Annotated in this window: 95 protein-coding genes, 1 tRNA gene and 1 pseudogene (2 of these 97 running past the window's edge); 32 read left to right on the forward strand and 65 right to left on the reverse strand. The window is 70.0% G+C overall.

Annotated features, from left to right (window positions below):
* From nuoG to tpiA, 10 genes are all read right to left on the reverse strand, one after another.
* On the reverse strand, positions 1-844 hold the 5' portion of the coding sequence (nuoG, locus tag H9658_RS06025) for an NADH-quinone oxidoreductase subunit NuoG (RefSeq protein WP_191824712.1). 1,409 nt of this gene lie to the left of the window's left edge; 844 of the gene's 2,253 nt are visible here — the first part of the coding sequence; its start codon is at positions 842-844; its stop codon lies off the left edge, out of view.
* Positions 841-2,184 carry an NADH-quinone oxidoreductase subunit NuoF gene (gene nuoF / locus H9658_RS06030; RefSeq protein WP_145700758.1) on the reverse strand — a complete coding sequence of 448 codons (1,344 nt, stop codon included), beginning with the start codon at positions 2,182-2,184 and terminating at the stop codon, positions 841-843. Before nuoF ends, nuoG begins: the two co-directional genes overlap by 4 nt.
* A gap of 5 nt (positions 2,185-2,189) precedes the next feature.
* Complete coding sequence (gene nuoE / locus H9658_RS06035; RefSeq protein ID WP_179563848.1) at positions 2,190-2,717, reverse strand: NADH-quinone oxidoreductase subunit NuoE; 528 nt, start codon at positions 2,715-2,717, stop codon at positions 2,190-2,192.
* Positions 2,714-4,021, reverse strand: coding sequence for an NADH-quinone oxidoreductase subunit D (locus H9658_RS06040; RefSeq protein WP_145700762.1), 1,308 nt, complete (start codon positions 4,019-4,021; stop codon positions 2,714-2,716). Before H9658_RS06040 ends, nuoE begins: the two co-directional genes overlap by 4 nt.
* Entirely contained in the window at positions 4,018-4,767 is a 750-nt protein-coding gene (locus H9658_RS06045) for an NADH-quinone oxidoreductase subunit C (protein ID WP_179563847.1), read from the reverse strand. Before H9658_RS06045 ends, H9658_RS06040 begins: the two co-directional genes overlap by 4 nt.
* A gap of 34 nt (positions 4,768-4,801) precedes the next feature.
* Entirely contained in the window at positions 4,802-5,356 is a 555-nt protein-coding gene (locus H9658_RS06050; RefSeq protein WP_003467428.1) for a NuoB/complex I 20 kDa subunit family protein, read from the reverse strand.
* Positions 5,347-5,703 (reverse strand): NADH-quinone oxidoreductase subunit A, encoded by a 357-nt coding sequence (locus H9658_RS06055; RefSeq protein ID WP_179563846.1) that lies wholly within the window; start codon positions 5,701-5,703, stop codon positions 5,347-5,349. Before H9658_RS06055 ends, H9658_RS06050 begins: the two co-directional genes overlap by 10 nt.
* Positions 5,704-5,809: 106 nt before the next feature.
* Positions 5,810-5,894, reverse strand: a tRNA-Leu gene (locus H9658_RS06060).
* A gap of 48 nt (positions 5,895-5,942) precedes the next feature.
* Complete coding sequence (gene secG / locus H9658_RS06065) at positions 5,943-6,380, reverse strand: preprotein translocase subunit SecG (protein WP_179563845.1); 438 nt, start codon at positions 6,378-6,380, stop codon at positions 5,943-5,945.
* A gap of 65 nt (positions 6,381-6,445) precedes the next feature.
* Positions 6,446-7,201 (reverse strand): triose-phosphate isomerase, encoded by a 756-nt coding sequence (gene tpiA / locus H9658_RS06070; protein WP_179563844.1) that lies wholly within the window; start codon positions 7,199-7,201, stop codon positions 6,446-6,448.
* Between the two features lie 127 nt (positions 7,202-7,328).
* Between tpiA and H9658_RS06075 the strand changes: the two genes are divergently transcribed.
* Positions 7,329-8,126: an SDR family NAD(P)-dependent oxidoreductase gene (locus H9658_RS06075; protein WP_191824713.1), complete on the forward strand. Its 798-nt coding sequence runs from the start codon at positions 7,329-7,331 to the stop codon at positions 8,124-8,126.
* Between the two features lie 120 nt (positions 8,127-8,246).
* Here the strand turns inward: H9658_RS06075 and H9658_RS06080 are convergent, their stop codons facing one another.
* The 6 genes from H9658_RS06080 to trpB all read right to left on the reverse strand — a co-directional run bounded on the left by H9658_RS06080 (position 8,247) and on the right by trpB (position 14,266).
* Positions 8,247-9,185: an isopenicillin N synthase family dioxygenase gene (locus tag H9658_RS06080; protein WP_179563842.1), complete on the reverse strand. Its 939-nt coding sequence runs from the start codon at positions 9,183-9,185 to the stop codon at positions 8,247-8,249.
* Positions 9,186-9,299: 114 nt separating this feature from the next.
* Positions 9,300-10,649, reverse strand: a complete 1,350-nt coding sequence (gene glmM / locus H9658_RS06085) for a phosphoglucosamine mutase (protein ID WP_191824714.1) — start codon at positions 10,647-10,649, stop codon at positions 9,300-9,302.
* A gap of 142 nt (positions 10,650-10,791) precedes the next feature.
* Positions 10,792-11,682, reverse strand: a complete 891-nt coding sequence (gene accD / locus H9658_RS06090) for an acetyl-CoA carboxylase, carboxyltransferase subunit beta (RefSeq protein ID WP_003467454.1) — start codon at positions 11,680-11,682, stop codon at positions 10,792-10,794.
* A gap of 402 nt (positions 11,683-12,084) precedes the next feature.
* Positions 12,085-12,900, reverse strand: coding sequence for a tryptophan synthase subunit alpha (gene trpA, locus H9658_RS06095; protein WP_191824715.1), 816 nt, complete (start codon positions 12,898-12,900; stop codon positions 12,085-12,087).
* Positions 12,897-13,052, reverse strand: a complete 156-nt coding sequence (locus tag H9658_RS06100; RefSeq protein WP_191824854.1) for a hypothetical protein — start codon at positions 13,050-13,052, stop codon at positions 12,897-12,899. Before H9658_RS06100 ends, trpA begins: the two co-directional genes overlap by 4 nt.
* The gene (gene trpB, locus H9658_RS06105) at positions 13,049-14,266 is read right to left on the reverse strand and encodes a tryptophan synthase subunit beta (RefSeq protein ID WP_191824716.1); all 1,218 of its coding nucleotides are present in this window, start codon (positions 14,264-14,266) and stop codon (positions 13,049-13,051) included. The genes H9658_RS06100 and trpB overlap by 4 nt, the downstream gene beginning before the upstream one ends.
* A gap of 95 nt (positions 14,267-14,361) precedes the next feature.
* On the opposite strand from trpB, the gene H9658_RS06110 reads away from it, so the two are divergent.
* A complete protein-coding gene (locus tag H9658_RS06110; protein ID WP_191824717.1) occupies positions 14,362-15,264 on the forward strand; it encodes a LysR family transcriptional regulator in 903 nt (300 codons plus the stop codon).
* 180 nt (positions 15,265-15,444) lie between these two features.
* Here the strand turns inward: H9658_RS06110 and H9658_RS06115 are convergent, their stop codons facing one another.
* From H9658_RS06115 to prmB, 12 genes are all read right to left on the reverse strand, one after another.
* Positions 15,445-16,539 carry a toxic anion resistance protein gene (locus tag H9658_RS06115; protein ID WP_191824718.1) on the reverse strand — a complete coding sequence of 365 codons (1,095 nt, stop codon included), beginning with the start codon at positions 16,537-16,539 and terminating at the stop codon, positions 15,445-15,447.
* A gap of 47 nt (positions 16,540-16,586) precedes the next feature.
* The gene (locus tag H9658_RS06120; protein WP_318241182.1) at positions 16,587-17,306 is read right to left on the reverse strand and encodes a hypothetical protein; all 720 of its coding nucleotides are present in this window, start codon (positions 17,304-17,306) and stop codon (positions 16,587-16,589) included.
* Positions 17,303-22,648, reverse strand: a complete 5,346-nt coding sequence (locus tag H9658_RS06125; RefSeq protein ID WP_191824719.1) for a DNA repair ATPase — start codon at positions 22,646-22,648, stop codon at positions 17,303-17,305. The genes H9658_RS06120 and H9658_RS06125 overlap by 4 nt, the downstream gene beginning before the upstream one ends.
* A 128-nt stretch (positions 22,649-22,776) precedes the next feature.
* The gene (locus H9658_RS06130) at positions 22,777-24,753 is read right to left on the reverse strand and encodes a flotillin family protein (RefSeq protein ID WP_191824720.1); all 1,977 of its coding nucleotides are present in this window, start codon (positions 24,751-24,753) and stop codon (positions 22,777-22,779) included.
* A complete protein-coding gene (locus tag H9658_RS06135; protein ID WP_191824721.1) occupies positions 24,750-25,439 on the reverse strand; it encodes an OB-fold-containig protein in 690 nt (229 codons plus the stop codon). The genes H9658_RS06130 and H9658_RS06135 overlap by 4 nt, the downstream gene beginning before the upstream one ends.
* 277 nt (positions 25,440-25,716) lie before the next feature.
* The gene (locus H9658_RS06140) at positions 25,717-26,379 is read right to left on the reverse strand and encodes a phosphoribosylanthranilate isomerase (protein WP_179563833.1); all 663 of its coding nucleotides are present in this window, start codon (positions 26,377-26,379) and stop codon (positions 25,717-25,719) included.
* Positions 26,376-27,149 carry a tRNA pseudouridine(38-40) synthase TruA gene (gene truA, locus H9658_RS06145; protein WP_191824722.1) on the reverse strand — a complete coding sequence of 258 codons (774 nt, stop codon included), beginning with the start codon at positions 27,147-27,149 and terminating at the stop codon, positions 26,376-26,378. The genes H9658_RS06140 and truA overlap by 4 nt, the downstream gene beginning before the upstream one ends.
* Positions 27,150-27,220: 71 nt before the next feature.
* Positions 27,221-29,224, reverse strand: a complete 2,004-nt coding sequence (locus H9658_RS06150) for a FimV/HubP family polar landmark protein (RefSeq protein WP_191824723.1) — start codon at positions 29,222-29,224, stop codon at positions 27,221-27,223.
* 423 nt (positions 29,225-29,647) lie between these two features.
* On the reverse strand, positions 29,648-30,673 hold the full coding sequence (locus H9658_RS06155; RefSeq protein WP_179563830.1) for an aspartate-semialdehyde dehydrogenase: 1,026 nt from the start codon (positions 30,671-30,673) through the stop codon (positions 29,648-29,650).
* 100 nt (positions 30,674-30,773) lie between these two features.
* Positions 30,774-31,814, reverse strand: coding sequence for a 2-hydroxyacid dehydrogenase (locus H9658_RS06160; protein WP_191824724.1), 1,041 nt, complete (start codon positions 31,812-31,814; stop codon positions 30,774-30,776).
* Positions 31,807-32,910 carry a chorismate synthase gene (gene aroC, locus H9658_RS06165; protein ID WP_191824725.1) on the reverse strand — a complete coding sequence of 368 codons (1,104 nt, stop codon included), beginning with the start codon at positions 32,908-32,910 and terminating at the stop codon, positions 31,807-31,809. Before aroC ends, H9658_RS06160 begins: the two co-directional genes overlap by 8 nt.
* Before the next feature lie 10 nt (positions 32,911-32,920).
* The gene (prmB, locus tag H9658_RS06170) at positions 32,921-33,847 is read right to left on the reverse strand and encodes a 50S ribosomal protein L3 N(5)-glutamine methyltransferase (protein WP_179563827.1); all 927 of its coding nucleotides are present in this window, start codon (positions 33,845-33,847) and stop codon (positions 32,921-32,923) included.
* Between the two features lie 79 nt (positions 33,848-33,926).
* On the opposite strand from prmB, the gene H9658_RS06175 reads away from it, so the two are divergent.
* The 3 genes and pseudogenes from H9658_RS06175 to H9658_RS06185 form a co-directional block, all read left to right on the forward strand.
* Positions 33,927-34,574, forward strand: coding sequence for an SCO family protein (locus H9658_RS06175; protein ID WP_191824726.1), 648 nt, complete (start codon positions 33,927-33,929; stop codon positions 34,572-34,574).
* Complete coding sequence (asd, locus tag H9658_RS06180) at positions 34,571-35,419, forward strand: archaetidylserine decarboxylase (protein WP_191824727.1); 849 nt, start codon at positions 34,571-34,573, stop codon at positions 35,417-35,419. Before H9658_RS06175 ends, asd begins: the two co-directional genes overlap by 4 nt.
* A 59-nt stretch (positions 35,420-35,478) precedes the next feature.
* Positions 35,479-35,595 (forward strand): annotated as a pseudogene (locus tag H9658_RS06185) (archaetidylserine decarboxylase); the annotation flags it as partial.
* A 526-nt stretch (positions 35,596-36,121) separates the two neighbouring features.
* On the opposite strand, the gene H9658_RS06190 reads toward H9658_RS06185, so the two are convergent.
* On the reverse strand, positions 36,122-37,720 hold the full coding sequence (locus H9658_RS06190) for a transglycosylase SLT domain-containing protein (protein ID WP_191824728.1): 1,599 nt from the start codon (positions 37,718-37,720) through the stop codon (positions 36,122-36,124).
* A gap of 197 nt (positions 37,721-37,917) precedes the next feature.
* Between H9658_RS06190 and H9658_RS06195 the strand changes: the two genes are divergently transcribed.
* Entirely contained in the window at positions 37,918-39,423 is a 1,506-nt protein-coding gene (locus tag H9658_RS06195; RefSeq protein WP_191824729.1) for a helicase HerA-like domain-containing protein, read from the forward strand.
* Between the two features lie 30 nt (positions 39,424-39,453).
* Positions 39,454-39,972, forward strand: coding sequence for a hypothetical protein (locus tag H9658_RS06200; RefSeq protein WP_191824730.1), 519 nt, complete (start codon positions 39,454-39,456; stop codon positions 39,970-39,972).
* A gap of 148 nt (positions 39,973-40,120) precedes the next feature.
* On the opposite strand, the gene nudK is transcribed toward H9658_RS06200, so the two are convergent.
* Complete coding sequence (gene nudK, locus H9658_RS06205; protein WP_191824731.1) at positions 40,121-40,720, reverse strand: GDP-mannose pyrophosphatase NudK; 600 nt, start codon at positions 40,718-40,720, stop codon at positions 40,121-40,123.
* A 361-nt stretch (positions 40,721-41,081) separates the two neighbouring features.
* Between nudK and H9658_RS06210 the strand changes: the two genes are divergently transcribed.
* Positions 41,082-42,362 carry a hypothetical protein gene (locus H9658_RS06210; RefSeq protein ID WP_191824732.1) on the forward strand — a complete coding sequence of 427 codons (1,281 nt, stop codon included), beginning with the start codon at positions 41,082-41,084 and terminating at the stop codon, positions 42,360-42,362.
* A 42-nt stretch (positions 42,363-42,404) separates the two neighbouring features.
* On the opposite strand, the gene H9658_RS06215 is transcribed toward H9658_RS06210, so the two are convergent.
* Complete coding sequence (locus H9658_RS06215; protein ID WP_191824733.1) at positions 42,405-43,859, reverse strand: rhomboid family intramembrane serine protease; 1,455 nt, start codon at positions 43,857-43,859, stop codon at positions 42,405-42,407.
* 110 nt (positions 43,860-43,969) lie between these two features.
* Here H9658_RS06215 and greB point away from each other — a divergent pair, with 110 nt between their 5' ends.
* Positions 43,970-44,476, forward strand: a complete 507-nt coding sequence (gene greB, locus H9658_RS06220) for a transcription elongation factor GreB (RefSeq protein WP_145700821.1) — start codon at positions 43,970-43,972, stop codon at positions 44,474-44,476.
* Between the two features lie 49 nt (positions 44,477-44,525).
* Here the strand turns inward: greB and rimO are convergent, their stop codons facing one another.
* Positions 44,526-45,923, reverse strand: a complete 1,398-nt coding sequence (rimO, locus tag H9658_RS06225; protein ID WP_191824734.1) for a 30S ribosomal protein S12 methylthiotransferase RimO — start codon at positions 45,921-45,923, stop codon at positions 44,526-44,528.
* Between the two features lie 193 nt (positions 45,924-46,116).
* Between rimO and H9658_RS06230 the strand changes: the two genes are divergently transcribed.
* The 3 genes from H9658_RS06230 to H9658_RS06240 are packed head-to-tail and all read left to right on the forward strand — an operon-like array spanning position 46,117 to position 47,392.
* Entirely contained in the window at positions 46,117-46,779 is a 663-nt protein-coding gene (locus H9658_RS06230; protein ID WP_179563818.1) for a dienelactone hydrolase family protein, read from the forward strand.
* Positions 46,780-46,788: 9 nt separating this feature from the next.
* Positions 46,789-47,196: an HIT domain-containing protein gene (locus H9658_RS06235; RefSeq protein WP_179563817.1), complete on the forward strand. Its 408-nt coding sequence runs from the start codon at positions 46,789-46,791 to the stop codon at positions 47,194-47,196.
* Positions 47,197-47,224: 28 nt separating this feature from the next.
* A complete protein-coding gene (locus H9658_RS06240) occupies positions 47,225-47,392 on the forward strand; it encodes a LiaI-LiaF-like domain-containing protein (RefSeq protein WP_003467495.1) in 168 nt (55 codons plus the stop codon).
* 98 nt (positions 47,393-47,490) lie between these two features.
* Here H9658_RS06240 and H9658_RS06245 read toward each other — a convergent pair whose 3' ends face one another.
* The 3 genes from H9658_RS06245 to apbC form a co-directional block, all read right to left on the reverse strand.
* The gene (locus H9658_RS06245; protein ID WP_191824735.1) at positions 47,491-48,018 is read right to left on the reverse strand and encodes an RDD family protein; all 528 of its coding nucleotides are present in this window, start codon (positions 48,016-48,018) and stop codon (positions 47,491-47,493) included.
* Positions 48,019-48,046: 28 nt separating this feature from the next.
* Positions 48,047-48,619, reverse strand: a complete 573-nt coding sequence (gene dcd, locus H9658_RS06250) for a dCTP deaminase (protein WP_179563815.1) — start codon at positions 48,617-48,619, stop codon at positions 48,047-48,049.
* Between the two features lie 128 nt (positions 48,620-48,747).
* Positions 48,748-49,599 (reverse strand): iron-sulfur cluster carrier protein ApbC, encoded by an 852-nt coding sequence (apbC, locus tag H9658_RS06255; RefSeq protein WP_191824736.1) that lies wholly within the window; start codon positions 49,597-49,599, stop codon positions 48,748-48,750.
* 746 nt (positions 49,600-50,345) lie between these two features.
* On the opposite strand from apbC, the gene H9658_RS06260 reads away from it, so the two are divergent.
* Positions 50,346-53,093, forward strand: coding sequence for a TonB-dependent receptor plug domain-containing protein (locus H9658_RS06260; RefSeq protein WP_191824844.1), 2,748 nt, complete (start codon positions 50,346-50,348; stop codon positions 53,091-53,093).
* Positions 53,094-53,258: 165 nt separating this feature from the next.
* Here H9658_RS06260 and H9658_RS06265 read toward each other — a convergent pair whose 3' ends face one another.
* Both H9658_RS06265 and H9658_RS06270 read right to left on the reverse strand, forming a co-directional pair.
* Entirely contained in the window at positions 53,259-54,869 is a 1,611-nt protein-coding gene (locus H9658_RS06265; protein ID WP_191824737.1) for a tetratricopeptide repeat-containing sulfotransferase family protein, read from the reverse strand.
* 230 nt (positions 54,870-55,099) lie between these two features.
* A complete protein-coding gene (locus H9658_RS06270) occupies positions 55,100-56,701 on the reverse strand; it encodes a phytoene desaturase family protein (protein ID WP_191824738.1) in 1,602 nt (533 codons plus the stop codon).
* Positions 56,702-56,903: 202 nt separating this feature from the next.
* Here H9658_RS06270 and H9658_RS06275 point away from each other — a divergent pair, with 202 nt between their 5' ends.
* Positions 56,904-59,006, forward strand: a complete 2,103-nt coding sequence (locus tag H9658_RS06275; protein WP_191824845.1) for a M13 family metallopeptidase — start codon at positions 56,904-56,906, stop codon at positions 59,004-59,006.
* A 282-nt stretch (positions 59,007-59,288) separates the two neighbouring features.
* On the forward strand, positions 59,289-61,298 hold the full coding sequence (locus H9658_RS06280; RefSeq protein WP_191824739.1) for a M13 family metallopeptidase: 2,010 nt from the start codon (positions 59,289-59,291) through the stop codon (positions 61,296-61,298).
* A 400-nt stretch (positions 61,299-61,698) separates the two neighbouring features.
* Here the strand turns inward: H9658_RS06280 and H9658_RS06285 are convergent, their stop codons facing one another.
* The 6 genes from H9658_RS06285 to H9658_RS06310 all read right to left on the reverse strand — a co-directional run bounded on the left by H9658_RS06285 (position 61,699) and on the right by H9658_RS06310 (position 67,412).
* Positions 61,699-62,355 carry a rhomboid family intramembrane serine protease gene (locus H9658_RS06285; RefSeq protein WP_191824740.1) on the reverse strand — a complete coding sequence of 219 codons (657 nt, stop codon included), beginning with the start codon at positions 62,353-62,355 and terminating at the stop codon, positions 61,699-61,701.
* 40 nt (positions 62,356-62,395) lie between these two features.
* The gene (locus tag H9658_RS06290) at positions 62,396-62,836 is read right to left on the reverse strand and encodes an MGMT family protein (RefSeq protein WP_406848107.1); all 441 of its coding nucleotides are present in this window, start codon (positions 62,834-62,836) and stop codon (positions 62,396-62,398) included.
* On the reverse strand, positions 62,758-63,693 hold the full coding sequence (locus H9658_RS06295; protein WP_191824742.1) for a DMT family transporter: 936 nt from the start codon (positions 63,691-63,693) through the stop codon (positions 62,758-62,760). Before H9658_RS06295 ends, H9658_RS06290 begins: the two co-directional genes overlap by 79 nt.
* A gap of 248 nt (positions 63,694-63,941) precedes the next feature.
* Positions 63,942-65,300 (reverse strand): glutathione-disulfide reductase, encoded by a 1,359-nt coding sequence (gorA, locus tag H9658_RS06300; RefSeq protein WP_191824743.1) that lies wholly within the window; start codon positions 65,298-65,300, stop codon positions 63,942-63,944.
* 185 nt (positions 65,301-65,485) lie between these two features.
* On the reverse strand, positions 65,486-66,763 hold the full coding sequence (locus H9658_RS06305) for a DUF418 domain-containing protein (protein WP_191824744.1): 1,278 nt from the start codon (positions 66,761-66,763) through the stop codon (positions 65,486-65,488).
* Positions 66,764-66,932: 169 nt separating this feature from the next.
* A complete protein-coding gene (locus H9658_RS06310; protein ID WP_179563805.1) occupies positions 66,933-67,412 on the reverse strand; it encodes an FKBP-type peptidyl-prolyl cis-trans isomerase in 480 nt (159 codons plus the stop codon).
* A gap of 176 nt (positions 67,413-67,588) precedes the next feature.
* On the opposite strand from H9658_RS06310, the gene H9658_RS06315 reads away from it, so the two are divergent.
* The 3 genes from H9658_RS06315 (at position 67,589) to H9658_RS06325 (ending at position 69,991) form a co-directional block, all read left to right on the forward strand.
* Positions 67,589-68,068 (forward strand): C40 family peptidase, encoded by a 480-nt coding sequence (locus H9658_RS06315; RefSeq protein WP_406848108.1) that lies wholly within the window; start codon positions 67,589-67,591, stop codon positions 68,066-68,068.
* 107 nt (positions 68,069-68,175) lie between these two features.
* Positions 68,176-68,997: a C40 family peptidase gene (locus H9658_RS06320; RefSeq protein ID WP_191824746.1), complete on the forward strand. Its 822-nt coding sequence runs from the start codon at positions 68,176-68,178 to the stop codon at positions 68,995-68,997.
* A 244-nt stretch (positions 68,998-69,241) separates the two neighbouring features.
* Positions 69,242-69,991, forward strand: coding sequence for a nucleotidyltransferase domain-containing protein (locus tag H9658_RS06325; protein WP_191824747.1), 750 nt, complete (start codon positions 69,242-69,244; stop codon positions 69,989-69,991).
* Between the two features lie 28 nt (positions 69,992-70,019).
* On the opposite strand, the gene H9658_RS06330 is transcribed toward H9658_RS06325, so the two are convergent.
* The 3 genes from H9658_RS06330 to H9658_RS06340 form a co-directional block, all read right to left on the reverse strand.
* Complete coding sequence (locus tag H9658_RS06330) at positions 70,020-70,499, reverse strand: acyl-CoA thioesterase (protein ID WP_191824748.1); 480 nt, start codon at positions 70,497-70,499, stop codon at positions 70,020-70,022.
* Positions 70,500-70,674: 175 nt separating this feature from the next.
* Positions 70,675-71,511, reverse strand: a complete 837-nt coding sequence (locus tag H9658_RS06335; RefSeq protein WP_191824749.1) for a class I SAM-dependent methyltransferase — start codon at positions 71,509-71,511, stop codon at positions 70,675-70,677.
* Positions 71,512-71,518: 7 nt separating this feature from the next.
* Complete coding sequence (locus tag H9658_RS06340; RefSeq protein ID WP_191824750.1) at positions 71,519-72,859, reverse strand: dicarboxylate/amino acid:cation symporter; 1,341 nt, start codon at positions 72,857-72,859, stop codon at positions 71,519-71,521.
* A 150-nt stretch (positions 72,860-73,009) separates the two neighbouring features.
* Between H9658_RS06340 and H9658_RS06345 the strand changes: the two genes are divergently transcribed.
* The 5 genes from H9658_RS06345 (at position 73,010) to H9658_RS06365 (ending at position 78,293) form a co-directional block, all read left to right on the forward strand.
* Positions 73,010-74,719, forward strand: a complete 1,710-nt coding sequence (locus H9658_RS06345) for an alkaline phosphatase (RefSeq protein WP_191824751.1) — start codon at positions 73,010-73,012, stop codon at positions 74,717-74,719.
* A gap of 23 nt (positions 74,720-74,742) precedes the next feature.
* On the forward strand, positions 74,743-75,282 hold the full coding sequence (locus H9658_RS06350; protein ID WP_225209790.1) for a WG repeat-containing protein: 540 nt from the start codon (positions 74,743-74,745) through the stop codon (positions 75,280-75,282).
* A 534-nt stretch (positions 75,283-75,816) separates the two neighbouring features.
* Positions 75,817-77,127, forward strand: coding sequence for a tRNA lysidine(34) synthetase TilS (gene tilS, locus H9658_RS06355; RefSeq protein WP_318241183.1), 1,311 nt, complete (start codon positions 75,817-75,819; stop codon positions 77,125-77,127).
* A gap of 31 nt (positions 77,128-77,158) precedes the next feature.
* On the forward strand, positions 77,159-77,422 hold the full coding sequence (locus H9658_RS06360) for an exodeoxyribonuclease VII small subunit (RefSeq protein ID WP_185820507.1): 264 nt from the start codon (positions 77,159-77,161) through the stop codon (positions 77,420-77,422).
* Entirely contained in the window at positions 77,412-78,293 is an 882-nt protein-coding gene (locus tag H9658_RS06365; protein WP_191824753.1) for a polyprenyl synthetase family protein, read from the forward strand. Before H9658_RS06360 ends, H9658_RS06365 begins: the two co-directional genes overlap by 11 nt.
* A 289-nt stretch (positions 78,294-78,582) precedes the next feature.
* Here H9658_RS06365 and H9658_RS06370 read toward each other — a convergent pair whose 3' ends face one another.
* Positions 78,583-80,136 carry a GH39 family glycosyl hydrolase gene (locus tag H9658_RS06370; protein WP_191824754.1) on the reverse strand — a complete coding sequence of 518 codons (1,554 nt, stop codon included), beginning with the start codon at positions 80,134-80,136 and terminating at the stop codon, positions 78,583-78,585.
* Positions 80,137-80,417: 281 nt separating this feature from the next.
* On the opposite strand from H9658_RS06370, the gene H9658_RS06375 reads away from it, so the two are divergent.
* Positions 80,418-81,509: a M35 family metallo-endopeptidase gene (locus H9658_RS06375; protein ID WP_191824755.1), complete on the forward strand. Its 1,092-nt coding sequence runs from the start codon at positions 80,418-80,420 to the stop codon at positions 81,507-81,509.
* A 172-nt stretch (positions 81,510-81,681) separates the two neighbouring features.
* Here H9658_RS06375 and H9658_RS06380 read toward each other — a convergent pair whose 3' ends face one another.
* The 3 genes from H9658_RS06380 to H9658_RS06390 form a co-directional block, all read right to left on the reverse strand.
* The gene (locus H9658_RS06380) at positions 81,682-82,821 is read right to left on the reverse strand and encodes a DUF1501 domain-containing protein (RefSeq protein ID WP_179563794.1); all 1,140 of its coding nucleotides are present in this window, start codon (positions 82,819-82,821) and stop codon (positions 81,682-81,684) included.
* Between the two features lie 37 nt (positions 82,822-82,858).
* A complete protein-coding gene (locus H9658_RS06385) occupies positions 82,859-84,280 on the reverse strand; it encodes a DUF1800 domain-containing protein (protein ID WP_191824756.1) in 1,422 nt (473 codons plus the stop codon).
* Positions 84,281-84,429: 149 nt separating this feature from the next.
* Positions 84,430-85,737 carry an MFS transporter gene (locus tag H9658_RS06390; protein ID WP_318241184.1) on the reverse strand — a complete coding sequence of 436 codons (1,308 nt, stop codon included), beginning with the start codon at positions 85,735-85,737 and terminating at the stop codon, positions 84,430-84,432.
* On the opposite strand from H9658_RS06390, the gene H9658_RS06395 reads away from it, so the two are divergent.
* Positions 85,712-86,791: a LysR family transcriptional regulator gene (locus tag H9658_RS06395; RefSeq protein WP_225209791.1), complete on the forward strand. Its 1,080-nt coding sequence runs from the start codon at positions 85,712-85,714 to the stop codon at positions 86,789-86,791. The two genes, H9658_RS06390 and H9658_RS06395, sit on opposite strands and share 26 nt — an antisense overlap.
* A 48-nt stretch (positions 86,792-86,839) precedes the next feature.
* Here H9658_RS06395 and H9658_RS06400 read toward each other — a convergent pair whose 3' ends face one another.
* The 3 genes from H9658_RS06400 to pmbA all read right to left on the reverse strand — a co-directional run bounded on the left by H9658_RS06400 (position 86,840) and on the right by pmbA (position 89,162).
* Positions 86,840-87,217, reverse strand: coding sequence for a DUF4870 domain-containing protein (locus H9658_RS06400; RefSeq protein WP_185813339.1), 378 nt, complete (start codon positions 87,215-87,217; stop codon positions 86,840-86,842).
* A 111-nt stretch (positions 87,218-87,328) separates the two neighbouring features.
* Entirely contained in the window at positions 87,329-87,742 is a 414-nt protein-coding gene (locus H9658_RS06405) for a DUF4870 domain-containing protein (RefSeq protein ID WP_191824758.1), read from the reverse strand.
* Positions 87,743-87,797: 55 nt separating this feature from the next.
* Entirely contained in the window at positions 87,798-89,162 is a 1,365-nt protein-coding gene (gene pmbA / locus H9658_RS06410) for a metalloprotease PmbA (protein ID WP_191824759.1), read from the reverse strand.
* A 195-nt stretch (positions 89,163-89,357) separates the two neighbouring features.
* Between pmbA and yjgA the strand changes: the two genes are divergently transcribed.
* On the forward strand, positions 89,358-89,951 hold the full coding sequence (gene yjgA, locus H9658_RS06415) for a ribosome biogenesis factor YjgA (protein ID WP_179563789.1): 594 nt from the start codon (positions 89,358-89,360) through the stop codon (positions 89,949-89,951).
* Between the two features lie 147 nt (positions 89,952-90,098).
* Here yjgA and tldD read toward each other — a convergent pair whose 3' ends face one another.
* From tldD to H9658_RS06435, 4 genes are all read right to left on the reverse strand, one after another.
* Positions 90,099-91,541: a metalloprotease TldD gene (gene tldD / locus H9658_RS06420; RefSeq protein ID WP_179563788.1), complete on the reverse strand. Its 1,443-nt coding sequence runs from the start codon at positions 91,539-91,541 to the stop codon at positions 90,099-90,101.
* Between the two features lie 64 nt (positions 91,542-91,605).
* The gene (locus tag H9658_RS06425) at positions 91,606-95,508 is read right to left on the reverse strand and encodes a YhdP family protein (protein ID WP_191824760.1); all 3,903 of its coding nucleotides are present in this window, start codon (positions 95,506-95,508) and stop codon (positions 91,606-91,608) included.
* Between the two features lie 124 nt (positions 95,509-95,632).
* Positions 95,633-97,123: a ribonuclease G gene (gene rng / locus H9658_RS06430; RefSeq protein ID WP_179563786.1), complete on the reverse strand. Its 1,491-nt coding sequence runs from the start codon at positions 97,121-97,123 to the stop codon at positions 95,633-95,635.
* A complete protein-coding gene (locus tag H9658_RS06435) occupies positions 97,123-97,689 on the reverse strand; it encodes a Maf family nucleotide pyrophosphatase (protein ID WP_179563785.1) in 567 nt (188 codons plus the stop codon). Before H9658_RS06435 ends, rng begins: the two co-directional genes overlap by 1 nt.
* Positions 97,690-97,821: 132 nt before the next feature.
* Here H9658_RS06435 and H9658_RS06440 point away from each other — a divergent pair, with 132 nt between their 5' ends.
* The 3 genes from H9658_RS06440 (at position 97,822) to H9658_RS06450 (ending at position 102,408) form a co-directional block, all read left to right on the forward strand.
* On the forward strand, positions 97,822-98,559 hold the full coding sequence (locus tag H9658_RS06440; protein ID WP_179563784.1) for an SIMPL domain-containing protein: 738 nt from the start codon (positions 97,822-97,824) through the stop codon (positions 98,557-98,559).
* A gap of 238 nt (positions 98,560-98,797) precedes the next feature.
* Positions 98,798-99,469 carry an energy transducer TonB gene (locus tag H9658_RS06445; protein ID WP_191824761.1) on the forward strand — a complete coding sequence of 224 codons (672 nt, stop codon included), beginning with the start codon at positions 98,798-98,800 and terminating at the stop codon, positions 99,467-99,469.
* A gap of 224 nt (positions 99,470-99,693) precedes the next feature.
* Positions 99,694-102,408, forward strand: coding sequence for a TonB-dependent receptor (locus tag H9658_RS06450; protein ID WP_318241185.1), 2,715 nt, complete (start codon positions 99,694-99,696; stop codon positions 102,406-102,408).
* 172 nt (positions 102,409-102,580) lie between these two features.
* On the opposite strand, the gene rlmH is transcribed toward H9658_RS06450, so the two are convergent.
* From rlmH to H9658_RS06490, 8 genes are all read right to left on the reverse strand, one after another.
* Complete coding sequence (rlmH, locus tag H9658_RS06455) at positions 102,581-103,051, reverse strand: 23S rRNA (pseudouridine(1915)-N(3))-methyltransferase RlmH (protein ID WP_053834912.1); 471 nt, start codon at positions 103,049-103,051, stop codon at positions 102,581-102,583.
* Positions 103,052-103,229: 178 nt separating this feature from the next.
* On the reverse strand, positions 103,230-104,396 hold the full coding sequence (locus H9658_RS06460; RefSeq protein ID WP_191824762.1) for a J domain-containing protein: 1,167 nt from the start codon (positions 104,394-104,396) through the stop codon (positions 103,230-103,232).
* Entirely contained in the window at positions 104,389-104,802 is a 414-nt protein-coding gene (gene rsfS, locus H9658_RS06465; protein WP_179563780.1) for a ribosome silencing factor, read from the reverse strand. Before rsfS ends, H9658_RS06460 begins: the two co-directional genes overlap by 8 nt.
* 59 nt (positions 104,803-104,861) lie before the next feature.
* Positions 104,862-105,608 (reverse strand): nicotinate-nucleotide adenylyltransferase, encoded by a 747-nt coding sequence (nadD, locus tag H9658_RS06470; RefSeq protein ID WP_318241186.1) that lies wholly within the window; start codon positions 105,606-105,608, stop codon positions 104,862-104,864.
* A gap of 50 nt (positions 105,609-105,658) precedes the next feature.
* On the reverse strand, positions 105,659-106,693 hold the full coding sequence (gene holA, locus H9658_RS06475; protein WP_191824764.1) for a DNA polymerase III subunit delta: 1,035 nt from the start codon (positions 106,691-106,693) through the stop codon (positions 105,659-105,661).
* Between the two features lie 86 nt (positions 106,694-106,779).
* A complete protein-coding gene (locus H9658_RS06480; RefSeq protein ID WP_191824765.1) occupies positions 106,780-107,382 on the reverse strand; it encodes an LPS-assembly lipoprotein LptE in 603 nt (200 codons plus the stop codon).
* Positions 107,383-107,533: 151 nt separating this feature from the next.
* Positions 107,534-110,176 carry a leucine--tRNA ligase gene (gene leuS / locus H9658_RS06485; protein ID WP_191824766.1) on the reverse strand — a complete coding sequence of 881 codons (2,643 nt, stop codon included), beginning with the start codon at positions 110,174-110,176 and terminating at the stop codon, positions 107,534-107,536.
* 266 nt (positions 110,177-110,442) lie between these two features.
* Positions 110,443-111,066 (reverse strand): DUF998 domain-containing protein, encoded by a 624-nt coding sequence (locus H9658_RS06490; protein ID WP_191824848.1) that lies wholly within the window; start codon positions 111,064-111,066, stop codon positions 110,443-110,445.
* Between the two features lie 210 nt (positions 111,067-111,276).
* On the opposite strand from H9658_RS06490, the gene trxA reads away from it, so the two are divergent.
* From trxA to H9658_RS06505, 3 genes are all read left to right on the forward strand, one after another.
* Complete coding sequence (trxA, locus tag H9658_RS06495; protein ID WP_191824767.1) at positions 111,277-112,140, forward strand: thioredoxin; 864 nt, start codon at positions 111,277-111,279, stop codon at positions 112,138-112,140.
* 232 nt (positions 112,141-112,372) lie between these two features.
* Complete coding sequence (locus H9658_RS06500; protein ID WP_191824768.1) at positions 112,373-113,983, forward strand: FecR domain-containing protein; 1,611 nt, start codon at positions 112,373-112,375, stop codon at positions 113,981-113,983.
* Positions 113,980-115,080, forward strand: the 5' portion of a protein-coding gene (locus H9658_RS06505; protein ID WP_191824855.1) for a CHASE2 domain-containing protein. Its footprint extends 549 nt past the window's final position; the window shows 1,101 of its 1,650 coding nt (coding positions 1-1,101); it begins with the start codon at positions 113,980-113,982; the stop codon falls past the right edge of the window. Before H9658_RS06500 ends, H9658_RS06505 begins: the two co-directional genes overlap by 4 nt.

Genomic DNA, 115,080 nt, shown 5'->3' on the forward strand with positions numbered 1-115,080 from the left:
GCGAATAGCGGTCGCGGTCGGACAGCCAGCACTCGTTGACCGCCTCGTTGTCGCGCGGCACGGTGCGCAGCACTTCGCCGCGGCGCACGTGCAGGAACAGGTTGGAACCCATCGCGTCGTGATAGCCGAGCGATTCGCGCGCGGTCAGTTCCCAGGGACGCGCGCGGAACTGGAACACCTTGTTGGTCAGCGCGCCGACCGGGCACACGTCGATGACGTTGCCGGACAGCTCGGTGGTCAGCGGCTTGCCGTCGTAGGTGCCGATCTGCAGGTTCTCGCCGCGGTACATGCCGCCCAGCTCGTAGGTGCCGGCGATGTCCGCGGTGAAGCGCACGCAGCGCGTGCACTGGATGCAGCGGGTCATCTCGGTGGCGACCAGCGGACCGATGTCCTCGTCGGCCACCACGCGCTTGCGCTCGTTGAAGCGGCTGACCGAACGGCCGTAGCCGAGCGACACGTCCTGCAGCTCGCACTCGCCGCCCTGATCGCAGATCGGGCAATCCAGCGGGTGGTTGATCAGCAGGAATTCCATCACGCTGCGCTGGTACTTGAGCGCCTTCTCGCTGCGCGTGGCGACCTTCATGCCGTCCATCACCGGCGTCGCGCAGGCCGGCGACGGCTTCGGCGACTTCTCCACATCGACCAGGCACATGCGGCAGTTGGCCGCGATCGGCAGCTTCTCGTGGTAGCAGAAGCGCGGGATCGGAATGCCGGCCTTGTCGGCCGCCTGGATGATCATCGAGCCCTTGGGCACGACCAGGGACTGGCCGTCGATCTCGACGGTCACATGTCCCTCCGGCACCACGGCCGGGGTCACGCCAGGATTGTTGGGTTGCGCGCTCATGCGGCGGCTGCCTCCACCTTCTTGCCGTCAACCATCGAATGACCGTTGACGATGTAGTACTCGAATTCGTCCCAGAACTGGCGCAGGAAGCCCTGGATGGGCCATGCCGCCGCTTCACCGAACGCGCAGATGGTGTGGCCTTCGATCTGGCCGGCCACCGTCCTCAACTGGTGCAGGTCTTCCATCGTGGCCTTGCCGGCGACGATGCGCTCGAGCACGCGGTGCATCCAGCCGGTGCCCTCGCGGCACGGGGTGCACTGGCCGCAGGATTCCTTGTGGAAGAACTGCGAGATGCGGCAGGCGAACTTGACACAGCACACGCTGTCGTCGAGCACCACGATGGCGCCCGAGCCCAGTCCGGTGCCCAGTGCGCGCAGGGTGTCGTAGTCCATCTGCAGGCCCTTGAGCTGCTCGGCCTTCAGCACCGGCATCGACACGCCGCCCGGCACCGCGCCCTTCAGCGTGCGGCCCGGCTTGAGGCCGCCGGCCATCTCCAGCAGTTCGTCGAAGGTGGTGCCCAGCGGCACCTCGAAGTTGCCGCCCTTCTGCACGCAGCCGGACACCGAGAAGATCTTCGGCCCGCCGTTCTTGGTCTTGCTCAGGCCCAGGAACCATTCCGGCCCATTGCGGATGATCGCCGGCACCGAAGCGTAGGTCTCGGTGTTGTTGATCGTCGACGGCTTGCCGTACAGGCCGAAGTTGGCCGGGAACGGCGGCTTGTAGCGCGGCTGGCCCTTCTTGCCTTCCAGCGACTCCATCAGCGCGGTCTCTTCGCCGCAGATGTAGGCGCCGGCGCCGAGCGCGCCGTAGATATCGATGTCCACGCCGCTGCCGAGCACGTTCTTGCCCAGCCAGCCGTTGGAATAGGCGTCCGCCAGGGCCTGCTCGAAGTGCTCGAACGGCTCGTGGTGGAACTCGCCGCGCAGGTAGTTGTAGCCGACCGTGCTGCCGGTGGCGTAGCAGGCGATGGCCATGCCCTCCACCACCGAATGCGGGTTGTAGCGCAGGATGTCGCGGTCCTTGCAGGTGCCCGGCTCGGACTCGTCCGAGTTGCACAGGATGTATTTCTGCGGCGCGCCCTTGGGCATGAACGACCACTTCAGGCCGGTCGGGAAGCCGGCGCCGCCGCGGCCGCGCAGGTTCGACTGCTTGACCATCTCGATCACCTGCTCCGGCGCGATCTTCTCTTCGAGGATCTTGCGCAGGGCGGCGTAGCCACCGGTCTTCAGGTAGCTCTCGTACGACCACGGGGTGTCGTAGTGCAGCGTGGTGTACACCACCTGGTGCGGCAGCGGCGCAGGGCCGACCGGACCGGTGGGAGCGTGGGGATGCTGTGCCATTGCCGTTACTCCAACCCGTCCAGCAGCGCGTCGACCTTGTCCTTGGTCAAGTGCTCGTGATAGTGGCCGTTGATCACCATCATCGGCGCGCCGGCGCAGCCGGCAAGGCATTCTTCTTCGCGCTTGAGGTAGACGCGGCCATCGGCGGTGGACTGGCCCAGCTTGCAGCCGAGCTTCTTCTCCGCATGCGCGACCAGGTCCTCGGCGCCGTTGAGCCAGCAGCTGATGTTGGTGCAGAAGGCGACGTTGTTGCGGCCGACCTTCTCGGTCTCGAACATCGAGTAGAAGCTGGCGACCTCGTAGGCCCACACCGGCGGCAGCTCCAGGTACTTGGCCACGCCGACGATCAGCTCGTCGGTCAGCCAGCCCTGGTTCTGCTCCTGCGCGGCGTGCAGGCCCTGCAGCACCGCCGAACGCTTGCGGTCCGGCGGGAACTTGGCCAGCCAGTGATCGATGTGCGCGCGCGTCTTGTCGCTCAGCACCAGCATCGGATCGACGTCGCGCGCCGCCTCGAAATTACCTGTCGCCTTCATCGGTCGACCTCACCAAACACCAGATCATAGGTACCAATCATCGCCACCACGTCGGCCAGCATGTGCCCGCGCACGATCGCGTCCATCGAGGACAGATGGGCGAAGCCCGGCGCGCGCAGGTGCACGCGGAACGGCTTGTTGGCGCCATCGGACGCCAGGTAGCAGCCGAACTCGCCCTTCGGCGCCTCGACCGCGCAATAGGTCTCGCCGGCCGGCACGCAATAGCCTTCGCTGAACAGCTTGAAGTGATGGATCAAGGCTTCCATGTCGTCCTTCATTTCCGCCCGCTTGGGCGGGGCGACCTTGAAGTTCTCGACCATCACCGGGCCCGGATTGGCCTTCAGCCACTTCACGCACTGCTGGATGATGCGGTTGGATTCGCGCATCTCGGCCACGCGCACCAGGTAGCGGTCGTAGCAGTCGCCGTTGGTGCCGACCGGGATGTCGAAATCCACCGCGTCGTACTTGGCGTAGGGCTGCTTCTTGCGCAGGTCCCACTCGATGCCCGAGCCGCGCAGCATCACCCCGGTCATGCTCCAGCCGTAGGCCTGCTCCGGCGTGACCACGCCGATGCCGACGGTGCGCTGCTTCCAGATGCGGTTGTCGGTGAGCAGGGTCTCGTATTCGTCGACCCGGCCCGGGAAGGTGTTGGTGAAGTCTTCCAGGAAGTCGAGCAGCGAGCCTTCGCGCGCGGCGTTGAGCCGCTTCAGCGCATTGCCCTTGTGCCAGCGCGATTCCTTGTACTTGGGCATGCGGTCCGGCAGGTCGCGATAGACGCCGCCGGGCCGGTAGTAGGTCGCGTGCATGCGCGCGCCGGAGACCGCCTCGTAGCAGTCCATCAGCTCTTCGCGCTCGCGGAACGCGTACAGCATCACCGCCATCGCGCCCAGATCCAGGCCGTTGGAGCCGACCCACATCAGGTGGTTTAGGATGCGGGTGATCTCGTCGAACATGGTGCGGATGTACTGCGCGCGCTCCGGCGCCTCGATCCCCATCAGGGTCTCGATCGCGCGCACATAGGCGTGTTCGTTGCACATCATCGACACGTAGTCGAGGCGGTCCATGTAGCCGATCGACTGGTTGAACGGCTTGGATTCGGCCAGCTTCTCGGTGCCACGGTGCAGCAGGCCGATATGCGGATCGGCGCGGACCACGGTCTCGCCGTCCATTTCCAGGATCAGGCGCAGCACGCCATGCGCGGCCGGATGCTGCGGGCCGAAGTTCATGGTGTAGTTGCGGATCTCCTGCCTGGCTTCGGCGGGATTGCTGGCGAAGGCGTCGTGCGCCTGGTGGTACTCGCTCACTTGGCGGGCTCCTTGAATGCTTCGCCCGCGGCGGTCTGGTAGCGCGCATCGTCGCGGATCACGCGCGGCACGCCGACGCGCGGCTCGACCGAGGTCACCGGCTCGTAGACCACGCGCTGCTTCTCTTCGTCGTAGCGCACTTCGACGTTGCCGATCAGCGGGAAATCCTTGCGGAACGGATGACCGACGAAACCGTAGTCGGTGAGGATGCGGCGCAGGTCCGGGTGGCCGGCGAAGACCACGCCGAACAGGTCGAACGCCTCGCGCTCGAACCAGTTCGCGCCCGGCCAGATGTCGGTGACCGAGGCCACCACCGGCAGGTCCTCGTTCGGCGCATAGCAGCGCACGCGCAGGCGCTGGTTGTGGCGATAGGAGATCAGTTGCGCGAGCACCGCATAACGCTGCTGCGGCACCGGCAGCGGCTGGATGTCGCCGGCGGTCTCGCCGCTGGGGAACTCGCCCCAGGCGAAACGGCCCATGCCCTTGCCTTCGACGCCGCGGCTGAAGCCCTGCGACGACACGTCGGCGGTATCCCACTCGTCGCTGCCGTAGCCCAGGTAGTCCACGCCGCACAGGTCGGACAACTGTTCGAAACCGAACTCGTCGCGCAGCGCCAGGCAGGTGGCGTGCCAGGCGTCGGCCGGCACTTCCAGGGTGACTTCGCCACGCGGGAGGACCACGAACACCTGGCTGCCGGGGAAACGGGCGCCGAGTCGGTCGCTAAAGGAAGATGCTTGCTCTGCCATGGGGGCTTGGCGTGCTCTTAAGAAGTAAGAGGAATCAGCGCGCGATGGTCTGGGTTCGCCAGATCTTCTTCTGCAGCTGCAAGATGCCGTAGACCAGCGCTTCGGCGGTCGGCGGGCAGCCCGGGACGTAGATGTCCACCGGCACGATGCGGTCGCAGCCGCGCACCACCGAATACGAATAGTGGTAGTAGCCGCCGCCGTTGGCGCAGCTGCCCATCGAGATCACCCACTTCGGGTCCGGCATCTGGTCGTAGACCTTGCGCAGCGCCGGGGCCATCTTGTTGACCAGGGTGCCGGCGACGATCATCACGTCGGACTGGCGCGGCGACGGGCGGAACACCACGCCGTAGCGGTCCAGGTCCAGGCGCGCGGCGCCGGCGTGCATCATCTCCACCGCGCAGCAGGCCAGACCGAAGGTCATCGGCCACATCGAGCCGGTGCGCGCCCAGTTCAGCAGCGCATCGACGCTGGTGGTCACGTAGCCCTTCTCGAGCAACGGGTTCTCGCCTTCGGGACGCAGGATGTCGTCCACCCGCCCTTCCGGGATCGGGTTGGTCATCAGGCGATCCAGGGTCTGAATCACTCCCATTCCAGCGCTCCCTTCTTCCACACGTAGATAAAACCGAGGAACAGCATGCCGACGAACAGGCCCATGGTGACCAGGGAGCGAGCGCCCAGGTCCATGAACACCTGCGTCCACGGCACGATGAAGATGATTTCCAGATCGAAGACGATGAACTGGATCGCGATCAGGTAGTAGCGCACGTCGAACTTCATGCGCGCGTCCTCGAAGGCCTCGAAGCCGCACTCGTAGGGCGAGAGCTTCTTCGCGTCGGGACGCCGGGGACCGAGGAACCGCCCCACCAGCATCAGCGCGACGCCGATTCCGGTGGCCACGATCAGAAACAGTAGGGTGGGCAAATATTCGGCCAGCACTCGCAATTCTCTCTTGCCTGTGCCCGCGCGCGTGCCGCGCAGGCATGGGATAGACGATCTTCCGGCAAGAACATGACGTTCCTGCCCAGAAACCGTAGCCAAACAATGGTGCCCAAGAGGGGACTCGAACCCCTACGACCTAAGTCGCTACCACCTCAAGGTAGTGCGTCTACCAATTCCGCCACCTGGGCTTGCGTATCGCGCGCAGCATCCCGCCGCGCAACATATTGTAACCGTCTTCAGTCTTTCTGCGATGGGGCAGGCGACTTTTGTTGTGCATTTTCCGGCGCCTGCTGCGCGGGCACCGCAGCGGCAGGTGCGGCGGCGGCCGGCGCGGTCGAGGCCGGGGCCTGCGGGATCTGCAGCTCGCCGGCCGGCGCCGCCGGCGACGGGGTCGCGGCCTGCGACATCACGCCGAGGTTGGCCTCCGCGGCCGGGCGCGCGCTGTGGCCGGCATACCAGGCCATGAACAGGCTGATGCCGAAGAACACCACCGCCAGCCACTTGGTCGACTTGGACAGGAAGTTGGACGCGCCGCGCGATCCGAACACGGTGCCGGACGCACCCGCGCCGAAGCCCGACCCCGCCGCCGCGCCGGAACCGCGCTGCATCAGGATCAGCGCGATCATCGCGATCGCCACCAGCACGTAGACCACATTGAGGATGACCATCAGCATTTCGAAATCCGTCCGGACAGTTGCGACTTGAGTAGCGAGCGGCCGCCAGCACGGCGACCGTTCGGTTAACGGGCGGCCGCCGCTCGCGCGATGGCCAGGAAATCCTGGGCGACCAGCGAAGCGCCGCCGACCAGCCCGCCATCGACGTCCGGCTGCGCGAACAGCTCGGCGGCGTTGTCGGGCTTGACGCTGCCCCCATACAGGAGCGGCAGCGAATCAGCGATTCTAGCATCGTGGGCGGCGACTTCGCCACGGATGAAGGCGTGTACCGCCTGCGCCTGGGCCGGGCTGGCGGTGCGCCCGGTGCCGATCGCCCACACCGGCTCGTAGGCGACCACGGCCTGGGCGAAGCCCTGCGCGCCGACCAGCGCCAGCACCGGCGCCAGCTGCGCGGCGATGACCGATTCAGTCTGGCCGGCCTCGCGCTGCTCCAGGGTCTCGCCCACGCACAGGATCGGGATCAGCCCGGCATGCAGCGCCGCGGCGAACTTGCGCGCGACCAGCTCGCTGTTCTCGTGATGGTACTGGCGCCGCTCCGAATGTCCGACCAGGCCGTACTCGGCCCCGACATCGACCAGCATCGCCGCCGACACCTCGCCGGTGTAGGCGCCCTTCTCGTTGCTGCTCACGTCCTGCGCGCCGAAGCGCAACGCATGGTCCTCGAAATCCTCGATCAGGTCGCCCAGGTAAGGCAGCGGCGGCAGGATCACCACCTCCACGCCGTCGGCGGGCAGGCCCGCGGCCACCTCATGCACCAGCGCGGTGGCGAAATGGCGATTGCCGTGCAGCTTCCAGTTTCCGGCTACGATCTTGCGTCGCATCGGCGCGTTCTCTCGCGAAAAAGTGCCGAAAGGATAGCCGATGCGCGGTGAGGCCCGGCGCCGCCGCCGCGCTTCGCCGCGTCCGCTGCCGCCCTGCCCCATCCTCTGCCGCCTCTGCGAGACCGCCATGCCCCAGCCTTCCGGCCATGCCCTGATCACCGGCGCCTCCAGCGGCATCGGCCGCGAGATCGCCCGCGAATACGCGCGTCGCGGCGTGCCGTTGATCCTCAGCGCGCGGCGCGAGGCGCTGCTGCAGGCGCTGGCCGAAGAATTGCGCGCGCAGGTGCCGGTGCAGATCGTGGTCGCCGACTTGGCCGACCCGGCGGCACCGGCCGCGCTGGTGGCCGAACTGGAACGGCGCGGCCTGACGGTGCGGATCCTGGTCAACAACGCCGGCTACGGCGTGCCGGGACGCTTCCCCGACAGCGACTGGGCTACCCACGCCGCGTTCCTGCAGGTGATGGTCGGCGCGGTCTGCGAGCTGACCTGGCGCCTGCTGCCGGCGCTGCGCGCCAGCGGCCACGGCCGCATCCTCAACGTCGCCTCGTTCGCCGCGCTGGTGCCCGGCGCCGACGGGCAGACCCTGTACGCGGCGGCGAAGAGCTTCATGCTGCGCTTCAGCGAATCGCTGGCGCTGGAAAATGCCGACCGCGGCGTCAACGTCTGCGCGCTGTGCCCGGGTTTCACCTGGTCCGAATTCCACGACGTGACCGGCACCCGCGAACAGATGGACAAGCTGCCGCGCTGGGCCTGGCTGCAGACCGCCGCGGTCGCGCGCGCCGGCATCGACGGCGCCGAGCGCGGCCACGTGCGGGTGGTGCCGGGCGCGTTCTACCGCGCGCTGCTGGGCCTGGTCGCATTGCTGCCGAACGCGCTGCTGCTGAAAGCGATGCGGCGCGGCTCGCAGCGGATCAGGCCGTTGTAAGGCGGGGATTGGGGATTCGGGATTGGGGATTCGCAAAGCCGGGGCGTGCACCGCGGACGCAAACGCCAGCGCGGGAATCCGCTCTTGCGAATCCCCAATCCCGAACCCCCAATCCCGGCTTCAAATCAGCTTGATCTCGCGCAACCGCTCCTCCAGATACCCCTGCGCGGTGATCGGCTCTGGATAGCGACTGGGGTTGTCGGCGCTGATGCACGAGGGCAGCACGTCGATGACGAAATCCGGGTTCGGGTGCAGGAAGAACGGCACCGAGTAGCGCGGCTGCCGCGCCTGTTCGCCCGGCGGGTTGACCACGCGGTGGGTGGTCGAGGGATACACGTGGTTGGTCAGGCGCTGCAGCATGTCGCCGATGTTGACCACGATGGTGTCGGCGTCGGAGGTGAACGGCACCCACTCGCCCTGCTTGGACTTCACTTCCAGGCCGGCGGCGCTGGCGCCGACCAGCAGGGTGATCAGGTTGATGTCCTCGTGCGCGCCGGCACGCACGTTGGGGATGTCGTCGGCGGTGATCGGCGGGTAGTGGATCGGGCGCAGGATCGCGTTGCCCGAATCGGTCTTGTCGGCGAAGTAGTGCTCGGGCAGGCCGATATGCAGCGCCAGCGCCGCGAGCACGCGCGCGCCGAGCTGGTCCAGCGCCTGGTACAGGCCGTAGCCATGCTCGCGGAAGCCCGGCACTTCGCTCGGCCACAGGTTCGGCAGCATGACGTCGCGATACTTGGAATCCTCGCCGATCTCGCGGCCGATGTGCCAGAACTCCTTCAGGTCGAAGTGCTTGGAGTCCTTGGCGGTCTCCACGCCGAACGCGGTATAGCCGCGCGCGCCACCGCTGCCGGGCACGTGGTACTTGCGCTTGACCTCCTCCGGCAAGGCGAAGAACGCCTTGAACACGCCATAGGCCGCATCGATCTGCGCCTGCGCGATGCCATGGTTGCGGATGCCGGCGAAGCCCCACTCGCGGTAGGCCGCGCCCAGTTCGGCGACGAAGGCGTCGCGGTCGGTGTCGAAGCGGGTGATGTCCAGGGTCGGGATGCGCGCAGTCATGGCGGGAACCGTAGTCGTGAAAGGGAAAGACGCCGCGATCAGATCAGCAGGCGGTACAGCAGGTAGAAGGTGGCCGCCTTGGCGACGACCACCGCGATGCCGATGGCGATCGACTCACGCCGCGTCACGGACCGCCTCGGCGAGTTTTTCCAGGGTGTCGCGCATCAACGCGGCATCGTCGGCCTCGACCGTGACCCGCACCACCGGCTCGGTGCCGGACGGACGCAGGAACGCGCGCCCGCGCCCCTGCACCGCCGCCTGCGCCGCGGCCAGCGCGGCCTGCACGCTGGCCGCCTCGGCCGGGCGCGCGCCTTGCTGCAGGCGCACGTTGACGGTCTGCTGCGGCACCTTGCGCAGGCCCTGCAGCGCCTGGCGCAGGCCCTGCCGCGAGCGCTTGAGCACCTCCAGCACCTGCAGCGCACTGACGATGGCGTCGCCGGTGGTGGCGCGGTCCAGGCACAGCATGTGCCCGGACGTCTCGCCGCCGAGCACGCCGCCGTGCTCGACCAGCGCCTGGTGCACGTAGCGGTCGCCGACCTTGACCCGTAGGAACGGCAACTGCAGCGCGGCCAGGGCCTGTTCCAGGCCGTAATTGGTCATCAGCGTGCCGACCACCGGCCCGCGCAGGCGGCCGCTGGCCTGCCAGCCGCAGGCCAGCACGTACAGCAGGTCGTCGCCGTCGACCGGGTTGCCCTGGTCGTCGGCCATCAGCACCCGGTCGCCGTCGCCGTCGAAGGCGATGCCCAACTGCGCGCCATGCTGGCGCACGTTGCTGGCGAGGTTGTCGATGTGCATCGAGCCGACCCCGGCGTTGATGTTGAGCCCGTCCGGCGCGGCGCCGATCGCGATCACCTCGGCGCCCAGCTCGCGGAACAGCAGCGGCGCGATGTGGTAGGTCGCGCCGTGCGCGCAGTCCAGCACCACCTTCAGCCCGCGCAGGTCGAAACCGCGCGGCACGCTGGCCTTGCAGAACTCGATATAGCGGCCGATCGCGTCGCGCGCGCGCATCGCCTTGCCCAGGCGCTCGGACTCCACCGTGGCGAACGGCGCGTCGAGCGCCGCTTCGATCGCGCTCTCGGTGGCGTCGTCGAGCTTCTCGCCCTCGGCGGAAAAGAACTTGATGCCGTTGTCGTAGTGCGGATTGTGCGAGGCGCTGATCACGATGCCGGCATCGGCGCCGAGCGTGCGGGTCAGGAACGCCACCGCCGGCGTGGGCATCGGCCCGAGCAACTGCACGTCGGCCCCGGCGGCGACCAGCCCGGCCTCCAGCGCCGATTCGAACATGTAGCCGGAAATGCGCGTGTCCTTGCCGATCACCACCGTCGGCCGCGCAGTGCCGGCGCTGCCGGCGCCGAGCACGCGGCCCAGTGCATTGCCCAGGCGCATCACGAAATCGGCGGAAATGGCGCCCTGCCCGACCCGGCCGCGGATGCCGTCGGTGCCGAAGTACTTGCGAGTGCTCATGCGGCTGGGAATGGGGAATAGGGAATCGGGAATGGGGCAAAGCCCGGGAATTGCGCCGGCCCGACGAAGCGCGCGCTCGATGCGCAATCCATCCGCCGCGCGGCACCACGATTCCCGATTCCCGATTCCCGATTCCCGGCCTTCATGCCACCACCTCGGTCTTCGCCGGGGCCGGCTGGCGCATCATCATCGCCAGCAGTTCGGACAGGCGGTCGCGCAGTTCGCGGCGGTCGCAGATCTGGTCGATGGCGCCGTGCTCGAGCAGGAACTCCGAGCGCTGGAAGCCTTCCGGCAGGGTCTCGCGCACGGTCTGCTCGATCACCCGCGGGCCGGCGAAGCCGATCAGCGCGTGCGGCTCGGCGATGTTGATGTCGCCGAGCATGGCGAAGCTGGCCGAGACGCCGCCGGTGGTCGGATGGGTCAGCACCGACACGTACGGCAGGCCGGCTTCGCGCAGGCGGCCGAGCGCGGCCGAGGTCTTGGCCATCTGCATCAGCGACAACAGGCCTTCCTGCATGCGCGCGCCGCCGCTGGCGGAGAAGCACACGAACGGCGCGCCGATCTGCAGCGCGGTCTCCGCGGCCAGCGCGAAACGCTCGCCGACCACCGAGCCCATCGAGCCGCCCATGAAGGCGAAATCGAACGAGGCGGCGACCAGCGGCTGCGCCTTGAGCAGGCCCTGCATCGCGATCAGCGCGTCGTACTCGCCGGTGCTCTTCTGCGAGATCTTGATGCGTTCGCTGTACTTCTTCTGGTCCTTGAACTTCAAAGCGTCGGTCGGCCCAAGGCGCGCGCCGATCTCGGTCGGCGTGGTGTCCGGATCGAACAGCGAAGCCAGGCGCGCGCGCGCGCGGATCGCCATGTGGTGGCCGCATTTCGGGCACACCTCCAAGTTTTCCTCCAGCTCCGGCCGGTACAGCACGGCGCTGCAGTTGGGGCACTTCTCCCACAGGCCTTCGGGAACGCTGCGCTTCTTGCTGGGCGTGCTATCGGTGCGGATGCCGGAGGGCATCAATTTGCTGAGCCAACTCATGCGGAATGACGATCCAGTCGCGCGGCCCACCAGGCCGCCAAGGGGCGACAGTCTAGCGCGCCGCCAGATATCGCGCCGCAACGAGGTCATGCGGGCCGCCGCGCCGCGCCGGTTGATGCGCCGCAACATCCCTGCCCCGTTGCCGGCGCGCAATCGGGTCGCATGGCAAGCGGGGGCTTGCCTCCCCGCTCCCGGCGGGGCGGGCGGGCACGGCCTGCGCGCCAATGGCGCGCGTGCCGTGAAGCGCCCGCGCTGTTGGCGCGGGCCGGGCGCAACGCCGAAGATACGGGCGAAGCCGCGCAGCCTGCCCCTCGCCTCCAGAAAATCCGCAGCCGAGCCGCTACCGCAGACGCCTGCCGACCTTGCCGCCGGACGGCACCGACCGCCCGCGGATACGAGCCCTCACTCCTCGTCCAGTGCCTGCCGCAGCGGCGCCAGGAACGCCAGCGCGCGTTCGCGCACCGCCTCCTGGGTCGTCGCCTCGGCCAGCGCCGCGACCAGCGCGCTGCCGACCACCACGCCGTCGGCGTCCACCGCCATGGCCCTGGCGCTGGCCGCATCCTTGATCCCGAACCCGGCCACCACCGGCACCGGCGAACGCGCGCGCAGCTCGCGCAGGCGGTCGCCGGCGGCGCGGGTATCGAGATGATCGGCACCGGTCACGCCGGCGAAGCTGACGTAGTACAGGTAGCCGCGCGCCGCATCGCACAACAGGCCGATACGCGCGTCGCTGGTGGTCGGCGAGGCCAGCACGATCAGGTCCAGGCCGGCGGCGGCGAAGATCGCCAGGGTCTCGGCCGACTCTTCCGGCGGCAGGTCGACCAGCAGCACGCCGTCCACGCCGGCCGCCACCGCCTCCTCGGCGAAACGCGCCGTGCCGTGGATCTCGACCGGATTGAGGTAGCCCATCAGCACCACCGGCGTGGCCGCGTCGTCGCGGCGGAACGCGCTGACCGTTTCCAGCACATAGGCCAGGCCGGCGCCGCGCGCCAAGGCGCGTTCGGAACTGCGCTGGATGGTCGGGCCGTCGGCCATCGGATCGGAAAACGGCACGCCCAGTTCGATCACGTCGGCACCGGCCTCGACCAGCGCGTGCATCGCCGGCAGCGTCGCCTCCAGCGACGGATCGCCGGCGGTGACGAACGGGATCAGCGCCTTGCGCCCGGCCTGGCGCAGCGCATCGAAGCGCGTGGCGATGCGGTTCGCGGCGAGGCTCATGCGCAGCCCTCGACCAGTTGCACGGCGTCCCAGCTTCCCCAGTACATCGATGTCACGTTGCCTTCTCCGGTGTCGTAGCGGACCGCGAGCCCGTGTTGCGGGTCGCGCCAAGTCAGATAACGATCCTTGCCGTCGTCGCCAGGTTCGCTCACAGCACCATGCCTTCGCGCGCGGCGATGGTGTGCACGTCCTTGTCGCCGCGGCCGGACAGGTTGCACAGCACCAGCGCGTCCTTGGGCAGCTCGCGCGCCAGCTTGATCGACTGCGCCACCGCGTGGCTGGATTCCAGCGCGGCCAGGATGCCCTCGGTATGCGCCAGCAGGTGGAACGCGGCCAGCGCCTCGTCGTCGGTGATGCCCTGGTAGACCGCGCGGCCGCTGTCGGACAGGAACGCGTGCTCGGGGCCGACGCCCGGGTAGTCCAGGCCGGCGGAGACCGAATGGGTCTCGATGATCTGGCCGTCGTCGTCGCAGATCACGTAGGTGCGGTTGCCGTGCAGCACGCCGGGGCGGCCGGCGGCGATCGAGGCGGCGTGGCGGCCGGTGGCGATGCCGTCGCCGGCGGCTTCGGCGCCGTAGATCTTCACCCCCGGATCGTTGAGGAAGGCGTGGAACAGGCCGATGGCGTTGCTGCCGCCGCCGACGCAGGCGCTGATCGCGTCCGGCAGGCGGCCGTAGTCTTCCAGCATCTGCGCGCGCGCCTCGCGGCCGACGATGGCGTTGAAGTCGCGCACCATGCGCGGGTACGGATCCGGGCCGGCGACGGTGCCGATGATGTAGAAGGTGTCCTGCACGTTGGTCACCCAGTCGCGCATCGCCTCGTTCAGCGCGTCCTTGAGCGTGGCCGAGCCGGAGGTCACCGGCACCACCCGCGCGCCCAGCAACTGCATCCGGTAGACGTTGATCTTCTGCCGCTCGATGTCGGTGGCGCCCATGTACACCACGCACTCCAGGCCCAGCCGCGCGGCCACCGTGGCGCTGGCCACGCCGTGCTGGCCGGCGCCGGTCTCGGCGATGATGCGGGTCTTGCCCATGCGGCTGGCCAGCAGCGCCTGGCCGATGGTGTTGTTGATCTTGTGCGCGCCGGTGTGGTTCAGGTCCTCGCGCTTGAGCAGGATCTGCGCGCCGCCGACTTCGCGGCTGAGCCGCTCGGCGTGGTAGATCGGGCTGGGCCGGCCGACGTAGTGCTTCAGGTCCTTGTCGTACTCGGCGATGAAGGCCGGGTCCTGGCGCGCCTGGTCGTAGGCCGCGGCCAGCTCCTGCAGCGGCCCGATCAGGGTCTCGGCGACGAAGCGGCCGCCGTAGCGGCCGAAATGGCCGTTGGCGTCGGGATAGGCATGGAAGTCGCTGATGGGGACGGAGGACATGGCGATCACGGCAAGTAGGACAGGCCTGCACTTTAGCGCACACGTCGCCCGGCAAAAACCGATAAAGTCTGAGCATACCCGTCAGGAAATCTCACATGTCCAGTCTGCGCCGCCTGCCCTCGCTGAACGCCCTGCGCGCGTTCGAGGCCGCCGCGCGGCTGCGCAGCGTCGGCGGCGCGGCGGCCGAACTGCACGTCACCCACGGCGCGGTCAGCCGCCAGATCCGGCTGCTGGAGGAGGAACTGGGGCTGGCGCTGCTGCAGCGCGAGGGCCGCGGCATCCGCCCGACCGCGGCCGGCGAGCGGCTGCGCGACGCGGCCGGCGGCGCCTTTGCCCAGTTGCAGGACGCGGTGGCGGAACTGCGCCGGCCGGCACGGCCCAGCGCCCTGGTGCTCGGGTGCCCGGGCAGCATCCTGGCGCGCTGGATGATTCCGCGGCTGCAGGCGCTGCAGCGCGACCTGCCCGCGCTGACCCTGCACCTGTCCGCGCACGAAGGCGAGTTCGGTGCCGACCTGGACGGGCTGGACGCGGCGCTGCTGCTCGGCCAGGCGCCATGGCCGGAGAGCTGGCAGGTGCACGTGCTGGCGCCGGAGCGGATCGGCCCGGTGCTCAGCCCGGCGCTGCCGCAGGCGCAGACGCTGGCGGCCGGCCCGCCCGCGGCGCTGCTGCAGCAACCGCTGCTGCACACCGCATCGCGCCCGCAGGCGTGGCCGTCCTGGGCGCAGGCGCATGGCGTGGACCCCGCCGCGCTGCGCTACGGCACCGGTTTCGAACACCTGTACTACCTGCTCGAAGCGGCGCTGGCCGGCATCGGCGTGGCGATCGCGCCGCAGCCGCTGGTCGCCGACGACCTGGCCAACGGGCGCCTGCTGGCGCCGTGGGGCTTCGCCGAGACCGGCGGCGAGTGGGCGCTGTGCACGCGCCGGGAAACGCAGGACCCGCGGGTGCAGGCGCTGGCGCGCTGGCTGGCTGGCGAGTTGCGGCTGGGCGGCGGATAAGCGCCTTCTTTCGCCTGGTTGCCGGCGGCCCGCGTTGCGGAGACGCTACCGGAAACGCGAAGCCGCGACGGCCTAGCGAGCGACGCGTTGTCGGATGTCTGTCGCGGCTGAAGCCGCTCCTACAGGGGCTCGCCGACTGGCGAAAGACATCGGCCGCTGTGCGCGGCCGACGCTAGCGCCTCAGCCGGCCGGGGTCGGCGCGGCCAGGCGCTGCTGCAGCTCGTCGCGCAACCGCGCCAGCTCGACCTCGGCCGCACGCCGTTGCTGCATGCCGTCGCGGTGGATCTCGCGCACCTCTTCCACCGTGGCGATCAGTTGCTCGTGCACGTGGCGCAGCGTGTCCATGTCGATCACCGCGCGCTGGTTGGCGCGTGCGGTGTCCACCGAGGTCTGCCGCATCAGCTCGGCGTTGCGCCGCATGATGTCGTTGGTGGCGTCGTCGATGGCGTTGGACAGGGCCGCCGCGTTCTGCTGCTCGCTCAGCGACAGCTGGATCGCGAACTGGCGCTTCCACGACGGGATGGTGATGTCGCGCACCGTGTTGAACTTCTCGATCAACTGCAATGCGTTGGCCTGGATCAGGCGGATCATCGGCAGCGCCTGGTCGGCCGCATGCTGCATCACCTGCAGGTCGCCGACGCGCTTGTCGAGCAGGCGGATGGCGGTGTCGATCTCGGCGCGCTGGCCGCGCGCCTGCGGATCGTCCTGCCCCGCCAGCGCCAGATGCTGCTGCAGTTCGGCCAGCCGCAGCTTGCCGGCAGCGACGTGCAGGCCCAGCTCGCGGCGTTCGGCCTGCACCATCTGGTGCATGCGGTCGAACTCGCCCACGCGCTGGCTCAGATTCGCCTGCTGCGCGCCGACATCGCGCAGCAACTGCTCGATCTGGCGGTTGGTGTCGCTGAACTTCTGCACCAACTCGCCCTTGGAGGCGCGCAGCCGGTCGATCAGGCCGCCGATCAGCGGCACCCGCGAGCGTTCGCCGAGCTGGTCCAGCTTCAGCGCGCGGGCGATCCGCACCACCTCGCCGAGCTTGTCGCCGGTGGCTTCGAGATCGCGGTTGCGCACCTGATCCAGCAACTGGCTGGAAAACGCGGCGGTATGCGCGGCGACCTCGCTGCCGAACAGGTGCAGGCTGCCCGGGGCCAGGTCGCGCAGCCCTTGCGCCAGGGCGACGATCTGCTCGCGGTCGTCGGCCACCAGGCCCAGGGCCTTGAGCTCGGCCGCGTCGGGTGTGGCCGGCGCAGCCTGCGGCAGCAGCGGATTTTCCTGGGTCATCGTGCTTCTCTCCTTCGATAGCGGGACGCGGCGGCTCGGGCGCAGGCTTAGCGCAGTCTAGCCCGCATCGCCTGGACTTCGGCCAGGATGCGCTGCTGCGCCTGCGCGGCGCGGGTGGCGTGGGCCGCGCCATGCGCCGCCTGCACCGCCGACTCGGCCTGGCGCCATGCCGGCAGCAGCACCTCGCGGATATGCCGATAGCGCTGCAGCAGCTCGTTGCCCTGCTGTTGCAGCAGGCGCCACTGCGCGGCCTCCAGTTGCCAGGCGGCGGCGACGCGCTGCAGGTGATCGAGACGCCGGCTCCAGGCTTCGGTCAGCTGCGTGCCGCTGACCGGCACCGGCGCGGCGGCGATCCAGCGTTCGAGCGCGGCGACGCCGGCATCCGCAGCGGCCGCCATCGCGCCATGGTCATCGAGACGCTGCTGCAGTCCGAGCGCCTGCTGGTCGGCGCGCAGCAGCACCACGCCCAACTGCGAACTCAGGGTCTCGGCCTCGGCCTGCGCTTCCAGGTCGCGCCCGAGCAGGCGCCCGAGCACGCCGCTGGCGCGACGGATGCGATGCGGATCGCGCGCCTGCAACGCCTGCTGGATGTGCTCCAGCTCGCGGACCAGCGCAGCGCCGCTATCGGGTGTCGTGTCACGCTGCGCCAGCGTCTGGCCGACGGCGTCCAGCAACGGCGCCGCGTAGCCTGCCGCGGCCTGTGCGTCGCCCATCTCCAGCGGCGAGGCAGGCGGCTGCGGCAGCGCCGGGACGATGTCCGCGCTCACGCCGGACCGGGCTCCGGATCGTCGCCGCGCGCGGCCCCGGCTTCGCCGTAGAAATGCCGCGCCAGCGCTTCGTCGAGTTGGCGTTCGGCCAGCGTGCGCGGGCGGCGCTCGCGCGGCGCGACCGCGGCCGGCGTCGCCGGCTCGCGCAGATAGGCGCGGACCGCCTCGGCCAGGCCCGCCAGCGCCTGCCCGGCCTGGGCGTGGCCTTCGTGCGAGCGCGCCAACGCGTCCAGCAAGGGCTGCAGTTCCGGTGTGGGTGGAGCAACAGGCGGCGGCGCCGAACTGGGTTCGGAAACGGCAGGTGCCGCCGGCGCACGCTCGCGCTCGGCCAGCACCTGCTGCAGCAGCGCCAGCATCTGCTCCCAGCGCTGCTGCGCCGATGCCGGTTCGGCGCGCAGCACCTGCAGGCCGCTGGCGATGTCGGCCAGCTGCGCCACCATGCGTCCGCCGACGTCGGCCTCGTCCGCGCCCATCGCCTTGTTGCGCAGGAAATCGCGCTTGATCTGCTCCCAGCGCGCCAGCTCCTCGGCCCCCATCGTGCCGCGCAGTTCGGCCAGCTTGAGCAGGTTTTCCTCGGCGCCGCTGGTCAGCAATTGCGCCTCGCCCAGGTAGTGGTCGGAGATCAGCTGCTGCAGCTCGGCCTCGTTCATCACCGGCGAGATCTTCTCCGCCAGCTTGTTCATGTTGCGATAGCTGCCCTGCAGCCGGAACGGCGGCTCGCTGCGGTAGCGATCGTCCTGCGCGGCGCTGGCGATGTACTGCTGGTTGACCCGGTAGACCACGTCGCGCACGCGCAGCATGCGCTGCAGGGTGGCGACGATCTCGTTGATCTCCGCGCCGCTGTAGGCGTGGCTCAGGGCATTGGTTGAGATTTCCTTGCCGCGCGCACGCTCGACCAGCAGGTACAGATCGGCCAGCTCGCGGGTGGCCAGCGGCGCCAGCACCGGATTGGAGGTCAGGCTGTTCTCGATGTAGCTGAGCACGAACGCGTCCTCCATGCCGCCGAGCACGTCGCCCAGGTTGTAGACGTCGGCGCGGTTGGCCAGCATGTCCGGAATCTTGAACACCTCGCCGGACTCGGTGTACGGATTGCCGGCCATCACCACGCAGAACTTCTTGCCGCGCATGTCGTAGGTGCGGGTGCGCCCCTTCCACACGCCCTCGATGCGGCGGGTGCCGTCGCACAGCGAAATGAACTTCTGCAGGAATTCCGGATGGGTGTGCTGGATGTCGTCGACATACAGCATGGTGTTGTTGCCCATCTCCAGCGCCAGGTTGAGCTTGAGCAGTTCCTGCCGCGAGGTGGCGTCCGGCGCCTGCGCCGGATCCAGCGAGCGCACCGCATGCCCCAGCGCCGGACCGTTGATCTTCATGAAGACCAGGCCGAGGCGGCTGGCCACGTATTCCATCAGCGTGGTCTTGCCGTAGCCCGGCGGCGAGATCATCAGCAACAGGCCCATCAGGTCGCTGCGCTTGTTCTCGCCGACGGTGCCCATCTGCTTGGCCAGGTTGTCGCCGATCACGCCCAGATAGACCTCGTTGATCAGCTTGTTGCGCACGAACGAGGACAGCGGCCGCGCCTTGAACTCGGACAGGCGCAGCTGCTCGCGTTCGCGCACGATGACCTGTTGGCGCAAGGCCTGGTAGTGGCGGAAGCCCGGCACGAAGCTCTGCTCGTGGCGGTGCAGGCGCGCCAGGAAATCGTCGATGGCGATGGTCAGGCGGCCGCCCTCGATGCGCGGATGTTCGCCGAGCAGGCCCTCCACCGTGGTCATCAGCAGCACCTCGCTGTGCTGGCTGCGCAGCCGCGACGCCAGCAGCGCGATCGCCACCGCTTCCGGCACGTAGCCGGAATAGGCGACGAAGCGCGGATCCTGGCACAGGCCCTGCAGCCAGTGGCTGGCCAGGGCCCAGCCGGCGGCGAGCTGGCCGCGCACGCGCTCCAGCGAGCGCTCGAACTCCTCGCGCAGGCCGGCCTCGCCCAGCCGCGCGTGCAAGGCGTCGAGCAGTTCGCGCGCATGGCGGCTGAGCGGGAAGGTCGGCTCGCCCAGCGCCAGCTCGGCGGCCAGGTAGGCAGCGGCGGCGGCGGCGTGGCCGGCGTCGAACGGCAGCAGGCTGTCGTCGAGGAACCGCTGCAGCGCCTGCTGCATCTCGGCCTGCAGCGCCTGGCGGCCCTCGCCCGCGCCGAACAGGCGGAAGATCGCATCGGCGCCGGCCTGGCGCGCGACCCACGCCGCGACCGCGTCGTCGCGCTGGCGCTCGGCCCAGAACGCCATCGCCAGCGCGCGCGCGGCCGGCGCATGCACCAGCGTGCCGGCTGCCTGATGCAGCGGCAGCAGCGCCTGCAGGATGCGCGTGGCGTCGTGGTCGTGGATGCCGCGCTCGTAGCCTTCGCGATAGCGCGGCGCGGCGAAATCGCGCACGCTGCGGGCCAGCGCGTCGGGCGTGGCCGCCTGTTGCAGCAGGCCAGGCAGGTCGAGTCCGTCGCGGCCGGCCAGCGCGGATTCCAGCAGGCTGCCGGCCAGGTATTCGCCGCGGTACAGGTCCGGCGATTCCGAATCCAGCGTCACCTGCCAGTAGGCGCGCGTCGCGTCGAGCGCGGCGTCGTGCAGCGGCTCCAGATAGTCGGTGCCGGTGAGATGCAGGGCCAGTCCGTCCTCGCGCGGCAACAGGGTCAGATCCAGCGCCTGGGTGTTGACGCTGAAGCGGTGCCGCGGGCCGAGCCGGACCACGTTGCCGCCGGACTCGAACAGCTCGCTGCGGTCGCGCAAGGCGCGTACCGCCTGGTCGCGCACGCCCTTCAGGCGCGCCTCGACATCGTCGGCCTTGACGCTGTCGCGGTAGCCGCGCAGGCGTTCGGCCAGTTCGCGCAGCTTGAGGATCAGCGGATCGCCGGCGAAGAAGGCGTTGAGTTCGTCCGCCGTGGCGAAGCGTTCGGTGCGCCTGGACAGGCCGTCGAGGATGCGCGTGGCGGCATCGAGCAGCGAGCGCGCCTTGCGCTGGCGCTCGTCGAGCAAGGCCTGCTTGTGGCTGTCGAAGGCCTCGATCAGTTCCTCGCGTTTGCTGAGGATGTCGCCGAGGAACTGCTCGTGCTCGCCGAACTGGCTCTCCAGTTCCTCCAGCTGCAGCAGCAGCCGCGACAGCTGCTCGTCGGCGCGCTCGGGATCGGTGGACAAGGACAGCGCGCTGGTGATGGCCTGGCCGAACAGCGCGAACTGCGCCGCGAACTGGGCCACGGTCTCGGACGAGCCCAGGGTCTTGCGCCGCTGCTCGGCGCGCGCGCGCGCCTGGTTGAGCCGCGCATAGACTTCGGACAAGGTTTCGACCACGCGGGTGCGTTCGGTGGCGTCGTCGACCTTGAGCCCGGCCATCAGCTCGGAGAGCAGATCCAGGTCGTTCGACAGCGTCTGCATCGCCTGCAACTGCTCGGACAGCGCGCGCGCGGTGACCGCCGCTTGCGCCGCCGCGTCCAGTTCGGCCAGGCGCGCGTTCAACGGCGCCAGCGCGGTCTCGCTGCCGAGGAAGCGGCCGGTGGCCGCGCCGACCGTCTCGTGCGCCTGCTGCAGCGCCGCGCCCATCGCATCGATCGCCGCGGTATCGATGTAGCGGTATTCGCGGATCGTCAACAGATGCCCGCGCTGGGCGGCGATGGCATTGAGCGGCTCGACGAACTCCTGGATGCCGGTCCAGTTCTCCGGCTGCAACCGCGCCAGCAGCGCCTTGTGCGCGGCGACGGCGTCGGCCATCGCCTGCTCGGACTGCTGGCGGATCGACAGCACCTTCTCGTATTCGTCCAGCACCGCTTCGCCGGTGGCGCTGATGCCGCGCAGCACGCCGCCGAGACCGCCGCAATGCGCGTCGTCCAGCCAGTGGTGGGCGTCGAACAGGCGCCGCGCGTCCTCGACCAGCAACTCGTAACGCTGCACCGAGACCTCGTCGTGCTCGATCGCGCGCGCCAGCCCGAACAGGTTGGAGATGCCGCGCACCAGTTCGGCGTTGCCGATGCGGCCGAGGAAGCTGTTGCCCGGCGCGCGCCTGGCGGCGAATTCGTCGCTGCTGAACGGGGTCTGCCAGACCTGCATCGGATGGATCCGGGTCGGCTCGGTGCCTTCGGCATGGAACAGCACCATGCGCCCGTCCTGCAGCAGCGCATAGCCATGGCCGAACACCGGGTTCTGCAGCGCGCGGCGAATGGTGTTGTAGACGAACAGCGCCGACTTGCCGCCTTCGCGCTCGTAGAAGATGTACAGCACGTCCTCACCGTTGGGCGAGCGGATCGCGCGCTTGAACTGCATGCCGTCCATCGCCGCGTCGAACGCCTTGTGATCGCCGTTCTGCAGGTAATAGCCGCCGGGGAAGATGATGCCGTGGTCCTCGGGCAGCTGCACGCAGGCCTGCACGATGGCGTCGTTGCGCACGATGCGGCCGCTGAGCGTGTTGTAGATCAGCCCGCGCCATTGCGTCTCGCGGTACGGCAGCACCTTGAGCAGGACGAGCGTGCCGACCCGCGCGAAATCGAACTGCGCGTCGTCCAGCGACTGGGTCTTGTCCTCGACCGGCTCGCTGTAGATGCCCTGCCCGGTCTCGGTGTTGTTCTCGACCTTGATGGTCAGGTCGCCGCCGATGGTTTCCACGAACAGGGTGTCGAGGATGTTCAGGTGCGAGTGGCGGCCGTTCACCGCCATCTCGCGGGTGGCGCGGGTCCATTCGAAATCGAACGGCGGCGGCAGCGCGATGTCGCGCTCGCCGCGCGCGTCGATGTAGCTCAGTTCGCCGGCGCTGTCGATCGCCCAGCGGAACACGCGCACGTCGGCGCTGCGCTCGCCGATCTGGAACGACGCCAGCAGCTTGCCGCCGATGACGATCAGCTGCAGCAGCCGCGCGTGCTTGTAGTAGGCGTACAGCTCGCCGAAATCGTGCACGAAGCCGGGCTGGCCGAGGAAACTGCCGGCCAGGTCGATCGGGCTGACGTCGTAGCCGTCGGCGCCCTCGACCAGCCGGTACAGGCCGAACACGTCCTCGATGCGGGTCTGGTTCTTGAGCCCGAGGAACACGTTGTAGCCGAACAGCAGCATGTCCTGGCCGACCTGCACGATGTCGCGGCCGACGCAATTGTTCTCGGTGCGGATACGGAAGCGCCCGACCACCTCGAGCCGGCTGTCGCCGAATTCCTGCAGCCGCTGCGCGTTGAGCGCCTCGACCGCTTCGTGCAGGCGCGCGCCCTGCTCGACCAGGCGCCGGCGCAGCACGTCGTAGGCGCCGCCCTGGGCGACGGCCTGGTCGACCTGGGACGGATTGGCGCCCTCGGGCTGCGGATCGGTCGGGGATTGGGTTGCTGCCATCGTCAACGGCTCCTGCCGGCTTGCATACGGCCGGCGCGCGTCGCCGCGCGCCGGCTTCTCAACGGGGTCCGGCGGCACGCGGCCGCCAGCGGGCCGATCCGCGCGCGCGGATCAGCCCAGGTCCAGGATCACGGCTGCGCGCCGGCAGCATCGGCGGCCACCGGCTTGTGGCGCTCCACGCCCAGGTAGCGCTGCATCAGGTCCTGCACGATCGGGCTCTTGTCGGCCAGGCCTTCGATCGACTTGCCGAGCGAGACCGCCTTGATCAGGTTCTCGAACATGCCGCCGTCGCCGCCGACCAGGTCGATATCGGCATTGCGCAGCGCACTGGCGATGACCTCGGCGTTTTCCTTGGACACTTCCTTGCCGGCTTCGATCGAGGCCAGCGCCTGCTTGAGGCTGTTGTCGAGCATCATGCGGAACTCTTCGTGGCCGCGCGCGGTGTCACTGAGCGCGCCGATCGCCTCGAACTTGCGGGTCAAGCCGTCGGCTTCGGCGAACAGGCGCTTCTCCACCACCGCCGCCTCGGCCATGCCGATCGACTCGGCCGCGCTGGCCTTGGCCTTGCCCATCTGCTCCTCGCCCTGCGCCTTGGCCTGCAGCGTCTCGGCCAACACGCGCGCATCGTTGCTGCCCTGCTTGAGGCTGGCGTCGGCCTTGGCCTCGATCACCCGCGCCTCGGCGATACCCACCTTCTCGATCGCCAGCGCCGAGGCTTCCTTGACCTGCGCGTCGGCCAGGCCGGGCGCGGCCTTTTCGGCGCGCGTGCCGTCGGCGAGCAGCTTCTTGGCTTCGGCCTGCTTGCCCGCGGCCTCGTGCTCGGCCTGGGCCAGGGTGGTGAGTTCGACCGCGCGGTGCTTGGCCGCGGTCTCGCGCGCCTGCGCTTCCTTGACCTGGCGCACCAGCTGTTCCTGCGCCTTGGCCTCGGCTTCCAGGATCGTCACCTGCTTGTGCCGGTCGGCCTCGGCCACTTCGCGCACTTCCTTGATCCGCTCCTCTTCCTGGGCCACGGTCTTGTCGATGGCGATGCGCTCGCGGGTGATGTTGGCCACATCCATCTTGCCGTTCTCGACCACCTTGTCGCGCTCCACGCCCTGCAGCTGCACCTCGCGATCGGTGGTGACCTGCTCCAGCTGGCGCGCGCGTGCCACCCGCTCGACCTCGATGGCGACCGCGCGCTGGCGGTTCTGCTCGGCGACCTCGACCTCGCGCAGGCGGTTCTGCTCGCGGATGTCGATCAACTGCTGCGCCTCGATGCGCGCGTTCTCCGACAGCTGGCGCTGTTCTTCCTGCACCTTCAGCGTCTCGGCCTGCTCGCGCGCGCGGATCGTGTCGACCTCGCGCTTCTGCCGCGCCTCGGCCTCGGCCTGCTGCCGCTCCAGCGCCAGCAGCGCCTCGCGCGCTTCCACGTTCTTCTTGGTGATCGCCAGCTTCTCGTTCTGCTCCAGCTCGTTGGTCACCACGTTCTGGGTGGCGGTCAGCTCGGTGATCTTGCGGATGCCCTCGGCGTCGAGGATGTTGTGCGGATCCAGCAGCGACTTCGGGGTCTGCTCCAGATAGTCGATCGCCACGTCCTCGAGCACGTAGCCGTTGAGGTCGTTGCCGATCACCGCGATGATCTCGTCGCGGAATTCCTGGCGCTTCTCGAACAGTTCGGTGAAGTGGAACTTCTTGCCGACCGTCTTCAGCGCCTCGGAGAACTTGGCGTTGAACAGTTCGTCGACCGCATGCTTGTCCGAGGCGCGGTCGGCGCCGATCGCCTTGGCCACGCGCAGCACGTCGGCCTGGGTCTCGTTGACCCGCAGGTAGAACGCGACGGCGATGTCGGCGCGCATGTTGTCGCGGCAGATCAGGCCTTCCTTGCCGCGGCGATCGACCTGCAGGGTGATCAGGCTGATCCGCATCAGCTCGGCGCGGTACAGCACCGGCACGATCAGCGCGCCGGTGAAATGCACCTTCGGCGTCGAACTCATGTCGTTGACGATCAACGCCACGCCCTGGTCCACCTTGCGGTAGAACGCCTTGAACAGGCCGGCCAGTCCCAGCAGCAGCACCAGCAGGATGCCGACGCCGATCAGAAACGGCGCCATCGTCGCAAAACTCATCGGTGGATCTCCTTATCGCCCGCAATCAGGCTATGGGGTAACGGCGAACCCGGCTGATCCTGCTCGCGGGCCACCAGGTAATGGTTGTGCGCATGCACGTAGTCGACCAGCACGACACGCTCGCCACGCAGGTAGTGGCTGCCGGCCGGCGCGCGCACCTGCAGCACCAGTCCGGCGCCGCCGTCGTCGACAGTGGCGTAGCCGCTGCCGGCATCGGCGCGCGGCGAGGCGATCACCCCGACCTTGCCGAGCAGCGACTGCTGCGCGACCGGACGCAGCTTCAGCAGCAGCCGGCGCAGCGGCCGCAGCATCCACGAGGTCAGCGGCACCGCCGGCACCAGCGCCAACAGCGCGACCACGCTGCCCAGGCCCCAGCGCACCCCGTCCGGCAACGCCTGCAACAGGAACAGATGCGCGAAATAGGTGCCGGTCCAGGCCCAGAACGCCAGCAGGGCCACGACCAGCATCAGCGGCGCGCCGCCCAGGCCGAGCCGCGCGAAGATGCCGGAAATGCCATGCAGGCCGTGCTCGGCGCCGTGCGCGCCGTCCACATGCAGATGCCCGTCGGCGAGGTGGTGGTCGGCCATGCCGGTCGCGGCCAGCAGCCAGTAGATCGCCGAGAATCCCAGCAAAATGCTGTACGGCAACGTGGGAAACCCCAGTGCGACGCTCAAGAACTCGGCCATTCCCTCATCCATCCCTGCGCGAGCGGCGCACACCGCCATCGGGCGCGTACGCTGTCGCTTCATCCTCATCGGCCGGCAGCGCGCATGTCGCGCGGCGCGGCATCGCCGACCGACCCCTGGTCCGGATCATACGATAAAGGCGTGACGGCACCCAGCGCGGCGCGCGGGCGCCCTGGCGGTGGCGCGCCCGGAACGGCCGGCGCGCGCGGCGGCCGACCTTCTTGCCATACCGCCGCGTACGCGGCCTGGACGCCCTAGCGTGGCGGCGCCGCCCGCGCTAGCAGTTGGTGTTCAGTTCGTGGCAATCGGCGCGGCGCACTTCCTCGACGAACTTGCGCATCTTGTGCCCGTCCTTGATGCCCGGCTGGCTCTCGATGCCGCTGGACACGTCCACGCCCCACGGCAAGGTGGCGATGATCGCGTCGAACACGTTGTCGGAGGTGATGCCGCCGGCGAGCAGGAACGGCCGGTGCAGGCCGGTGGGCAGGCGCGTCCAGTCGAAGGTCTTGCCGGAGCCGCCGCTCTCGCCCGGGGCGTGGCTGTCGAACAGGAAGCCGGCCGCGTTCGGGTACTGCAGCTGCAGGGTGCGCGCGTTGATGTCGCTGCCGCCCATCGGCACCGCCTTCAGGTACGGCAGGTTGAAGCCGCGGCAGAAGCCGTCGTCCTCGTCGCCATGGAACTGCAGCAGGGTCGGGCGCACCGTGCGCAGCACTTCGCGCACCTCGTCCTTGGGGTTGTCGCGGAACAGCGCGACCACGTCGACCATCGGCGAGGCGGCCTGGCGCATCGCGCGGGCCTCGGCCGGCGCCACCCGCCGGGGACTGCCGTGGGCGAACACGAATCCCACCGAATCCACCCCAAGTTCGCCCGCCAGGCGGATGTCGCCGGCACGGGTCATGCCGCAGAACTTGATGCGGGTGCGATACAGGGTTCGATTCATAGGGTGACCTCGGCCGGTAGCTTCCAGATATCGGGGTAGAGAGGACCGACGAAGACCAATCCCTGCGGCGGTGCCGTCGGGCCGGCGACGCTGCGGTCGCGCCCGGCAAGCAGTTCGCCGATCCAGGAAACCGGCTTCTCGCCTGTTCCTACCATGATTAAGGAGCCTACGATATTGCGCACCATGTGATGAAGGAATGCATTGGCCTGGACCTGGACCTCGACGACCTCGCCGATCCGGGTCACTGCGATCGCCTGCAGCTCGCGCCGCGCGTGCAGCGCCTGGCACTGGATGCTGCGGAACGCGCTGAAATCCTGCTCGCCCAGCAACGCCTGCGCGGCGGCATGCATCGCCTCGGCCTGCAGCGGCCGCCGCTCCCAGCTCAGCGTCTGCCGGTACAGCGCCGGGCGTACCTGGCGGTTGAGCAGGCGGTAGCGGTAGCGTCGCGCGCGCGCCGAGAAGCGCGCGTGGAAATCATCCGCCGCCGGCACGCACCAACGCACGCACACCGATGGCGGCAAGCGCGCGGTGGCGCCGAGCATCCAGCCGCGCGGCGCGCGCGGCGCATCGCAATCGAAATGCACGACCTGGCATTCGCCGTGCACGCCGGCATCGGTGCGCCCGGCGCAGACCACGCTCACCGGCGTATCGGCCACCGACGACAGCGCCGCCTGCAGCGTCGCCTGCACGCTCGGCCCGCCGGATTCGCCCAGCTGTTGCCAGCCCTGGAACTCGCTGCCGTCGTATTCCACGCCCAGCGCATAACGCATCGCGCCCTACTCCGTCACAACGCGCACTGCGGGCTGCAGCGGCCACGGCGCTGCGCTGCGGCACGCGCGCATCAGCTCAAGCGGGCCAGCAGCTGCTGGGCTTCGGCACGCGCCGCCGGATCGCCGCCGGCCGCCACTTCGCTCAGCAGGGTCCGCGCGGTTTCGTTGTCGCCCAGGTCCATGTAGGCCACGGCCAGTTCCAGGCGCTCGCGGCCGATCGGCGGATACGCGGGCGCCGGTTCGACGCTCGGCTCGGCGGCGGCAGGCAGATCGCCCTGGTGCCAGGTCGGCTCCTGGCGTTCCGCAAGCACCGGCGCGACCGGCGTCGGCGCCAGCACCGGCGGCTGCCGCCATGGTTCGTCGGCATCGAGCGGCGCCTGCGGCGCCGGCGCGATCTCGGCGTCGGGCCGTAGCGCGAACTGCGGATGCTCCGCGGCAGGCACAGCGTCGGCGTCGGCGTGATGCTGCGCCTGCGCGGCCAGCTCGCGCTCGAATGCGTGGTCCTGGTAGGCCCGGTCTTCGTCGGCCGCGTCCTCGGCCACTTCGCGCTCGTGTTCGTCCAGCGGCGGCAGATCCGGTGCGTCCACCTCGCGATGCGCCACCACCGGCACCGCCGCGGCCAGTTCCGCCGCGTCGTAGCCGTGCCGCGGCAGCGGCGGCAACGGCGACGGCTTGCGCCGGCGCGACAGCAGCAGCGCGCCGACGCCCAGCACCAGCAGCGCCAATCCGCCCCACAGCCACAGCGGCCAGCCGCCGGAGGCCGCGGCCGGCGCCGGTTGCGCCTGCGCCTGGGTCTGCCCGGATTGCGCCAGGCGCTTCTGCGCTGCGGCCAGGTCGCTGTCCTTCAGCGCGATCAGTTGCTGCTGCTGGGCCTTGAGCTTTTCCAGCTGTTCGACCCGCGAGCGCAGCTCCTGGACCTCGGCATCGCGTGCCGCGAGATCTTCGCGCGCCTGCTGCAATTGTTGAGTCGCCACCATGTCTCCCTCGTCGCCGGCACCGGTGCCGGACTTGGTTCCTGCGTTGTCGCGCTGCGCCGGCACCGCCGGCGCGATTTCCAGGCGTGCGCCCGACGTCGCCGCGGTCGCGGCGGCGGGCTTGGCGGCGGCCGGCGCAACCGCAGCGGCCTGCTGCGCCTGCGCCGGTTGCGGCACCGGCGCGCGCGCCTGGCGCCATTGCGCGGCCTGTTCGCGGACGATGGCGGTGGCCGCAGCGGCATCGATGCTGGCCAGCTCTTCCTGGCGCGGCGTGCGCAACACCACGCCCTGCTTGAGCAGGTTGACGTTGCCGCGGATGAACGCATCCGGATTGGCGCGCAGCAGCGCGACCATGGTCTGGTCCATCGAATGGCCGCTGCCGCGCGCCAGCTGCCCGGCGATCTGCGACAGGGTCTGCCCGCGCTGCACCGGCGCCAGCGCATCGCCGGGCGCCGCCGTGGGCGCCGGGGCGCTGCGCACCGGCGCGGCGGGTGCGGCCGACACCGCGGGCGGCGGTGTGGGGGCGACCGGCGCCGGAGCCGTTGCCGGCGCCGGCAACGGCTCGCTGCGGACGATGCGGTCGGACGGCGCGGCGGCGGCGGGGGCATCGATCGCCGGTGCGTCGATCGCCGCGGCGGTGTTGGGCGCGTTGAGCAAGGCCGAATATTCGCGGATCAACCGGCCCTGGCCCCAATCGACTTCGATCAGGAAGCTCAGCGACGGCACCTCCACCGGCATCTGGCTGCTGACGCGGATCACCGCGCGGCCCTGGTTGGTCTGCGCGAAGCGGAACTGCAGGTTGCCGACCAGGCCGTCCGGGCGCTCCAGCCCGACCCGGGCGAAGGTCGCCGGCGAGGCCAGCGCGACGCGTGCGTTTTCCAGTTCGCCCGGTTCGTTGGAGATCACCGGGATCTCGGCCAGGAACGGCTGGCCGGGTTTGGACAGGACGCGGATGTCGCCCAGCCCCAGCGCCAGCGCGGCCTGGCTGCAGGCCAGCAACAGCAGCGCGCACGCCGCACGCCAGCCGCGGCTCGGAGCGAACGCAATGGAAATGCCGTCGCCGCCATGGCGGCGGCGGAAGAAGCGTGGTTGTAGGCGCATCACGCCCCTGCCCTTGGTGTCATGGCGTGCAATATAGCCGTTGCCCTTCGCATTGTGGCGTTCGTCTACGCGGCCGTGCGACGGAGCCTGCACAGGTTCGCGCGGCCCTACCCCCTTCTCCCATCGGGAGAAGGTGCCCCGAAGGGGCGGATGAGGGTCCGGGCGAAGCCTCGTGGGATCGAAACAGTGCGAGGGCTTCGCCCCGTACCCTCACCCCCGATCCCTCTCCCGAGGGGCGAGGGGCGTCTTGGCTTCGCTTGTTGTGTTGCACGCTCGGGCAGCCCTCCCTTCTCCCATCGGGAGAAGGTGCCCCGAAGGGGCGGATGAGGGTACGGCGAAGCCTCATGGGATCGAAACAGTGCGAGGGCTTCGCGCCGCACCCTCACCCCCGTCCCTCTCCCGAGGGGAGAGGGGAGATATCGCTCAGCCTTCCTGCGCCACCAGCTCGGCCAGCTGCACCGCATTGAGCGCAGCGCCCTTGCGGATGTTGTCGGAGACGATCCACAGGTTCAGGCCGCGCGGATGCGAGATGTCCTCGCGGATGCGGCCGACGTAGACCGCGTCGTTGCCCGAGGCGTGGGTGACCGGGGTCGGATAGCCGCCGGCCTTGCGCTCGTCGACGACTTCCACGCCCGGCGACGCGGCCAGCAGCGCGCGCGCCTGCTCGGCGCTGACCTTGCGCGTGGTCTCGATCGCGACCGCTTCGGAGTGGCCGTAGAACACCGGCACGCGCACCGCGGTCGGGTTCACCTGGATGTTGTCGTCGCCGAGGATCTTGCGCGTCTCCCAGACCAGCTTCATCTCTTCCTTGGTGAAGCCGTTCTCGAGGAAGTCGTCGATGTGCGGGATCAGGTTGAAGGCGATCTGCACCTGGAACTTCTTCGGCTCGATGTCCTGGAACGCCAGCAACTGCGCGGTCTGCTTGCCCAGTTCCTCCATGCCCGAACGGCCGCCGCCGGACACCGACTGGTAGGTGGCCACGTTGATGCGCTCGATGTTGTATTCGCGGTGCAACGGCGCCAGCGCCACCAGCATCTGCATGGTCGAGCAGTTGGGGTTGGCGATGATGCCGCGCGGGCGCTGCTTCAGCGCCTCCGGGTTCACTTCCGACACCACCAGCGGCACGTCGTCGTCGTAGCGGAACGACGAGGAGTTGTCGATCACCACCGCGCCGGCGGCGGCGAACTTCGGTGCGTATTCCTTGGAAATGCCGCCACCGGCGGAGAACAGCGCGATGTCCACGCCGGTCGGATCGAAGGTGGCCAGGTCGAGCACGGTGACCTTCTGGCCCTTGAACTCGATCTGGCCGCCGGCGGAGCGCTCGGAGGCCAGCGGGTACAGCGTGGCGATGGGGAAGTCGCGCTCGGCGAGGATGGCCAGCATGGTTTCGCCGACAGCGCCGGTGGCGCCGACGACGGCGACGTTGAAACGACGGGATTCGTTGCTCATGGGAGATTGTTCGATCGGGTAGGAGAAAGGGGGAACAGCCGCACTGCCAGCTGGATTCGGGGAACCTCCCGAGCGCGCCGCTCAGGTCGCCGGAGGTTCCCTATCGTTTTTTGCTCGCGATGCTGCCGTCGCCATTGCCGGCGCCAGCGGCGATCGCATCCAGGTTCAACGCATTCGGCGGACGCCCGGCGTCGGCACCGAAGCCCAGCGCGGCCAGCAGGTTGTCCACCGCCAGCGCCACCATCGCGCGGCGGGTCGCGGCGCTGGCGCTGCCGATATGCGGGGTCAGCACCACGTTGCGCAGCGCCAGCAGCTCCGGGCGCACCGCCGGCTCGCCCTCGTACACGTCCAGCCCGGCCGCGGCCAGGCGCCCGTGCGCGAGCGCATCGGCCAGCGCCAGTTCGTCGACCAGGCCGCCGCGGGCGATGTTCACCAGCGTGGCGCCCGGCTTCATCTGCGCCAGCGCGGCGGCATCGAGGATGTGGTGCGACTGCGTCGAATACGGCAGCACCAGCAGCAGGTGATCGGCGCGCGCCAGCAGTGCGTCGAAGCCGACGTACTCGGCGGCGTGCGCACGCTCCACCTCGGCCGGCAGGCGGCTGCGGTTGTGGTACAGCACGCGCATCGAGAAGCCCGCGGCGCGGCGCGCGATGGCCTGGCCGATGCGGCCCATGCCGAGGATGCCCAGGGTGCTGCCGTGCACGTCGGCGCCGAGCATGGTCTGGAACGACCACTGCTGCCACTGCCCCTCGCGCAGCCAGCGCTCGGATTCGGCGATGCGCCGCGCGGCTGCCATCAGCAGCGCGAAACCGAGGTCGGCGGTGGTTTCGGTGAGCACGTCCGGCGTGTTGCTGGCGACGATGCCGGCCGCGCTGAGCGCGTCCAGATCGAGATTGTTGTAGCCGACGCCGACGTTGGCGATGGCGCGCAGCCGCGGCGCGGCAGCGATCTCGGCCGCGCCGATACGCTCGTTGAGGGTCACCAGCGCGCCGTCCAGCGGCGCCAGCGCCGCGGCCAGGTCTTGCTGCGAATACTTGGTCACGTCCGCGGTGGTGGTCAGCGCGCAATGTTCGCCGAGTCGTGCGACGACATCGTCGAACAGCGGTTGGCTGACCCACACCCGTGGCCGCGACTCAGCCATCGCCACCGCCGGGGATGCGCGGGGCGACGCTGCCGACGTCGCCGCACTGCGCGCGATGGCGCAGCGCCTGGTCCATCAGCACCAGCGCCATCATCGCCTCGGCGATCGGGGTGGCGCGGATGCCGACGCAGGGGTCGTGGCGGCCGGTGGTGATGACATCCACCGCCTGCCCGTCCACGTCCACCGTGGCGCCGGGCAGGCGCAGGCTGGAGGTGGGCTTGAACGCCAGCGAGGCGACGATCGGCTGGCCGGTGGCGATGCCGCCGAGCACGCCGCCGGCATGGTTGGACTGGAAGCCGTCCGGCGCGATCAGGTCGCGGTGCTCGGTGCCCTTCTGCGCCACCACGGCGAAGCCGTCGCCGATCTCCACGCCCTTGACCGCATTGATGCTCATCAGCGCCGCGGCCAGTTCGCCGTCCAGCTTGCCGTAGATCGGCTCGCCCCAGCCCGGCGGCACGCCGTCGGCGACCACGGTGACCTTGGCGCCGATCGAATCGCCGGACTTGCGCAGCGCGTCCATGTAACGTTCCAGCTCCGGCACCTGCGCCGCATGCGGCCAGAAGAACGCGTTGTCCTCCACCGCATCCCAGGCGAAGCCCTGCGGCACGACCGGCCCGAGCTGCGACAGGTAGCCGCGCACGCGCACGCCGTAACGCTGCGCCAGCCACTTCTTGGCGACGACGCCGGCGGCCACGCGCATCGTGGTCTCGCGCGCCGAGGAGCGGCCGCCGCCGCGCGGATCGCGGATGCCGTACTTCTGCCAGTAGCTGTAGTCGGCATGGCCCGGACGGAACTGGCGGGCGATGTCGGTGTAGTCCTTGCTGCGCTGGTCGGTGTTGCGGATCAGCAGGCCGATCGGGGTGCCGGTGGTGCGGCCCTCGTAGACCCCGGACAGGATCTCCACTTCGTCGGCCTCGCGCCGCGCCGAGGTGTGGCGGCTCTTGCCGGTGGCGCGGCGCTGCAGGTCGTGGGCGAACTCGGCCGCGTCCAGCTCCAGTCCCGGCGGGCAGCCGTCGATCACGCAGCCGATCGCCGGCCCGTGCGATTCGCCGAAGGTGGTGACGGTCAGCAGGGTGCCGAAGCTGTTCGCGCTCATGGCCGCCGGCTCACCGGCTCGCGGCCAGGTCGGCGATGCGCGCGTGGTGCGCGACCAGTTCGCTGGCTTCCACCGCGAAGATGCCCATCTGCCCGACCTTGAACTCGACCCAGGCGAAATCGACCTCCGGCAGCAGCTGCACCAGCGCGCGCTCGGATTCGCCGACTTCGCAGATCAGCAGGCCGTCCTCGCTCAGGTGCGCCGGCGCGTCGCGCAGGATCTTCAGCGCCAGGTCCAGGCCGTCGTCGCCGGCGCGCAGGCCCAGTTCCGGCTCGTGCGCGTATTCGGGCGGCAGCGCGTCGGTCTCGGCATGGGTGACGTAGGGCGGATTGGTGACGATCAGTTCGTAGCGGCGCCCGCCCAGCCCGGCGAACAGGTCGGACTTGACCAGCTCGACGTTGTCGGCCAGCAGCCGCGCCTTGTTCTCCGCGGCCAGGGCCAGCGCGTCGTCGCTGATGTCGACCGCGTCCACCTGCCAGTTCGGGTTGTAGTGGCCCATCGCGATGGCGATGCAGCCCGAGCCGGTGCACAGGTCGAGCGCGCGGTTGACCTCGCGCCCGGCCAGCCACGGCTCGAAGCCGGCCTCGATCAGCTCGGCGATCGGCGAGCGCGGCACCAGCGCGCGCGCGTCGCTCTTGAAGCTGAGCCCGGCGAACCAGGCCTCGCCGGTCAGGTAGGCGGCGGGGATGCGCTCGGCGATGCGGCGCTCGAACAGCGCCAGCACCTGCGCCTTTTCCGGCGTGGTGACGCGCGCGCCGCCGTAGGCCGGGCCCAGGTCGTGCGGCAGGTGCAGGGCGTGCAGCACCAGTTGCGTGGCTTCGTCCAGGGCGTTGTCGTAGCTGTGGCCGAAGCTCAGTTCGGCGGCATTGAAACGGCTGGTGCCGTAGCGGATCAGGTCGATGATCGTGTGGAGTTCGGCGGCCGCGTCGGCAGTCATGGCAACAGGCAAGGCAATTCGGCCCCCGATTATAGAGGCCCGGCCGCTATCATGAGCGTTCGTTGCAAGGGAAATCAGTATGTTCAACCGCAACTTCGGCATCGTCCTGGTGGTCGCCCTGGCCGCCGGCCTGGGCCTGCTGCTGGCCCAGAAGTACTTCGGCGGCAGCGCTTCGGCGTGGCCCGAGACCCGCAGCGTGCGCCTGTACCCGCAGCCGCGCGCCCTGCCCGACTTCCACCTGCGCCAGTCCGACGGCACGCCGCTGGTGCCCGGCGAGCTGAAAGGCCACTGGACGCTGGTGTTCCTGGGCTTCACCGCCTGCCCGGACGTGTGCCCGACCACCCTGGCCGACCTGGCCCGCGCGCAGAAGCAGTGGGAATCGATCCCCGACACGCTGCGCCCGCGGGTGCTGTTCGTCTCGGTCGATCCGGAGCGCGACACCCCGGCGCGGCTGGGCGCCTACGCGCACGGCTTCCACAAGGACACCCTGGCCGCCACCGCCGACGTGCCGGAGCTGGAACGCTTCGCCACCGCGCTGGGCTTCGTGTTCCAGAAGGTGCCCGGCAAGCATTTCCAGGAAAACCCCAACGACTACAGCATGGACCACTCCGCCGCGATCGCCGTGCTCGACCCGCAGGGCCGCCAGGCCGGACTGATCCGCCCGCCGTTCGAGCCGGCGGCGATCGCCGCCGACCTGCAGGCGCTGACCAAGGCGACCGCGCCATGAGCCTGCTGACCACGCTGACCTACGTGCTGCCGCACCGGCTGCTGTCCTCGCTGGCGCGGCGCCTGGCGTATTCGTCGCGGCCGGGGCTGAAGCAATGGCTGATCGACACCGTGGTGCGCCGCTTCGGGGTGAACCTGGCCGAGGCCGCCGAACCCGATCCGCGCGCCTACCCGACCTTCAATGCGTTCTTCACCCGCGCGCTGAAGCCCGGCGCGCGCGTCGCCGATCCCGACCAGCAGGCGCTGCTGATGCCGGCCGACGGCCGCATCAGCCAGCTCGGCCCGATCCAGGACGGGCGCATCTTCCAGGCCAAGGGCCAGGCGTTCACCGCCGCCGAACTGCTCGGCGACGCCGCCGCCGCGGCGCCGTTCGCCAACGGCCTGTACGCCACCGTGTACCTGTCGCCGCGCGACTACCACCGCGTGCACATGCCCTGGACCGGCACCCTGCGCGAGACCGTGCACGTGCCGGGACGCCTGTTCAGCGTCGGCCCGGACGCGGTGCGCGACGTGCCGCGGCTGTTCGCGCGCAACGAGCGGCTGGTCTGCCATTTCGACACCGAGTTCGGCCCGATGGCCTCGGTGATGGTCGGCGCGCTGCTGGTCAGCGGGGTGGAGACGGTGTGGAGCGGCGTGGAGATCCCGCGCTACGGCGACCGCATCACCCGCAAGGACTGGCGCGGCAAGGGCATCGTGCTGGAGCGGTTCGCGGAGATGGCGCGCTTCAACTACGGCTCCACCGTCATCGTGCTGCTGCCGCCCGGCATGGCACAACTCGATCCGACGCTGGCGGCGGAAACGCCGGTGCGGCTCGGCCAGGCCCTGGCACGGCGGTTGGATCGCTGACGCGCGGCGGCGCGCCAACCTGCCGGGCGCACCGCATCCACTGCGGCGCGGCCTGCTACTACGGCTCCACCGTCATAGTGCTGCTGCCGCCCGGCGTGGCGCAGCTTGATCCGACGCTGGCGGCGGAAACGCCGGTGCGGCTCGGCCAGGCCCTGGCAGGGCGGCTGGATCGCTGACGCGCGGCGGCGCGCCAACCTGCCGGGCGCACCGCATCCACTGCGGTGCGGCGCGCTACAACTACGGCTCAACGGTGATCGTGCCTGCGGCCAGCCATGGCGACGCTCGATCCGGCGCTGGCAGCGGAAGCGCCGGTCCGGCTCGGTTGAACGCTGGGCACACAGGCGCTGCCTGCAACGCCGCGCGGGTATCGGGGCGGCGACAGCGCGCCCTGGCGACCTTGCATTCCCGGTGCTGCCGTACCCTCACCCTACCCCTCTCCCGACGGGAGAGGGACATCCTGGCTGCGCGTTTGATGTGAGGCGCGGCTGGACCATCACCGCGCGTTGCGCCCCCCTTCTCCCATCGGGAGAAGGTGCCCGAAGGGCGGATGAGGGTACGGCGCCGCAGCCAGGCGGGCGACGCTCCTGATAGCAGGGGTGGAAAACCTCTCCCGAGCAATTGATTGCGCCCCCACCCTCATCCGGCGCTGCGCGCCACCTTCCCCCGAAAAGGGGGTCTTGGTCCCGGTGGGAGAACGAAGGCCTACTTGTCGCAGCCGGTCATCTTCAGCGATTGCCCCGGCTTCAATGCATAGCCCGGCGCGCGCAGGCCATTGGCCTTGGCCAGCTGCTTGAGATCGCAGCTGTAGCGGTCGGCGATGCGGCCCAGCGTGTCGCCCTTGGCCACGCGGTAGCTGCGCACCTGCTTGGGCTTGGGCTTGACCGGCGCCGGGCGCCCGGTGGCGATGGTGGTGGGCACGCCGGCCACCGGCGTCACGTCGCCCACCGCCACGTTGCCGGTGGGATCGGCGACCACGGGCGTGTTGCTGCGGATCGCGGCGTTGACGTCGGCGGTGATCAGCGCGCGCGCCAGGTCGGCACGCGGACCGCTGACGCAGTAGCGGTTGTACAGGCCGACGATCTTGGTGGTGGCGTTGATGGTGACTCCGGCCGGGATCCAGCCATCGGGTTCGTAGCGCGGGTTAAGGTTGCGTAGCGCGCGCATGTAGCCGTCGCGGGTACCGTCGCTGCCCAGGCAGATGGTCAGCTCGTAGATCGTGGTGGACTTGGCCAGGCGCAGCGTCGCCGGCTGCGCGTTGATCTTCGGGAACGCCACCCCGTACTGCTGCGGGTGCAGGAAGATCCACGCCGCGGCGATCACCATCGGCACGTAGTCCTTGGTCTCGGCCGGGAACTGGTTGTACACCGAGGCGTCCCAGAAGCTGCGCCCCTGCATCTGGTTGTACACGCGCGCGGCGCGGCCCTCGCCGCCGTTGTAGCCGGCCAGCGACAGTTCGATGCTGCGGTTGAGCTCGGCCATGCGCTCGTTGATGTACACCGCGCTGGCCTCGGCGGCGCTGCGCGCGTCGTAGCGGGTGTCGAAGCCGGTGCCGTCCGGGCCCAGCCCGAAGCGGCGCCCGGTGGCCGGCATGAACTGCATCAGCCCGGCGGCGCCGACCCGCGAATTGGCGTGCACGCGGCCGTTGGATTCCTTGGCGATGATGCCGAACAGCAGCGCCTCCGGCAGCCCGCGCTTTTCCCATTCCGGCCACATGATCGCGCGCAGGTTCTGGTAGTTCTCGTAGCTGTTCATCAGCGACGGGCGCATGTCGGTGAGCCAGCGGCGGATGCCGGCCTGCACCGCCGGGTTGTATTCGACCATCGCGTCGAAGGCATGGCGCTGGTCGTTGAGCAGGCTCGCCGCGCGCGCCGCTTCCGGCACGTTGGCGGCCAGCGGACTGATGTGGTCGGGATCGGCCTGCAGCGGCACCGCGTCGTCGTCGCTCGCATCGGCATCGGTCGCCGCGCCCTGCGCGTCGGCCTTGGCCTTGAGCAGGCGCTTGTACGCGCCCAGGTAGGTGCCGACCTGGCAGCCGCGCTGCTTGATGCAGGCATCGACCACGTCCTCGATGTCCTCCAGCGCCGCGTCGCTTTCCTGGGTGCCCTTGGGGTCGCTGTTGCCGACCAGCACCATCGCGTCGTTGTAGCGCTTCTCGGCCGCCGCCAGGCGCTGGTCGAGGACGGCGATGGCGGCCTTGTCGCGCGCGGAGACGCGTTCGGCGTGGGCAGAAGGCGCGGCGCAAGCCAGCGCCAAGGCAGCCACGGCGGGCCATCCATGGGTGATACGGAACGAAAGGGGCATGATGGGACGCGACGACGGAAAGGCCGCAGGGTAGCCGCCGCTGTCACATCGCGGCAAGGTCGGGCATGCGCCGGCACCGCGCCGGCGGGGCATTCGTTCATCGCCCAGGCCAGGCGAAGCGCGGCCCCGGCGCCCTCGCGGCGAGCGGGCGCCGGCGCGAACGCCTAGAATCCGCCCACCTCACCGCGGAGCTGTTCATGGACCCGATCCTGCTGGGCAAAGGCCTGACCGACGACATCGCGGTGCTGCTGCAGCCGCGCCTGGGCAATCGCCACGGCCTGGTCGCCGGGGCCACCGGCACCGGCAAGACCGTGACCCTGATGACCCTGGCCGAGGGCTTCTCGCGGATCGGCGTGCCGGTGTTCATGGCCGACGTGAAGGGCGACGTGGCCGGGCTGGCGGTGGCCGGCGACGGCAGCGAGAAAGTGCTGCAGCGCGCCAGGGACATCGGCGTGGCCGACTACGCGCCGGCCGCCAACCCGGTGGTGTTCTGGGACCTGTACGGCCAGCTCGGGCACCCGGTGCGCACCACCGTCAGCGAGATGGGGCCGACCCTGCTGGCGCGGATCCTGGAACTCAACGACACCCAGGCCGGCGTGCTCGACATCGTGTTCAAGCTGGCCGACGACCGCGGCCTGCTGCTGCTCGACCTGGACGACCTGCGCGCGCTGCTGGCGCTGGTGGTGGAGCAGCGCAAGGACATCTCCACCGAGTACGGCCTGGTCAGCGCGCCGTCGGTGGCGGCGATCCAGCGCGCGCTGCTGCGCCTGGCGCAGGACGGCGGCGAAGGCTTCTTCGGCGAGCCGGCGCTGGACCTGGCCGAGCTGATGCGGGTCGGCAGCGACGGCCGCGGCGTGATCGGCATCCTCGCCGCCGCGCAACTGGTGCTCAAGCCGCGCCTGTACTCGACCTTCCTGCTGTGGCTGCTGTCGGAACTGTTCGAGCGGCTGCCGGAGGTGGGCGACCTGGACAAGCCCAAGCTGGTGTTCGTGTTCGACGAGGCGCACCTGCTGTTCGACGACGCACCGCCGGCGCTGGTGCAGCGCATCGAGCAGGTGGTGCGACTGATCCGCTCCAAGGGCGTAGGCGTGTACTTCTGCTCGCAGTTCCCCGACGACGTGCCGGACAACATCCTCGGCCAGCTCGGCAACCGCGTGCAGCACGCGCTGCGCGCCTACACCCCGCGCGACCAGAAGGCGGTGCGCACCGCCGCCGAGACCTTCGTCGCCAACCCCAAGCTGGACGTGGCCAAGGCCATTTCCCAGCTCGGCACCGGCGAAGCCCTGGTCTCCACGCTGCAGGACAAGGGCGTGCCGTCGCCGGTGCAGCAGACCCTGATCGCGCCGCCGCGCTGCCGGATGGGTGCGATCTCCGACGCCGAGCGCGCGCAGGTGCGCGCCGGCAGCGTGGTCGGCAACCGCTACGACAGCCCGGTCAACCGCGACTCGGCGGCGGAAATGCTGGCGCGCCGGGTCGAGCAGGTGGCCGAGAAGACCGCGGCACCGGCGGCGCGCACGCGCGAGCAGGACGACGCCCAGGACAGCGGCTTCGGCCAGGCGGTCAAGGACGCGGTGTTCGGCACCAAGCGCCGCCAGGGCATGCTCGAGACGATGGCCAAGCAGACCTCGCGCACCGTAGGCAACCGCATCGGCCAGCAGATCGTGCGCGGCATCTTCGGCAGCATCTTCGGCGGCAAGCGCTGAGCGCAGCCGACAACCACAAGGAGTTCCACCATGGACAAGGAAGCGATGAGCGCCCTGCTGCTCGGCCTGGCGGCGGCCACAGCCGCAATGGCCGCCGATGCCGCGCAACCGGCGTCGGGCGACGACTGGCCGCCGCAACGGCAGCAACTGCTGGCCGGCCGCTACGTCGGCAAACTCCAGGGATATACGCGGGATTGCGAGACCGTTCGCGCCGATCTCAGGCTTGAGGTGGGAGCGGCGAGCGAGACGGCCCATCGCTATACGCTGACGACCACCTGCATCGCCGGCGCCGCACGGCACGCCGCGCCCAGGACCATCACCGGCGTGTGGGGAATCGACCAGATGGCCAGCAGTTGCCTGACGCTCGGCTTCGAGGACCCCGACGATCCGCAGGTGGGCCCCAACATCTACGGGTTCCGTGTCGAAGAGGCCCAGACGCGCGGCCGCCGCGCCGCGGCCGCCGACTACGATCTGGCCCAGGACGGCTTCAACTGCCATAGCGGCATGCCGCCGGAGCATGCCGACAAGCGCCTGCGGCGCGTGCGCTGACCCGATCGGTGCAGCGCGCCCAAAACCAGGGCCACGCGGCGCGGGTCACGCTACGGCGCAGGTGCGTGTACAGCGCGCGCCGACAGGCACGGCAGGCCACGTTCGATCCAGGCGATGCCACACGCAGAGACAAACCGACAGCATTGCGCTATGCCAGCAATCCCTTCAGCTTGGCGTACTGCAACAGCATGATCGTCTTGCCGTCGGCGATCTCGCCCGTCTCGATCATCGCCAACGCAGCGTCGAGCGGCAGTTCCAGCACCTCGATCTCTTCGCCCTCGGCCGCGACCCCGCCGCCCGCGCCGACCTTGTCGCGATCGAAATACTCGCCCACGAAGAAATACAGTTTTTCGGTGACCGAGCCCGGACTCATGAACGCCTCGAATACCTTGCGCACGTTCTCGATCCGGTAGCCGGTTTCCTCTTCGGTCTCCTTGCGGATGCAGGTCTGCGCATCGTGCTGGTCGAGCAGCCCGGCGCAGGCTTCGATCAGCATGCCGTCGGGATTGCCGTTGAGCAGCGTCGGCAACCGGAACTGCCGGGTCAGCATCACCGTCTGCCTGGCGCGGCTGTAGAGCAGGATGGTGGCGCCGTTGCCGCGGTCGTAGGCCTCGCGCGACAGCGTCTGCCAGCTGCCGTCGCTGCGCTGGAAATCGAAGGTGACCTTGCGCAGCACGTACCAGTTGTCGGACAGCACCTCGACCTTTTCGATACGCACACGCGGATTGCCTGTGGCGGATGGGTTCAAACGACACTCCATGCGATGAGCTGGCAGTGCCGGCGCCCGCAGCGGATTGCCGCCGGGGAATGCCGGCATTCGCCGTGGAACGGCCATTCTAGCCGCCGTCCCGCAGGTCGCGGCGACGCCACCCAGGACCCGCCGCAACGCCCGGCCCAGTGAACCTTGCACGCCGCGAACCGATCCCGCCCGGCTCGCGCTGCCCGCCTGCGCGCGCACCGCAAGCATCGGCGCCACGAGCGCGATGCGCGGAGGGACTAGAGGCGCCCTGCCCGGCACGGCTCGCCCGGGCCAAGCGCGCGAGCGCATCCCGATTGCACGCCCGCCCGGCGCGTCGCACAATCGGCGCACATTGAACGCAGGGGGCGTCATGGAAGACCGTCATCGCGCCGGCACAGGCCGCGCGCGCCGCAGCACACCCGAACCTTTCTGGGCGCGCACCCGCGCCATCGCGCTGTATCCGCTGCGCGGCGGCGCGCTGTTCGCCCTGATCGCGCTGACCCTGTGCCGCCTGCTGGGAATGCTGCCGGGCATCGGCTGGATCATCGGCATCGCCACCACGCTGGCGATCTACAAATACGCCTTCGAGATCCTGCGGCATACCGCCGACGGACACATGGATGCGCCCGAACGCGGCTTCGACATCGGCGATGGGGTGGTGCTGCGGCTGCTGGCGCTGATGATCGTGCTCGGCGCGGCGGTCGCCGCCGCGGCGCTGCTCGCCGGCCCGGTCGTCGGCCTGCTGATGCTGCTGGCGGTGGTGCTGCTGCAGCCCGGCTTCCTGATCTCGCTGGCCATCGACGGCAGCCTGCGCCGCGCCCTGAATCCGGCCGTGTCGATCGGCCTGGCGCTGCGCATCGGCTGGCCGTACCTGGCCGCGTTCGGCCTGCTGTTCGTGATCCAGGCCAGCGCGCTGACCGCGGCCAGATGGCTGCAGCACTACCTGCCGCCGCTGGCCAGCGACCTGGCGATCGGCGTGGTGACGATCTGGGGCCTGTTCGCCGCCTTCCACCTGATGGGCTATCTGGTCTACCAGTACCACGAAGTGCTGGGCTACGAACCGGCCGCCGGCAACGACGATGCGTATCGCCTCCACGATCCGGACCAGCGCGTGCTCGACGAAGCCGAACAGTTCGTGCGCGACGGGCATGCGCCCGAGGCGCTGCAGTTGCTGCGCGGCGAATTGCGCACGCGCGCGGTGAGCCTGGCGGTGCACGAGCTGTACCAGCGCCTGCTGCGCACCGGCGGGCGCGCCGACGAGCGCCGCGACCACACCCGCCAGTACATCAATCGCCTGCTGCAGGAAAAGCAGGAGCGGCGCGCACTGGCGCTGCTGCGCGAGGCCCTCGACGCCGATCCCGACTTCGTCCCGCTGCTGCCGGAACAGGCTTCGCTGCTGGCCGAGCGCGCGCAGCTGGCCGGGCAGTTCAAGCTCTCGCTCGACGGCCTGCTCGCCGCGCTGCGCGCCTGGCCCAAGGCGGCGGAATTCGGCGCCTGGTCGCTGAGCGCGGCGCTGTTGCTGGCCGAGCGTTTCGGCGACGACGCGCAGGCGCGCGCGCTGCTGCAGGACGCGCTCGCGCGCTGCGAGGACGAGGCGCAACGCGGCAAGCTGCAGGCGGCGCTGAAGGCGCTGACCATCGCGCCGGCCTAGCAGCGGCGCACGACCGGGCGGCTATGCCGCCGCCAACGGCACTCACGCGTTGGCGAGCAGGAACCGCGCCTTGTCCGCCTGCGGCAGATCCGGGTAGCGCTCGATCACCGCGAGCAGCAGGCGGTGCCATTCGGCAGCGGCCTGTCGCTCGCCGTGGCCCAGCGCGAGCCGGAACCAGTGCTGCGCCTGTTCGGCGCGCGGCACCGCCGCGGCATCCTGCGCCAGCAGCGCTTCGGCATCGTGCAGCCGGCCCAGCGCCAGCCAGCGATCGAACAGCAGCGCACGCGTCGCCGCATCCACGGCGATGGCGCCGGCAGTGCAGTCGCCGAGCAACGCCGCCTGCGCTTGCGCTTCCTGCGCGGTGGTCGCCGGCAGGCGCAGCAGTTCGATCGCGCGCGCCTGCGCGGCACGCGCATCGCCGGCATTGCGTGCGACCCGGTAGCGCGCCTGCGCCACGTCGAAGCGGCGTGGCTGCTCGGCGGCGAGTTCGTCGAGCAGGAACGCGGCCTCGCGGTTCTCCAGCCGCCCAAGATGCCGTTGCGCGCGCTCCCAGCGGTCGTCCACGGCGGCCACGGCGGCGTCGCGCATGAACGCCTCGCGGGTCTGCCGCATCGCCACCAGCGCCGCGCCGAGCAGCGCGCCGACGACCAGGCCGCCGGCATGCGCATCGAAGCCGATCCCGGCATCGCCGTTGGCCAGCAGGTTGTACAGCTCCCAGCCAAGCCACAGCGGCAGCAACGCGATCGCCGGCCCGCGCACGTAGTCGAACACCACCGCGAACCAGTAGAAGAAGCGCACCGGCCGCCGCCCCCAGACCACGCAGAACGCGCCCATCAGCGCGGCGATGGCACCGGACGCGCCCAGCCCGCCACCGGCCTCGCCCCAACGCCACCACAGGCTGACCGCGCTGGACCCGAACGCGCCGAGCAGGTAGACCAGCAGGAACCGCCAGCGCCCGATCGCCCCTTCCAGCAAGGTGCCGAGCACGACCAGGAACAGCATGTTGCCGAACAGGTGCAACGCGTCGGCATGCAGGAACGCCGCGGACAGCATCCGCGCCGGCGACCATTCGGAGCTTCGCTGGAGATGGCGCAAGGTGAACACGCGATCCAGCAACGCGTCGTAGCGGGCGCGCAACGGCGTCCACGCCTGCCACGCCGCCGCATCCTCGAACGCCGCGCCGCTGCGCAACGCCTGTACGAAGCGTACGTCGCTGACCGTCGCGGCGCCGACGAACTGCGCCTGCTCCGTCGGCGGCATGCGCTCGAACTCGGCCAGCGCTTCCTTGCTTCCGCTGCGCTGCAGGTAGCGCGCATAGGCCGGCGCTTCGTGGGCGCCGAGCCCGGAATCGAGGTAATAGCGTTGCGCCTGCTGCAGCGGCACGGTGTCCTGGCGCTGCCAGCCGAAGTAGATCGCCGCGTTGAGCAGCACCAGCAGCAGCGTGACCAGCGGAAAATTCTCCCGCGACAGCGGCTTGTGCAACGGCAGGATCAGCATCGAACAACGTCCGTGTGGATGGCCGCGCCAGCTTCGGCCATCGCCCGCGCGTGCGCAAGGCGCACGTACGGGCTAGCATCGTGCCCCGCTCCACCGCAGTCCCGACCCCGATGAGCCGCTGGCGCCCCCCTGCCGAAAAGAGCACCGCCCTGATCACCGCCGAAGGCCACGCCCGGCTCAAGGCCGAGCTGGAAGAACTGTGGCGGGTGCGCCGACCGGAGGTGGTCAAGGCGCTGGCCGCGGCCGCGGCCGAGGGCGACCGCTCGGAGAACGCCGAGTACACCTACCGCAAGAAGCAGCTGGGCGAGATCGACCGCCGCGTGCGCTACCTGAGCAAGCGCCTGGAAGCGCTGCGCGTGGTGGACACCGCGCCGTCCGATCCGCAGGCGGTGTTCTTCGGCGCCGTGGTCGAACTGGAGGACGCCGACAGCGGCGAGCTGCTGCGCTACCGCATCGTTGGCCCGGACGAGACCGATGCCGGCCGCGGCTGGATCAGCATCGACTCGCCGCTGGCGCGGGCGCTGCTGAAGAAGCGCATCGACGACGAGATCGAGGCGCAGCTGCCTGGCGGCCGCCACAGCTTCGTGGTGGTGTCGGTGGACTACGCCGCGCGCTGAGCGCCGCGCCGTCCTCACCGGGGCGCGCCGGCACGGCCGGCGGCCTCGCTCACAGCACCCGCAGGTCCAACGCGCGCGGCTGCGCAGTGCCAGCCGGCAACGCCTCGCCGAACAGGTCGTGCTCGTCGCTGTCGGTGATCTCCACGTCGACCAGATCGCCCGGCTGCAGGCCGCGCTCGGCGCCGTTCTGGATGTGCACCAGGCCGTCGATTTCCGGCGCATCGGCCTTCGAGCGCGCCACCGCGATGCCGTCCTCGAGCAGATCGACCAGGCACTGCTGCACGCTGCCGATCTTGGCTTCCAGGCGCGCCGCGGAGATGCCGGCCTGGCGGGCCATGAAGCGCGCCAGCCGCTCCTGCTTGACCTCTTCCGGTACCGGATCGGGCAGCGCGTTGGCGCTGGCGCCCTCGACCGGCGAATAGGCGAACGCGCCGACGCGGTCGAGCTGGGCGGCGTCGAGAAACTCCAGCAATTGCTCGAACTCGGCCTCGGTCTCGCCTGGGAAGCCGACGATGAAGGTCGAGCGCAAGGTGATGTCCGGACACAGCGCGCGCCAGCGCTGCACCCGCTCCAGGGTCCGCTCGACCGCGCCCGGCCGCTTCATCAGCCGCAGGATGCGCGGGCTGGCATGCTGGAACGGGATGTCCAGGTACGGCAGCAGCTTGCCCTCGGCCATCAGCGGGATCACCTCGTCCACGTGCGGGTACGGATACACGTAGTGCAGCCGCGTCCACACGCCCAGTTCCGACAACCCCTCGCATAGCGCCTTCATCCGCGTCTGGTAGCGGCGGCCGCGCCATTCGCGCTCGGCGTATTTCAGGTCCACGCCGTAGGCCGAGGTGTCCTGCGACACCACCAGCAGCTCGCGCACCCCGCCCTTGACCAGCCGCTCGGCCTCGCGCAGCACCTCGTCGACCGGGCGCGAATCCAGGTCGCCGCGCATCGAGGGAATGATGCAGAAACTGCAGCGGTGATTGCAGCCCTCGGAGATCTTCAGGTACGCGTAGTGGCGCGGGGTCAGCTTGACCCCGACGCCGTCCTCGTCGCGCACGCCGTGGCGCCCGCGCGGCAGCAGGTCCACGAACGGGTCGTGGCGCGGCGGCAACGCCGCATGCACCGCTTCCATCACGCTCTGGTAGTCCTGGGGACCGGACACCGCCAGCACGTCCGGGTAGGCCGCGCGGATCTGCTCCGAGCGCTTGCCCAGGCAACCGGTGACGATGACCTTGCCGTTCTCGGCCATGGCCTCGCCGATCGCCTCCATCGATTCGGCCACCGCCGAGTCGATGAAGCCGCAGGTATTGACCACCACCACGTCGGCCGCATCGTAGCTGGGCACGATCGCGTAACCCTCCACGCGCAGTTGGGTGAGGATGCGTTCGGAGTCGACCAGCGCCTTCGGGCAGCCGAGGCTGACGAAGCCGACTTTGGGGTTCGCGAGGGACATTGGAGGGCCTGGGTCCAAGGGGCCTGGGAGAAAAACCGCGCGGATTATACCGGGCAGGAGCCGCCACGCGGCCGGATTGCGCGACGGGCACGCAAGCCGCCGCGCATGGCACACCCCATCCCAATCGCGTTGACAGCCGCCTAGCCGCCGGCATGGATAATCCTCGCCTCTCTCTCCGCCACAGGAACGCACCATGGGCCACTGGACTACCCTCGATACCCCGCACGGCCAGGTCTCCGCCTGGCACGCCGTGCCGGAAGGCGCTCCGCGCGGCGGCCTGGTGCTGATCCAGGAGATCTTCGGCGTCACCGCCTACATCCGCGAGGTCGCCGACTATTACGCCGCGCAAGGCTACGAAGTGCTGGCGCCGGGCCTGTTCGATCCGGTGGAGAAGGACATGCAGCTGAACTACGACCAGGACGGCGTGCAAAAGGGCCTGGAACTGGTCGGCGCGCTCGGCTTCGACAAGGCGCTGGACATCGTGCAGGCCGCGGCGCAGGCGCTGACGCCGGCCGGCAAGGTCGGCACTGTCGGCTACTGCTGGGGCGGCAGCGTCGCGCTGCTGGCCGCGCTGCGGCTGGGCCTGCCGTCGGTGAGCTACTACGGCGGGCGCAACACCCAGTTCCTCGACGAGACGCCGAAGGCGCCGGTGCTGTTCCACTTCGGCGCGCAGGACAGCAGCATTCCGCCGGACTCGGTGCAGCAGCATCGCGAGAAATTGCCGCAGATGCAGACCTACGTGTATCCGGCCGGGCACGGCTTCGACCGCCATGTCGACCCGAACCACTACGAAGCCGACAGCTCCGAAAGCGCGCGCCAACGCAGCCTCGCGTTCCTCGCCGAACACCTGCGCTGAGCCGCGCCCATGGCCGATTTCGCACTCGACCCGCGGCTGCAGGCCGACAGCGCGTTCGTCGCCGACGGCCCGCTGTCGCAGGTGCGACTGATGGACGACGCGCGCTTCCCATGGCTGTTGCTGGTGCCGCGCGTGGCCGGCGCCAGCGAATGGATCGACCTGGACGGCGCCCAGCAGCGCCTGCTGCTGGCCGAGATCAACCAGCTCTCGCAGCTGCTGCGCGGCGAGCCGGGCGTGCACAAACTCAACATCGGCGCTCTGGGCAATATCGTGCGCCAATTGCACGTGCACCTGGTCGGGCGCCACGAAGGCGACGCGGCCTGGCCCGGGCCGGTATGGGGCAGCGGCACGGCGCAGCGGCTGGACGCCGATGTCCTGCAGACCCGTGTTGCGACGTGGCGGCAACGGCTACGATAGGCGCCCTTTTAGCGGAAGCCGCGTCTCCATGAAATCCAATGTGATCGCCGCCATCGTGCTGATCGTGATCGGCCTGGTGTTCCTGGCCAACAACCTGGGCTGGACCAATCTCAGCCTGGGCCGGCTGATCGCCACCTGGTGGCCGGCGATCCTGGTCGCGGTCGGCGTGGGCATGCTGTTCGGGCGCGGCAAGTAGTAGATGCCAGGATTGGGGATTCGGGATTGGGGATTCGGTCCGGCGATCTCCATCCTCCTGACTGCCGGCCGCCGCTGCGCGGCGGCCGGCACGCCGCCTCAACGGCGGACGTTGACCACCTGGGTACCGGCGATCAGGTCGTGCAGGCAGCGCTTGTCCTTGCGGAAGATGAACAGCGCATCCACCAGCGCATAGAAGTTGCCTACGATCGGCACCAACGCCAGCAGTTGGGTCGGCAGGTAGCGCAGCGCGATCAGCCGCCACAGCGGCGGTTGCCCGCCCTCCAGATCGGCGATACGGATCCACAGCAGCTTCTTGCCCCAGGTCTGCCCGGTCTTGGCCAGCGGATAGCCCTGCACCACCAGGAACACCACGAACGACAGCACCGCGTATCCGGCCATGGTCAGCCACGGCATCGGCTCGCCACCGCGCGCCGCGTCCATGACCCTTCCGAAATAGCCGGTGAGCGCGGCCAGCGGCAAAAAGGTCGCCAGCGAAATCACGCCGTCGATCAGCGCCGCGCCGAAGCGCTCGCCGCGACCGGCCAGCACCTCGGTGCCGTCCAGCGCCAGCGGCGCCAACGGCAGCGGCGCCTCGGGCGCCTGGTAGGGATTGGGATCGTTCATTGCGCGCTCCTTGTGCTGTTGGGAAAACTCAGGTCTTGGGCAGGGTCACGCCGGTCTGGCCCTGGTACTTGCCGCCGCGGTCCTTGTAGCTGGTCTCGCAGACGTCGTCGGCATCGGACTGGAAGAACAGCATCTGCGCCACGCCTTCGTTGGCGTAGATGCGCGCCGGCAGCGGCGTGGTGTTGCTGAATTCCAGGGTGACGTGCCCTTCCCACTCCGGCTCCAGCGGCGTGACATTGACGATGATGCCGCAGCGCGCGTAAGTGCTCTTGCCCAGGCACACCACCAGCGTGTCGCGCGGGATGCGGAAGAATTCCACCGTGCGCGCCAGGGCGAAGCTGTTGGGCGGGATGATGCATTCGTCGGCCTCGATGTCCACGAAGCTCTTCGGATCGAAGCGCTTGGGATCGACGATGGTCGAGTTGATGTTGGTGAACACCTTGAACTCGCGCGAGCAGCGCACGTCGTAGCCGTAGCTGGAGGTGCCGTAGCTGACGATACGCTCGCCGTTGAGCTGCTTCACCTGGCCCGGCTCGTAGGGCGCGATCATGCCGTGCTGCTCGGACATGCGGCGGATCCAGCGGTCGCTCTTGATGCTCATACGTCTTCCTGATGCCTGTGGCGGCAGGCCGGAACCTGCCCGCCGGGAGCGCGGCCGACGCCGGAGCGGGCCGCAGTGACCGGCGATTCTAGCCGGTCGCGGCGCGTTCGCGGCGGCCGCGGCGGCGCTCAGAGCAGCGAGGCGGCGATCGGGATCGAGGCGCGCGGCCGCTTGCGCAGTTCCTCGGTCAGGCGCTGCGCGGTCGCCAGATAGGCCAGCGCCGCGGCCGAGTCCGGGGCCGCGGCGACGATCGGGGTGCCGGCGTCGCCCTGCTCGCGGATCGCGATCGCCAGCGGCAGCGAACCCAGCAGCGGCACGCCGTACTGCTGCGCCATGCGCTGGCCGCCGCCTTCGCCGAACAGGTGCTCGACATGGCCGCACTGCGTGCAGGTATGCACCGCCATGTTCTCGACGATGCCCAGCACCCGCACCTCGACCTTCTCGAACATCTTCAGCGCTTTCTTCGCATCCAGCGTGGCGATGTCCTGCGGCGTGGTCACGATCACCGCGCCGGCGACCGGGATCTTCTGCGCCAGGGTCAGCTGGATGTCGCCGGTGCCCGGCGGCAGGTCGATCAGCAGGTAGTCCAGGTCGTCCCACAGCGTATCGGTGAACAGCTGGGTCAGCGCCGAGGTGGCCATCGGCCCGCGCCAGATCATCGGCGTGTCCTGGTCCACCAGCAGGCCGATCGACATCGCCTCGATGCCGAACGCGCGCATGGGTTCGATCGACTTGTTGTCGGGGCTGTCCGGGCGGCCGCTCAGGCCGAGCATGGCCGGCACGCTGGGGCCATACACATCGGCATCCAGCACCCCGACCCGCGCGCCCTGGCGCTGCAGCGCCAGCGCCAGGTTCACCGCGGTGGTGGATTTGCCCACCCCGCCCTTGCCGGAACCGATGGCGATGACGTTGCGGACCCGCGGCAGCGGCGCGAGGTTGGGCTGGACGGCGTGGGCGGGAATGCGGGGACGGTCGGTCATGGGAAAACTCGCGGAGGTGATGCCGGCCTGCGCGCAGTGCGCTGCAGCTGGCGAAAAGAAAGGAAGGGTGACACAGGGCGGGCGTCTTGCGTATCGGGCCGGACGCCGCGCGCGATCGCCGCGGCCGGTCGCGCGCGCCGCGCATTTGCGCGCTCGAACCCGCGATCGCCGCGCGCACGGGGCAATGCAACCGCCGCCGCCTCATTCGCTGTGCCCGCTCGTGGCAGCGATCAAGAACGCATCCATGGCAGCGGCGCGACTCGCCATCGCCATCCATTCCCCATTATGGCGAAACGCCTCACCGCATTGGTGCATGCCGCGCGTGCCGATGATCGGGTTCGCAGCGATGCCCTTCCGCGCACAGACCCGACTTTTCAGGCTTTCTGAAACGCGCCAAAAACACCCCGAACCCCATTCATCTACCTGTCTCGTCCAGGCCCCGAATTGGTGCAAAGCAGCGTGAGCGATGCCGCACGCGACACCTACAGCCACATTTGCCGGGCGTTTGCCGCCCGATCGCTGCAGATGCAACTGCTAGCACCAAAACGTGACGGACCTGTACAAACCGCGTTAAGTTCGTGTTACGTTTGGGTCGCTCGCATGGATGCGACCCCAATTCAAGGCATATGCCGTGGCACGACGCCACCCGCCTTTTCTTTATTGATTTCCGGGGATAGAGAGAAATGACTGCTCGTCAGACACGTAGTTTCAAGCACAGCCGCCTGAGCGCGGCGCTGGTGACCGCCATGGTCGTGCCGGCCGCGTTCAGCGCCTTCGCGCAGGACAGCACGGACACCAAGGCCACCGATCTGGAGCGGGTTACCGTTACCGGCTCGCTGATCCCGCAGAGCGAGATCGAGACCGCCACGCCGGTCACCACCATCACCGCCGAAGACATCAAGGCCCGTGGCTTCAGCTCGGTGGCCGATGTGCTGCAGAAGAGCTCGTTCGCGACCGGCGGCGTGCAGGGCGGACAGAGCTCAAACACCTTCACCCAGGGCGCGAAGACGGTCAGCCTGTTCGGCCTGCCGCCGGGCTACGTGAAGTACCTGATCGACGGCCGACCGATGTCGAACTACCCGGCGCTGTACAACGGCAGCGACACCTTCAACAACATCAGCGGCATTCCGATCGATCTGGTCGACCGCATCGAGATCCTGCCGGGCGGCCAGTCGTCGCTGTACGGCTCCGACGCGATCGCCGGCGTGATCAACGTCATCCTCAAGAAGAAGATGGACGGCGCGGTGTTCAGCATCCGCGGCGGCGGCTACTCCGAAGGCGGCGGCAGCAACTTCCGCGCCACCTTCGCCGACGGCTGGACCTCCGCCGATGGCCGCACCTCCATCCTGGGCGGCGTGCAGTACGAAGAAAAGGATCCAATCTGGGCTTACCAGCGCGACAGGACCAAGCAGTACAACACGCAAGGCTACTCGCCGCAGCTGGTCGGCCGCGACTTCTTGGTCTATAGCCCGTTCACCAGTTACAAATTCCTGGACCCGGCCAACTGCGGCAATGTGACCGGCCTGTTCGGCGGCACCACGGCGTTGCAGCGCCGGGTCGGTTTCGGTGATGAATACTACTGCGGCTCACCGGACAAGCCCGGCTACCGCACTCTGAGCAACAGCCTGAAATCGGGGCAGGCCTATGTGCACGGCACCTTCGACGTCAACGACAAAGTCCAGCTCTACGGCGACGTGCTCTACAGCCACGAAGAGACCAAATATCACTCCGGTGCTGACCTGATCTGGTGGGGCACCAATGCTGATTTTGGCTATTACTACGACCCCAATCTTGACGATCTGGTCAACCTGCAGCGCAACTTCGCGCCGGAGGAAATGGGCGTCAACGGCATCAAGGACACGATGTCGCGTGACAAGAGCGAATCGGTTCGCGTCACCTTCGGCGCCCAGGGCACGCTCGGCCAGTCGAACTGGGATTACGATGCCGGCGTGACCTATACGCAGTACAAGCTGGAAGAGCGCAATTTCGTCCGCTTCAAGAACCCGATCGACCAGTTCTTCATCGACAGGGTGCTGGGCCCGCAGCAGGGACTCGACCCCATCTACAACGCGTATCCGGTGTACACCCCGGATTACGCCGCGTTCTATCAGCCCATCTCGCAGCAGGATTTCGCGAGCTTCACCGGGCACGCGACGAACAAGAGCAAGACCTCCGACGGCATGATCCGTCTGCAGGCGACCAATGCAAAGCTATTCGCTCTTCCCGGCGGCGATGCCGGCCTGGCCATCGTCGGCGAGTACGGCAAGCAGAAGTGGGACTACAACCCGGACGCCAACCTGCTCAACGGCTCTATCTGGGGCCTGAGTTCGGTCGCCGGCGGCGGCGATCGCGACCGCTATGCATTGACCTCGGAACTGCGCATGCCGGTGTTTGAGCCCCTGACCATCACCCTGGCCGGCCGTTACGATGCGTTCAAGGCCAGCGGCCGCACCATCGACAAGCCGACCTACAGCGTCGCGCTGGAGTACCGCCCGTTCGAGTCGCTGCTGCTGCGCGGCAAATACGGCACCGCGTTCCGCGCACCGACGCTGTCCGACCTGTACCAGGGCCAGAGCGGCTACTACAACACCGTTGTCGATTACTACCAGTGCGCACAACGCGGTTTCCTGCCGGGCAACACCGAAAACTGCCCCGCCGCATATTCCAACCGTCAGTTCCAGGGCACCCAGTCCGGTAGCCTGGACTTGAAGCCGATCAACGCCGACGTGTGGAGTGTTGGCCTGGTGTGGTCGCCGGTGGACCGCATGGCGTTGACCGTCGACTACCTGAACTGGGACATCAGCGACGAAGTCACCCAGCAGAGCGCCGATGGCCTGAGCTTGCAGGACTACCGTTGCCGCGCCGGCATCGACGACATCAACTCCGCGCTGTGCACCGCGACCGAGGCGCAAGTCACCCGCAACCAGGCTGGCCAGATCACCGGCATCTACACCCCGAAGATCAACGTCTCCAACCAGAAGCTGGAAGCGCTGACCGCCTCGTTCCGTTACGGCTACGATTTCGGCCGTTGGGGCGACCTCAGCACCGTGACCAGCTACACCGGCAACATTCGCCACAAGTACACGCGATACGCAGGCGATACGGCGGTGGACCTGCTCACCAATCCGTACTGGAGCACCGACCCGAAGCGCAAGGCGGACACCGCGCTGACCTGGGAGATCGGCGACTTCTCGACTACCTGGTACGCCAGTTGGTTCGACAAGACCCCGAACTACGCGTCCACGCTTGATCCCAAGGGCTATGCCGCACAGCGCGCCGGCAAGCTGCCGTCGTACATCACTCACAACGCCAGCATCACCTACAAGGCGTTCGAGGGGATGGAGCTCTCGCTGATGGTGACAAACGTATTCAACAAGATGCCGCCGCTCGACTCGTCGTATCCCGGCAGCGCAAGCTGGGCATACAACGACTACAACTTCGACGTGTACGGCCGCGCGTACTACCTGGAAATGCGTTACGCGTTCGGCAAGTAATCGAGCCTCAAGCGACACCAAGCCCACCCGCGAGGGTGGGCTTTTTTATGCGTGGCGCCTGCTGGCGGAATATGTGCGAAGGCGACTGCAAGCCCCCGCTTTGGCGCCTGCAATGACCCACGGCCGCGCGCGCAAGGATGCGGCCGTTGGCGTTCGGTCGGCTCGCTATCGGAAAGTGCGTGCTGCCTCAGCGGCGGCCTTGCCCATCGCTTCGAGCGATTGCGTATCCAGCAACTGTTTCAGTTCGGCGAGATCCTCGCCGTAGCGCTGCCAACGCCCCATGTAGGCGCGGGTCATCGAGGTGCGCACCTGGACCACGCTGGCGGTTGCCACCGGCGCCTGATTCTGTTCGAAACGCAGACAGGCCTCGTCCCACGGCAAGCCGCAGAACTCCAGCAAGCGGCGCGTGGTCGGCTCCTGCTCCAGCACCAGGTCTGCGTAGTCGATTTCCAGCAGCCGCTGCGGGAACAGCGCGCGCCAATGCGCCATCAAACGCTCGAACATCAGGTAATAGCGGCCGACGTCCATCAGGTCGAAGGAATAGTCGTAGTACGGCGAGGACAGCGCGAACAGCTGGCGGAAGTTGCTCAGGCAGGTGTCCATCGGGTCGCGCCGCAGGCAGACGATGCGCGCGTTCGGCAATGCGCGCACGATATGCCCCACGTACAGGAAGTTGTGCGGCAACTTGTCCACGAACCGCGGCTTGGCGGCGGTGCCGGGACGGGTGGACTCGACATAGGCGCGGCCGAGTTCGCGCCAGTCCAGTCCCTGCAGCTGGGTCAGCGTGGCCACGTCCAGGATTGCCGACGATGGGGTCCGCACCAGGCGCTTGAGCGCCACCGAGAAATTCTGCAGCTCGCCGGCCGAGTGCACCTGCGGATGGCTGGACAGGATCCGGTCCACCAGGGTGGTGCCGCTGCGCGGCATGCCGACGACGAAGATCGGCTCTTGGCTTTGGAAGCCCGACGTGGGCGCAGCGTCGGCGCGGAAGGCCTGCTGCAACGCCTCGAACAGCACCGCATCGCGCTCGGACGTGTAACCGCGTGCGCGCTTCTGCACCGCCTTGCCTTGCACGTAGCCACGGAACGCGGCAGGGTAGTCGCCCAGATCCTCGTGCTCCTTGGCCAGCGCCAGATTGAGATGCAGCACCGCGTCCGGCACGTCGCCGGCCGAAGCCAGCGCCTGCTCCAGCAAGGCCAGGTTGTTCTCGTCGGCGCTCCACTTGCGCAACTGCGACAGCGACAGATAGACCTTCCAGTAGCGCGGCTCCAGGGCCAGGCAGGCCCGGTATTCCTGCTCGGCTTCCTGCAGGCGGCCGGAGAACAGCAGCGAGGTGCCGAGGTTGTAGCGGAAGCTGGCGTGTTGCGGCGCCAGTTGCACCGCCTGGGTGAACGCCTGCAGCGCCGCGACATGCTCGTTGACCTGTGTGTAGACCACGCCCAGCGTGTCCAGCGTATGCGCGTCGGTCGGCCGCAACGCCATCGCCTGATCGGCGAAGCGGTGCGCCTCCTGCATGAAGCGTCCCATCGCCAGCACCTTGGCCAGTTGCGTCGCGTAGTCCGCGCGCTGCGGATTCAAGGTCGTCGCCTGATACAGGTGCGACGCGGCGGCTTGCATCTGCTTCAGTTCCAACGCCGCCACGCCGGCCACGAAATGCACGCCAGGGTGTTGCGGCAACGCGCGCAGAAGCTGCTGCGCGAGCCGCTGCGCCTGGCCCCAGTCGCGCTGGTTGAGCGCGGCGACGGCCTGGTTGTAGAGCTGAACCTGTTCGGTCATGGAGGGGCCTGATGTCGGAGGAAGCCAGCGCCGGCGCGAGGACACTACGGCTCGAGCGAGCGGTCAGCCATTATGCCCGGCGATCGGAACGATGGTCTTGAAGCGGATGCCTGCGCTACGTCGCATCGGACCCGCGCACCGAGCGGCGCGATGGCGAAAGCGGCGCCGGCGCAGCCGTCCGTGAAACGAAGGCACCGCACCGCGGCGCCGGCGAACGGCACCGCGCTCAATCAGCGCCGCCCATCGCCCAGCAACGCCATCGCCGCATTGTGTCCGGGCGCGCCGGTCACGCCGCCGCCCGGATGGGTGCCGGAACCGCACAGGTACAGGCCGGGAATCGCGCCGCGGTAGTTGGCCTGGCCGAGCATCGGGCGCGCGCTGAACAACTGGTTGAGGCTCAGCGCGCCATGGAAGATGTCGCCGCCGATCAGGCCGAAGGTGCGCTCCAGGTCCAGCGGGGTCAGCGCCTGCCGGCCCAGCACCGAGTCGGCGAAGCCCGGCGCGTAGCGCTCGACGGTGGCGATCATCAGCGCGGCCACCTCGTCGCGGTGCGCGTCCCAGCTGCGCCCGTCCGCCAGCTGCGGCGCCACGTGCTGGCAGAACAGGCTGGCCACGTGCTGGCCGGGCGGCGCGAGCGAATCGTCCAGCGTGCTGGGGATCAGCAGTTCGACGATGGGCTCGCGCGACCAGCCATGCGCGCGCGCATCGCGGTAGGCGCGATCCATGTAGTCCAGGCTCGGCGCCAGGATGATGCCGGCGGTGAGGTGGTCGCCCTGCCCCGGCAACGCACGGAACTGTGGCAAGCGCGACAGCGCCACGTTCATCCGGAACGTGCCCGAACCGCAGCGCCAGTTGGCCATGCGTTCGCGGGTGGCGGCCGGCACCTGCGCCGGGTCGAGCAGGCGCTCGTACAGCAGCTTGGGATTGACGTTGGCGACGACGCGGCGCGCATGCAGGCGCTCGCCGTGTTCGGTGACCACGCCGACCGCGCGCCCGTCCTCGACCAGGATCTCGCGCACGCCGGCGTCGGTGCGGATCTGCGCGCCGGCGGCGAGCGCCGCCTTGGCCATCGCCTGGGTGATCGCGCCCATGCCGCCGAGCGCATGGCCCCACGCGCCCTTGACCCCGTTGCTCTCGCCGAACACGTGGTGCAGCAGCACGTAGGCCGAGCCCGGCGTGTACGGGCTGGCGTAGTTGCCGACGATGCCGTCGAAGCCGAACAAGGCCTTGACCGGGTCGCTCTCGAACCAGCGCTCCAGGTACTCGGCGGCGGAGATGGTGAACAGGTCCAGCAGCTCCTGGCGCAGGCCGGGATCGAGCGCATGCAGGCGGCGGCCGAGGCGGCCAGCACGCAGCAGTTCCGGCAGCGCCTGCACCCAGCCGCCATCGGTGACGTTCGGCGGCGGCTGCAGCGCCAGCGCACGCAGCACGTCGGCGATGCGCTCCAGCCGCGCTTCGTAGGCCGGCAGGCGCTCGGCGTCGCGAGCGGAGAACTTCGCCACCTGCGCCTGGGTGATGCCGGCGCCGGCCAGCAGGTAGCGGTCGTCGGGCAGCGGCACGAAGTTGTTGCAGCGGCGCGGCACGATACGCAGGCCGTGTGCGGCCAGGTCGAGATCGGCGATCACCTTCGGCTGCAACAGCGACACCGTGTAGGACGCCACCGAATTGCGGAAGCCCGGATGGAATTCCTCGGTGACCGCAGCGCCGCCGACTACGCCGCGCCGCTCCAGCACCGTGACCTTCCAGCCGGCGCGCGCCAGGTAGGCGGCGCAGACCAGGCCGTTGTGGCCGGCGCCGACGATCAGGGCATCGCAGGACGGTTCGCGCTTCATCCCGGGGATCATACCGGCCCGCCGGCCTCACGCCTGCTGAGCGAGGCCCGCTGAGCGACGCCCGCTGAGCGTGGGCGCCCGGCCCATGACCTTCGACACCCCTGAAACCCCGGGCAGCGGCGTACAGTCTCGCCACGGCCCTTAGGGCCATTCCGTATCCACGCTGGCTTGGAGCTTCCTTGTGACCTTTCGCAATCCCCAGATGCTGTTGTTGACCCTGGCCGTGAGCGCCGCCCTGAGCGGCTGCAACAAGCCCGACGCGGCAGCGCCCGCCGCCGACACCGCCAAGACCGAGGCCGCCGCGCCGGCGCCTGCCGCCACGCCGGCCGAGCTGAAGCTCGACACCAGCAAGCTGCCGCCCTACAACGCGTTCAGCGCCAACGACCTGGACCCGACCAAGGAGGCCTGCAGCGACTTCGCCGGCTACGTCAACGGCAAGTGGCTGGCCGCCAACGAAATTCCCAAGGACCGCAGCAGCTGGGGTGCGTTCTCGATCCTGGACGAGCGCTCGGTCGCCGTACAGCACCAGTTGGCCGAGCAGGCCGCCGCTGCGGCCAACGCGCAGGGCGTGGACAAGATCGTCGGCGATTTCTGGTCCTCGGGCATGGACGAAGCCAAGGTCAACGCGCAGGGCATCGAGCCGCTGAAGGCCGACCTGGCCGCGATCGACGGCCTCAAGGACGGCCCGGCGGTGGCCGAGTACCTGCGCCAGAGCGCGGCCAAGGGCGAGAACGGCCTGTTCGGCTTCGGCGCCGAGGCCGATTTCAAGAACTCCTCGATGAACATGGCCTACGCGATGCAGGGCGGCCTGGGCCTGCCCGACCGCGGCTATTACTTCGATGCCGACAAGAAGGACAAGCTCAACGCCTACCAGGCGCACGTGGCCAAGGTGCTGGAGCTGTCCGGGGTGCCGGCCGCCGATGCGGCCAAGCAGGCCAAGGACGTGGTGGCGCTGGAAACGCGCCTGGCCAAGGTCTCCAAGTCCAGCGAGCAGATGTCGCGCGACGCCGAGCTGTCCTACAACCCGGTGACCCCGGCCGAGGCCGACAAGCTGGCCCCGAACTTCCCGTGGACCAAGTTCTTCGAATCGCAGGGCGTGGCGGTGCCGGAGAAGTTCTCGCTGGCGATCCCGGCGTTCCACCAGGAAGTGAGCAAGGCGCTGGGCGACACCGACCCGTCGGTGTGGCGCGCCTACCTGCGCTTCCACACCGTCGACAGCGCTTCGCCGTACCTGAGCGATGCGTTCGCGCAGGAGAGCTTCGCGTTCTACGGCAAGGAGCTCAACGGCCAGGCCGAGATGAAGCCGCGCTGGAAGCGCGTGCTCGGCAGCATCGAGGACGGCGCCGGCGAGGCGATGGGCCAGATGTACGTCAAGGTGGCGTTCTCGCCCGACGCCAAGAGCAAGATGCAGCAGCTGGTGGACAACCTGCGCCAGGCGCTGAAGGCGCGCATCGAGAACGTCACCTGGATGAGCCCGGAGACCAAGGCCAAGGCGATCGCCAAGTGGGAGACCTTCACCCCGAAGATCGGCTACCCGGACAAGTGGCGCGACTACAGCGGCCTGAGCACCCAGCGCGACAGCTACCTGGACAACGTACGCGCCGCCACTGCGTTCAACTACAAGTACAACCTGAGCAAGATCGGCAAGCCGGTGGACAAGACCGAATGGGGCATGACCCCGCAGACGGTCAATGCCTACTACAACCCGCTGCAGAACGAGATCGTGTTCCCGGCCGCGATCCTGCAGCCGCCGTTCTTCGATCCCACTGCCGACGACGCGTTCAACTATGGCGGCATCGGCGCGGTGATCGGCCACGAGATGACCCACGGCTACGACGACCAGGGCGCGCGCTTCGGGCCGACCGGCAACTTCGAGAACTGGTGGACGCCGGCCGACGCCAAGAACTTCGCCGGGCTCACCGGCAAGCTGGTCAAGCAGTTCGACGAGTACAAGGTGGACGGCAAGCCGGTCAACGGCAAGCTGACCCTGGGCGAGAACATCGCCGACCTGGGCGGCCTGTCCACCGCCTACGACGCGATGAAGAAAGCCACCGAGGGCAAGGACGATCCGAAGGTCGGCGGCATGACCCGCGACCAGAACTTCTTCCTCAACTGGGCCACCGTGTGGCGCACCAAGTACACCCCGCAGAACGCGGCGGTGCGCCTGACCACCGACCCGCACGCCCCGGCGCAGTTCCGCGCGATGGGCGCGCCGTCGAACCTGCCGGCCTTCGCCGCCGCGTTCCAGTGCAAGCCCGGATCGCCGATGGTGCGCGCCGGCGACAAGCAGGTCGTGATCTGGTAAGTCTGGCGATCCGCTGCAACCCGAAAAGGCCCGGCATGTCCGGGCCTTTTCTTTGCGCGCGGCGCGCCACGCCGCGGAAGCCCGCGCTGGCGCGGAAGCGGCCGGCACCGCACGCCCGGATGCGTGTGCGACAGCGCGCCGGCGACACCCGCACGACCGCCCCGCACCCAAGCGCGCATCCATCTGAACCGGTTAGGCAAAGCCGCGCCGCAGCATGGACACAGCTGCGGGCCGCAGCTTGTTAAACTCCGCCGACTTTAATCCTGACCGGATTCGCTCCCGATGCTCAATGCCCGTCCGCTTGCCCTCGCTGTCGCCCTCGGCCTGATCGCCCTGGCGTCCACCGCCGATGCCGCGCCCAAGAAGAAGCGCGCCGCCGCCAAGGCGCCCGTCGTCAGCGCCGCCTGCACCGATTTCTACGACTACGCCAACGCCGACTGGCTGAAGAGCAACCCGCTGCCGCAGACCGGCGCGGTCACCGCCCTGGGCCAGTTGTCCGCGCGCGCGCAGCAACAGCAGCGCGACCTGCTCGACGCGTCGATGCAGTCGCCGCAGAACGACGTGCAGAAGGCGCTGGGCGATTTCTGGGCCAGCGGCCTGGACGAAGCGGCGGTGGAGAAGGACGGCTCCAACCCGATCGCACCGCTGCTCAGCCGCATCGACGCGATCAAGAAGGCCAAGGAGGTCCCGGCCTCGATCGCCGCGCTGCACCAGATCGGCATCCCGGTGGCGTTCAACTTCGGCGCCGACGTCGACCTGAAGGCGCTGGACCGCCACATCGGCTACTTCATGCAGGGCGGCATGGGCCTGCCCGACCCGGCCTTCTACACCCGCACCGACGCCGACACCGTGGCGCTGATGGGCCGCTACCGCGCCTACGTCAAGCAGATCCTGACCCTGACCGGCACCCCGGCGGCCAAGCTCGAGGCCGACACCCAGTCGGTGCTGCAGATCGAGACCGCGCTGGCGCGCAGCGCCAAGTCGCTGGCCGGCATCAACAACCCGTTCAACAACTACGCGCCGATCTCCACCAAGGAGTTGAACAAGCAGTACCGCAACCTGCAGCTGGACGCGTTCCTGAAGGCGCAGGGCGTCAACGACGACCTGGTGTCGATGGCCGATCCGGACATGTTCAAGCAGCTCGACGGCATGATCGTCAGCATCAAGCCCGATCAATGGAAGGCCTACCTGCGCTGGCGCGTCGGCGACGCGATGGCGCCGTACCTGTCCAAGAGCTTCCGCGACGCCAGCTTCGAGTTCCGCGGCCGCGTGCTGGAAGGCCAGACCCTGCCGCCGCAGCGCTGGTCGCAGGTGCTGGACGCGATCAACGTCGCCGCCGGCCCGATGCTGGGCCGCGAGTACGTCGGCCGCTACCTCAACGCCGACACCCGCCGCCAGGCCGAGAGCATCGCCGACCAGGTGCGCGACACCGAGATCGCCGCGATCAAGCGCAACACCTGGCTCAGCGAGTCGGCGCGCGCCGAAGCGCAGGCCAAGCTGGCCGCGCTGAAGATCGAAGTCGGCGCGCCGCGCCGCGACCTGGACTACAGCGTGCAGCCGATGGGCCGCGGCAGCTTCGGCGGCAACATGCTGATCGCCTCCACCTGGCGCCACCGCGAGGAAATGAAGCGCATCGGCAAGGGCAACGCCGACCGCCGCTGGGACGTGCTGCCGCAGCAGCCGGCGCTGACCTACGACCTCGCCCAGAACCGCCTGATCGTCACCGCCGCGGTGCTGCAGCCGCCGGTGTTCGTCGCCGGTGGCGATGCCGCCGCGTTGTACGGCGGCTACGGCGCGCTGGTCGCGCACGAACTGATCGGCGCGATCGACAGCAAGGGCAGCCAGGTCGACGCCAAGGGCGAACTGCGCAGCTGGTGGACCCCGGAAGACAAGAGCGCGTGGACCGCACTGAGCGCGCGCGCCGCCGCGCAGTACGGCGCCTACGACTTCCCCGGCGTGAAGGGCGCCAAGGTCAACGGCCAGCTGACCCAGGAACAGGACCTGACCGACATCGGCAGCGTCGAACTGGCCTGGCAGGCGTATGCCGCCGCCCAGCCGGCCGCCGGCGACACCGGCAAGCAGGCGTTCTACAAGGCCTGGGCCGGCCTGTGGGCGCAGCAGCTGTCGCCGAACGAGGCAGTGCAACGCGTCACCGCCGACGTGCACGCGCCGGGCCGCTGGCGCGCCAACGGCCCGCTGGCCAACCTGCCGTCCTTCGCCGCCGCCTTCACCTGCAAGGCCGGCCAGCCGATGGTGCGCAGCGACGCCGAGCAGATCCGCGTCTGGCCGTAACCGCAATTCGCCAGGCAGTGCATGCACGACGGCGCGGGCAACCGCGCCGTCGTGCGTTGTGGGGATGGCGATCGGCACAACCCGCCAACGTCTCGGCGTTTGGCAACGGCCGCCGGCGCGACGCAGCCAGCGCGCCGCGCCATCAGCCGATGGCGTCTCGCAAAGCCATTCCAGCTGCGACGATACGTGCCCGATGCGCTCGAACGCACGCTCGGTCGGTTGCGGCGGTGCGCATGCACCCACCCCCGAAATGCGCCAAGAGCGCGTCGCAAAACATCGCCGCCGAAGTGGACAGTGGCCGCGTTGCATGCGGCCATGTCGGATCGCCGCTCAGGAGCGTTCGCGGCGCACGCCGGACCAACTCACCACAGCGGCGCTCGTCGCTGCGGGCCGACGTCCCTCAGCGCACGATCCGCGGCCGCGGCGGCTTGCGCTTGCCGAACGGCGGCTGGCCGCGCCAGTAGCGGATCAGCAGCCAGCCGAACAGCATGCCGCCCAGGTGCGCGAAATGCGCCACGCCCGGCTGCCAGCCGGTGAAGCCCATGATCAGCTCCAGCGCGCCGAACACGATCACGAAGGTCCGCGCCTTCATCGGGATCGGCGGGAACAGCAGCATCACCCGCTGGTTCGGGAACAGCATGCCGAACGCCAACAGCAGGCCGAAGACGCCGCCGGACGCGCCCAGGGTCCGGTACGGATCGCCGCCGTTGCTCACCGTCCACCAGCCCACCAGCAGCTGGCACAGGCCGGCGCCGGCCACGCATACCAGGTAATAGGTCAGGAAACGCTTGTTGCCCCAGGTCTGCTCCAGCGGCCCGCCGAACATGTACAGCGCCAGCATGTTGAACAGCAGGTGCGAGAAGCCGCCATGCAGGAAGCCATAGGTCAGCAGCTGCCAGATCTGGAAATTCTGTCCCGGCGAAAACGCATCGAAGTCGCTGAGCGGCCACAGCATGAATGGCGAGAAGGTGTCGTCGCCGAGCAGTTGCTGCAGCAGGAACACCACCACATTGCCGATCAGCAGGGCTTGGGTAACAGGCGGAAGTCTGGGAAACATGGTCGTGTCCGTGGCAACTGCCGACCATCATAGCCGCTCGCTATTGCGGCCCCCATAACGCCGCGTCGAGGTCGCGCGCCGGCGTTGGGGCACGCTTCACCCGTCCGCCCTGCACCGCCACGCCTTCGGCGCGCAGCCGCTGGCACTGTTCGCGAAAGCCGCGCGAGCCTTCCGGGAAGGCGATGCGCCCGTCGCTGCGCAGCACCCGGTGCCAGGGCAGCGCCGGATCGGTGTTGCCGCCGAGCACCCGCGCGACCAGGCGCGCGCGGCCGGGCAAGCCGGCCAGCATCGCCACCTCGCCGTAGCCGCGCACCTGGCCGGACGGGATCGCGCGGATCGTAGCCAGGATCCGCGCCTGGGCCGCCGCCGAGGCCTCGGCCGCCGACGTGGAACCCTGCCCGCTCATGCCGGCACCGTCCGTGCCGGCCGCGACACCGTCAGCACCCCGCCCAGCACCAGCAGCGTGCCGACGATCTGCCACGGCCCCATCGCCTCGCCCAGCAACAGCACGCTGAGCACGATGGTCGAGACCGGGCCGAGCATGCCGATCTGCGACGCCAGGCCCGAGCCGATCCGCCGCACCGCCAGCATCGTCGCCAGCACCGGCACCGCCGTGCACAGCGTGCCGTTGAGCAGCGACAGCCAGTACACCGGCGTGGGCAGCAGCAAGGCCTGCAGCGGTCGCAGCAGCAGGAACTGGGCGATGCACAGCACGCAGGCGACCAGGCTGGCGTAGGCAGTCAGCCGCACCGCGCCGATCCGCGCCACCATCTGCCCGCTGCCGACCAGGTACAGCGCATAGGCCAGCGCGCTGCCGAACACCAGCAGGCTGCCCCAGGCGGTGCGCGCGCCGCCGACCTGCAGGTCGTGGCCGAAGGCGAGCAGCACGCCGAGATAGCTCAGCGCCAGCGCCCACAGCTGGCGGCGTTGCGGCCGGCGGCGGAACGCGAGCACGCCGATCAGCAACACCAGGGTCGGGGTCAGATACAGGATCAGCCGCTCGAGCGTCGCGGTGATGTAGGCCAGGCCGAGGAAATCCAGGTAGCTGGCCAGGTAGTAGCCGAGCACGCCGAGCGCGCCGATGCGCCAGCGGTCGCCGCGCTGCAGCGGCGGCGCCCGGCGCGCGGCCCACAGCGCCATCGCCGCGAAACACGGCAAGGCCACCAGCATGCGCAGCGCCAGCAGGGTCACCGCGTCCACCCCGTAGCGATAGCCGAGCTTGACGATGATCGCCTTGCCGGAAAACGCGATCGCGCCGCCGGCGGCCAGCAGCACGCCGCCCAGGTCGGCATGCGCCGTCGCCAGCGGAGCGGCGGTCGAGCGCTCGGAGGCGCTCATCGCGGACCGGCGCCGAAGCGGAAACGAACATCGTGCATGCCGCCCATTCTACGGCCGCTGCCCGCTGCAGCAGCGCTACCAATGCGGCAGAGCGGAGCGCATCGGCGCGAACCACCCGCAACCAGCCTGCATAACGCCGGCGCCGCAATGCACTAAGGCGGATGACCGCACCGCTCGTACGTCGCCTTGCCCGCGCCATCCCTGGTTTCGGCGCCACCACCTGCAGCAGCACCGCGACGGCACGCGCCTCAGCGCATCAGCACCACTTCCTCGGCCGAGGTCGGATGGATCGCCACCGTGTCTTCCAGCTGGCGCTTGGTCACGCCCAGCTTCAGCGCCACCGCGAAACCCTGCAGGATCTCGTCGGCGCCGTCGCCGAGCAGATGGAAACCGACCACCCGTTCGTCCTCGCCGGCGCAGACCAGCTTGAACAGGCTGCGCTGCGGCGCGTCGGCCAGCGCATGCAGCATCGGCCGGAAATTGCTGCGATACACCGTCACCGCGTCGCCGTAGCGTGCCCGCGCCTGCTCCTCGCCCAGGCCGACCTGGCCCAGCGGCGGATGCGAGAACACCACGCTGGGCACGTTGTCGTAGTCCAGCCGCGCCTGCGGCTGGTCGCCGAACAGGCGATCCATCAGCTTGCGTCCGGCCGCGATCGCCACGGGGGTCAGGCCGACCTTGCCGGCCACGTCGCCGATCGCGTACAGCCCCGGCACGTCGGTGTTCTGGTAATCGTCGACCACGATCTCGCACTTGTCGCCGATGCGCACGCCCAGCGCTTCCAGGCCGATGTCCTTGCTGTTCGGACGCCGCCCGATCGCGAAGAACACCTGGTCCACGGGCTCGCTCGGCTGCCCGTCGCCGTCGTGCAAGTGCAGGCCCTGCTCGCCGCGGCGCAGGGCCGTGGCGCGATAGCCGAAATGCAGGCGCACGCCCTGATGGCGCAGGTTCTCGCCGAGCTGCCGCGCCAGTTCCGCATCGAAACGCTCCAGCAGGCGCTCGCCCTGCACGAACAGATCGACGCGGCTGCCCAGCGCCTGCAGCAGGCCGGCCAGCTCCACCGCGATATAGCCGCCGCCGACGATGGCCACGCGCGGCGGCGCCTCGCACAGATTGAAGAAATCGTCCGATACAAGGCCCAGCTCGGCGCCCTCGATCGGCGGCCGCAGCGCATGCGCGCCGGTGGCGATCACCACGTGGCCGGCGCTGACCTTCACGCCGTCGCCGCATTCCACCGTATGCGCATCCAGCAGCCGGCCGCGCTGCGGAATCAGCACCACGCCGTCGGCATCCAGGCGCCGCCGGTAGCTGCCGTGGATGTTGCCGATATAGCCCTGGCGATGCGCCACCAGCTCCGGCCACGACAAGGTGGAACTGGGGATGGAAAAACCGATGGCGCGGGCCAGGTCGATGCGCCCGACCAGGTCGGCGGCCAGCCACATCGCCTTCTTCGGCACGCACCCGATGTTGACGCAGGTGCCGCCGAGCGCGCCCGGCTCCAGAATCGCCACGCGCGCGCCGAGGCCGGCGGCGCGGAACGCGGTGGCCAGGCCGCCAGAACCGCCGCCGAGCACCAGCAGGTCGTAGTCGTAGACGGCATCGGTCACTGCACACGCTCCCTGCGGTACGGCGTGGGGTCGATCGCGGGCGACTGCCCGCCTCTCTGGTCGTCCATCGGTTGTCCTATCGTGTTGCTCATGCTGGTTCCGAGCATGCCACGCGCGGTGGCGAGCCACGCGTGAGGATGCCGCGGCATACACGGGATCGGCGCATCGTCATGGGCAGTCGCGTTTCAGGCAGTGCCATGACGGCGCATCGGTTGCCAACGCAGATAGCTCGCCGAACGCCACAGCCATTCCGCCGGACCGAAGCGGAAATGGCGCAGCCACAGCTGCGACGCCACCACCTGCAGCGCGAACAGCGCGAACGCGAACGGGATCTGCCAGACGCGCGGCAGGCGCTCGAAATAGCCCAGGCCATAGCCATAGAACAGCGTGGTGCACAGCAGCGACTGCAGCAGATAGTTGCTCAGCGCCATGCGCCCGGCCGGTGCCAGCCAGCGCAGCGCCGGGGCGAAGCGCAGCAACCAGGCCGCATAGCCCAGCGCCATCATCCCGCTGGCCACGGTGGCCAAGGCGAACGCGCTGGCCAGGCGCAGGTCCAGGCGCGCCGGATCCATCCACGGTTCCAGCCGGAAGCTCAGCAGCATCAGCGCCATGCCCGCCGGCAGCACGCCCCAGCGCAGCGCCGCCAGCAGCCGCGGACGCCGCTGCGGCTGCTGCGCCAGGCCGCTGCGCACGCACCATGCGCCGAGCAGGAACATGCCGAAGATGGTCGGCGCATTGAACACCAGCGTACCCAGCGCATCGATCAGGTCGCGCAGGCGCTGCGCGGTCGCCTGCGCGTAGCTGCCGTGGCCGAACACCTGGCGCTGCTGTTCCAGCGCCGCCGCCGCGCGCTGCGCCTGCTCGGCCATGACCTGCCGCCACTGCACGGCGCCGTGCGGATCGGCCTGCGCCGCCGAGCCGACCGCGCCGGTCAGCAGCGACAGCAGCGGCGAGCACAGGTAGACCGCCAGCGCCATCCACGGCAACCAGCGCGTCGGCGCCTCGCGAAAGGCCAGCAGCATGAACGCCAGCAGCGCATAGCTGACCAGGATGTCGCCGGACCACAGCAGCACCGCATGCAGCACGCCGATCAGCAGCAGCACCGTGCTGCGGCGCACGAAGAAGCCGCCGAACTCGCGCCGCGCCGCCTCGGCGCGCTGCGCCATCACCGCAAAGCCCATGCCGAACAACAGCGAGAACAAGGTGTAGAACTTGCCCTGCACTAGCAGGTAGACCGCCGCATCGGCGACGCGATCGGCACCGCGCAACAGCGGATCCAGCCCGGTCATCGCCGTATCCAGCGGACCGACGAAGCCCTCGATGTTCATCAGCAGGATGCCGAGCAGCGCGAAACCGCGCAGCACGTCCAGGGTGACGATGCGTTCGGCGGGCGCGACGGGCTGCAGCACGGGAGCGGAGGAAGCCAAGGCGTGGCACCGGACGAAAGACCGGCGATTATCCATCGCCGCGGCGCGCATGCGCCAAGGCGCATCGCGAAGTACGTGAAGTACGGAAGTGGCCGAGCGGCGAGCGCGGCCGCGCCGTTCGGCCACGCCGATCAGGCAACGGCGGCGCAGCGCGCACCGGCATGGCGCACACGGATCCCGCCAACGGGACCCGCGCCGCGCTCACTCAGTGGTGATGACCGCCCTCGCCGTGCACGTGGCCGTGCTCGATCTCTTCCGGCTTGGCTTCGCGCACCTCGAGGATCTCCACGTCGAAATGCAGGTCCTTGCCCGCCATCGGATGGTTGAGGTCGACATCGACCACGCTCATGCCGACCTTCTGCACGGTCACCGCGCGCGGGCCAAAGTTGGTCTGCAGGACCACCTGGCTGCCCGGCTGCAGCTTGGTCGCGCCGAAATGCTTCTTCGGCACGCGCTGGGTCAGGCCCTCGCGGTAGTCGCCGTAAGCGTCCTTGGCGGCCACGTCGACGCCGAAGCTGGCGCCGGCTTCCTGGTCCAGCATCGCGTTCTCCAGGCCCGGGATGATGTTGCCGTGGCCGATCAGGATCACCAGCGGATCGCGGTCCTTGGACGTCTCGATCGGCGCCTGGCCGGCTTCGGAGACGGTGTAGTGGAAACGGACGACGCGGTCTTTTTCGATCTTCATGTGCAACTCTGCGCTGTGGCTGCCGATGGCAGACGGTGTGGACGGCTTGTCGGCCGACGGGAGCGCCGCCATGATGGCGGCCATCTAAGGTTGCGCATTATCCCGGCTCCATGCAGAACAAGCCAGTTGCAACGTCCACGCGGCGCCGTCTTCCCTGTGGGGCGGTCCTGCTGTGCATGGCCGTGCTGGCCGCCTGCGGCCGCCACGAGGTGCGCCCGTCGCGCCCGCCGCCGCCGGTGGCGGTGCGCAGCTGGCCGCAGGTGGCGCCGGCCGACCCGGCCGCGGCCAACGCGGTGCTGATGCGCGCGCTGGGCCTGGTCGGCACGCCCTACCGCTATGGCGGCAATACCCCCGATTCCGGCTTCGACTGCAGCGGCCTGGTCGCCTACGTCTACCGCGACATGCTCGACCTGCGGCTGCCGCGCACCTCGCGCGAACTGGCCGCGGTGCAGGGTCCGCGGATCGATCCGCAACGCCTGAGCACCGGCGATCTGGTGTTTTTCGGCAGCGGCGGCACGGTCAGTCATGTCGGCATCTATGTCGGCGAGGGCCGCTTCGTGCACGCCCCCAGCACCGGCGGAACGGTCCGCCTGGACTATCTGGACGGGACCTATTGGCGCGACCACTACACCGGTGCCAAGCGCGTCCTGCACTGAACTGTGGTTTCGCTCACATTCATAATTACGAAATATTAACGCAATTTGAACTTCGTCTTGCTGTCTACAGGGCATCATCGCCCATCGTTTGAATTTGTGATCGAAGCGTGACGACCGAAGCCAAGACCTCTCCAGGCAAGACCTCCGTCCCCCGCCGGGCCGCCTTCCGCTTAATCTGCACCGCCTCGCTCTGCCTCTCGGCCGTTCCGGCCCTGGCCCAGTCGGCTCCGGCCGACACCGTAGTCCCCGAAGCCATCGCTCCCGTCGCACCGGCGCAAGTGACCGCCGCCGGCGCCACCAGCACCACTCCCACGATCTCCCAGTCCGCGACCGCCAAGCCGGTCGCCGCGCAGGCCCCGGCCACCGCACGCAGCAAGGCCGACGCCGCCGCCACCGCCACCCTGGCCGCCCTGCTCCCGCATCTGGCCGCCAACGACACCATTCCGCTGATGGACCGCTCGGCGATGTTCGCCGGCGACATCAGCCGCCTGCTGGCCAACTACGACGTGTCCCAGGCGCCGCTGCGCGAAGGCGTGGTCCCGGGCGGCGACAAGGTGCAGTCGGTGCTCAAGCGCGCCATGGCGCTGCTCGGCACCCCGTACCGCTGGGGCGGCGAAGACACCGAAGGCTTCGATTGCAGCGGCCTGGTCGGCTACGTGTTCCGGACCGCGCTGGGCATCGAGCTGCCGCGCGTGTCGCGCGAGATGGCGCGCGAGGCCAATGCCGAACTGATCAAGGACCGCGACGCGCTGGCGCCGGGCGACCTGGTGTTCTTCGGCCGCAAGGGCCGTGTCGACCATGTCGGCCTGTACGTCGGCGAAGGCCGCTTCCTGCACGCGCCAAGCCGCGGCAAGGACGTGCGCGTGGACACGCTGACCAGCGGCTACTGGAGCGAGAAGTTCGTGCAGGCGCGGCGCGTGGCGATGTAAGCGGCGCAGCACGCAGGCAAAAAGAAAGGCCGCTGGAGACAGCGGCCTTTTTCGTTGTGGCGATCGTTCGCCACCCGGCGCCTGGCGCCTGGCTGCCCTGCTGGCGGCACGCTACGCTGGCCCGGCTCGATCATGCCCCCGGGACCACAATGACGCCACCGCCCTCGCCCGCAGCGCCGCCGCGCCGTGTCCACCGGCACCGTTGTTCCTCCATCCCTCCGCGGTGCCGGCAGGCGGCGCACTGATGCCGGCCGCGCCCGTTCTGCCCACACCCGCGCAAGCGCTGGCGATCGCGCAGGCGCTGCTGTCCAGCCGCTACGACGGGGCGGCCTTCGGCTTCGCCGCCGGCTCGATCCTGCGCGGCGAAGGCACCCACCTGTCCGATATCGATCTAGTGGTGGTCTACGAGCGGTTGCCCGCGGCGCGGCGCGAATCGTTCCTGGCCGACGGCGTGCCGGTCGAAGCCTTCGTCCACGATCCGGGCACGCTGACCTGGTTTCTCGATGACGACGTGGCCCGCGGCCGCCCCAGTTTGCTGCACATGATCGCCGAGGGCTGCATCGTCGGCACCGCGAGCGAACCCGCGCGCACCCTGCAAGGCCAGATCGCCGCACGCCTGCAGGCCGGTCCGCCGCCGCTGTCGCCGGCGCAAGTGGACGCGCTGCGCTACCAGATCACCGACCTGATCGACGACCTGTGCGGCGAGCGCAGCGCCGCCGAGATCGTCGCGATCGGCGCCCTGTTGCACCCGCTCCTGACGGAACTGGCGCTGCGCGGGCGCGGGCGCTGGTCCGGCAGCGGCAAATGGGCGCCGCGTCTGCTCGCGCGGATCGATCCCGCGCTGGGCCAGCGCTTCGAGCACGCCTTCGCCGCGCTGTTCGCCAGCGCGGACTGCGCGCCGGTGCTCGCGCTGGCGCAACGGGAACTGGCCGCGCACGGCGGCCGCCTGTTCGATGGCGACTGCCGCACCGCGCCTGCGGACTGGCGCGCCTGAGTCGCGGCGCGGCGTCTTGGCCGCGATATCAGGCCTGGTAGTGGGAGATGGTGTCCTCGATGCCCTTGCTCAGCTCCATCACCTTCAGCGCGTACTCGGACAGGCGATGGTCCTCCGGCGTATCCGGAGTCCACGACGGCACCGGGGTCGGCTTGCCTTCCACCCCGTCCAGGGCCACGAACACGATGATGCAGTGGGTGCACAGCCGCGAGTCGCCGCCCATCGGGTCGCGCGCGCGCACGTCGATCGCGAAATGCATGCTGGTGCTGCCGGTGTAGACCAGCTTGGCGCTGACCGTGACCATGTCGCTGATCCGGATCGGCGAGACGAAGCGGATGCCGCCGACCGCCACGGTCACGCTGTAGCGTCCGCTCCAACCCACCGCGGCGGCGTAGCCGACCTGGTCGATCCACTTCATCACCACTCCGCCGTGGACCTTGCCGCCGTAGTTGACGTCGATCGGCTCGGCCAGGAAGCGGAAGGTCAGTTCGCGTTGCGTGCCGCTCATCGGGGCTCCAGGGAAAGTAAGGAAGCGGAAGTCTGCCACGTACCGATGCTGCAGGCGCCGCAACGCCGCAACGCGCGGATCGGCGGTTCAGGGCCCGGCGACAGCAGCGCGCAGGAACGGCCAATGCCGCGCGCCCTCGCCTCGCCAGCGATGCCCGCCTCGCGATCGCGACAGCCTAGGCAACCGCCAATGCCGGGTTGTCGCGCTTGCGGATGCACAGCCACGGAAAGTGCGGCTGCGGCCGGCGCAGCGCGCGCAGGCAAAGGGCACGCAGGCTGCGCGGATCGAACAGCACGCGCAGCGCGATGCCGTCGAGCGCGGCCCAGGTGTGCTGGTGATACTGATCGGCCAGTTCCGTGCAACCCAGCCCGCTGAAGTAGCGCAGGCTGCGCGCGGCGCTGGCCTGCGCCTGCGCGGCGTCTGCATAGAACGGACTGTCGATCACGTGCAGTTCGCCGTCGTGCTGCAACAGGCCGAGCAGGCGCGCGATCAGCGCGCGCGGGTCGGCGAAATACTGGATGCAGGCCGGCAGCACGACCGCATCGAAGCGCTGCGGCGGCAGCGGCAGCGTGTGGATGTCGCCGGCGACGAAACTCAGATGCGCACTGGCCGCGAACACGCGCGCGGCCTGCGCCAGCTCGGTACGGTTGACGTCGACGCCGCAGACCTCGCGCTGCAGGCCCTCGGCCAGCCGCTGCGACAGCCAGCCGTTGCCGCAGCCCAGTTCGAGCAACGGCCCGCTGCCGCCGCGCGCGCGCAGGTGGCGCAGCAGACGCCGGCACGACTCGGCGCGCACCCGCCACTCGTGGCTGGCGGCCAGCGCCCCGCCGGGATGCGGCAGCGTGCGTACCTGCGCGTCGCTGTAGACGCGGCCTTCCTGCTGCCGGACCGCGAGGTACTGGCGCTCGAACGGATCGGCGGCCAGCGCCTGCTGCACCAGCACCCCATCGATCGGCGTCAGCCCGGGAAGCTGTTGCAGCTGTTCGCGCAGACTGATCGCTGGCGTGCTCACCGCGGAATCAACGCAGCTGGCCGGACCCGTCGGCCGGCGGATCTTCCAGGCCGACATTGCTCGAGGCCGCCTCGTACACGCTGCGGTCGAGCAGGCCGGTTTCCTTGGCCACGAGCACCGGGACCAGCATCTGCCCGGTGACGTTGGTCATGGTGCGCATCATGTCCAGCACGCGGTCGATCGCGTACAGGTAGCCGATCACCTCCAGCGGCAGGTTGGCCGCGCTCAGTACCACCGTGGCCATCACCACCGCGGTACCGGGCACGCCGGCGGTGCCGAAGCTGCCCAGCACCGAGGCGATCAGCACCACGAAATACTGGTTGGCGGTCAGCGGCACCCCGGTGTATTGGGCGATGAACACTGCGCACAGCGCCGGGAAGATCGCCCCGCAGCCATCCATCTTGATGCTGGCGCCCAGCGGCACCGCGAACGCGGCGTAGTCCTTGTTGACGCCGAGGTTGTGGGTGATCGAGCGCAGCGCCACCGGCATCGCGGCGAAGCTGGAGGAACTGACGAAGGCCACCTGCATGCCCGGCGCGGCGCCGCGGAAGAACTTCCACGGGTTCAGCCCGTGCGCCAGCAGCAGGCCGCTGTACACCACCAGGATGTGGATCGCGCAGGCCAGGTACAGCGCCAGCACGAAGTTGCCGAACGGCAGCAGCTTCTCGAAGCCGTAGCTGCCGACCAGCGAGGCGATCAGGCCGAAGGTGCCGAGCGGGGTCATCTCCAGCACGAAGCGGGTGACCTGGATCATGATCTCGCTCATCTGCCCGGTGAGCTTGCGCGCCTCGGCCACGCGCTCGCCCAGCTTGACCATCGCAAAGCCCAGCAGCGCGGCGAAGAAGATCACCGGCAGGATCGAGCCGCGCCCGGCCGCCAGCACCGTCTCGCCGGCGGCGTTGGTCCTGGTGCCGATGCCGGTCAGCGCATAGAACGGATTGGACGGCACCACGTCCAGCAGCACCTGGATCGGGCTGGGCACGTCGCGCGGCTTCCATGCGCCATCCACGCTCAGGCCGAAATGGCCGGCGCCCGGCTGCAGCAGCGTGCCCACGGCCAGGCCGACGCCGACCGCCAGCGCGGCGGTGAGCACGAACCACAGGAAGGTGCGCCCGCCGAGCCTGGCCACCGATTGCTGGCCGTGCAGCGAAGAGATCGCGTTGATCACCGCGAAGAACACCAGCGGCACCGCGATCATCTTGATCAGGGTCACGTACAGGTCGCCGAGCGGCCCGAACCAGGTGTCCGCCGCCGGCCCCAGCGCCCAGCCGGCCAGCGCACCGAGCACGAAGCCGGCCACCACGCGCTGCCAGAACGGGATGCGCAACCAGGCGGTCACCACTTTCATCGATGCTGTCCAGAAAATCTCGGGGTCCTGCACCATAGCGCAAGCCGGCGCGGGCGACGACGCCATGGCTGGAAAGGCGCGATGTCATCGGCGTGCCTTGTCGCAGCCGGCATAATGCGCAGGACTTCGTGCCCAGGGGCCGTTCCTCGCATGCGCCATCTCGTTCCCGCTTTCGCCGCCGCTTCCACCCTGCTGCTGGCGGCCTGCGCCAGTGCGCCGCGCGCACCTGCCAGCGCCGCCATCGCGCCCATCGCCGTGCCGGCCGTCGCCCATCCCGGCGGCGAGACGCCGGACTGGTGGTACCGCAGCGGCGCGGCCAAGGCCGCCAACAACGGCGCGATGCGCGGCAAGGCCAAGAACGTGATCCTGTTCCTCGGCGACGGCATGAGCCTGACCACGGTCGCCGCCGCGCGCATCCTCGACGGCCAGCGCAAGGGCGCCTCCGGCGAGGAGAACCAGCTGTCGTGGGAGGCGTTTCCGGCCACCGCGCTGAGCAAGACCTACAACACCGATTCGCAGACGCCGGACTCGGCCGGCACCATGACCTCGATCACCACCGGGGTGAAGACCCATATGGGCGCGATCGGCGTGTCCGCCGGCAAGCGCGAGGCCTGCGCCGACAGCCTCGGCAAGCGGCTGCTGACCTGGCTGGAACTGGCCGACAGCGCCGGCCTGAACACCGGCATCGTCACCACCACCCGGCTGACCCACGCCACCCCCGCGGCGACCTACGCGCACACCCCCGAACGCAACTGGGAAAGCGACACCGACCTGCCCGAGAAGGCGGTGGCCGAAGGCTGCCGCGACATCGCCCAGCAGATGGTGAGCGCGCGCTACGGCCGCGGCCCGCAGGTGATGCTGGCCGGCGGCCGCAGCCAGTTCACCACGGTCGAGCAGCGCGATCCCGAATACGACGACAAGGTCGGCCTGCGCCTGGACGGCCGCGACCTGGTCGGCGAATGGCGCCAGCGCCACCCGCAGGGCGCCTACGTCTGGAATCGCGGGCAGCTGGAAGCGGCGCAGAACGCGCCGGCGCTGCTCGGCCTGTTCGAGCCGGACCACATGCAGTTCGACCACGACCGCGACCAGAGCGCGGCCGGCGACCCGAGCCTGGCCGAGATGACCCGCGCCGCGATCCGCACCCTGTCGCGCGGCAAGGACGGCTACGTGCTGATGGTCGAAGGCGGCCGCATCGACCACGCCCACCACGCCGGCAACGCCTACCGCGCGCTGGACGAGACCATCGCCCTGTCGCAGGCGGTGCAGGCCGCGGCGGAGGCGACCTCGGCCGAGGACACGCTGATCGTCGTCACCGCCGACCATTCGCACACGCTCAACTTCGTCGGCTACCCGCAGCGCGGCAACCCGATCCTGGGCAAGGTGCGCGGCACCAGCGGCGAAGACGCCAACACCGGCGACCTGGCGCTGGACGGCAACGGCCAGCCGTACGCCACGCTCAGCTACGCCAACGGCCCCGGCTACACCGGCGCCAGCAACCAGCAGCCGGCCGGCATCAAACAGTTCCCGCATGCGCCGAGCAGCTTCGAACCGGTCAAGGGCCGCCCCGACCTGACCCACGTCGATACCGAACAGCCGGACTTCATGCAGGAAGCGCTGGTACCGACCAAGGCCGAGACCCATGGCGGCGACGACGTCGGCATCTGGGCGCGCGGCCCCGGCAGCGACGCGTTCCGCGGCAGCCTGGAAGAGAACGTGATCTACCACGTGATCGTGCAGGCCACGCCGAAGCTGCGTGGGCGCCTGTGCCAGGCCGGCACCTGCAACGGCGACGGCGTGCCGGTGCAGTTGCCGAAGCCGGACGCGTTCGTGGCCGAGGCTGCCGGCGCCACCGCAAAGTGAGTTTGGCGCGGCAGCGGCACGCGATGAAGGCAAGGCGGCGGGCGGCGGCGCTGGTCGCGCTGGCTGCGCTCGCGGCGGCGCCGGCCGCCTGGGCGCAGGCCGACAGCGCATGCCGGATCGCCGACCCGAACTCCGACCGCGCCATCGTGCCCGGCTGCCGCGTCGCGGCCGATGGCCGCCTGCGGCTTTCGCCGCGGACAGCGCAAGGCTTGCAGTTCGACGCCGATGGCCTGTCGGTGCTGACCGTAGGCGACCAGTTCTACTACGTGCGCGCCGATGGCAGCAGCCTGCCGGTGATCCTCTGGGACAGCGGCCCGGACTATTTCGCCGAAGGCCTCACCCGCGGCATCTTCCATGGCCGCATCGGTTTCTACGACCGGCAGCTGCGCGAAGTGATCCCGCCGGTCCACGACTTCGCCTGGCCGTTCGAGAACGGCGTGGCCCGGGTCTGCGACGGCTGCCGCCGCGGCACGCCCGATGGCGACGGGCATACGCCGATGGAGGGCGGGCGCTGGTACGCCATCGACCGCAACAACCGCGAAGTGCCCGAACCGCAGCCCTGAGCGCATCCGACCGCGTCGGCCCACCGACAAAGCGGGCGGCGGACTGCGCCCCTATCCCCTTTGCAGCGCCCGCGCCACTGGCGCGGAGCGAAGCTTGCGGCGCGGCCGCCGCGTACCGTCGAACGTGACAGGAGCCGCAACCCGCCACGGCGCGCGGACGCGGCGCTGCGGTACGGCACCGAGCCCCTGCTCCAGGCGCTCGACAACCGGCAGCCGGTTGCCGCTGCCGTTTTCGACAGGATCGGCTGCAGGCTCCTGCCGACACCGACACCGACACCGACAGCGCGGCGATACGCCGCATGCCGAGCGCGGCCACGTCGGATCGGATCGGATCGGATCGGATCGGGTCGGGTTGGATTGGGTTGGGCGGCGATACAAGCGCATGGTCGCGATCCAGGCCACCCTTCGCCGCCGCCTCCAGCGCAATCCGCTGCGCGACCGCGACGTACCGTCCGCAGCATGCTTCGCGGCCACGCCGCCAGCCTCTAAAGTGACGCGATGAAGCCCCATTCGGATATCGCATCGTCCTGCGCCGTGAGCGCCGCCCTGCCCGACCCGGCGCCGGCGGCGGTCCTGGTCGCGCTCAGCGGCGGGCTGGATTCCAGCGTGCTGCTGCACGCGCTGGCGCGACAGCCGCAGTACCGACGCGCCGGGCTGCGCGCGCTGCACGTGCACCACGGCCTGCATGCCGACGCCGATGCATGGGCCGATCACTGCACCGCCTGCTGCGCCGCCCTGGCGATCCCGCTGCAGGTGCTGCACGTGCAGGTCCCGCGCGACAGCGGCCACGGCCTGGAGGCGGCGGCGCGACAGGCGCGACGCGCAGCCTTCGCCCAGGTGCTGGGCGAAGGCGAGTGGCTGGCGCTGGCGCAGCATCGCGACGACCAGGCCGAGACATTTCTGCTGCGCGCGTTGCGCGCGTCCGGCCCGGACGGACTGGCGGCGATGCAGCCGCTGCGCAGCTTCGCCAACGGCATGCTGTGGCGTCCGTTGCTGGCCTTGCCGCGCAGCGCATTGCACGCCTATGCGCAGCGGCACGCGCTGCGCTGGGTCGAAGACCCGAGCAATGCCGACCCCGACTTCGACCGCAACTTCCTGCGCCTGCAGGTGTTGCCGCTGCTGCGCCAGCGCTGGCCGCATGCCGATGCCGCGCTGGCGCGCAGCGCGCAGCTGTGCGGCGAGGCCGGCGCGCTGCTGGACGACGGCGACCAGGCCGCGCTGGAGGCGCTGCGCGCCGACGCCACCGCGCCGCTGTTGCTGCCGCAGCTGCGCGCACTGCCGGCGCCGCGCCGTGCGCGCGTGCTGCGGCGCTGGATCGCGCAAGCCGGCCTGCCGCCGCTGCCGGCTGCCGGCCTGATGGCGATCGAGCGCACGCTGCTGCACGCGCGTGCCGACGCCGCCGCGCAGTTCGCCTGGCATGGCGCGACGCTGCGCAGCTGGCGCGAGGCGCTGTACGCCGAACGCGATCCGCCGCCGCTGCCCGCCGACTGGCAGGCGCAGTGGGACGGCCGCGCACCGCTGGCGCTGCCCGACGGCCGCCGCCTGCGGCTGCTCGCCGACACCCCGCTGGTGTTCGACGCCCCGCTGCTGGTGCGCTTGCGCCAGGGCGGCGAACGCATCCTGTTGCCCGGGCGCGTCCACTCGCAGGCGCTCAAGCAGCTGCTGCAGGAGCGCGCCGTGCCGCCCTGGCAGCGCGCGCGCCTGCCGCTGCTGTTCGACGCCGAGCGCCTGCTCGCCGCCGGCGACCGGATCGTCGCCGCGCCGCTGCACGCCTGGCTGCAGGCACGGCACGCGCGGCTGGTACTGGACAGCGCCGCCACGCCATCGTCACCCGCCTCGCATTGACCCTGCCGCCGGCGCCGCGCACACTTCCGCGATGCCCAAGAAGTCATTAGAAGAAGCCTCCCCGGTCGCCCGCTTCGAGCAATCGCTCGAGGAACTGGAAGTGCTGGTGGAGAAGATGGAAACCGGCGACCTGAGCCTGGAGCAGTCGCTGAGCGCCTACGAGCGCGGCGTCGGCCTGTACCGGCAGTGCCAGCAGGCGTTGGAACAGGCCGAACTGCGCGTGCGCCTGCTCAGCGATCCGGAGCAGCCGGACAGCGCCGAGCCGTTCGATCCCGCCCCGCTCCATGGCGGCTGACGCCGCGTTCGCGCGCTGGCGCCAGCGCGTGGAAGCCGGCCTGGATGCGCACCTTCCCAGTGCCGCCGCCGCGCCGCAGCGCCTGCACGCGGCGATGCGCCACGCCACCCTCGGCGGCGGCAAGCGCATGCGTCCGCTGCTGGTCTACGCCACTGGCGCGCTGTTCGCCGCCGACGAAACCCGACTCGACGCGCCGGCACTGGCGGTGGAACTGATCCACGCCTATTCGCTGGTCCACGACGACCTGCCGGCGATGGACGACGACGCCTTGCGCCGCGGCCGTCCCACCGTACACATCGCCTTCGACGAGGCCACCGCGATCCTGGCCGGCGATGCGTTGCAGAGCCTGGCCTTCGCGCTGTTGGCCGGTGCCGACGCGGCCGATGCGGCATTACGCGTGCGCTGGCTGCAGACCCTGGCCGAGGCCGCGGGCGCGGCCGGCATGTGCGGCGGCCAGGCGCTGGACATCGACGCCACCGGCACGGTGCAGCCGCTGGCCGAGCTGCAGCGCATGCACGCATTGAAGACCGGCGCGCTGATCCGCGCCAGCGTGCGCCTGGGCGCGCTGGCCGGCGGTGCCGATGCCGCCGCGCTCGCGCAACTGGATACCTTCGCCAGCGCGCTGGGCCTGGCGTTCCAGGTGCGCGACGACATCCTCGACATCGAGGCCAGCTCCGAGCAGCTCGGCAAGACCGCCGGCAAGGACGCGGCACAGGCCAAGTCCACCTATCCCGCGCTGCTCGGCATGGACGGCGCCAAGGCCAAGCTCACCGAACTGGCGGCGACGATACGCGACAGCCTGCACGGCCACGGCGCCCGCGCCGACACGCTGGCGGCGCTGGCGCGGCTGGCGGTGGATCGCTCGCACTGAGTCCATCCAGCCGCTCCCTGTAAGCCACTGCAGGAGCGGCTTCAGCCGCGACAGAGGCAGCGGCAGGATCGGATAGGTTAGGTGTCTTCGGGCTGAAGGTTCACGTGGGAGCGACTTCAGTCGCGGCGGATTCCATCGGTAGCCCTCCAGCACGACTAGGCGCTGGCACGTTGTAGGAGCGGCTTCAGCCGCGACCGGAGCTGTCCCAGGCAGGAACGACCCGGTCGCGGCTGAAGCCGCTCCTACAGGTTGCAGGCGCGCGCTGCCAATCGGCGCGAAAACCCGCGCGCTAGCGCGGACGCAACTCGACCAGTACCACATCGTTGGCGCGCATCGCCACGTCCACCTGCGCGCTGCCGTCCTTGCCGACGCGCACGCGGCGCAGTTCCGGCGTGTCGGTCGTCCGCTCCTGCAGCTGCCGCAGCTGCTGCGCGCTCAGCGCCTTCGGCGAGCCCATGCGCAGATAGGCGCTGTAGGCATCGTTGGCGTCGAAACCGGTGCGGCGGATCGCCAGCGCATACGTGCCCGGCGCCAGTCCGCGCAGCTGCAAGCGCAGCGGCGCGGTCGCGGCCGCCGGCAGCACCTGGGTGAAGTACGGGCGATTGCTCTTGTCCTGCTGCGGGGTGACGAACTCCCAGGCCAGCAGCTTCAGCACGCCGCCGTCGTAGGTCGCATAGCTCTGTGCATCCGTAGTGCGCAGCTGCCGCTCGCCCAGCGCATTGAGGTACTTGTAGGCGAAGTACGCCGGCTTGCGGATGCCCTGCGGATTGAGCAGGCCGAAGCCGCCCTGGAACGGCGCGGTCGGCGGGCCCGGTTCCTCGAACAGGTCGCTGTAGGTCCAGTAGCTCATGCCCTGCGCCAGCCCCTCGACTGCCTTGAGCTTGCTCAGGATGTAGGCCGCGCTGAGGTAGGCGTCGTGGACCGGATCGCGCGGGTTGTAGCTGGCGCTCCACTCGGTGAAGTACAGCGGCAGCCCCGGCATCGCCGAAGACTGGATCTGCTCGCGCACGCGGCGCACGTCGCCGGTCACCGCATCGGGCGATGGCGACAGCTTGTTGTCGCTCTCGCCCTTCTCGTCGAGGAAGCCGCCGTCCACGCCGTAGGTATGGGTGGCGATGAAATCCAGCGGCGTGCCGGCGGCATGCGCATGCGCGATGAACTCCGGAACCCAGGCCGCGCCCGCGGTCGACGGTCCGCCGACCTTGAGCTGCGGATCGATGCGCTTGATCGTCTTCGCCGTCGCGGCGTACAGCGCGAAGTACGCGGACTGGTCGGCGCCTTCCCAGAAACCGGCCAGGTTCGGCTCGTTCCAGACCTCGAAGTACCAGCGGCGCACTTCCTCCTCGCCGTAACGCTGGCGCGCATGGCGCACGAACGCGTCCACCAGCGCACTCCACTTGTCCAGCTGCGGATGCGAGGTGTTGCCCTTCCAGTAGAAGATCTGCTGGTCGGAAGTCTTCATCGCCTCGGGAGTGAAGCCCAGTTCGACGAAGGGACGGATGCCCATGCCGAGCATGCGGTCGTAGAGCTGGTCGATCTTGCTCCAGTCGTAGACCGGGCGCCCATCGACCTCGCGGTAGGTGCCGAGCACGTCGTGGAAGATCGCGTGGAAACGCAGATAGCGGAAGCCCAGTTCGTCGCGGGCCGTGCGCAGCTGCGCCAGGCTGTCCTCGCGCAGCAGCGTGCCCGGATAGTCAGAACCCACCGACAGGTCGTAGAAGCGATCGCGCGGCGAAGTCGGCCCCTGCACGTCCAGCGCGATCTCGCGGACCGCAGGCTGCGCCGCGGCAACCGCTGCCAGCGAACCCAATGCAGCAGCCAGCAACAGCCGTAGCACTCCCATGACATCCCCTCTCCCAAGGCGCGAATGCCCGACTCTAGCATCGGCATGCGCACCGGCAAACCGGAAGCGCACGGGCGAACACGCGATGCGAGGCGCTACACGCGCGTTCTGCAGCGAATCGCTGCGCCGCGTCTGCGCGCGAACGTCGTTTGTGGGACCGATCGCCCGGTTCGCTGGACGGAATCGCAGACAAACGCGCAAACGCCGGTTGCCCGCGGATCGTCGGGCTAGTTTGCATACGCCCTCGCACGGGCACCCCCTTTTCGACGGAGAGAGCCTGCATGAAACACGTATCCCTGATCTCGGCAGCCATCGGCTTCAGCCTGGTCGGCCTCATGTCGGCGGCCACTGCGCAATCGCAGCTGTCGCGCACCGCCACGCCGCTGCAGGTCGAACTGGCGCCGGTCGCCGACGCGGACGGCCAGTACCGCGGCCAGGTCGCGGTCACCGTGCGCAACACCGGCGAGCGCGTGGCGCGCGTGCCCAGGTGGGAGCTGCCGCTGGGCGAACTCGATGCCAGCCTGTTCGAGATCGCACGCGACGGCAGCACGGTCGACTACGTCGGGCGACTGGTCAAGCGCGCCGCGCCGCGCGCCGAGGATTACGTGACCCTGCAGCCGGGCGAAGCGCGGCACGCGCAGATCGACCTGGCCAACGCCTACGACCTGTCGCGCAGCGGCAACTACACCATCCACCTCAACGCGTCGCTGCAGTACGCCGCATTCGCCGACGGCGAGCGGATGCAGCGCGCCGACGGCCAGGCGCAGACCGTGTCCAGCGCACCGCTGACATTGTGGCTGGACGGCCGCGGCCGCGCGGTGCGCAACGAGCTGATGGCCGGTCCGCAGGCCGTGGTCAACGGCATCAACTACGCCTCGTGCAGCAGCAGCCAGATCAGCACCATCGGCAGCGCGGTGAACTCGGCGCGCACCTATTCGCAGAACGCCAAGACCTATCTCAACGGCGGCAGCACCGGCGCGCGCTACACCTCCTGGTTCGGCGCGTACAACGCCAGCCGCTACAGCACCGCTACCTCCAACTTCGTCAACATCGATGCGGCGATCGACCAGAACAACGGCCAGGTCACCATCAACTGCGGCTGCAGCGACAGCTCCTACGCCTACGTCTACGCCAATCAGCCGTACCAGATCTACGTCTGCAACGCGTTCTGGAGCGCGCCGCTGACCGGCACCGACTCCAAGGCCGGCACGCTGATCCACGAGATGAGCCATTTCACCGTGGTCGCCGGCACCTCGGACTATGCCTACGGCCAGAGCGCGGCGCGCAACCTGGCCACCAGCAACCCGGCGCGCGCGGTGAAGAACGCCGACAGCCACGAGTACTTCGCCGAGAACACCCCGGCGCAGAACTGAGCCTGGCGCCGCACGCAGCGCACGCGCGACCGGTGCCGGCAGCCCATGCCGGCACCGGTGTCGCAGCGCAGTACGAGGTGATGGCCGCCGCATCGGATGCCGAGCGGCGGCCGGTTTGTCGTGCATGCGACCACGGATCGGAAGCGTCGACGTGCAGCGTCGGCATGCCCTCTCAGCGCGACGCCACCAGTCCCTCCATCGCCCGCACCGCACCGCTGCCCGGAAACACCTGCGTTTCCAGCGCCGCTTCGGACACGCCCAGGTGGGCGCTCAACAGATGCTTGAACAGGCCGCGCAAGTCGGCCGTCGCGCGCAGATCGCGGCCTTCGTTCAAGGCCCGCGGCGACAGCCCCGGCCAGTCGCCGGCAACGCGCCCGCCGCGGATCGCGCCGCCGGCCAGGAAGGCGACGCCACCGGTGCCGTGATCGGTACCGCCGGTGCCGTTGACCGCCGCGGTGCGCCCGAACTCGGTCACCACTGCGACCACGCTGCGCTCCCAGCTGGCGCCGGCGCCATCGTGGAACGCGCGCACTCCGGCATCGAGTTCGGCCAGCTTGCGCTGCAGCACCGTGGCCTGGTTGCCGTGCGTGTCCCAGCCCGAATCCTCGACGAAGCCGATCCGCGGGCCGTCGGCCTTGGCCATGAAGCTGGCGGCGGCGCTCATCGCCTGTGGCAGCTGCCCGCCCTTGACGCTGTCCACCTGCATGCCCTGCCCGCGCACCGCGCGCGCGAAGCCGTCGGCCAGTTGCGCATCTGCGGCGTACAGGGGCTGCAGCCGCTGCAGCAGGATCGGATTGACCGCGGTCGGCAACGGCGGCGACCAACTGCTGACCGCGCCCGGACCGCGCATGATCAACGGCGTCACCGTGCTCACCGAGAGCGCGTCGGCGCCGTGCAGCGCCGCCGCACACCGGTTGAGCCAGCCGCTGGAGGCGCCGCTGGGCCGCGCGGTACCGTTTTCCAGGCAGTCCTGCGCTTCGAAATGCGAGCGTTGCCGATACGGCGGCGCCACCGCCACCACCGGCAGCCACTGCTTGCGCGCATACAGTTCGTGGGCGAAGGCCAGCGCCGGGTGCAGCGCGAAACTGCCGTCCAGCGCCAGGGTCTGCGGCGGCGCCAGCGCGCCGCGCAGCCGCGCGTAGTCCGCATCGCCCTGCGGCACCAGCGCATGCAGGCCGTCCAGCGCGCCGCGCAGCAGCACCACCAGCAGCCGCGTCTGCGCGCCCGGCGTGGCCAGAGCGGCGCCGGACCACAGGCTCAACAACGTGGCCGCACCGCTGGCGGCGAGAAAACGGCGGCGTGTCAGTTGCATCGGGCGTTCTCCGCGATCGTGGTGCGCGACGCGCCGCTCAGGCGCGCCATTGGAAGGCCGGGCTGGCCAGCAGCAAGGCCACGCCGTCGCGCGCCGATTCGGCGCGGCGCAAGGCACTGGCGGTGTCCTGGTCCAGGCTGGTGGCGAACACGCTGCCGGCCAGCGCCAGCGGATCGGTGGGTGCGACCAGCCCGGCCAGCGCCTCGGCCGCCTGCACCCGCTTCCACAGCGCATCCGGCCCGCTCCATTCGGCGGCCACATCGGCATAGCCGGCCGGCGAGCGCGGCGTGAACGGCGGCTGCCCCATGCGCATCAGCAGGCCGAGCACCGTTTTCTGCTGCGCCGGCGCCTGCGGCCATTCGCCGCCGGCGCGCAGCGCCGACAGCACGAAATCCTGCGGCGGCTTGAACTTGCGCGCCTGCGCACTCCAAGCCTCCGGACTGTCGATCAGCGCCCGGTACACGCTGGGCAAATGCCCATCGCTGCGCAGCCAGGCGTCGGCCATGCGCTGCACCAGCGCCGGCGGCGGATCGTCATGGACGAAATGCCGCGCCAGCTTCAGCGACACATGCCGCGCAGTGGCCGGGTGCCCGGCCAATGCGGTCAGGATCGCCTCGCCCTGCTCCAGCCCGGCCTCGGCGTAGCGCCGGCCCAGCACCTGACGGCTGCCGGCGGCATGCGCCGGGGCGCGAAACACGAAGGCGCGATCGGGCGCGCCCTGTTCGAAATCGCGCGGCGTCGGCACGCCCCAGCCGGTGATCGCGCGCGCCAGCTCGGTGACGTCGGCCTGGGTATAGCCGCCGTCCACGCCCAGCGTATGCAGCTCCAGGATCTCGCGCGCCAGGTTCTCGTTGAGGCCGGGCCGGCGCGGCGGCGCATCCAGGCCCTGGCGCGCCGCACGGCGCTGCGCGCGTTGCGCCAGCACCGAGTCGGGACCGATCGAATTGGCGTTGTCCAGGTAGCGCAGCATCGCCGGATGCCGCTCCACCGCCAGCAACAGGTCGGCGAAACGGCCCATGCACTGCGGGCGGATCGCTTCGCGCTCCATCGGCGCGGCGTACAGCGCGGCCGCACGCTTGTCGACCGAGACCGCGAAATGGTTGGACCAGAAATGCACCAGGCGCTCGGCGAAACCGTCCGCGCTGGCGACCGCGACGGCGTAGCGCGCCGCCAGTTCCTGCGCCTGCGCCTGCCGGTACAGGCCGCGCGCCGCCTGCTGCGCGGGCTTGGCATCCGCTGGCGCCTGCATCCGCGCCTGGCGCCGTTCGCGCTGGTAGTCGGCTTCGCGGCGCAGATAGTCCAGGCTGTCGGGCAAGCCCTGCATGGCGGGACCGGCAGCGGGCGCCGCGCGCACCTGCGCGGCCAGCCACGCGTGCGGATCGTCGATGGTCGCCAGTTCGCCGGGGCGCGCGCCCAGACCGAAGCGGTTCGCGGCACTCAGGGTTTCGCGACGGATCATGCGGCGCTCCGGTTCGGCATCGGTAATGCAAACGCGCGACACCAGGCCAGGTTGACCCGCCGCAGCCGCAACCTGCCGCGCGAGCTCGCCGGAAGAGCGGATCGTGGGCCAGGAACCACGCACAGGCCGCGGCGGCACCACGGACCCGGTCACACCGTCGGACGCTCCGGACGGATGCCGAACCAGCACAGCACGCTCCCGCACAGCAGCAACGCCACGGAAATGCCGATCGACAGATGCATGCCGCGCATGAAGGCCGCGGCCGCGGTATCCCGGATCAGGTAGCCGAAGATGGCCACGCCGAGCATGCCGCCCACCTGCCGTGCGGAATTGAGCACGCCGGAGGCGATCCCCGCGCGCGACGCGTCCACCGACGACAGCGTCGCGTTGGTCATGGTCGGCACCATCAGCGCGATGCCGCTGGCCGCCAGCAGCATCGGCACCACCAGGCGCCAATAGCTGCCATCGATGCTGACCGGCAGCAGCAGCGCGTAGCCCAGCGCCGCCAGCAGCAACCCCGCGACCATCAAGCGCCGGCTGCCCATGCGGGTGATCAGGCGGCCGGCCAGCACATTGACCGCCATCAGCACCAGCGTCATCGGCAGGAAGGCCACCCCCGCCAGTTGCGGCGAGAGCTGCTGCTGGATCTGGAAGAACAGGCTGAACACGAAAATCAACCCGTAATAGGCGAAGTTCACCACCACGCCGGCGACCGAGGCCACGGCGAAGGTCGGAATCCGCAACAGCGGCAACGGCAACATCGGCGCGGCGCTGTGCGCCTCGATCCAGACGAACCCCAGCGCCGCCGCGACTGCCAGCAGCAGGCTGCCGAGGACCAGGCCATGGCCCCAGCCGAGCGGGCCGGCTTCGGTCAAGGCCATGGTCATCGCCGCCAACGCCACGATGGCCGTCGCCTGCCCGCCCCAGTCCAGGCTGCGCCGATGGCTGCCGCCATGCGCGGCGACATGGCGCAGCGTCAGGCAGATCCCGATCGCGCCGATGGGCAGGTTGAGCAGGAAAATGCTGCGCCAGCCCAGGTGGGTCACCAGCACTCCGCCCAGCACCGGCCCGGCCGCCAGCGAGATGCCGCCGCAGGCGCCCCACCAGCCCACCGCGCGGCTGCGCCGCTCGCGGTCCGGGAATGCCTGTTGCAGCATGGACAGCGAATTGGGCACCAGCAGCGCCGCGCCCAGGCCCTGCACCAAGCGTGCGGCGATCAACAGCGGCAGGCTGCCGGCCAGGCCGCACGCGGCCGATGCCAGGGTGAACACCGCGAAGCCGAGCAGGAAGATCCGCCGCGCGCCGTAGCGGTCGCCGAGCGCGCCGCTGCTCAGCAGCAGGGCGGCGAACACCAGCGTATAGGCGTTGATGACCCATTGCAGGCCGGCCACGTCGGTGGCGAAGCGCTGGCGCAAGGCGTCCAGCGCCACGTTGACCACGCTGACATCGAGCAGCACGACCACGAAGCCGAGCGCGGCCGCCAGCAACGTGCCACGCGCGGAGGGAGAAGGCGAAGCCATGGAATGCGTCCGAAATGCGATGACGCTGCATGCTAGGCGGCACCGGTGTCCGCGCAAATTCCCTAAAATCGCCAGCCAGCCTGGAGAAAACGCACAGATGTTCGATTGGGAGAACTTTCGTCATTTCCTGGCGGTCGCGCGTGCCGGCACCTTGTCCGGCGCGGCCCGCGCCCTGCAGGTGGACCATGCCACGGTCAGCCGCCGGCTGACCGCGCTGGAAGCCGAGCTGCAGGCTGCGCTGGTCGAGCGCCTGCCGCGTTGCTGCCGCCTGACCGCCCTGGGCGCGCATCTCTACGAACACGCCAAAACGATGGAAGCGGCCGCGTTCGCCGCGGAACGCCTGGTCCGTGCCGACCACACGCCGCTGAGTGGAACGGTGACGCTCAGCGCGCCGCCGGTCTTGGTGACGCACCTGCTGGCACAGCGGCTGCCCGATTTCCGCAGCGACTACCCCGGCATCCGCCTGTCGGTGCTGGCGCAGGCGCAGCAGGTCTCGCTCAGCCGGCGCGAAGCCGACGTCGCCCTGCGGCTGGTGCGCCCCACCGAAGCCAGCAGCGTCGTGCGCAGGCTCGCGCAGATGCCGTTCGCGCTGTACGCGAGCCGCGACTACGCGGCGGCGCACCGCCCCGAGGACTGGACCTTCATCGCCTACGACGCGCAATTCGCCGACATGCCGCAGCAACAGTGGCTGCTGGACATCGCCGGCAAGCGGACGGTGGGCTGCGAACTCAGCGACATCGGCAGTCATCTGGCCGCGGCGCGGGCCGGGACCGGCGTCGCCGGCCTGCCGTGCTTCCTGGGCGACGCAGACCCCGCGATGCTGCGACTGGAACACGCGGGAAACATGTTCTCGCGCGATATCTGGCTGGTCGTGCACCGCGACCTGCGCCGATCTGCGCCGGTGCGCGCGGTGATGGACTTCGTGGCCGCGGCTGTCGCAGCGACACCGGGACTTGGCCTTGAACCGCCGGTTGCCGAGCGGCCGAAATAAAAAAGGCCCGGCGAATGCCGGGCCTTCTTCGCGAACCGGACCGCGCGCTTACTTGATCAGGCGCAGCGCGAACGGGTAGCGGTAGGCCACGCCTTCGTTGGCCTTGATCCCGGCCAGGATGCAGAACACCAGGTTCACCACCCACACCACCGGCATCAGCAGCCCGCCGATCACGATGACGCTGAGCACCACGCAGATCACGTAGGCGATGGCGACGGTGATCTGGAAGTTCAGCGCTTCCTTGGCCTGATCGTTGAGGAACGACTTGGCCGGGTTGTCCTTGTTGATCAGCCAGATGATCAGCGGCACGATGAAGCCGGCGATGATGCCCGACAGATGGGTGATCAAGGCGACCGTGCGGTCTTCCTGCGGACCGGCAGCAGCCGGCGGCGGCGGCGGTGCGGTCACGTTGTCGAATTCGCTCATCGGTATTCCTTTCCTTATGGTGGTGAGTGGGCAAGGCGCTTCGCGCGCCACTCTCGGTGGCCCGCGCGAACCTGTCAAGTGATCCGGCCCCCACGCCGGGGTGGCGCCTGCTCAGTCGCCACCCCAGGGCAGCAAGGGATGGCGGTAGCGGCGGCCGCACACGGCCGCAACGGTGGCGGCCAGGTCAGACCCCATGCTGGCCAACATAACCAGCATCAGCAGCGGCAGCGCAAGCAGCCCCGCAACGACGACCGGCAACGCCGGCGCCAGCAGCGCGCACAGGAGCGACAGGCTGGCGCCGAGGGCCAGCGCCTGCGCGCAATGCGCAGCGGCGAAGGGCCGGCGGCGCCTGGTCGCCAGCCACAGGCAGCCAGGCGGCACCCACAGGCACAGCAGCGCGTACAGCATGTAGACCAGATGCACGTTCGCCGCGGCGAACGCGCCCAGCCACATCGACAGATGCGCGGCCACCGCCACTGCGCGCTGCGGCGCCGATGCGGTCGGATCCGGCGCCCCGGCGCGCATGCCTGTGCGGTGGTCGCGTTCGCCCAGTTTCGGTCCGGACCGGGGAGCGACGGCCTCAGTCGTTGCCGGCCACCGTCATCTTGCCGACCAGCACCGCGCCGATGTGCACGTGCGAACGCACGTCGATGTCGCGGCCGACCGCTTCGATGCGCTGGAACATCTCGCGCAGGTTGCCGGCGATGGTCACCTCGTCCACCGGGTAGGCGATGGCGCCGTTCTCGATCCAGAAGCCGCCGGCACCGCGCGAATAGTCGCCGGTGACCGGGTTGACGCCGTTGCCCATCAGCTCGGTGACCAGCAGGCCGCGCGGGATACCGGCGGCGATCGTGGCCAGATCGTCCGCGTTCGCCGCCACCTGCAGGTTGTGCACGCCGCCGGCGTTGGCGGTGGTCTGCAGGCCGAGCTTGCGCGCCGAATAGCTGCCCAGCACGTAGCGCTGCAGCACCCCGCCGGCAACCAGCGGCGCGGCACGGGTGGCCACGCCCTCGCCGTCGAAGGTCGCCGAGCGCAGGCCGCGGCGCAGGTGCGGCAGTTCGTCGATCGCGAACCACTCCGGGAACAGGCGGCTGCCGACGCTGTCGAGCAGGAAGCTGGCGCGGCGGTAAAGCGCGCCGCCGGACACCGCGCCGAGCAGATGCCCGACCAGCGAGCGCGCCATCTCCGGCGCGAACAGCACCGGCAGCTCGCCGGTCGGCAGCGAGCGCGGCTGCAGCCGGGCCACGGTGCGCTCGGCGGCGCGGCGGCCGATCGCCGCCGGCTGTTCGAGATCCTCGCGCGCCAACGCGCTGCTGTACCAATGGTCGCGCTGCATGCCGTCGCCGTGGCCGGCGATCAGCGCGCAACCGATCGAATGGTGGGTGCTGCGCTCGCGGCCGACGAAGCCGTGCGAGTTGGCGTACACCGACAGGCTCTCGCTGCTGCCGGCCGAGGCGCCGTCGGAATTGGCCACCCGCGGGTCGGCCTCGCGCCCGGCGGCCTCGCAGGCCAGCGCCAGCTCGATCGCCTCCTCGGCCTCCAGCGCCCACGGATGCCAGCGGTCCAGCTCGGGCATGTCGCGCGCCATCAGCGCCGCGTCGGCCAGCCCGGAGGCGACGTCGTCCTCGGTATAGCGGGCGATCGCGCAGGCCTGGGCGACGGTCGCCTCGAGGCTGGACTCGTGCAGGTCGGCGGTGCTGGCGCTGCCCTTGCGCTGGCCGAAGTAGACGGTGACGCCGATGCCGCGGTCGCGGGTGGCCTCGACCGTTTCCACCGCGCCCAGGCGCACGTTGACGTCCAACCCGCGGTCTTCGCTGCAGCTGACCTCGGCCTGGCTGGCGCCCAGCTCGCGCGCCCGCGCCAGCAGCCGCTCGGCGATGCCGGACAGGCGCTCCAGGCGTTCCAGGCTGTCGTCGCGGCGCAGTTCGGAAGTGATCGCGTTCAATGCTTTATCCTTGTTGTGCGAGTCCCTTCGCAAGAGCCCGGCCATCCATGGCCAGACTTGGAATTGTGCGATTCCTTCGCAACAGCCCGGCCATCCATGGCCGGACTTGGAATTTTGCGATTCCTTCGCAAGAGCCCGGCCATCCATGGCCGGACTTTCTAATTTGATGTTTCAGACTGATCGAGTAGTACGACGATGCGCGGACGCGACGAAGACACCGGTGAATTCCGCGGCGACAGCCGCAGCCAGCAGCGCCGCGCGGCGCTGGAAGTGCTGACCCTGGGCGAGAAGCTGGTGGCGCTGACCCCGGCGCAGCTGGCCAAGCTGCCGGTGCCCGAGTCGCTGATCCCGCATATCGAGGAAAGCAAGCGCATCACCTCGCACATCGCGCACAAGCGGCAGCTGGCGTTCCTGGCCAAGCAGATGCGCCGCGAGGACGACGCCACCCTGGACGCGATCCGCGAGGCGATGGACGCCAACAGCGACGGCGCGCGCCGCGAAGTGGCGGCGATCCACCGCGTCGAGGACTGGCGCGCGCGCCTGCTCGCCGACGGCGACAGCGCGCTGTCCGAACTGCTGGGCGACTACCCCGAGGCCGACCGCCAGCGCCTGCGCCAGCTGATCCGCAACGCCAAGGAAGAGCGACTGAAGAACAAGCCGCCGCACGCCTACCGGGAGTTGTTCCGGGAGTTGCGCGAGTTGGTATTGGAGGGTGCGGGACTCGGGACCGGGGACTCGGGACTCGAGGAAGTAGACGACGACGCGTTCGAGGACGACGCGCGCGACTGAGCCGCGGCGGCGCCGGCCCCGCACGGTTGCGCACCCGCGACCGCTTCGGCACGCGGGGCGGCGACGCCGACCAAACGCATCGGCATCGCCACAGCCACCGCGCGCGGCTTTACCGAATCCCGAATCCCGAATCCCCACTCCCGGCTCCTACGCCGTCCCGCCCACGGTCAGCCCGTCGATCAGCAGCGACGGCTGGCCGACGCCGACCGGCACGCTCTGCCCGTCCTTGCCGCACACGCCCACGCCTTCGTCCAGCGCCAGGTCGTGGCCGATCATGCGCACCTTCTGCATCGTCTCCGGGCCGTTGCCGATCAGGGTGGCGCCCTTCACCGGCGCGGTGACCTTGCCGTCCTCGATCAGGTAGGCCTCGGTCGCCGAGAACACGTACTTGCCGCTGGTGATGTCGACCTGGCCGCCGCCGAAATTGACCGCGTACAGGCCCTTCTTCACCGAGCGGATCATTTCTTCCGGATCGTGCTGGCCGGCCAGCATGTAGGTGTTGGTCATGCGCGGCATCGGCAGGTGCGCGAACGATTCGCGGCGGCCGTTGCCGGTCGGCGCCACGCCCATCAGCCGCGCGTTCAGCGAATCCTGCATGTAGCCCACCAGCACGCCGTCTTCGATCAGCGTGGTGCAGTTGGTCGGCGTGCCTTCGTCGTCCACGTTCAACGAGCCGCGGCGGCCGTCGAGGGTGCCGTCGTCGACGATGGTCACGCCCGGCGAGGCCACGCGCTGGCCGATGCGCCCGGCATAGACACTGGTGCCCTTGCGCGCGAAGTCGCCTTCCAGGCCATGGCCGACCGCTTCGTGCAGCAGCACGCCGGGCCAGCCGGGACCCAGCACCACCGGCATCACCCCGGCCGGCGCCGGCACCGCCTCCAGGTTGACCAGCGCCTGGCGCAGCGCTTCCTTGGCGAAGGCTTCGGGGCGGCCGTCGGCGAACAGCACTTCGTAGCCGTAGCGGCCGCCGCCGCCGGCATAGCCGGACTCGCGGCGCCCGTCCTGCTCGACGATCACCTGCACGTTGAGCCGCACCAGCGGACGCACGTCGGCGGCGAGCACGCCGTCGCTGCGCGCCACCAGTACCGTGTCCACGCCGCCGGACAGGCCGACCATCACCTGCTGCACGCGCGGGTCGGCGGCGCGCAGGAACTGGTCCAGGCGCCGCAGCATCTCGACCTTGAGGTCGTTGCCCATGCCGTCCACCGGGTCCAGCGCCGGATACAGCGCGCGCCCGTTGCCGCGCAGCAGCGATTGCGCCGGCTGCGCGCCGCCGTCGCGGGAAATCGCCCGCGCCGACTGCGCCGCGGCCAGCAGCGCGTCGCGGTGGATGTCGTCGGAATAGGCGAAACCGGTCTTTTCGCCGGAAATCGCGCGTACGCCCACGCCCTGCTCGATGGAATGGGCGCCGTCCTTGACGATGCCGTCCTCCACGCTCCAGCTCTCGCGCCGCGAATGCTGGAAATACAGGTCGCCGAAGTCGATGCCGGGGCCGAGCAGCGTGCCGAAGGCGCGCTCCAGGCTGGTGGCATCGAGGCCGGCGGGAAGCAACAGGCGGGTTTCGGCAAGGCTGAGGGCGTTTTCGGTCATGGGGCTCAACATGGGGGACGGGGATGCTCAGCGCAAGCGCCGGCGGTACGGCGCAGGCGCCGATTCAGGGACTTCTGGACGCCGCAGGCGGCGCCGGCGGACGCGCCGATTCGCGCTCGATCACCTCCACCTTGGGATCCTTCCACGGGCCGGTGACGCGGTAGGTGCGCGCGCCGATCGCGCCCAGCGGCTTGCCCAGCACCGCGTTGGCGGCGGCGCCGACCGCCGCGCCGACCGGGCCGCCGGCGACCGCGCCGACCACGGTCAGCAGGTTGCCGGATTTGGGATTGACGTCGATGGTCTGGTCGAACTGCTGCGCGCGCAGGTCGGCCTGCCCGCGCACCTTGATCTCCGCGGCCGGACCGTCGATCAGCATCGATTCGCTGCGCGCGACGCCGTCGCCGAACTGGACCTGGCCGTCGATGCGGTTGAAGGCGAAGCCCTTGGAGAAGAAATCGCGGAAATCGAACATCAGCCGGCGCGGCAGCTGCGCCACGCTGAGCAGGCCGAGCACGCGCCCGGCACCGGGGTTCAGTTCCAGCAGCTGGCCATTGCGCGCGGCCACGTCGAGCTGGCCCTGCAGCGTGGCCAGCTGGAACCCGGCCGGATCGCCGGGCCAGGCGGCGCGCAGGGTGAGCGTGCCTTCGCCACCGCGCACCTGGCCGCCGAAGTCCAGGCTCTGCATCAGTTCGCCCAGGTCCTGGCTGTCCACGTTGGCGCTGAGCTGGGTGCGCGCGGTGGCGCCCTTGCCGCGCCAGTCGCCGCTGATGTCGATCTTCTGCTTGTCCGAGCGCAGGTGCAGCTGGTCCACCTGCATGCCGTCGCTCAGCTTGCGGGTGCGCAGCGAGGCGGCGCCGAGGTTCATCGCGCCGAAACGCAGGTCGTCCACGTCCAGCGCCAGCGCCGGGATCGAGGCCGGATCGATCGCCTCGGTCAGCGGCCGCACCGCCGCAGCCGCGGCCGCGGGGGTGGGATCGGATGCCGCGTTGGCCGGCGCCGCGGCCGCGGCCGCAGGCGCGCTCGCCGCCGGCGCGGCGCGCCAGTGCACCCGCGCCAGGCGGCCGCCGAGCACCCCGCCCTCCTTGCTCGGCACGCTGAGTTCCCCGGCCAACGCCGGTCCGTCCAGATGCACCGCCACCGTGTCAGCCTGCGGCTGCAGCCGCAGCCGGGTGTTGTCGAACACGCCGCCGAGCAGCAGCAGGTGGTCGGCCAGCACGTCGATCTGGCGCAGCGGCATCGGGTCTTCGGCGCCCGGCGTGGCCGACTTGTTCGGATCCGGGCCGCTGACCAGGCCGATCCAGTCGATCGCGTTCAACGAGGCGGTGCGGCCGCTCACGGTCAGGCCGCTGCTGGGCGGATCCTCGGCCACGTGGTCGCTGCCCATCACCACCTTGACCCCGGTCTTGCCGTTCTGGCTGCGCGCGACCAGCGCCATCAGCTTGCCGAAGGCCACCTCGATGCGCCCGCTGCCGACCGGCAGCGGCACGTTGACCGAGGTCGCCAGCGGCGCGGTCACGCCCTTGTCCATCGGCGCCGGCAGCAACAGCTGGGTGCCGACCAGATCCGAATGCAGCTGCAGACGGCTCGGCGGCTGCACTCCGCCATCGGCGGTCTTGGGCAGGCCGACACCGATGTTCCAGCGCGAGCGGCCCTGCACGAACGGCTTGAGCCAAGCCATTTCCGGCGCCCGGTCGAGCAGTTCGTCGGCGTCCACCGAGGCGCTCAGCGCCGCTTCGAAGGCCTGCTGCGGATCGCTCACGCCATCGCCGGCGCGCAGCGCCAGTTCGCCGGCATGGCCCGCGTACTGCACCGCCAGTCTGGGCGCTTCGAAGCCGGTATCGCGATAGTCGGCACTGCCGCGCATGTCGTCGAAGGCCACATCCCAGCGGCGGTCGGCGATGTGCGCGCCGAGCAGTTCGACCTTGCCGCGCAGATGATGCACGCCCACGTCGCGGCGCAACGGCTGCAGCAGGTCGAAACTGACGTCGGCCGGGCCGGAGGCGCTGAGCGCGTCGAGGGTGTCGCCATAGCGCTTGCGCAGCGGACTCTGGCGCAGCATCGCCAGCAGCTGCCCGGTTTCGGCGCGGCTGCTGGCCAGCACGCTGAGCTGGCCCTCTTTGTAGTCCGGCAAGGTCGCCGACAGCCGTTCCACCGGCACCCCGCCCATCTCGCCACGGCCCTGGACCTGGAAGCCATTGCCGATGAACACGACATCGGCGTCCACCTTCTCCACCGCCGGCCATTCGCGCTGGAAGCGGACCTTGCCGTCGTCCAGCCGTGCACTGGCCTCGAAGCGGCCGTTGTGGTCGACGAACGGCCACTGGTCCAGGTCGCCGGACACCAGCGCGCGGCCGCCGCGCAGGCGCCCGCCCTGCAGCGCGGCGTCCAGCCAGTCGGTGGCCGCCTTGCTCATCTTCGAATGCACCCAGAATTTCTTCGCCGCCACCACCGGCGCGTCCTGCAGCTCGGCGGCCACTTCGATCCACGGCCGCGAGCCGTCGGCCTGGAAGCGCAGCCCGCCGCGGAAGTCGGCGCCGTAGTCGGTGCCCTGCACGCGCAGCGCGGGCGTCGCCACGCGCAGGTCCTCGCCGTCGCGGAATACCACGATGCGCCCGGCCAGTTGCACGTCGTGGGGCACGCCGAACCCGCTGGGCCAGTCGAAACGCACCGGGCTGGCGGCATCCAGCACCAGCTCGCCGCCCTGCGCGTCGCCCTCGAAGCGTCCGCGCAGGCCGCTGACGCCGGGCGATTGCCCGACCGGCGCGAACGCCAGCGCGCTCAGCCGGCCCTGGCCGTACAGCGGCCCGCCGGCGCGGCCGGTCAGCGCCACCTGGGTCAGCTGCAGCCGCGGCCGCGCCGCGTGCAGCCAGGCGCGCAGGGACGGCGACAGGCCGTCGCTGAGCGCGGCCACCGCCAGCAGCGGCGCCAGGTCCAGGTGTTCGCCGAGCAGCGCGAAGCGGCGCCCGCCGGCCACGGTCAGCCCGTCCAGGCGCTGCATCGGCTGGCCCGCCTGGCCGATCTGCAACTGCGGCGCATCCAGCCGCCAGCCGCCGTCGATCTGCCGCCAGCGCGCGGTGGCGCGCAGCGTGGTGAACGCAGTCTGCAGCCGTGGGGGGGCCGCGCCCCCCGCCCCCCCCCCCCCGCGGCTCAGGCGCAGGTCGCGCAGCGTGGCCTCGACGCTGACCCCGACGATCCGATGCCGCTGCAACTGCGCCCAGCCCTGCACCTGGCCGGTGCCGCCGTCGACGCGGATGCCGCCGGCCTGCAGCAGCCCCGACCAACCGGCCAGTTCGGCCGGGCGCGCGGCCACATAGGCCTGGCCGTTGCCGCGCCGGCGGTCCATGTCCAGCACCGCGGTCAGCGGCGCCTGCCTGGGATCGATCCAGCCCTGCGCACCGACGCGCAGGCGGTCGCCGTCCACACGCAGGCGCAGGTCGATCTTCGGCAACGTCGCCTCCACGCCCAGTTCCGGCGCATGCACCGCCAGCCGGCCGTCGATGACCTGCAGCTCGCCCAGGCCCTGCAGCGCGTCCAGCGGATCGCCGCCCTGCCCGGTGGTCGGCAGGCCCTGCACCGACCAGGTGCCGTCGGCGCCACGCAGCAGGGTCAGCGCCAGTCCGCGCAGGCGCAGCTCGGTGAACGAGCGGCCCGGCAACAGGCCGGCGTACATCGACACCAGCACCTCGGCCTGGCCGACGCGCACGCCATCGCCGGCGCCCACGCGCAAGCCATCCAGGCGCAGCAGCGGACCGCGCCGGGTCCACGCGGTCTCGACCCGGTCGAACTGGATCGGGCGCCCGGCGCGCTCGCTGAGCCAGGCCTGGATCCGCTGCGGATGCCGCTCCACGAACGGCAGCGCCTGGCTCAGCGCCCCCACCACCAGCGCCACGCACACCAGCCCGATCGCCACCGCGTAGAACGCGAAACGGCGGGCCAGGCGCAGGCGGCGGCGCAGGGGGGTAGGCATCAACGGCGGGGATTGGGCAGTCGGGATTGGGGATTCGCAAACGCCAAAGCGACGCGCGCGGACAGCAACCGGGTGCGATCACGCCGCTCAACCAATCCCCAATCCCCAATCCCGAATCCCGGCTTCACAACAACACCACGTCGAACTGCTCCTGCAGGTATTGCTCGTCGGCCTGGAAACGGATGCTCTTGCCGAGGAATTCCTCCAGCTCGGCCACCGCCGAGGATTCCTCGTCGGTGATCCGCGCCACCACCTTGCTCGAGGCGATCACCAGCAGCCGCGCGGCGTCGAACTGGCGCACCGCGCGGGTGATCTCGCGGAAGATCTCGTAGGTCACGGTTTCGGCGGTCTTGATCGAACCGCGCCCGCTGCATTCCGGGCACGGCTCGGACAGCTGCCGCTCCAGGCTCTCGACGGTGCGCTTGCGGGTCATCTCGACCAGGCCCAGCGGCGAGAATTCGTACACCGTGGTCTTGGCGTGGTCGCGCGACAAGGCCTTTTCCAGCGTGCGCAGCACCTGGCGGCGGTGCTCGGCGTCGTCCATGTCGATGAAGTCGATGATGATGATGCCGCCCAGGTTGCGCAGCCGCAGCTGCCGCGCCACCGCCTGCGCCGCCTCCAGGTTGGTGCGGAACACCGTTTCCTCGAGGTTGCGCTGGCCCAGGAACGAGCCGGTGTTGACGTCGATGGTGGTCATCGCCTCGGTCTGGTCGATCACCAGGTAACCGCCGGACTTCAGCGGCACCTGCTTGTCGAGCGCGCGCGCGATCTCGTCCTCCACGCCGTACAGGTCGAAGATCGGGCGGTCGCCGGTGTACAGCTCCAGGCGCTCGGCCAGGATCGGCATGTACTTGGCGACGAACGCCTGCAGCCGTTCGAAGGTCTCGTGCGAATCGACCTTGACCTTCTCCACGTCCTTGCGGATCAGGTCGCGCACCGCGCGCAGCGGCAGGCTCAGGTCTTCGTAGATGATGCTGGCCGGAGCGCCGTCGCGGCCACGCCGCTCGACCACGTTCCAGACCCGCGACAGATAGGCGATGTCCTCGGCCAGCGCCTCGGCCGGCTGGCCCTCGGCATTGGTGCGGATGATGTAGCCGAAGCCGCCGTGGCTGGCGGCCAGGTCGGCGACCAGGGTCTTCAGGCGCAGCCGCTCGGCCTCGTCCTCGATCCGCGCCGACACCCCGATCACCCGCGACTGCGGCAGCAGCACCAGGTAACGCGAGGGAATGCTGATCTGCGTGGTCAGCCGCGCGCCCTTGCTGCCGATCGGGTCCTTGACCACCTGCACCACGATGTCCTGGCCGTCGCGCAGCAGCTCCACGATCGGCACCCCCGCCGCCACCGGCAGCGGCGGCGCCTCGTCGGTGTCGCCGTTGGCCACCGGCGCCGGCCGCACCACGTCGTTGGCGTGCAGGAACGCCGCGCGCTCCAGCCCGACCTCGACGAACGCCGCCTGCATGCCCGGCATGACCCGCTGTACCCGGCCCTTGTAGATGTTGCCCACCACCCCGCGGCGCCAGCCGCGCTCGATGTGCAGTTCCTGCAGCATGCCGTTCTCGATGACGGCCACCCGGGTCTCGCGCGGTGTGACGTTGACCAGGATCTCTTGCGACATCAAAGCACTCCGAAGGCGCGCAGCAGTTGGGAAGTTTGGTGCAGGGGCAGGCCCATCACCCCGGAATAACTGCCGTCCAGGCGGCTGACGAAGCGCTCGGCGCCGCCCTGGATCGCATAGGCGCCGGCGCGCCCCATCGGCTCGCCGCTGGCCACGTAGTCGGCGATGTCCTGCGCCGACAAGGCCGCGAAGCTGACCTGGGTCGGCACCAGCAGCACGTCCTCGCGCGCCGCGGCGACCAGCGCCACCGCGGTGATCGCCTGGTGGGTGCGCGCGGACAACGCGGCCAGCATCGCCGCCGCGTCGGCGGCGTCGGCCGGCTTGCCGAACACGCGATCGTCCAGCACCACCTCGGTGTCGGCGCCGAGCACCACCGCATCGGCCGCACCGGCCAGCTGCGCCATGCCGGCGCGGGCCTTGTCCAAGGCCACGCGGCGCACATAGGCTTGCGCAGATTCGTCGGCCGCGCGCACCTCCGGCACCTCCAGATCGAGGATCCGGAACGGCACGCCCAGGCGCGTCAGCAGTTCGTTTCTGCGGGGGGAACGGGAAGCGAGATACAGCATGGCTGAAGGATAACCCGGCGGGCCTGACTGAACGATCGCTAATTCCGGAGGCGCACACTCGACCCCGCTCCGAATCACGACGCGTTCATCGTCGCGGCAACACCCTCGCCTCACTTTCAAGGAGAACCTCCAATGCGTGCACCCTCCATCCGTCCGCTGCTGCTGGCCCTGACCCTCGCCCTAGGAGGCACGATGACCGCCCATGCCCAAACCGCCGCACCGGGCTATGCCGTGCCCGCCGACGGCACCCTGCTCAACATCGCCGCACAGGCCGAGGCCAGGCACGCCCCGGACGTGGCCACGCTATCGGCCGGTGTGGTCACCCAGGCCAGCGACAGCGCCGCGGCGATGCGCCAGAACGCCGAGCAGATGACCAAGGTGCTGGCCGCGGTGCGCGCCGCCGGCATCGCCGACAAGGACGTGCAGACCAGCGGCATCAATCTCAGCCCGCAGTACAAGTACGTCGAGAACCAGGCGCCGCAGATCCTCGGCTACCAGGCCAGCAACTCGGTCAACCTGAAAGTGCGCGACATCGCCAAGCTCGGCAAGGTGCTGGACGCGCTGGCCGCGCAGGGCGCCAACCAGATCAACGGCCCCACCTTCGAGATCGACGATCCGGAACCGCTGTACGACCAGGCCCGGGTCGATGCGCTGAAGAAGGCGCAGTCCCGCGCGCAGACCTACGCCAAGTCGCTGGGGCTGCGCGTGCGCCGCATCGTCAGCATCTCCGAAGGCAGCGGCGGCGGCGTGCGCCCGATGCCGATGATGCGCACGATGGCGATGAAGGCGGAGATGGACAGCACCCCGGTGGCGACCGGCGAAAGCAGCGTGTCGGTCAACCTGGACGTGGTGTTCGAACTGGGCAAGTAAGCCCGGCCCGCACCAGCTTGCCGACGACGGCGCCCGCGGGCGCCGTCGTCGTTTCTGCGCCCATGCGATGCCGTGGCGCCGGTCTGGCGTGCGGGTCCGCCGGCGATGCTTGCCATGGCGACGGCAACAGGCGCAATGTCGGAGGCGCGGGCGGGTGCCGCATCGACCCCGTCCGCCGCGCTGGCGCGTTTGGTCGTACCGCAAGTCCACAAGACGCACTTCATCATGGAGGTGGATCATGGTTCGCACGCAACTCCCCGCTCCCTCGTTCGGTATCGACCTGTCGCGGATCCTGGCGCTCAGCGCCGCGATCGGCCTGCACCTGTTGGCCATGCTGCTGTTGCTGATCCCGCTCTCGCACGTGGCACCGCCGCAGGAGCCGGCCAAGCCGCAACCCACCTGGCAGCAACCGATCGTGGTTCCGGTCACTCCAACGCCGCCGCAAGCCACGGTGCAGCCCGAGAAGCGGCCCATGACCCAGCCGCGGGTGCCGACCGCCGTGCCGGTCCCGACCCCGGTGCAGGCGCCGCTGGCCGACACCAGCCCGATGCCGATGCAGGCCGAGGCCGCCGATCCGGCCCCGACCGCGGCCGAGCCGAGCGTGCCGCCGGATCAGGTCAGCGCACCGGTCGCCGGCATGCAGCTGCAGTACCTGCGTGCGCCGGCCCCGCCCTACCCACGCGATGCGCTGCGCGACGGCTTGCAGGGCAGCGTGTTGCTGCGCGTGCTGGTCGGCGTCGACGGCCAGCCGCTGGAGGTCAGTATCGCCAAGAGCAGCGGCCACCGGATCCTGGACCAGGCCGCGCGCGAGCAGGTGCTGAAGCGCTGGAAGTTCCATGCCGCACTGCAGCAAGGAGTGCCGGTTCAGGCTTATGGACTGGTCCCGGTGGATTTTTCCCTGGGCCGTTGAGGTAGCTGCGTCCGTCCCGCTGCGACACCCCGCGACGGGACGGCTGCATCGCCAGGCTTCACTGAAATTTCACAATACCTGCAAGTACATGGCACGCGTCCGACCGGGACAGGTCGGCGCCCTTGCGATTTTTAGCCGTACAACTCGCGTTTCCAGTTAGGAGAGAAACTGTGAACATCCAGCAGCAACGGCGTGCGACCCGCCGCCTTGTCCTGTGCGCGTGCGTGAGCAGCGCCCTCGCGACCGCCGCGGCAACCCCCGCATTCGCACAAGAAGCGGCCACCAACCTCGACCGCATCACCGTCACCGGCTCCAACATCCCCCGCACCAACACCGAGACCCCGTCCCCGGTCCAGGTGGTCACCCGCCAGGAAATCGACCGTACCGGCAAGAGCACGGTGGCCGAATACCTGCAGACGCTGACCTCCGACGGCGCCGGTTCGATTCCCAAGAGCTTCGGCAACGGCTTCGCCGGCGGCGGTGCCGGCATCTCGCTGCGCGGCCTGGGCGCCGGCTCCACTCTGGTGCTGTTGAACGGCCGGCGCATGGCCACCTACGGCCTGGCCGACGACGGCCAGAAGGTGTTCACCGACCTGAGCACCATCCCGCTGGACGCGGTCGAGCGGATCGACATCCTGAAGGACGGCGCTTCGGCGATCTACGGCTCCGACGCCATCGCCGGCGTGGTCAACATCATCCTGCGCAGCGACTTCGAAGGCGCGATCCTGCGCGGCTCCTACGGCATGTCCGGCGACAGCGACGGCAACGCGCGCAAGGCGACCCTGACCGCCGGCACCGGCAACTTCGCCAACGACGGCTGGAACGCGTTCTTCAGTCTGGACGTGGGCAAGTCCGACGCGATCAAGATCAGCGACCGCAAGGACCGCAAGTGGATCGGCACCGGCGACATCCGCCGCTACGGCTACGACCCTGCCGACATACAGTTCATCACCGGCGCCTATCTCAGTGGCGGCACCGCCGGCGGCGCCGGCCCGAACGGCTCGGTGTTCAACAACGCGGCCACGCCGCAACTGGTGGCCTTGCCCGGTTGCGCCAGCGTCAGCACCATCCCCGGCCAGACCGACGCCACCGCGCAGGCCCAGGGCTGCCTGGGCGATGCGGTCCAGCAATACCGCGACCTGAGCCCGGAGGAGAAGTACGTCAACGTGTTCGGCCGCGCCAGCTTCGCCTTCGGCGAGGGCGGCGAGATCTACACCGAGATCGGCTACTCGAAGAAGGAAACCGTGTTCTCCAACACCCCGTCGGGCGTGTCCGGCGGCTGGGGCTATCCCGGCGGCCCGGTCAATGCCAACAGCGGCGCCGGCGCCACCGTGCTCTACGCCGGCCATCCCGACAACCCGCTGCCCTACGCTGCGCGCCTGCGCTACAGCGCCTGGGACGTGGGCCCGCGGGTGACCGACAACACCAACGAGTTCAACCGCTTCCTGGCCGGGGTCAAGGGCAATTGGGGCGAGTGGAGCTACGACACCGCCTACCTGCATTCGGGCACCGACCTGGTCAACAAGCGCACCGGCTTCCTGCGCTACAGCGCGGTGCGGTGCGTGCTCGGCAACCCGGCCTGCCCGGCCGGCACCTGGCGCATCGGCGACGACGCCGGGCTGAACTCGCAGGCGCTGTACGACTACATCTCGCCGACCATCAGCGCGCGCGCCAAGTCCAGTTTGGACATGTTCAACTTCACCGTCTCGCGCAGCCTGGCCGACCTGCAGGGCGGCCCGCTGGGCCTGGCGCTGGGCACCGAATGGCGCCGCACCAGCAACAGCCTGACCCCGCAGACCTACACCGACATCGGCGACATCATCGGCCTGGGCTACTCGTCCTACGACGGCACCCAGAACGTCTACGCCGCCTATGCCGAGCTGTCGGCGCCGGTGCTGGAGCAGCTGGAACTGTCGGCGGCGGTGCGCTACGACAAGTACGAGAGCGGCGACAGCAAGGCCACGCCGAAGCTGGGGGTGAAGTGGACGCCGGCCGACTGGATCGCCCTGCGCGCCAGCTACGCCGAAGGCTTCCGCGCGCCGAACCCGGCCGAGAACGGCGACGGCGGCCTGGCCGCGTTCTCCAATGCGGTCGACCCGATCCGCTGTGCGATCGATCCGGCCAACGAATGCACCGCGCGCTCGGTGGCGATCATCACCCGCCCCAATTCGGCGCTGACCCCGGAAGAGTCCAAGAGCTACTCGGTGGGCTTCGTGCTGCAGCCGACCGCCAGCACCTCGCTGACCGTGGACGCGTGGGAAATCAAGCGCACCAACGAGATCGCGCAGGGCAACACGCGCGACGCGATCCTCGCCGGCGACGTCCTGCGCGACAGCAACGACATCGGCGGCGTGGCCAACAGCGGCACCATCCTGGCGGTGAACACCGATTACGTGAACGCCAATTCCTCGCGCGTGCGCGGCATCGATACCGACATCCGCCAGACCTTCGTCATCGGTCCGGGCCAGCTGGAGCTGGACGCGCAATGGAGCCACCTGCTCAAGTTCGAGCGCACCGAAGGCGACACCACCTACGACTACGTCGGCACCCACGGCAACTGCGACGTGACCAACTGCATCGGCACCCCGCAGGACCGGGTCAACGTCGGCAGCACCTGGAAGCAGGGCAGCTGGAGCGTCAGCGGCGTGGTCAACTACATCGCCAGCATCGAGAACAAGGACAGCCGCGGCGGCGACTACCTGGCGTTCTATGCCGACGGCAGCCCGGTCGAGAAGATCGCCTCGTTCACCACCTTCGACCTGTCCGGCCGCTGGAACGTCACCGAGGCGTTCGAACTCAACGCCTCGGTGCAGAACGTGTTCGACCGGATCGCGCCGCTGGATCCGTCCACCTACGGCGGCGTCAACTACAACCCGCTGCACTTCAGCGGCGCGGTCGGCCGCTACTTCACGGTGGGCGCGAAGTACACGTTCAACTGATCGAACGCGTTGCGATACACGGAAGAGCCCGGGCGCGCGCCCGGGCTTTTTTGTTTGTGCCGACCCTGCGCAAGTCGCGTGGCGATTGCGTTGCCGGCGTCGCGCCGGCGCCGCGGGCGACGCGCGGCTGGCGCGTCGTGCAGGCGCGGGGCGAATCAGGCGAGCCTGGCGGTCATGCGCGATGGTAGGGATGGTTGGCCAGCATCGCCGCGGCGCGGTACAGCTGTTCGGCCACCACCAGCCGCACCAGCATGTGCGGCAGGGTCAGCGGACCCAGCGACCAGGATTCGCTTGCCACTGCCAGCACCTCGGGCGAATGGCCTTCGGGACCGCCGATCAGCAGCGCCAGGTCGCGGCCCTGGCCGCGCCAGTGTTCCATGCGCTGCGCCAGCTGTTCGGAACTGTACGGCTTGCCGGGGACGTCCAGCGCCACCACCAGCGCGTTCTTCGGCAGCGCGGCGAGCACGCGGCGGCCTTCGTCCTCGATCGCGCGCTGCGCGTCGCGGCCCTTGCCGCGCAACCCCGGTTCGATCTCGACCAGTTCCAGCGGCAGCCAGTGCGACAGGCGCTTGCGGTATTCGGCGAAGCCCTGCGCGACCCAGGCGGGCGCGCGTTCGCCGGTGGCGATGAGTCTGCATTTCATGCGGGCATGATAGCCGCGGCGCGGCCTGGCGATCGGCGCGCGGCTGTCGCGCCCTGATCGTGGAGCCAACCGCCCTCCCTGTAGGAGCGGCTTCAGCCGCGACCGCTTTTACCGGCCGCGCCCATAGCGCGCCATGGGCAGACCGCCCGCCATCGCACGTCCACCTGCCTGCAGCGCGCTACTCGTCGCGCTGCGCGTCGTCCAGCATGGCCTGGAACAGCATGGCCTCGCGCGAGATTTGCGGCGGCTGCGGGTGCTGCCGCTTGAGCCAATGCCGCAGCGTCGGCGCCTGCCGCAGTTCGCGCAGGTCTTCGGCCAGTTCGTCGATCTCGTCCTGCAGCGCGCGCTTGATCTCGGCCATCGCCGCATGCAAGCGCTCCGGCTTGAGCCGGCGCGTGCCGAACACCGCGTAGTCGGCCTTGAACGCGGCATCGATCCGCCGCAGCTCGTCCTGGGTGGCCTGCAATTGCTCGCCGAGCATGCGGTTGTAGCGCTCGATGCGGGGTTCGGCCATCGCCGCCAGCGCGGCGGCGTCGAGCTGGCCGGCCTGCAACTGCAATTCGAGCAGGCCGAGCAGGTCGGCATCGGCATAGGCCGCGTTGAGCCGTTGCATCAGCGCGGTCTTGCGCTCGCGCTGCAACGGATCGGCCTCGCGGTCCGGATGCAGCGCCGCGGCCAGCCTGCGGTACACCTCGCGCAACGCGGTCTGCGGATCGAACGCCGGCGCCGGCGCCGCCGAGGCGGCGCGCTGCGCCTTCTTCGCCTTGCGTGCGACCGCCGCGACCTGGGTCTGCCGGCGGCGCTGCTGCAGGCGCTCGAACAACGCCTGCGGCGATGCCAGATACGGCAGGGCATCGGCGTCCACATCGAAATGCGCGGCGATCAACCCGCGCAGCGCCGCATCCGAGGCGGCGATGCGTTCGTCGTAGGAGGTTTCCGCATGGCGGTCGTAGAGCGGCTTGAGGTCATGCAGGCCAACCTCGTCGATCAACGGCTCGATCAGCGCGCAGAGCTGCGCCGACAGCGCGGCGCGGTCGCTCTTGCCCAGCTTCTGCGCCATGCCCGCCGCATCCAGCGCCAGCACGCGCTCGACGTGCAACTGGTCGCGCCGCTGCAGCAAGGGCTGCACCTGTTCGTGGAAGCGCTGCTGCCAGCGCGGCAAGGCCTCGCGCCAGGCGGCGAGTTCGCCGCGGCTGCGCTCCAGCTGCACCACCAGGCTGTCGAAGCGCTCGCCGGCGGCGCTGCGCAGCGCATTGCCGGCGCCCGGCAATGCGGCCGACAGGGTCAGGCCCGGGCTTGCATCCGCCACCGGCGCGTCGTCGCGCCGGGGCGTCGGATCAGGCATCGCGCGCGTCGTCGTCCGCGTCGCTCGGCGGCTGGTCGCCGACCGTCCACAGCCGCTCCAGCGCATAGAACTCGCGCACCCGCGGCAGCATCACGTGCACCACCACGTCGCCGAGATCGACCAGCACCCACTCGGCCTCGCGCTCGCCTTCCACGCCCAGCGGCATCACGTCCAGCTTCTTGGCGTGCTTGATCACTTCGTCGGCGATCGACTTGACGTGGCGGGTGGAGGTACCGGAGACGACGATCATGTAGTCGGTGACGCTGGACTTGCCGCGCACGTCGATTTCCACCGCGTCCTTGGCCTTGAGCTCGTCGAGCGCGTTGCGGACGTGGGCGAGCAGTACCGGCAGCGACGGCGGCGGGTTGGGCAGTTGGGTCTTGATGACGTGGGCTTGACTGGACAAAGGTGCGAACTCGATGGAATGGGCGAATTATAGGGAACTACGCGAAGACGCGTATTCAGCTAGTCGGCGCGGGCGCCGCTGAGGGCCGCCGCATACAGCCCGGCGGCACGGATGTAGTCCGCGACCGCGGCCGGCACCAGCGCCGCCCAGTCGCCGCCGGCGGCGATGCGCTCGCGCACCTGGCTGGCCGATTCGCTGCGCAGCGGCTGCCGCAGGCACCACAACAGGCCGCCCGGCGCGCCGGCCAGCGCCTGCGGCGACGCCGCCCAGCGCCCGGCCACCGCCTGCGCCAGTTCGGCCGGCAAGGCGCGTTCCCAGCCGCTGCCGGCACGGTCGGCGACGACCAGGTGCGCCGTGTCGAGCAGGCTGCGCCAGTCGCGCCAGGCGTTGAAGCCGACGAAGCTGTCGGCGCCGATCAGCAGCGCCAGCGGCGCGGCGGCGCCGAGTTCGGCGCGCAGTTCGCGCACCGTGTCGATGCTGTACGAGGCCACGCCCGGCTGCGCCAGCGCACGCTGCAGTTCGTGCCGGTCGAGCAACAGCCCGGCTTCGCCGTCGATCGCCAGCGCCAGCATCTCGCAGCGCTGCCGGGCATTGGCGCCCGGCGCGTCGCGATGCGGCGGATCGGCCGCCGGCATCAGCCGCACCGGCACCCCGAACGCATCGCGCGCCGCCCGCGCGATCGCCAGGTGGCCGTTGTGGATCGGGTCGAAGGTGCCGCCGTAGATCAGGCTGAGAGGCCGGGATTGGGGATTCGGGATTGGGGATTCGTCAACGGCGGCAACTTCTGCGCGGACATCCGACGCCACGGGATCGCCGCTGTTGCCAATCCCGAATCCCGAATCCCCAATCCCGGCCGTCATACCACCAACAACCGCACCGCCCGCGCCTCGGCGATGGCCAGCAGCAGGCGCTCCAGCGCGATCCAGGCGTCGCCGTCGGCGCGGCCCTTGGCGATGCGGTCGATGCGTCCTGCTTCGGCGGCGAAGCGCTCCCAGCGGCGCGGTTCGGCATGCCGCTGCAGGGCGCGCTTGAACGGCGCCTGGCGCGACTCCCAGATGCCCTGCCCCTTCATCTCCGCGGCCAGGTTGCCGCCGACCGCCTGGACCTTGGCCAGCGCCGCGGTGCGCAGCAGTTCCTTGATCAGGATCGGCAGCAGAGCCGCCACCGCTTCGCCCTCGGCGCGCAGCCCGGCGAGCATGCGTCCGACCACCGGCGCCTGCCCGGCCAGGGTGGCCTCGGCCAGGCGGAACACGTCGTAGCGCGCGGCGTCGGCGACCAGCGACTCCATTGCCGCCACGTCCAGGCTCTGCCCGTCGGCCAGCAACGCCAGCTTGTCGATCTCCTGCGCGGCGGCCAGCAGATTGCCTTCGACCCGCTCGGCCAGGCGCTGCACCGCGCCGGCATCGGCGCGCAGGCCCTTGCTGCGCAGGCGGCGCTCGATCCAGTCGCCCAGTTCGTGCGGCTTGATCGCCCAGGCCACCGCGATCACCCCGAGCCGGCCGACCGCGTCGGCCCACTTGCCCTGGTGCGCCTTGCTCCATTCGTTGCAGGTGATCAGCAGCACCACGTCCGGCGGCGGGTCGGCGCAGAACGCGCTGATCACCTCGCCGCCTTCCTTGCCGGGCTTGCCGCTGGGCAAGCGCAGTTCGATCAGCCGGCGCGGGCTGAACAGGCTCGGCGCATTGAAACTGGAATACAGCTGGCTCCAGTCGAAATCGCGGCCATCGGCGTCGAACACCTCGCGCTCGCCGATGCCTTCGGCGCGCGCACGCGCACGCACCGCGTCGGCGGCCTCGAGCACGCGCAGGGTTTCCGGGCCGGCGATCAGGTAGACCGGATGCAGCGGCTGCGCGGCCGGCTGGGTGACGAGCTGTTCGGGACGCAATTCCATGGCGGCAGCCTAGGGCCTGTCGCTGCGCGCCGCCAGCGGATCGCCCGCTACGGGCGAGCGGCGGGCGGCGGGCGGTGGCCGGCGGATCAAGGCTGCGGCGAGGTCGCCGGCGGCGTGCCGGTGGCCGGCTTGCCTTCGACCGGCGTGCCGGTGGCGGCGGGCGGCGCCTCGTTGACGTTCTTGCCGTTGCGCACTTCGGCGCGCACCACGCTGTCGATCCGGCGCAGCATCGAGGCCGACATCTCGCGGCGCAGTTCGTCGGCGAGGATCTCGCGCTCGGTGGTGGTGCCGGTGGCGTCGGTCGGCGGCGACACGTAGTCGCGCGACAGCTCGATCACCTGCTGCGGCACCAGCACGCTGCCGTCGGCGCGGCGGAACACGAAGATCGCCGCATAGCGCAGGCTGTATTCCTGGGCACGGCCTTCGGCATCGAGCGCGATCGGCAGGTCGCCCCAGCGCTCGGACAGCACTTCCAGGCGCGCCACGCCGGTGTTGACCTCTTTCGGCGCGATCTCCGCGCCGGCGGCGCGCAGGCCGCGTTCGAGCAGCTTCACCAGCTCGCTGTACGGCGCCGAGGAGACCACCTTCACCGAGGGCGTGCCGGCCGGCAGGGTCAGCTTGTCGCGCAGATGGAAACCGCAGGCGGTCAGGGTCGTCGCGAGGACGAGGGCGAGCAGGAGTCGGGTCATGGACACAGTCTGGAGGAGCCGGCTGGGCGCGGCAACAGGCGGCTAGCCTGCCCGATGCCGCGTGAACGAGGGTTGAGACGTGCCGAAGCGCGCGCCGACGGCGCCGCCGCCGCTGGCGCCGCGGCAACGCGTGCGACCGCGGCGGCGCGGTTCACGCCGCCACCAGGTTCACGATCTTGCCCGGCACGATGATGATCTTGCGGATGCTCAGGCCTTCCAGGAACTTGGCGGTGTTCGGCTCGGCCTGGGCCAGCGCCTCGATCTGCTCGCGCGGGGCGTCGGCCGCGACCTCGATGGTGCCGCGCAGCTTGCCGTTGACCTGCACCGCCAGGGTCAGCGCGTCGCGCACCAGCGCGGCCGGGTCCGGCTGCGGGAACGGCAGGTCTTCCAGCAGCGTCGGCGCATGTCCCAGCGCCTGCCACAACGCGTGGCTGGCATGCGGGGTGATCGGGTTGAGCAGCAGCACCGCCGCTTCCAGCGCTTCCTGGCGCACCGCGCGGCCCTGGTCGCCGGCGTCGTCGAACTTGGCCAGCGCATTGGTCAGCTCCATCACCGCGGCGATGGCGGTGTTGAAGCTGTGGCGGCGGCCGTAATCGTCGGCGACCTTGCCGATGGTCTCGTGGGTCTTGCGCCGCAGCGCCTTGTGCTCGGCGCCCAGCGCGGCCGCATCCAGCGCCGGGGCGGCACCGTCGGCGACATGCTTGTGGACCTGCGCCCACAGCCGGCGCAGGAACCGCGCCATGCCGTCCACGCCGGCCTCGTTCCACTCCAGCGACTGCTCCGGCGGCGCGGCGAACATCGAGAACAGGCGCACCGTGTCGGCGCCGTACTTGCCGACCATCGCCTGCGGGTCCACGCCGTTGTTCTTGGACTTGGACATCTTCTCGGTGCCGCCGATCTGCACCGGCGCGCCGTCGGCGATCAGGGTCGCGCCGACGATGCGGCCGCGCTCGTCGCGCTGCACGTCCACGTCGGCCGGGTTGATCCAGTCCTTGGCGCCGTCGCCGGTGTCGCGGTAGTAGGTCTCGGCGATCACCATGCCCTGGGTCAGCAGGTTGGTCGCCGGCTCGTCGCTGTCCACCAGGCGCGCGTCGCGCAGCAGCTTGTGGAAGAAGCGGAAATACATCAGGTGCAGGATCGCGTGCTCGATGCCGCCGATGTACTGGTCCACCGGCAGCCAGTAGTTGCCGCGCTTGTCGACCATGTCCTTGGCGCCGGGCGAGGTGTAGCGCGCGTAGTACCAGCTCGACTCCATGAAGGTGTCGAAGGTGTCGGTCTCGCGCTCGGCCGCCGCGCCGCACTGCGGGCAGGTGGTCTTGCGCCATTCCGGATCGGTCTTCAGCGGCGAACCGGTGCCGCTCAGCGCCACGTTCTCCGGCAGCAGCACCGGCAGCTGGTCTTCCGGCACCGGCACCGCGCCGCAGCTGGCGCAATAGATCACCGGGATCGGGCAGCCCCAGTAGCGCTGGCGGCTGACGCCCCAGTCGCGCAGGCGGTAGTTGATGCGGCGCTGGCCCTGGCCCTTGCGCTCGAAGCGCTCGGCCAGCGCCTCGAACGCGCCGTGGTAGTCCAGGCCGTCGAACTCGGCCGAGTTGACCAGTTCGAACTCGCGGGTCTTGTCGGTGTACCAGTCGCGCCAGACGCTCGACTCCCAAGTGCGCTCCTCGTCGTTCTTCGGCGCCGTCAGCGCGATCACCTGGCGGATCGGCAGCGCGTACTTGTTGGCGAACTCGAAGTCGCGCTGGTCGTGGCCGGGCACCGCCATCACCGCACCGGTGCCGTAGCCCATCAGCACGAAATTGGCGACCCACACCGGGACCTGCTCGCCGCTGATCGGATGCACCGCCACCAGGCCGGTGTCCATGCCGCGCTTTTCCTGGGTCTCCAGTTCCGCCTCGGACACGCCGCCCTGCTTCAGCTCGGCCAGCAATGCGGCCAGCTGCGGATTGGACCTGGCCGCGTGCAGCGCCAGCGGATGTTCGCTGGCGATGGAGACGAAGGTCACCCCCATCAGCGTGTCCGGGCGCGTGGTGAACACGCGCAGCGGATCCAGCGCCGCGCCGTCGGCGTCGCGCACCTCGAACTGGATCTCCAGGCCTTCGGAACGGCCGATCCAGTTGCGCTGCATGGTCTTGACCGATTCCGGCCAGCCCGGCAGCTGGTCCAGGCCGTCCAGCAACTCCTGCGCGTAGTCGGTGATGCGCAGGAACCACTGCGGGATCTCGCGCTTCTCCACCAGCGCGCCGGAGCGCCAGCCGCGGCCGTCGATGACCTGCTCGTTGGCCAGCACGGTCTGGTCGACCGGATCCCAGTTCACCACCGCATTGCGGCGATAGGCCAGGCCCTTGCGCATCAGCCGGGTGAACATGCGCTGCTCGTGCACGTAGTACTCGGGACGGCAGGTGGCGAATTCGCGCGACCAGTCGATCGCATAGCCCAGCGACTTCAGCTGGCTGCGCATGTGTTCGATGTTGGCGTAGGTCCACTTCGCCGGCGCGGTCTTGTTCTTGATCGCGGCGTTCTCGGCCGGCAGGCCGAACGCGTCCCAGCCCATCGGCTGCAGCACGTTCTTGCCGTTCATGCGCTGGTAGCGGCTGATCACGTCGCCGATCGTGTAGTTGCGCACGTGGCCCATGTGCAGCGCACCGGAGGGATACGGCAGCATCGACAGGCAGTAGAACTTGGGCTTGTCGGAGGTCTCGTTGACCTCGAAGGCGCGGGTGGCGTCCCAGAACTGCTGGGCGGACGATTCGACCTGCTGCGGGTCGTAGGCGGTGGGCTCGACGGCGGACATGGAAACGGGCAAGGGCCAGGCGGCAACAAAGCAGGCAAGGGTACCGCAGCGCAGCAGGCGGCTCCAATCGTGGCGACGAGCGGTGCCGGCGGCGCTCGCCCGCGCCCGGGCCGGCGAGCCCGACGCGCATCGCTGCCAGTGCGTCGGATACGGGGAAAACCACGCTGACCGCGCCGGCCGGCGCGGCGGGTGGACCGCGCAACGGCCTCGCGCCAGGCCGGTTCGATGCGCTGCGGGACGGCGCCGATTGCGCGGCGGCGACGGTTTCAGCCGCGGCGCGGCAGCGCCTGCGGGCCGGGCCAGCAGGCCAGCAGCGCCAGCCAGGCCCACCACAGCGCGAACACCAGCCGCTGCGCCACCGCCGCCGACAGCAGCGCGTCCAGTGCGAACGCGCCGAGCGCGGCCAGCAGCGCCACCGCCAGCGCGGCCCGTGCCCAGCCGCGCGCGCCGGGCTGGCGCCAGGCGCCGACGGCCAGCAGGCTGGCCGCCGCCACCAGCGCCACCACCCACAGCAGCCAGGCGCTGGCATGCAACTGGGTGGCGCGCGATTCCAGGTCGGCCGGATCCAGCGGCAGCAGGCCCATGCCGGCGAAGGCCAGCCCGGCCAGCAGCAGCAACTGGCCGCCGACGCGCAGCGACCAGGGCGCGCCACGGCCACTGCGCTGCAGCAGGCGCAGCGCCAGCGCCACCGCCAGCGCCCCGGGCAGCACGAAGGCCAGCAGGTCGAAGGCCCAGGCATGGGGGATGCCGCTGGCGCCGAGCAGCGCGACCGGATGCGACCACGGCAGGTAGCCCGGCAGCGCCCGTCCGAAGCCGACCACCGCGGCCACGGCAGCCAGCGCCAGCAACGGCCCTGCATAGCGCAGCGCCTGATCGTATCGGTTGGCCATCGTGTCTCCGGGCACCTGCGCCGCCACGCCACCGCGGCGCGCCAAGCGCCCATTGTCGCCGCTGCGGCCGCGGCTGGCACCCTGCGTGCCCGGCACGGTCGCGATCGCCGCGGCGCCGGCGTGGAGGCCATCGCCGGCCTGCGCGCCCTTGCGTCGCCGCCGGTCTGCCACCATAGAACCCATCATTCTTCGCCAGCCACGATGCCCCCCATGTCCGACATGCCCCACGTTTTCGACGCCAAGACCGAGACCTTCGAAGCGGAAGTGCTGCAGAAATCGCTGCAGACCCCCGTGCTGGTGGACTTCTGGGCGCCCTGGTGCGGCCCGTGCAAGACCCTGAGCCCGATCCTGGAGAAGCTGGCCGCCGAGTACCACGGCGCGTTCGAGCTGGCCAAGGTCGATGTGGACCAGGAGCAGCAGATCGCTGCCGCGTTCCAGATCCGCTCGGTGCCGACCGTGTTCCTGGTCAAGGACGGGCAACTGGTCGACGGCTTCCCCGGCGCCATGCCCGAAGGCCAGCTGCGCGAGTTCCTGACCCAGCACGGCATCGCGCCGCTGCCGGCGCCGGCCGAGGTCCAGGACGACGCCCCCGCGGCGCCGCTGGACCCGCAGGCCGAGGTGCTGCGCCTGCGCGACGCGGTGGCCGCCGAGCCGGACAAGGACGAACTGAAGCTGGACCTGGCGCTGGCGCTGGTGAAGACCGGTGCGGCCAGCGAAGCCGAGGCGTTGATCGACGCGCTGCCGGCCAACCTGGCCACCGACGAGCGCGCGGTGCGCGCGCGGGCGCGGCTGGGCTTCGTCAGCGCGTTGCAGGCGGCGCCGCCGGTGCAGACCCTGCAGGCGGCGATCGCGCAGGACCCGGCCGACCTGAAGTCGCGCTACCTGCTCGGCGTGCAGCGCCTGGTCGGCGGCGAGGACGAAGCGGCGCTGGAGCAGTTCCTGGAGATGCTGCGCCAGGACCGCAGCTTCGAGGACGGCCTGCCCAGGAAGTCGCTGATCGACGCGTTCCGGGTGATCGAGGACGAGGACCTGGTCGGCCGCTACCGGCGCAAGATGTCGGCGCTGCTATTCTGAGATTCATGTCACGGACGGGATCGGTTGGCGATGATCCCGCGGTTCGGCCACCCAGTGGCGGGACGAGTGGTCCGGCTCCCTCCGCGACATCACGACCAGGGGAAATCCACAGGCCCGGCCCGTCCGGCGTCGCGCACCCGGTCCTTGCCAGGGCGAGATGTTGAGCAGCCAGAACCGCACCCCCTCCCGCCGTGCCCTGCCCCTGCCCCTGCCCGTCTGGCGGCTGCTCTCCTTGCTGCTGGCCTGCGCGGTGCTGACCGCCGCGCCTCCGGCCGCGGCCCAGGATTGGATCTATCGCGTCCGCCCTGGCGACACCCTGTGGCAACTCAGCGACCTTTACCTCAAGCCCGGCCTGGACTGGCAGCGCCTGGGCCGGCACAACGGCGTGTCCGACCCCTATGCGCTGCCGCCGGGGCAGCCGTTGCGCTTCCCGATCGCCTGGCTGCGGGTGCAACCGGCGCCGGCGCGGGTGATCGCGCTGCGCGGCATGGCCAGCGTGCGCGGCATCGGCGCGGCGCCGGCACCGGTCCATGAGGGCATGCTGCTGCCGATCGGCAGCGCATTGCAGACCGAGGCCGAGGCCAGCGTGACCGTGCAGTTCGCCGACGGTTCGCAGATGCAGGTGCGCGAGAACAGCCGCGTGCGCTTCGACCAACTCGCCCGCTACGGCGCCACCGGCATGGTCGATACCCGCGTGCGGCTGGAACAGGGCCGCGCCAGCAACGAAGTGGTCCCGGCCCAGGGCCCGGCGTCGCGCTACATCATCCAGACCCCGGCCGGCACCAGCAGCGTGCGCGGCACCCGCTTCCGCGCCGCCGCCGGCGGCGACGGCCAGTTGGCCGCCACCGAGGTGCTGCACGGCGTCGTGCAGGTCGGCAATACCCACGGCCGGCAGGTGCTGCATCCCGGCGAGGCCTCGCGCATGGCCGCCGACGCCTCGCCGCTGCAGGAACAGTTGCTTCCCGCGCCGGCGCTCGACGAGTCGCGCAGCCGCCTCGACCGCGCGCCGTATCTGCTGGCCTGGCAACCGCTGCCGGGCGCGGCCGCGTACCGGGTCGAAGCGGTGGATGCCGAGCGCCGCCAAGTGCTGCGCTTCGCGCGCCAGACCACGCAGGCGCAGATCGCCCTGGACGACCTGCCCGCCGGCCGCCTGCTGTTGCTGGTACGCGGCATCGCCGCCACCGGCGTGGAAGGCGAGGACGCCGAACGGCCGCTGCAGGTGTGGGCCACGCCGCTGCCGCCGCTGACGCTGCAACCCTTGCAGCAGCAGCAATTGCGCACGCCGCATCCGCGCTTCGAATGGACCCGCAGCACCGATGCCACCGCCACCGTGCTGCAGCTGGCGCGCGATGCCCAGTTCAGCGAGCTGCTGTTCGAGCGCGCGACCGACGCCACCCGGCTGCGCGCGCCGGTGCAGTTGCCTCCCGGCGAATACTTCTGGCGCGTGGCCTCGCGCGATGCGCAGGGGCGCCAGGGCCCGTTCGGACAACCGCTGCTGCTGCGGATCAGCGACGCGCCGCTGGACCCGTCGCTGCAGCCGCCGGAAGCGGCCAAGGGCCAGCTGACGCTGCGCTGGCAGGCCGGCGAGCCGGGCCAGCGCTACCACGTGCAGATCGCGCGCACGCCGGACTTCGCCGCGCCGCTGCTGCTCGACCGCACCCTCGACACCCCGCAGATCTCGCTGCCGCGTCCGCGCGGCGGCACCTGGTACGTGCGCGTGCAGGAGGTGGACGACGACGGCTACGCGGCGCCGTTCTCGCCGACCCAGGCGATCTCGCTGCCGTGCCGCGGCTGCTATCTGGGCGGCGGTGCCGGCGCGCTGCTGTTGTGGTTGCTGCTGTGAAGGCGCCCACGCCGCTACGCTGGCTTGCGGCCGCGGCGGCGGCACTGCTGGCCGCCGCGCTCGGCCTGTCCGACGGCCTGTGGCGGCTGGACAACACGCTCTACGACACGCTGGTGACGCACTGGCGCTACACGCCCGATTCCACGGTGGTGCTGGTGCTGGTCGACGACCGCAGCCTGCAGGCGCTCGGGCAGTGGCCGTGGCCGCGCAGCACCCACGCGCGACTGCTCGACCGGCTGAGCGCGGCCGGCGTCAAGCGCGTGGCGCTGGACCTGGTGCTGAGCGAACCCGACCAGGCCGACCCGGACAACGATGCGCGGCTGGCCGCGGCGCTGCGCCGCAACGGCAACACCGTGCTGCCGGTGACCACCAGCAGCACCGACGCCGGCGAGATGCCGCAGGAACTGCTGCCGGTGCCGGCCATCGGCCGCGCCGCGGCCGGGCTGGCACATACCGACATCGAGATCGATGCCGACGGCGTGTCGCGCGGCATCTACCTGCGCGCCGGCCTGGGCAATACGCACTGGCCGGCCCTGGGCGTGGCCCTGGCCGGCCTCGCCCCGCCGTGGCCCGGCCTGGCATCGGATGCCGGACAAGCGGACGCGATGCCGTATCGCTGGCATCGCGACGACTACGTCGGGGTCCGCTACGCCGGGCCGCCCGGCAGCTTCCCGCAACTGTCCTACGTCGACGTGCTGGAAGGTCGTGTGCCGGCGCAAGCGCTGCGCGGCCGGCGGGTGATCGTGGGCGTCGGCGCCACCGGCCTGGGCCAGCGCTTCCTGACTCCGATGTCGCACGAAAGCTGGATGAACGGCGCCGAATATCAGGCCAACGTGGCCGCGATGCTGCTCGGCGGACATGCGATCACGCCCTTGTCGAAGAACCAGCAAATCGCCACCTCGGCGCTGCTGGCCCTGCTCGCCGTGCTCGGCATGACCTATTCGGTCCGCCAGCGGCGCTGGCCGTGGCTGGCCTTGCCGGTGATGCTGGCCTTGATCGTGGCCGGCAGCCTGCTGTACGCGCTGACCACCGGCCGCTGGTTCGCGCCGACCGCATGCCTGGCGGCAGTGACGCTGGTGTCGGCCTGCTGGCTCGGC

It is taken from the genome of Xanthomonas bonasiae, assembly GCF_014836395.1.
In the GTDB taxonomy this organism is placed as follows: domain Bacteria; phylum Pseudomonadota; class Gammaproteobacteria; order Xanthomonadales; family Xanthomonadaceae; genus Xanthomonas_A; species Xanthomonas_A bonasiae.

Coding starts and splice junctions, on each gene's coding strand:
- nuoF (WP_145700758.1), bottom strand. CDS start 2,184: ATGGCACAGCATCCCCACGCTCCCACCGGTCCGGTCGGCCCTGCGCCG.
- nuoE (WP_179563848.1), bottom strand. CDS start 2,717: ATGAAGGCGACAGGTAATTTCGAGGCGGCGCGCGACGTCGATCCGATG.
- H9658_RS06045 (WP_179563847.1), bottom strand. CDS start 4,767: ATGGCAGAGCAAGCATCTTCCTTTAGCGACCGACTCGGCGCCCGTTTC.
- H9658_RS06050 (WP_003467428.1), bottom strand. CDS start 5,356: ATGGGAGTGATTCAGACCCTGGATCGCCTGATGACCAACCCGATCCCG.
- secG (WP_179563845.1), bottom strand. CDS start 6,380: ATGCTGATGGTCATCCTCAATGTGGTCTACGTGCTGGTGGCGATCGCG.
- tpiA (WP_179563844.1), bottom strand. CDS start 7,201: ATGCGACGCAAGATCGTAGCCGGAAACTGGAAGCTGCACGGCAATCGC.
- H9658_RS06075 (WP_191824713.1), top strand. CDS start 7,329: ATGCCCCAGCCTTCCGGCCATGCCCTGATCACCGGCGCCTCCAGCGGC.
- H9658_RS06080 (WP_179563842.1), bottom strand. CDS start 9,185: ATGACTGCGCGCATCCCGACCCTGGACATCACCCGCTTCGACACCGAC.
- glmM (WP_191824714.1), bottom strand. CDS start 10,649: ATGAGCACTCGCAAGTACTTCGGCACCGACGGCATCCGCGGCCGGGTC.
- accD (WP_003467454.1), bottom strand. CDS start 11,682: ATGAGTTGGCTCAGCAAATTGATGCCCTCCGGCATCCGCACCGATAGC.
- trpA (WP_191824715.1), bottom strand. CDS start 12,900: ATGAGCCTCGCCGCGAACCGCATCGCCACGCGCTTCGATGCGCTGCGC.
- trpB (WP_191824716.1), bottom strand. CDS start 14,266: ATGTCCTCCGTCCCCATCAGCGACTTCCATGCCTATCCCGACGCCAAC.
- H9658_RS06110 (WP_191824717.1), top strand. CDS start 14,362: ATGTCCAGTCTGCGCCGCCTGCCCTCGCTGAACGCCCTGCGCGCGTTC.
- H9658_RS06115 (WP_191824718.1), bottom strand. CDS start 16,539: ATGACCCAGGAAAATCCGCTGCTGCCGCAGGCTGCGCCGGCCACACCC.
- H9658_RS06125 (WP_191824719.1), bottom strand. CDS start 22,648: ATGGCAGCAACCCAATCCCCGACCGATCCGCAGCCCGAGGGCGCCAAT.
- H9658_RS06130 (WP_191824720.1), bottom strand. CDS start 24,753: ATGAGTTTTGCGACGATGGCGCCGTTTCTGATCGGCGTCGGCATCCTG.
- H9658_RS06135 (WP_191824721.1), bottom strand. CDS start 25,439: ATGGCCGAGTTCTTGAGCGTCGCACTGGGGTTTCCCACGTTGCCGTAC.
- H9658_RS06140 (WP_179563833.1), bottom strand. CDS start 26,379: ATGAATCGAACCCTGTATCGCACCCGCATCAAGTTCTGCGGCATGACC.
- truA (WP_191824722.1), bottom strand. CDS start 27,149: ATGCGTTATGCGCTGGGCGTGGAATACGACGGCAGCGAGTTCCAGGGC.
- H9658_RS06150 (WP_191824723.1), bottom strand. CDS start 29,224: ATGCGCCTACAACCACGCTTCTTCCGCCGCCGCCATGGCGGCGACGGC.
- H9658_RS06155 (WP_179563830.1), bottom strand. CDS start 30,673: ATGAGCAACGAATCCCGTCGTTTCAACGTCGCCGTCGTCGGCGCCACC.
- H9658_RS06160 (WP_191824724.1), bottom strand. CDS start 31,814: ATGGCTGAGTCGCGGCCACGGGTGTGGGTCAGCCAACCGCTGTTCGAC.
- aroC (WP_191824725.1), bottom strand. CDS start 32,910: ATGAGCGCGAACAGCTTCGGCACCCTGCTGACCGTCACCACCTTCGGC.
- prmB (WP_179563827.1), bottom strand. CDS start 33,847: ATGACTGCCGACGCGGCCGCCGAACTCCACACGATCATCGACCTGATC.
- H9658_RS06175 (WP_191824726.1), top strand. CDS start 33,927: ATGTTCAACCGCAACTTCGGCATCGTCCTGGTGGTCGCCCTGGCCGCC.
- asd (WP_191824727.1), top strand. CDS start 34,571: ATGAGCCTGCTGACCACGCTGACCTACGTGCTGCCGCACCGGCTGCTG.
- H9658_RS06190 (WP_191824728.1), bottom strand. CDS start 37,720: ATGCCCCTTTCGTTCCGTATCACCCATGGATGGCCCGCCGTGGCTGCC.
- H9658_RS06195 (WP_191824729.1), top strand. CDS start 37,918: ATGGACCCGATCCTGCTGGGCAAAGGCCTGACCGACGACATCGCGGTG.
- H9658_RS06200 (WP_191824730.1), top strand. CDS start 39,454: ATGGACAAGGAAGCGATGAGCGCCCTGCTGCTCGGCCTGGCGGCGGCC.
- H9658_RS06210 (WP_191824732.1), top strand. CDS start 41,082: ATGGAAGACCGTCATCGCGCCGGCACAGGCCGCGCGCGCCGCAGCACA.
- H9658_RS06215 (WP_191824733.1), bottom strand. CDS start 43,859: ATGCTGATCCTGCCGTTGCACAAGCCGCTGTCGCGGGAGAATTTTCCG.
- greB (WP_145700821.1), top strand. CDS start 43,970: ATGAGCCGCTGGCGCCCCCCTGCCGAAAAGAGCACCGCCCTGATCACC.
- rimO (WP_191824734.1), bottom strand. CDS start 45,923: ATGTCCCTCGCGAACCCCAAAGTCGGCTTCGTCAGCCTCGGCTGCCCG.
- H9658_RS06230 (WP_179563818.1), top strand. CDS start 46,117: ATGGGCCACTGGACTACCCTCGATACCCCGCACGGCCAGGTCTCCGCC.
- H9658_RS06235 (WP_179563817.1), top strand. CDS start 46,789: ATGGCCGATTTCGCACTCGACCCGCGGCTGCAGGCCGACAGCGCGTTC.
- H9658_RS06240 (WP_003467495.1), top strand. CDS start 47,225: ATGAAATCCAATGTGATCGCCGCCATCGTGCTGATCGTGATCGGCCTG.
- H9658_RS06245 (WP_191824735.1), bottom strand. CDS start 48,018: ATGAACGATCCCAATCCCTACCAGGCGCCCGAGGCGCCGCTGCCGTTG.
- dcd (WP_179563815.1), bottom strand. CDS start 48,619: ATGAGCATCAAGAGCGACCGCTGGATCCGCCGCATGTCCGAGCAGCAC.
- apbC (WP_191824736.1), bottom strand. CDS start 49,599: ATGACCGACCGTCCCCGCATTCCCGCCCACGCCGTCCAGCCCAACCTC.
- H9658_RS06260 (WP_191824844.1), top strand. CDS start 50,346: ATGGTCGTGCCGGCCGCGTTCAGCGCCTTCGCGCAGGACAGCACGGAC.
- H9658_RS06265 (WP_191824737.1), bottom strand. CDS start 54,869: ATGACCGAACAGGTTCAGCTCTACAACCAGGCCGTCGCCGCGCTCAAC.
- H9658_RS06270 (WP_191824738.1), bottom strand. CDS start 56,701: ATGAAGCGCGAACCGTCCTGCGATGCCCTGATCGTCGGCGCCGGCCAC.
- H9658_RS06275 (WP_191824845.1), top strand. CDS start 56,904: ATGCTGTTGTTGACCCTGGCCGTGAGCGCCGCCCTGAGCGGCTGCAAC.
- H9658_RS06280 (WP_191824739.1), top strand. CDS start 59,289: ATGCTCAATGCCCGTCCGCTTGCCCTCGCTGTCGCCCTCGGCCTGATC.
- H9658_RS06285 (WP_191824740.1), bottom strand. CDS start 62,355: ATGTTTCCCAGACTTCCGCCTGTTACCCAAGCCCTGCTGATCGGCAAT.
- H9658_RS06295 (WP_191824742.1), bottom strand. CDS start 63,693: ATGAGCGCCTCCGAGCGCTCGACCGCCGCTCCGCTGGCGACGGCGCAT.
- H9658_RS06305 (WP_191824744.1), bottom strand. CDS start 66,763: ATGGATAATCGCCGGTCTTTCGTCCGGTGCCACGCCTTGGCTTCCTCC.
- H9658_RS06310 (WP_179563805.1), bottom strand. CDS start 67,412: ATGAAGATCGAAAAAGACCGCGTCGTCCGTTTCCACTACACCGTCTCC.
- H9658_RS06315 (WP_406848108.1), top strand. CDS start 67,589: ATGGCCGTGCTGGCCGCCTGCGGCCGCCACGAGGTGCGCCCGTCGCGC.
- H9658_RS06325 (WP_191824747.1), top strand. CDS start 69,242: ATGCCGGCCGCGCCCGTTCTGCCCACACCCGCGCAAGCGCTGGCGATC.
- H9658_RS06330 (WP_191824748.1), bottom strand. CDS start 70,499: ATGAGCGGCACGCAACGCGAACTGACCTTCCGCTTCCTGGCCGAGCCG.
- H9658_RS06340 (WP_191824750.1), bottom strand. CDS start 72,859: ATGAAAGTGGTGACCGCCTGGTTGCGCATCCCGTTCTGGCAGCGCGTG.
- H9658_RS06345 (WP_191824751.1), top strand. CDS start 73,010: ATGCGCCATCTCGTTCCCGCTTTCGCCGCCGCTTCCACCCTGCTGCTG.
- H9658_RS06350 (WP_225209790.1), top strand. CDS start 74,743: ATGAAGGCAAGGCGGCGGGCGGCGGCGCTGGTCGCGCTGGCTGCGCTC.
- H9658_RS06360 (WP_185820507.1), top strand. CDS start 77,159: ATGCCCAAGAAGTCATTAGAAGAAGCCTCCCCGGTCGCCCGCTTCGAG.
- H9658_RS06365 (WP_191824753.1), top strand. CDS start 77,412: ATGGCGGCTGACGCCGCGTTCGCGCGCTGGCGCCAGCGCGTGGAAGCC.
- H9658_RS06370 (WP_191824754.1), bottom strand. CDS start 80,136: ATGGGAGTGCTACGGCTGTTGCTGGCTGCTGCATTGGGTTCGCTGGCA.
- H9658_RS06375 (WP_191824755.1), top strand. CDS start 80,418: ATGAAACACGTATCCCTGATCTCGGCAGCCATCGGCTTCAGCCTGGTC.
- H9658_RS06380 (WP_179563794.1), bottom strand. CDS start 82,821: ATGCAACTGACACGCCGCCGTTTTCTCGCCGCCAGCGGTGCGGCCACG.
- H9658_RS06385 (WP_191824756.1), bottom strand. CDS start 84,280: ATGATCCGTCGCGAAACCCTGAGTGCCGCGAACCGCTTCGGTCTGGGC.
- H9658_RS06400 (WP_185813339.1), bottom strand. CDS start 87,217: ATGAGCGAATTCGACAACGTGACCGCACCGCCGCCGCCGCCGGCTGCT.
- H9658_RS06405 (WP_191824758.1), bottom strand. CDS start 87,742: ATGCGCGCCGGGGCGCCGGATCCGACCGCATCGGCGCCGCAGCGCGCA.
- yjgA (WP_179563789.1), top strand. CDS start 89,358: ATGCGCGGACGCGACGAAGACACCGGTGAATTCCGCGGCGACAGCCGC.
- tldD (WP_179563788.1), bottom strand. CDS start 91,541: ATGACCGAAAACGCCCTCAGCCTTGCCGAAACCCGCCTGTTGCTTCCC.
- H9658_RS06425 (WP_191824760.1), bottom strand. CDS start 95,508: ATGCCTACCCCCCTGCGCCGCCGCCTGCGCCTGGCCCGCCGTTTCGCG.
- rng (WP_179563786.1), bottom strand. CDS start 97,123: ATGTCGCAAGAGATCCTGGTCAACGTCACACCGCGCGAGACCCGGGTG.
- H9658_RS06435 (WP_179563785.1), bottom strand. CDS start 97,689: ATGCTGTATCTCGCTTCCCGTTCCCCCCGCAGAAACGAACTGCTGACG.
- H9658_RS06440 (WP_179563784.1), top strand. CDS start 97,822: ATGCGTGCACCCTCCATCCGTCCGCTGCTGCTGGCCCTGACCCTCGCC.
- H9658_RS06445 (WP_191824761.1), top strand. CDS start 98,798: ATGGTTCGCACGCAACTCCCCGCTCCCTCGTTCGGTATCGACCTGTCG.
- rlmH (WP_053834912.1), bottom strand. CDS start 103,051: ATGAAATGCAGACTCATCGCCACCGGCGAACGCGCGCCCGCCTGGGTC.
- H9658_RS06460 (WP_191824762.1), bottom strand. CDS start 104,396: ATGCCTGATCCGACGCCCCGGCGCGACGACGCGCCGGTGGCGGATGCA.
- holA (WP_191824764.1), bottom strand. CDS start 106,693: ATGGAATTGCGTCCCGAACAGCTCGTCACCCAGCCGGCCGCGCAGCCG.
- H9658_RS06480 (WP_191824765.1), bottom strand. CDS start 107,382: ATGACCCGACTCCTGCTCGCCCTCGTCCTCGCGACGACCCTGACCGCC.
- leuS (WP_191824766.1), bottom strand. CDS start 110,176: ATGTCCGCCGTCGAGCCCACCGCCTACGACCCGCAGCAGGTCGAATCG.
- H9658_RS06490 (WP_191824848.1), bottom strand. CDS start 111,066: ATGGCCAACCGATACGATCAGGCGCTGCGCTATGCAGGGCCGTTGCTG.
- trxA (WP_191824767.1), top strand. CDS start 111,277: ATGTCCGACATGCCCCACGTTTTCGACGCCAAGACCGAGACCTTCGAA.